The sequence below is a fragment of the Crateriforma spongiae genome (genome assembly GCF_012290005.1).
GTDB lineage: Bacteria > Planctomycetota > Planctomycetia > Pirellulales > Pirellulaceae > Crateriforma > Crateriforma spongiae.
In genome coordinates this window covers 1-115,343 of the sequence record NZ_JAAXMS010000005.1, presented here as the reverse complement: position 1 = coordinate 115,343, position 115,343 = coordinate 1, and the positions used below count along the sequence as shown (strand labels likewise).

Below are 115,343 nucleotides of genomic sequence, written 5' to 3'. Positions count from 1 at the left end.
AGTCACCTGCGTGAAAATTCGGCACGACGTTTTGAATGGGTCGCCTTGATGCTTCAGTTAGCCGTCGTCCTGCTGTTCGCTTTGGTGGTGATGGGCTTGGGTTGGGTGTTGTTCGGAACCTTAGCGGAGCTGATTCATGGACTTGCCTAGCGTTCCCAAGCGAACGGCGGTCCGCGTCGTGGACCGCCGTGGTTTTTCAATCACCGAGATCATCACCGGATGTTTCTTGATAACCGTCATGATGGGTGCCGTGGCACCGATCGCATTGCTGTCGCGAAAGACCGCCGACATCGCCCGCCAATCGCAAATCGCGACGGAGATTCTGTCGGCCGAATTGGATGGGTTGACGATGATGCCGGCAGAAGAAGCGCGAAAACAACTTTCGACGTATGCAAAAAACGAAGACGTCCATCCGGCGCTGCAGCGGGCAACACTTCGCGGCACCTACTTGGACGACGCCGACGGCCCAAGAATCCAAATGACTTTGACTTGGGGTGCCCCCCAACGTCGACGATCCACATCACTGGTCGGCTGGATCAATGATGCCGACGGCCAAGCGATGATCAAAGCGGAGCCATCGCCATGATCAATACCTCCATCGACCCAATCGGCCAACGTGTCAACGGCGGCTGTGTCCAGCGACGCCCCTACCCCAATCCATTCACCGGATTTTCGTTGATCGAAGTGTTGGTGTCTCTGTCGTTGGCCAGCATGTTGGGAACCATTGCGGTGGGCTTGCTTTTGCGTTGCCAACATTTGTCCGACGGTACCACCAATCAATTGGACCAGATCCAAACGTTCAGCCGGCTGGCCGACACCTTTCGCGACGATGTCCATACCGCGTTGTCAGCCGATACGAAAACAAATGCATCGGTCACGCTGCGATACGCTGGCGATTCAGTGATCCAATATCAATGGGACCAAGCCAGCCGACGCATTGTCCGATCGATCCGGCGTTCCGACCAAGTCGTTGCATCGGAGTTTTACGTTTTGTCTTCAAAGGCTCACGTCAAATTCGAACAGGCGTCCTCTCCAGACATCGTACGGTTGAATTTGGATACCGCCGGTCGATCCGAAAGGTCGACAAACTCCGTGGTCTGCCAAGCGGTCGTTCATCGTTGGCCGGAGGTTTCGAAATGATGAAACGTCACCTTCATCGACCGATCACCCGTCGTCGCGGCTCGCTTGTTCTGATCGCCCTTGTGTGCTTGATCGTCGGTATGTCCGTCTTGGTGTCATCGGCCCACCGTGCATTGTTGGTGCAACGACAAACCGAACGCTTCACGGCGTTGCGGCAGTGCCAATGGCTGCTAGATGCTGGAATCAATCGCGCCCTTGTGGCCATCGAAAATGACGCCGACTACGACGGCGAAACATGGCAATTGGACCAGCCCCTGCCCGGCCGGCGTACCGGTCAGGTGACGATCGCGGTGCAAGACTCCGATTCAGAGAACGGCCCGCAGCGGATCCAGGTGACCGCCGTTGTTGAACCAATGAACTCGCCCGTCGGCCGCGGCCAGATGCGGCGCAGCCATTCATTCCGACTTCCCGTTTCCGATAATCACGCCCAGGATTCCCAATAATGTACAAGTCTCATTCACGGCGGCGAATTCACTCCAGCGCCGGCTTCACCCTGGTTGAACTGTTGGTGGTGATCGCGATCATCGGTGTGCTGATCGGGCTGTTGCTGCCGGCGGTACAATCCGCGCGCGAAGCGGCACGTCGATGCAGTTGCGCGAACAATCTGGTCCAGATGGGTTTGGGCATGCATCAATACGAATTCGCGAACGAGAGTTTTCCGTCGGGTGTGATCGATGACGAGGGCCCGATCCGCAACGAACCCATGGGGCGACACGTATCATGGACCGTTCAGATCTTGCCGTTCATTGAACAAGTCAATGTGTCACGGCACTTTGACCGGGAAGCCGGCGCGTACGCTAGTGTGAACATACCGCCACGAAAACAATACATTCCCACCTACATTTGCCCGTCCGAACCGCGAGCGTCGGTCGAGATGATGTCGTCCGACTCGGCATCGGATGATCAATCACAGATTCCACAAGAGTTTCCGATCAGCAGCTATGCCGGCTGCCAAAACGATGTCGAAGCCAGCATTGATGGGGATCGAAATGGAATTCTGTTTCTCAACAGCGACGTACGGTTCGAAGATCTGACCGACGGATCGTCCCAAACCCTTTTGATCGGTGAAGTCCGCCACGAGGAAACCTTGCTTGGTTGGCCGTCGGGAACGCGATCGACGTTGCGTAACGCCGTCGACATCAATTCCATTTCGTCTTATCGATCGGAACCCGACCCTGAACCATCACCACTCGGGCCGCTGGACGTTGGAGGCTTTTCCAGCAATCACCCGGGCGGTTGCAACTTTGTGTTCGCTGACGGGTCGGTGCGTTTCCTGTCCGAAGCGATCGAACCGGAACTCCTTCGCCAACTCGGCCATCGTGCCGATGGCGAACTGTTGGAAGGCGATAGGCTGTAGATTCCGATTCACTCTGCCCGGCCGGGTTTGGGTTATTGACGTTCCATCATCGACCGGCCGATCATCGGGCGAAGTTCATAGCCATCGACCGAACCAGTCTCCCAGCGCATCGGTGAATGACCGCGCCGCTTCGCCCATCGGTTTCGCCGTCCCCAGTTGATCTCCCAGGCCGGGCAGGGCCATTGCGGTGACCAAAAACAGAATGAATCCGGCAAAGGCCAGCGTGGATGTTCCCGCGCTGTCGGTTCCGCGAACATCGCCGTTGCGGAACAGCGACCAGCCGACATGTTCACTGGGTGGTTCGGTCAAGTCTCTTAAACGCCGCATGCCGACTTGGACATGCCCGTCGGGTGAATGGAAGAACCACTGTGCGTGGACCTCGAATCGGGTGCCGTCAAACTCCAACACCCAGGGACGCCCCACTTTGACGTGTTTGGCTCCTTCCGGTGTGACCAGAACAGTGAAACCATCGATGCTGGTTTCCTGTACGGTGACGGCTAGCTTACGCCGTCCGATTCGGATCAAGGCGGATCCTTGATCGGCCTGAACCGGGCAACGAAAGAAATCCGACGTGGCCTCTTCTGGCGAATCGCAGTGTTGGACGTCTGATTGGCTCATGCTGGGTACGCTCGTTTGCGTTGGCGACAAATCACTCCGTCACGCGATGGGTCACTGCCGGCCTGATCGCCAGTTCGATGATCCGTCGCATGGTCGTACGGGATGTCCGGTCCGCCCCCGATGCGAAAACCGTCGCAGGACCTTCGACACATCGGTTCACCAGATCGGGCGACTCGTGGAGAGAGTCCTGCGTTGGAAAGCTAGGTCACGATGCCCCGCGCGGCTCAGCCAGATCATCAAACCGCGACATTTTTCACCCACCCGCGGGGCGGGGCAGGAAAAGAATTCCGGTTACAAGGGTTGTGGCAGTTACGCAGCCGGCCGAAACCAGTTAACCGTTTCGGATGATGCGAATCTTTCCGATCGAACCGGTCGCATGAATCGATCGGATCACACGGGCAGTCCCAAATGCACCAATCCGATCGGTCATTCCGCGTCGATCGATTGAAACGAGGAATCGTTGATCCGTCGCCGGAACCGCTGCGCGGATCGATCATCGCCCACCGCAAACACGGAAGTGCAGATGCCGCCACAGCGTCGAATCAACATTCGACAGGACGTTACGCCAAACAAACGTACTCTGCGAAACGGTGTGGCCACGCGCATGGCGGGCCCTTGGCCACTGGCGTGCGTGATGGCGATCGCCTGTGTAGCGGTGATCGGTGCATCGTGGGGACGCGCCGACGATGACAGTCTGTTGCTGGCTGATCCGGCCGATGCTGCGACGCCAGCGAACGACGATCCGCTGTTGAACATGGCGCGGCCGAACCGCTTGAAAGAAGCTGAAAAAGATACCGACAAGAAAAACGCCGACGGCCAATCCGATTCCCAAGCGGAAGACCCACACCTGCAACTGTGGACCGAAAACTGTTACCCGTCGGCGGAGACCTGCCGTAAGTGCCATCCCAAGCAGTACGACGAATGGTCCATCAGCAGCCACGCCTATGCCGCGGTGTCGCCGATGTTCCAGCGGTTCGAACAAGCGATGACCGAATTGACCCAGGGAACCGTGGGGTCGTTCTGTGTCCGATGCCATTCCCCGGTGCAAACGCAACTGGAATTGCCTCGTGACCTGAGCTTGTTGGAAGCCCCCGCGGTGGTCCGTGAGGGGATCACATGCATCGCCTGTCACCGAGTCAACGAGCACTATGGGCGCAGCCACGGTGACCGTCGCATCGAACCCGGCAATATCCACGCCCCGGTCAACGGCGGTCACGGCGGCCACGGATTGCGTGATGCGCTGGCGCAAGCGAACAAGCTGAAACTGAAAACAAGTCCTGACCAAAAAGGCCCGGGGCAACCCATTCACGCATCGGCCAACTTCTTTTCACCGATCACCAACAGCGACGTTTGTGTTTCCTGTCACCAAGTCGCCGTGCATCCAGGGTTATGGCTTGAGATCGTTCATGCCCAATATCGGTCGGGTCCCGCGGAAGCCAAGGGCATCAGTTGCCAAGACTGTCACATGGGTGCCGTTCCCGGGAAGCCTCTGGGATACGAACAAGGCCATGCCGCTGTCCTAAATGACAAACCCTTTGGCACGCCTCGGAAACATTCCAATCACACCTTTTGGGGTCCGGGATACTCGATCGCCCATCCGGGAATCTTCCCCCATCACCCCAAGGCCCGAAAGATCGCGCCACGCGACTGGCTGGCTTTCGATGTGAATGCCGGATGGGGAACCAAAGGGTTCGAAGATCGCGTCGACGAATCCATGGTCTTTCCCGAACCTTGGTCGACGGTCGACGATCGCATCGATGGACGAAAGATCATCGATGAAAACATCGCACGCGTGCACGAAAAGCGGTCGTCGTCGGCGATCACCCTGGAATCCGCGATCAAGGTCAGCGACCCAATTTTTTATCATCCACCGCGGTCCGGCCGACCGCTTCACGTGGGCTTTCGCATCGACAACATCAGCGAAGGGCACAACGCGCCGACGGGATCTCTGGGCGCTCAGCCGCAACTGTGGCTTAACGCGGTCCTGATTGATCCGAAAGGTCGCCGCGTTTGGGAAACCGGTTACCTGGATCGACAGGGTGACCTTGCGGATCTGCACAGCGTTGATGTGGCTCGGGGACACGTTCCCCGCGACGCGGAGCTGTTTAATTTGCAAACGAAGTTCTTGATCAATAACATTCGCGGAACCGATCGCGAAGTGTCGTTGCCGTTGAACTTCAGTTTGGACCAATTGGTGTTTCTGCGCCCTGGTGCGGTGCCGGTCAGCGTGCTGAATCACCCGCCGCTGATTCGCATGGAAGCACATTCGATTCCGCCGCTGGACCACCGCATCGCAAACTACACGATTCCGCCCACCGCACTGAAGACGCCCGGTCCCTATCGGCTGAGTGTGCGTATGCGAAGCCGGACCGAACCGATCTATTTCATGAAATTGATCGGTGCCACGCCGGACATGATTCGCCGCATGAACGCGAACATGATCGACATCAATCAACGCAGTCACACGTTCTGGGTGCGCTGACATGTCGAATGGACAAAATCGACCATCTTCGCTGCTGATCGCTATTCTGCTGGCTTCCGTGTTGTCAGTCAGTGCGGCGATCGCCCAGCAACCGTTTCGTTTGCCCGGCACGGTCGCCGGATCGGCCAAGGAGACGGCTACACCGGGCCGCCAGTCAAATTCGCTGCGACTGCCATCGCCCGCTCGATCGCCCGCGTCGGATGAAACGCCGGCGGACACGATGCCGATCAAATTGTGGCCCACCGTCAAGCCTCCGGTGCAACGCCGTGTTTCCCCCATCCGCGACAATCCGTTTGCGGCGTCAACGCCCAAGCCGCAACCGTTGCCGATGATGATGCCGGCGGCCGTTGCGCCGCGTCAGCCGCCCGCGCAGACTTTACAGCCGTCGGATTCGCCGGAAAACAGCAAGGCTGGTAGCGAATCAGCCAATCGCGAATCCACAAACCGCATCGTCGACCAAACGGCAAGCAAGCCGGCGACAAACGCATCGTCGCAGCAGCCGACGCCTGACACTCAGGTCGATTGCGATCGGCCACCGGTCCACTACAACGATTTTTCGCCGACGCCTGTGCCCGCCGTGTCGATGGTCCATGACCCGATGCGCGAGGCGTATGTTTACGACGCCAAACGCAGCGTTCCGACACAGCATCCCTGGATCGAGTGGGGGCGAATCTTTTACGGCGATGGCATCACGCCCCGTGGCCAGGACTGGTTCGGTCAAATGAACATGGTGCGATCGGAGTTCTATGTTTACGGCGACTATCGGATCGGTTTGGGCAGCGGACGCAACGCGGGAGGGCGTGCCGACAACTTGGCCGCACGGTTGAACCTGGACATGGATTGGCAATTGACCGACACCGAGCGGTTGCACGCATTCATGGGCCCGCTGGACAAGAACAATCAGTTCAATCGCATCGAACTGATCGACGGTGACCTGCAATACGAACCGGTGTTCGACCCGAACTTGGTGACGTTCTTTTTCGAAGGCGATCTCGGGGCGATGGCCGCCGGGCTGCACGACATGCGTTCGCCCTTCGAATTGCCGATCACGGTCGGCCTGATCCCGCTGTTGTTTCAAAATGGCGTCTGGATGGAAGACGCCGTGACCGGTGCCGCCATCGCATTGCCGGCCAAACACAGTCGACTGCTGAATTGGGCCAATTACGACTGGACCTTCTTTGCCGTCGTCGATCAGTTGAACAGTCCAGCGTTCGGGGCAGACAAACACGCCGCCCAAGCGTTTGGAACAGCCATGTTCATCGATGCCTACGACGGGTACATCGAAGCCGGCTATGCGTACTTGCGTGACCGCACCCAAAGCGAACGCAGTTACCACAACATGACCGTCAGTTTCACGCGTCGCTACTTTGATCGAATCAGCAACAGCGTACGCTTGATCGTCAACACCGGCCAAGACCTGCGGGCGGACCTGCGCACCGCTGACGGCGGACTGTTGCTGGTGGAAAACAGCTGGGTGACCGACAATCCGTTGCGAGTCGTCCCGTACGCCAACTTCTTTTTCGGCTGGGACCGGCCGCAATCGGTCGCCCGTGCGGGCGCCGCGGGCGGGATTTTACGGAACACCGGCATCAATTTTGACACCGACGGTTTGAACGGTTTGGCCACCTTGGATCCCACCGCCAGCGATACGACGGGATTCAGCATCGGCGTCGATCTGATCGGACAACGGCTGGACCGCCAATGGCTGCTGGAGTTTTCTTACCTGACGCCCCATGGCAATCGAAACCTGGACGTCCCGGATGACCAATACGGGGTGGGAACCCGGTACCAGTTTCCCATCAGCCATCGATCACTGCTGCGATTCGATGTGGTTTACGGATGGCGTCGCCAATTGGAAGACGTCTACGGAACTCGAGCGGAATATCGGTGGAAGTTCTGAACCAGGCGATCGAGTCGATCACTCCGATTGACCACGACCACCATCTCAGTCCTGAGGCGGCAACATCGCGGTGGCCACCAGGACGGCATCACAGCCGGCGTCCACGAAATTGCGGACATCATCGGCGTTTCGCACTCCGCCACCGCTAATCCACCGCACCGCTGGACCGCCCATCGTTTGATATTGCCCGATCACGTCGCGGCACAACTGCATCGGATCGCTGCCACCGGACGCGGTTCCCACTTGAGCGACATCCAGGATGATCGCCGTGTCGATGGACTGCTGCTGTACGGTTTCCAGCCACTGTTGCAGGCTCGGGCCGCGCGACCAGAATTCGCCGCCACGAAAGTCAAAACTAAAGACCATCCGATCAGTTCCGATCGGCGGACATCGCTTTTGTAGCGCATCAACGTTGGCCAGCGATTCGCTCGCCATCACCCAACGCACCCAGCCGTACTGGCGGCTGATTCGGCTGACTTCGCTGTGAATTTCCGGCGGCTCTTGGCCGGTCCACCCCAGATCGATCCAGCCTCGGATTCCGCCTTGGATTGCCAAATGACGCAGGATACGCCGCAAGGTTGGCCATTGGGGTTCATGGCCGCAAAGCGAATCCAAATCCGCCAGATAGAATTGCCGCAAGCCGAGCCGCAGATAGTGATCGGTCAATGCAATCACCGAACCGGCATCGGACGCATCGGCCGACAAACGAATCGGACGATACGATTCCCGGTGCCCGGCGACCGCATGCACGGCCTGATGATCGGCCAAGTCCAGCACGGCGACACAGCGGGTCAGATCCCAGGACGCTGTCCCCGGCACCGGGGCTGCTGCGTCGGCTTGCGTACGCTGGTCCTCGGTCGTTTTTGCATCGCCCCCGCTCATCGATACGATTCACCCCGATGCTGGATAGATCAAGTTTCCAACGAGAACAGCGATTCGACTTTCACGATCGCGTAATCGTCGGGAAAGGTGTGAATGGCTTGGACCAGCATCGAACGCAACCGCAATTCGATGTTGATGTAGCTGAGAGCTCCAAAAGCCATTCGTCCGCTGGAATCGAAACGGTGCAGCAGGCCTTCGGTGGGTCCGTTGCCCAATTGCTTTTGAACCATCCAAAACATGTCCGGTTCAACGGATTCCAATTGAAAGTGGGTTCGATAGCTGACACCACCACGACATTCGGCCGTTTCGGTGCGACTGCCCTTCAGCGGTTGGGTCAATAGACAACGCCGCTTGGGCAGCGGTTGGCGGGCACTGGTGGCGACTTCGCACAGCGTGCCGCCGGCCGCGTTCCACGTCACGACGTGGCCACAATTGGTCAATTCGATCCGCGATTCGTAGTTGCTGCGTTCAATCCGTCGACTCTGATGCACCACGTACAGTTCCGGGTGCAGCGAGCGGCTGAACACATGAAAAGCCAATTCGGCAACTTTGGGGCGAACCGAAAGCAAAACGAGACGTCCAAAATTCAAAGAGGAAAAGAATCGCTAGATCGAGCCGTCGCGGTAACGCCGCCTGGATCGACAAGACGCCGGCACATCGTGCCGCGAGGATCGTGCCGTCCAGGCCGACACCGTTGGTGAATCGCTGTTGAACACACGTTGTTGTTGAACGCACGTTTCGTGGGATCGTGACCCGTCAAATGAGGTCGCTGTCCCTGTCGGCCCGTGCATTATAAGCTTTGCGTCAAAGACGGCGCAAGATCGTTTACGCCGGCGATTTCGAAGAATCCGTTTTTCGATTCCTTTCCGCATTTTCCCATTGACATTCGCTGCCGGTGCAGGCTCATGGTCGTCGTCATCGATAATTACGATTCCTTCACCTACAACCTGGTCCAGCGATTGGGCGAAATTGATGGTGCAGTCGACGTTCGCGTCATTCGCAATGACGAAATGTCGGTCGATGCGATCGCCGAATTGCGACCTTCGCGAATGATCATTTCGCCCGGCCCTTGCACACCCAACGAAGCGGGTGTCAGCGTTCAGTGCGTGCGTCGGTTTGCCGGCCAGATTCCGCTGCTGGGCGTCTGTTTGGGACACCAGTCGATCGGCCAAGCGTTCGGCGGCGACATCATTCGCGCCCCCGAATTGATGCACGGAAAAACGGACCAGATCCATCACGACGATGGTGGACTGTTCGCCGGCGTGCCCATGCCGTTCATCGCCACCCGCTATCACTCCTTGGTCATCGACCCGGAAACTTGTCCCGATGATTTGATCGTTTCGGCATGGACCGACACCGGCGGCAATCGCCAAATCATGGGCGTCCGCCACCGCGAGTATCCGCTGGAAGGCTGGCAATTTCACCCCGAAAGCTTCTTAACCCAGCCCGGTGTAGAACTGCTACGCCGCTTTCTGACTTGGTCGAAGTAGCCGGCCGAATCGTCCGACCGATGGAACGTTGCCGCCGCAAAAAAGCCACGCGAATCGCAAACGCGGCGTTTCATTGATCAGGCGCGAATCTGGTCCTTGATGACTTTCGTCTTCGCGATGTCATCGTGCAGACAAGCGCGATTGCTGCGGAAGATCAGCAAGGCGTCGATCAACGGAATGATCCCACCGACGATCGGAATCAGACTGCACGCCCACAGCCAGGCGTAACGTTTGCCGATCAGCGGCCAGAAAGGCAGCAGTTGTTCGGTGTCGCGGTGTACGATCGTCGTCTTCATCACGACTTTGCCGATCGTCTTGCCCTTGCTTGCCAGCAAGTATCCGTTCAACGCCAAAAAGATCCCTACGCCGACCAGAGCCCCCGCCGCTTCGATCGCATATTGATAGGTCTGCACCCCTTCGGCACCCACGGCGGCGGCAAAGGCGAAACCGATTCCGAACGAAAACGGGATGATCAGCACCAACTGAATCACGCCATCGATCAGTGCCCCGAGAAAACGTTCGCCCAGTGTCGCTAGCTCGGTGGACTGCGGCACCGTGGTGAACGGGTCGGCGGACATCGTTTCAGCAGTCGGTGCGTACGGATTACTCTGGCTCATTGCGTTGACTCGGCGGTAACCATGGATTGAAACGGAGCAGGGGGGCACGGGGGCGCCGCCAAATCATATCACGTCTCCGACGCGTCGATGCAACCACTTACAGCGCCGACTGATCCGCTTGTTTCGTCTCGTCCATCAGCCGATCAATCAAGTCATCCACTCGAATGCCATCCGCTTCGGCCGCAAAGGTCGGGACCATTCGGTGTCGCAAGATGGGATGGGCCAAGGCCTGGACATCTTCCACGCTGACCACGCTGCGTGAATGCAACAAACACCTTGCTTTTGCGGCCAGGACCAACTGTTGTGATGCACGCGGCCCGGGGCCCCACTGAACAAACTCGCGCACCCACGCCGGACTGGACGGATCACTCGGTCGCGCCGAACAAACCATTTCCAGCACCCAATCACGAACGTGCTGGGGCAGAGGCACACGGCGGACCAGCGATTGAAATCGAACCATGTCGTCACCCGAAACAACCGCGCGGACTTTCCAATCGGACGTCGACGTTGTTCGGTCAATGATCTCGGCCTCTTCCTGACGATTCGGATAGTTGACCAAGACGTGGAACAAAAATCGGTCCCGCTGGGCTTCGGGCAACGGATACGTGCCTTCTTGTTCGATCGGATTCTGGGTGGCCAGAACAAAGAAGGGCTCTTTCAGCCGATACGTGTGCCCCGACGCAGTGACTTCGTGTTCCTGCATCGCTTCCAGCAAAGCCGCCTGGGTCTTCGGCGGCGTTCGGTTGATTTCATCAGCCAACAGCATTTGCGTGAAGACCGGCCCCGGTTGAAACACCAATTGCCGACGGTTCGTTTCGGGGTCCTCTTGGATGATGTCGGTGCCGGTGATATCCGCCGGCATCAAGTCGGGGGTGAACTGGATTCGCCGAAATTCCAAATGCATCGATTGTGCCAACGTACGGACCATCAGAGTCTTGGCCAGCCCCGGCACCCCTTCCAACAAACAATGGCCTCGGGCCAGGATCGCGATCAACAATTGCTCGATCACATCGTCTTGTCCCACCACGACCTGGGCGACTTGGTGACGGATCGCTTGACAGGCTTCGACCAATTGCCTGGCCGCGATCAAGTCGTCGGTGGCGTCGTCGGTGGCGTCGTCGGTCGGCGTCGTTTGTTCGCCGGATGACGGATCGCCATCCACTTTGCCGGCCGATGCGTCGTCCTGGAAATCCTGGTCGCGAAATGCGTTGGGTTCTTGCATCGGTGGGCGTCGTCGGAAACGGGGGGTATGGGCGGCGTGTCGACCATATCCGCTGGGATCTGATCAATGCGAACCGCCAACAGCGGACGGGTCGACCACGCTTGCAGACCAACGTGATTGGTGGCCCGCCAACGTGAAAGATGTCTGAAACGTGTGGTACATTCTTCACAGACGCCGCGCCGATCACAATCGGTGCAGCGTCAATCGATGCGACCACCGATCAACGGTGGCAGGTCGGACCGCCTGGTACGACCGTGGGCGGCCGCACCGTTCGGACCGGCCGCGTGCACAGTTGCCCCAGCTTTTTATTTTCGACGATCCTTCCCATGGCTTCCCTGTTTGTAGTTCGCGGCCGCAATCAGGGATCTTATTTCCAACTGCGTTCGGCCGTTCATCGAATCGGACGCGAAGGCCACTGTGACATCCAACTGCTGGACAGTGAAGTATCGCGGACGCACGCGGAAATCCGCTGCCAAGCGACCGCGGGCAAGTACCAACTGCTCGATCTGGGCAGCAGCAACGGGACCCGCATCAACGGCGAAAAAGTTCAAAACCACTGGCTGCAAAGCGGTGACCGCATCGAAATCGGCCAGTCGTTGCTGATTTTTACCGGCACGGGGCTGCCCGCATCCCTGGATGCCGCCCACGGGGTCGACATTGTCGGCAAATCTCGTGACAGCGAAGCCAGCCAGATCGTTTCGTCGCTTTCACGTTCCGCCGCAACCGGTCCGCCGTCGGCATCGGACGCCGAACGATCGTTGGAAGTCATTTATCGAACCGCGATCGCCGTCGGACGTGGCGAAGACCTGGACACCGTGCTGGATCGAATCTTGCAATTGGTTTTTGACTGGGTCGATGCGGATCGCGGCTGCATCATGCTGAAGGATCCGGACACCGGCCAATTGCAGCCCGCCGCACGATGCGACCGCCAACTATCCAAACCCAACGAATCGCTGGGCAAATCCGATTCGCTTCACCTGACGACTTCGCCGAAGTCCGATTCATCATCGGCGACGAACGTCAACACGGACGAACGGATCGCGATCAGCCGGACCATCCTGGACTACGTGATCGACCGTCGCGAAGGTGTTCGCACGACCGATGCAAAAGGCGACGATCGGTTCGAATCGGCCGCGTCGATCGTTCAGGCAGGTGTCCGCGAAGCTTTGTGCGTGCCGCTGCAAGGCCGATATGACATCGTCGGTGCATTGTACGTTGACACCTACAGTTCGCCGGGACGGCTGATGCAAAGCGGCGGCCAGCCAAGGTTCACCGACGAACACCTGCGTTTGATCACGGCCATCGGATACCAAGCGGCACTTGCGATCGAAGACACGTTCTATTATTCGGCACTGGTGCAAAGCGAACGCTTAGCGGCGATGGGTCAAACGATCGCGATGATCAGCCATCATGTAAAGAATATTTTGCAAGGCATCCGGGGCGGCAGCTATCTGATCGATGCGGGACTGAAACGAGACGACAACGACGCGGTGCGACGTGGCTGGTCCATCGTCGAACGCAATCAGGATCGCATTTCCAACTTGGTCCTGGACATGCTGTCGTTTTCCAAAGAACGCGAACCCGAACGAATCGATGCGGACTTGAACGCCACGGTGTCCGACGTGATCGAATTGATGCACAGCCGGGCACGCGAACTGGACGTCCAGTTGGGCTGTGACTTGGCCGATGACCTACCGACCGCAAAATTTGATCCCGACGCGATCCACCGGGCTTTGCTGAATCTGGTCACCAACGCGATCGACGCGGCCAAGGCCGGGGTGGATGCCCAAGACGATGTCGCGGATTCGATAACGGAAATTCAGTCCATCGAACAAACGACCGACGACGTTTCATCAACGTCGGACACACTGGAAAGCTTGCCGCCACACGCCCCCACCGGTCCGCTGGCCGAAGACGTTCCGAACCCGGACGACGACCAGGCCAAAGTGTTTGTGCAAACGAAGTTTGTCGCCGGCCATGGATGGCGGGTCGATGTGATCGACAACGGCTTGGGCGTGCCGCCGGAACAACGCGAAAAGATCTTTTCGCTGTTCGAATCCAGCAAGGGTTCCACTGGCACCGGCTTGGGGCTGCCCGTTAGTGCCAAAATCCTGCGTGAACATGACGGCGACATTCAAGTCTTGGATTCGCCGGTTGGACGCGGCAGCTGTTTTAGGATTTGGCTGCCCTGCGAGGAAACAGACGACGCCGGGGCCATTCACAGTACGACCCTGCCCGATGACGTGATCGTCACCGATCATGACACCGAAAATTCTTGATCCAGTATCGTCGTTACCGGATGCGGGCACAATCGATCATCACGCGAACGGCGTCGGCGTCCGCCCGCGATAGCGATCCGCCGCGTACCGTCGATACCAATCGGCCATGGACGCCAATCGATCGGATTGCTTCTGATCGACACCACGCTTGGTTTGCTGGAAACGCGACAAGGCGTCTACGGAAGCCTGTTCCACTCGATCGGCGAATCGATGCAACGTTTCATTGCTATGGCGGATCAGTGAATATCGTTTCACCTTGCGATCAACATGACGCAACATTCGTCGGGCGCGAACGTCATCGTCCGTCTCGTGTTGCTGTCGACGAATGCGTCCGCGAAACCAGACCAGGCCGACCAACAAGACAAACAACGGCAATTGGACCGACCGGATACTGGATGAGAAAAACGCGATCACCCCGCTGCCGATCAAGCGACCGTACAGCCACGAAAACAGCCCGGAATCTCCTTCGCCAACTTGGTTTGCGTTGTACCAGTCGTCGTCGCTAGCCAAATCCGATTGGTTTTCAAAATCCAATTGGCTGTACCGTCGACCGGGCGTCGATTCGACCGCAAACCAAACTTGATTCTCGTCGTCGTACGCCTCGACCCATGCATGGGCATCCCGGTTTCTCGCCAGGTAATATTCTTCTTCGGTACTCTTTTCCCAAGTCACATAACCCGTGACGTACCGTGTTGGGATTCCCGCCTGCCGAAGAATCAAAGCGGTGGCGGAGGCAAAGTATTCACAGTGTGCCGGATGCCGCGTGTCCAAGAAATACTTCAGCGGATCGACACCGCGTGGAGGCCGAGATTGTTGGTTCAGCGAATACTCGAACTTTGATTGGAAAAACTGCGCCACCGATTGTGCGTTTTGCTGGGACGTTTTTTCGCTGCTGCACAACATGTCCGCATACGTCGCAAGGGTCGATTCCAACGTCCCAGGCACACGCAACAGTGCCCCGCGTTGCTCCGGTGCGATTCGCTGTCGAATCGGGTCTTTGACAACACCCAACACGTAGGGTTCGGTGATATTGACGCCCGATTCGATGACTTCGTGACTGGTCAACTGAATGCTGTCAGCCACCGCTTCGATCCATCGCGTGTTGAGCGATGTGAAAATCATCAGGCCCTTTTCCGGTCGATTGTGAACCTCGATGGTCTTCGTCTGACGGATCGGCGAACCGGCCGGGTCCGACAGAACGCGTCCGCCGGGCGAATAGTCTTCGTCGCGAATGGGGAAACGAAGCAATTCTTCGCTGATCGCACCAAACGTGGGACTTGTGGCGGTCTTCGCAGCAAAAATCACGGTCAAATCGCTGTTGCGTCGTCGCCCAAAACTTGACTCGCTGCTCAATAGCCATCGCCTGGTCCGGTAGGTATCGAACACCGTGCCACGTAGGTAGCCGGGTGCGGAATCGGCGAAGGCACGAAACGCAATTTCCTCTGGCGAAGCCAAAATGTGATTTCGAATCACTCCCAACCGGGAACCGTGAACGTAGGACATGCCCGCGATCACAATCCGATCGCTCAGTGCATCAAGCGAGTTGTTTAACTGGTCCTGCAACCGCTTTTGGATATCGGGCAACAGGGTACCGGCCGCCTGGGCCATTAGCGTCGTTCCGGTCAAAATCCCGGTCGCCGCGACAGCCGAAAACATCCAGGGACCTGACGCCAATCGGACCAACCAACTTTCGCCATCGATCGACGAGGTCAATGCGACATCGCGGCGCCGTTCCGATGAACCGGAATGCTGCCCCGCGTGTTCCAGCGGAGCCCAACCGATGATCTGTGCCGCGACCAAAAACGAAAGACAGGTCACAACGCCAACCGTGGTCTGGCCCAAAATCGTTTGACTGGCACCGCCGACCAAAACACAGGCCAAAACCGCCACCAATCCGCCGCCCAACATCAAAACGTGCCCGCGGTTGGGCCGCATCACCCAACCGACCATCGATGCGAAAACGCAGCCGTGAGCGATCATATCCGCAGCGGCCTGGATCGGATTGGCATTATCGCCACCATACTGACGCGATCGCCAGGCAACCGCCAACACGATGGCGACCATCGGTGCCAAAAAGGCAAGTCGTTGGCGAGAACCAGAGCCGTCGGTGCCACCCCCGTCGCGTCGCTGACGTCGATACGCCGCATGTTGTCCGACGATGCTGGCCAACAACAACAATGGCAATAGCATCGATGTGGTGTCGAACGTTGAACCGACGAACAACCCCAACCCCAAAAGCAATCCGTTCAGAATCAAGCGATCATGCAGCATCGATCGGCTCCATCCGGCTTGACGATTGCCCCACTGTCGCAGTGACATCGGTCATTTCGTCACTACTGATTGCACCGGAGCCTGGAAGATTGGTCGTCTTTTCGTCGATCACCAACACCTTTGCTTGGTGCGGTAGCAAAGCCTGGCCGTCCACCGCCGGATCGACGGATCGGAAGACGTCCGCTGGTTCCACCGGCACGCCGGATCGGACCAGCGCCGCGTGAGCCTCCGATGGGTCGAAGGATTCATTTCGCAGCACCAACAAAGACCCCGACCCCACCCGAATACTTGCTTGGGCAATCGTTTCGACGGCCTGTTCGGGTCGACAACGATCGGCAACCGCCAATCGCATCAGCAGCGGCATTGCTTGGTTCACGGCACCCTGCGTGACGGTTCCTAAGTTTCCCTGTTCGTCGTCCTGTCCCGTAATCGCCAAGTCGACCTGAATGCCATCTTCGGTCAAACGATGAACGACCGTCGCGGCCGCGCTCAACAGCTTTTCCAGCCGTTGACGGTCATGCTGCATCCGCCGTCGCCGATCTCGTCGACTGGCTTTGGATGATAACGGCGGGATCGTCAGTGAAGTGTCCACCAATAGCGTCGCGCGGATCACGCTGTTGGCACTGAATTCGCGAACAATCGGCTTCCCCAGCCTGGCCCAAGATGCAAAATCCCACCGACGAACCGACATGCCGACCTGGTACTCGCGACTGCCGGTGTATTCCATTGATTCACCAGCCAAAATTCGCCGAGCCCATTGTCCCACCGATTGAATCAACTGCATCGCTTCGTCCCCGTCATCGCCGGTCAGAGGTCGGGGCGTGACGGTCACCATTTCGTCGACGCGGTGCCCTCGGCTGAACCGAAACAGGTGAAACGGAAATGTGGACGCATAGTTCACCGCCGGCAAGCGGCGCCGTCCACGCCGTTGTGGAACCAGTGAATAATTCAGGTCAATCGATTCACCCGGTCGCAAGAACGGCAGACGTCGCCGCGACGATTGAACGATCCAGTCGGTTGTTCGTCGTGACGACCATTGCGTCGTCGCGGCAATGTCACCCGCGGACGTCAAACGTGAGGTGGCATCGTCCCGGTTGAGTCGCCCCAGCTGAAACCAGCTTTGCAAGATCGGCAGCCGTCCGGCGTTGCGCACATGAACGCGGACCATCATGGATTGGCCCGCTTCGCAAGCGACCGCCGACATCACGTCGACATCCAGTCGTGGCCCAAATGCACGATTGGCGATCCAGCCGAAAAACAGCATCGAACAACAGGCCGCAAACATTCCCGTCCACGGATAACCCCAGATGACATTCAACGTCACGATGGTGATCAACAGCAAGGTGATCGACACCGGAGTCATCGTTGCCCGCACCCAGCGAAAGACTCGCACGGGAAAACGAAGCAGCGTCCAGAACACCCCACGTCGCGTCGGACGCGATTCGGTGTGACGCGAGATTCGGTCCTTGGATGCTGTCGAGTTCAAACAGGCACCTCCACCTGCGAAACGATATCGCGAAGAATCTCGCCGACTTCTTCCATGGTGGCCGACACCGATCGCGAAACCACGCGATGGGACAGCACATCGGGGGCAAGTTCCGCCACGTCGTCGGGCAATACAAAATCGCGGCCTTTCAACAATGCATGGGCTTGTGCCGCACGCATCAGCATTTTTGAACCACGTGGACTGCAACCGACACGCAGCCGAGGATCTCGACGCGTCAGCCCGACGATGTCCACCAGGTATCCGGCAACCTTTCGATCCAACGTCGTGTTTTGAACTTCTGCCTGCAGTTTCAACAGCGATTCGCGATGCAGAATCGGCTTCAGATTGGCCGACGGCTCGTACACGCGTTGCTGAAGCAGCAGGTCGACCTCGCTCTCGGGATTCGGGTAACTCATCGACAACCGCATCAGGAACCGGTCCAGCTGACTTTCGGGCAACGGGAACGTGCCTTCAAAGCCCGACGGGTTCTGCGTCGCGATGACAATGAACGGCTGTTCCAAGTCGTAGCGTTTTCCGTCAATCGTGACCTGTGATTCGGCCATCGCCTCCAACAGGGCACTTTGGGTCCGCGGCGACGCGCGATTGATTTCGTCGGCGATCAAAAGATTGCAAAACACCGGGCCGGGGCGGAATTCAAAAGTCCCGCTGGACGGTTGATAAATCGCTCCGCCCAAGATGTCCGCGGGCAGCAAATCGGGGGTGCACTGGATCCGTTGGTATTTCAGGTCGATCAACGCGGCGACCGATTTCGCCAACGTCGTCTTTCCGACCCCTGGGACGTCTTCCAACAAGACCGATCCACCGGCCAGCACCGCGGTCAGAACTCTTTCGATCACCGCCGATTTGTCGCGGATGACCGATTCCAAACTCTGTTGCACGTCGGCCAGCCGCGCACGCAATTGCCGCGCGTCCACCGGATCCGGCACCGCCGTCGTGCCGTCGTCCGATCCTGTTTCCGACGGCGTAGCCAAGGGGCTTCCGGACACGGTGTCTCCCGCAATGAAGTGTTGTCTTTCGGACGCAATCGCTGAACCGTGGTCAGTTTAACCGTCCAGCTAGCCCCATTTCCATGCAGCAAATCCGCACCCGGCTCAGGGAGGCCCAGGCGACCGTAATTCCATGCCGACAGGACAAAACCGCTGCATTTCTTCCTAAAGGAACCATGCCCGATGGTCCGATAGTACCGTCATGATCGGCTTGGTCGTCGAAGACGGCACAAGACTGCCAACCTTGACTAAACCGGACGATCATCCTATTTTCGCGTTTTCAACGTGCGGGCCAGTGACGGATCGGTCACCGCGACATCCCTGGCGGCCCCGCGAAACACGAAATCAACAGGCGACGTGGCCAAGCGGCTAAGGCGAAGGATTGCAAATCCTTTATTCGTGGGTTCGAATCCCACCGTCGCCTCTTTTGAATCGGAGGCCTTCTTGCCTCCCTCAGGCGTCTGGTTCTTTCCAGATTCTTCTGGTGCTGACCCGTGGACGGTGAACCGCTGCCCACGCATCTCGGACGTCACGCCCGAGCGTCGGGCGCCCCAAAATTTCCGCCGCCGTTGATCTGTGGCGTTCCCGTGATCTGTGGCGCTGTCGCCCCCGGCACAACTTGCTTCTATGCCGCGGTCATCTTCAGCCCGATGATGCCGGCGATGATCAGGCCGACGAACAGCATGCGAATCGGATCGGCGGACTCGTTGAACAATCCGATCCCCAGCAACACAGTGCCCACCGTTCCGATGCCCACCCAAACGCCATAAGCCGTTCCGACGGGCAAGGTGCGCATGGCGGCGCCCAACAATCCGAAACTGACCGCCATCGCCGCCAAGGTTCCGACCGTCGGCCAAAACTTGGTGAAGCCATCGGAATACTTCATGCCGATCGCCCAAACGATTTCCAACAGGCCGGCGATGACCAAAAAGAGCCAAGCCATCTTCGATTCACAGCATCCGCAGGGCCGTCCCTGAATGAACCGGAGCGGTGGGGTCGTCCCCACTTCCATGATGGTCACGCCACGCGACGACGCCGCGATAAGGCGTGCTTGCGGGGTGTCGCCGAATCGGCATGTTTCCCGGATCGACTTTATCGCAAGTCGACAAGGTAATCCAACAGATGGCACAGCGAATCGCCGGCGAAATGGAATCGCATTTGGCGACGAAGCGACTGCGTCAGCGCCTGTCCACCCACGACCAAACGCTGTCCGGGACGCAACGACGAAAACAAACGATCGTTGATCTGAACCACGCTGTCTGGCTGCTGCACACAAGTGTAAGTCAGCCAGACAATCTGCGGACAGTAATCGTTGATTGCCGCTTGCAGACTGTCAACGGGCAACGCCGCCCCCAGGGATCGGGTCGTCATTCCAGCGGCGGTCAAAACCAACTCGATCATCTTGGATGCGACGTCGTGTTGTTCGTCACCGACCGCACAGCCGACCGCGTGGATCTGATCGTCGGGCTTATCGTTGATCGCCGTTGATGACCGATGGCCGGACGATTCCGTCATCGACAGCATCGGTCCCGTTCGCATCTGTTGTTTCACCATCGATAACGCATCGCATAGCGTCGCGGTGCATTCGTGTTCCTGGTACACGCAAAAGCGACCCGATTCCCATCGACTGCCGACCTCCCACAACGCCGGCGCGACCGTCTGGTCCATGATTTCCGCCAGCGATCGAGCCGATGCGAACACGTCGTCTGCACCGTTACGCGGTACCGAGCACGAGCGCCGAACGATGGCGTCGGCCAAGTCGATGCTGTGGCCCCGGATCAACATGTCCACCACCCGTTCGACGGCCAGCACGCTGGTTCGCCGTTTAGGGCCGGGATGGCTGATTGCATTGGCGTCCGATCGGTGATTCATCCACCTGCGAATCGAATCACCCGCGATGCGACGATGGCCGCCGGGGGTCCGCACCACCGCCAGTGTGCCCTCATCGCACATTCGTTTGACCGTCGACCGGCTGACGCCGAGCAAACGCGACGCTTGGATGCTGGAAAGATGCTGCTGCATGGGACCATCCGCGAAGCGCGGGCATTGGTGGTGCGACGGCAAACAATTGTTTCGATTCTGTCAAAACAAATTTGCCACCCAAATGAACGGGGCGCGGTCGTTTTGAACCGTTTCCTTGTCTGTATCGCCAAGAACTTGATCGGTTTTGGACGCTTTGATCCGCTAGTCGGTCTGCGCAGAATGGACCGAGGCTGACGGCACTAGCGATCATTCAGCTCAAACGTCCGACTGGTCCCCGCACCGGCAAGGGGTATGGCGTCCGTGAATCAGGGTTCGATACGTCGGGTCGTATCGATCGCACACGGACAGCGATCGATGAAACGTTCGATCAACGAACGAATTCGTCCAAATCGACACGCATTCACCACGTCCGCATGACAGGGTTTAGCGACGCCGTCCGACGCACTGTCACTCCTGACGTCGCCCGTCGTCGCCGTGAAGTCGCATGATGCTTCATCACGCTTTCGATGCGTCTCGATCGGTGTCCCCACCGCCGATCGGGACGCACCGATGCCTCAGCCAGCACGGGGGGCGGTAACGATGTCGTGCTCACCCCGACATCGTGGATCTTTCCGACGCCGATCGTTTTCGGCCGATACTGCCCGGCTGGCGGTTGCATTCACCTCACCGCCGGAACGCCAGAGCATCAGGCATCCAATGGCGCGGCCACGACGTCATAGCCGTTGGCCACGACGATTTCACAGCGGACCATTTGCCCGACTTCGATCGTCGAGGTCTGGTCATCGGATGAAACAAACACCACGCCGTCGATGTCGGGTGCCTCGGCCACGCTGCGGCCCATGAACAAGCCGGGCTGATCGGGGACTTCCGCATCGATCAAAACATCGACAGCGGTTCCGACACGACTCTCGTTCCACTCAAAGGCGATCTGCTGCTGAATCGCCATCAGTTCTTCTTGACGTCGCAGCGAGACGTCTTCGGGCACCCGGCCCGGAAGTTTCGCCGCCGGCGTGTCCGGTTCGACGCTGTAAGTGAACACACCCAAGTGTTCGAATTTTTGTTCAGCGACAAAGTCACACAGTTGACGGAAATCGTCATCAGTTTCGCCGGGGAAACCCGTGATCATGGTGGTCCGCATGACCAGGTTGTCGATCCGTTGCCGTAGCTTTTCCAAGATCACTTCTTGGCTGGCGCGAGTGGTCTTTCGCGACATGCGTTTCAACATCGTGTCGCTGGCGTGTTGCAGCGGCATGTCGATGTAGGGCAACACACGCCGGGCACCGGCAATGACGTCGATCAAATCGTCGTCGATGTACATCGGATAAAAGTACATCAGCCGGATCCAATCGATGGATTCGATCTTATCCAATTCCGTCAGCAATTCGGTCAACCGAGGACGACCGTACAAGTCCATGCCGTAATAGGTCGTGTCTTGTGCGACCACGACGACTTCACGGACGCCGCTGTCACCCAGCCGTTTGGCCTCGTCGACGACTTGTTCGATCGGCTTGCTGTAGTGCTTTCCGCGCATCTTTGGGATCGCACAGAACGTACACAACCGGTCACAACCTTCGCTGATTTTCAAATAAGCGAAGTGCCGGGGGGTGATGGCCGATCGCATCGAATCGGAAAGCGGCTGGATCGCGGCGGGCTTGAAAACCGTCCGCTGTTCTTCCAGCCCGCTGTACAGATCATCGATCACCGTCACGATGTCATTCCGCCCAAAGACTCCGACCATCGCATCGATTTCGGGGCGTTCCTTCAGCAGTTCGCCTTGCCCACGTTCGGCCAGACAACCGGTGACGACGACGTTACGGATCTTGCCGTCGCGTTTGAGTTGCAGCATTTCGTCGATCGCGCCCAGCGATTCGTCGCGAGCCGATTCAATGAAGCCGCACGTATTGACGATCACAAAGTCGGCGTCGTCGACGTCCGGCACCATCCGGTAGCCGTCATGGTCCAAACGCCCCAGCATCTGTTCGGTATCGACCAGGTTCTTGGGGCACCCCAGACTGACGACGGCATATTGACCGCGTGCCTTGCCGTCACCGGTGGAATCAGCCGGCGATGGGACTTTGGATGACGCGGTATCGGTAACGATGGGAAGTTTCATAGCGGGAATTAAACCGACCGCCGCGGTTTCTGGCAAACGGAAGTTTCCGGCAAAATACCGGTCTCCGCCGACCGGTCAGCTCAAAAGGGCCTGGATCGGCTGCCCTTCCGCACCACCGATCTTGAACGGGCGACCGTTGGGGGCATAGAAATCCTCGTCCGTCGGCAGCCCCGCGGCGGCGGCGATCGTCTTGTTGAAATCGCTGATCGTCACGTGGTTGTCCACGACGCTGTGACCTTTTTCGTCCGATGCACCATAGACCTGCCCCATCTTGATCCCGGCCCCCGACAGCAGACTGCAAAACGCACCCGGATGGTGGTCGCGACCGGCATTCTGGTTCACGTTCGGCTTGCGTCCGAATTCCGTCGTCAGGACCACCAGGGTTTCGTCCAACATTCCCTTGGCGTGCAAGTCACGTAGCAGGGAACTGAGTGCGGTGTCCAACGCCGCCGCCTTGTCGGTCAACCGGCCGTACAAGTCCTGGTGCATGTCCCAGCCGCCGTCGCTGACTTCGACAAATCGTGCACCGCTTTGGACCAAACGACGGGCCAACAAGCAGCCTTGGCCCAGTTTGTTGTTTCCGTAGGCTTCGCGGACCGCCGCGGGTTCGTCTTTCAGGTTGAAGACTTTCAGATGTTCGCTGCCCATCAACTGCCGGGCCTCGTGATACAGCTGGTTGTAAGATTCCAGTTCGCGGCTCTTGTGAACGTTTTGGAACTGGCGGTCAAAGCGGGACGCCAACGTCAGCCGGCGATGGAACATCGTGTCGTCGACGTACCCGGGCAGCTTGATGTTCTGCAGGCCCGATTGCGGGTTGGCGATCGGCACCGGCGCCAACGACGGTTCCAAAAAGCCGGCTCCCGGATGGCGGTCGCCATTGCCGATCAAGAAGTTGCCGGGCAGTTCCTTGTTGACGCGTCCCAGTTGATCCTGCATCCAAGATCCCAGGGCAGGGTGCCGAATACTGTTGATCTGCTTGTACGCCGTCCGCATTAAATAGCGGGCCTGTTCGTGCGCCCCGGTTTCGGTGCTTAGCGACCGGATCACCGCCAGCGCGCCGGCCAACTTGGCGAGCTTCGGAAACCGATCGCCGAACTGCATGCCGGGGACCGCCGTTTGAATCGCTTTGGTCTCTCCCGCCTCTTCCACGCCGACCTTGGGATCAAACGTGTCCAAGTGAGTCATCGCGCCGTCCATGAACAAATAGATGACGTGCTTGGCCTTGCCCGCGCGTCCACTTGCAGCAATCGCCGGCTGGTCCAAGAACTTTGATCCGGCCGCGCTGCCGGCGAACGTCACGCCCAAACACGTCCGCGTGATCCGCTGCATGAATTGCCGGCGGTCTTCATGAGTAAATTCAGTGCGTGGCATCGCGATGTTGACCTGGATGAAAGGAAACGATGACGAGTGCGAAAAGGGTTTTCCGGCGTCGCCCTGCCGGCACCGGTTGATCGGTCGAACCGTCAAACCGAAACCGCAACGGCAAATGAATCAGTGGATGAACATGAATTCGCGAGTGTTCAACAGCGCCCAAATGATGTTGCCAAAGGCGACGTGAGGACGTGCTTGTTCGCGTTTCAATTCGCTGGACGCCACACCGCGATCGATGCTGCTGGGGCGACGCGACAGAACCGACAAAAACACCGCATCGATGCGATCACGAACGGTCCGCTGGGACGAGACGTTGTCGACGATCGACGACCCCGCTTCCAACATCACGTGAGTGATCGGGCCATTGAACATCGCCAAAATCTGGGGCACCGTCGCAGACAATTCAGCACCGTTGATGGTTTCCCGATCCCCCTGGCCGAACTGTCGCAAAAAGTGTTGGCTGGGGGCCGGGCTGGGCAACTCACTGGCCCGGCAAAGCACGTTGCCTTTGTATGCGTGCTGGTTCAACGATCGGTTGTATCCGGCGGCAAAGTATGTATCGCGGAACTTTTCCGACTGTTGCTTCAACTGTTGATACGTGATCTTTGAAAAATCAATGTCCACCACGTCGGCATAGTCTTTCGCCGACGGACGTTGAAACGGCATCGGGTTGACCACGGCCAGGGTCAACATTGAATCCCAAACCTGTTCCGCCGACATTCGCCGGATTGCAGGACCGGCGTACAGGAACGGTTCGTCGGACGTCGGATCGTAAACCGCCGATTCACGTTGATACGTTTTGCTGTACAGCACGCCGCGCATCCACTGCTTCATGTCGAAACCGGTGTCGACCATCGCGGTGGCCAGGTATTCCATCAACGCTTCGTTGCTGGGCGGATTGTCGTCGTTGAAATCGTCCACGGGTTCGACCAAGCCGACGCCGGTGAATTGTCGCCACAGACGATTGGCGATCATCTTGCTGAACTGAGGGTTCTCCGGCGACGTCAACCACGCGGCGAACTTTTGGCGCGGCGTTTTGAACTGATTCGAATCGGGAACTTCGCCCCACGGCACCGCGGGTTCAACGACTTCACCCGGCTTGGCGTCGGTGTACGCATAGTCTTTAGGCAAACGGAGCTTGCGTGGTTTTTCGCTGACGACATAGGTGTTCGCACGAGCGAGACGCTGGAAGTATCCCGGCACACGGCCTTTGTCAAAGTCGTTCTTGGCTTGGTTGATCAACTTCTGGGCAGGATTCTGTTTTTCGAAACCCGGGTCGCCACGCTGGATTCGCGTCCGCACGCCTGCGGTGAAGGCGGCCAATTCATAGAACTGGTACTGCGTCCAATTGGCGAAGGGGTGATCGTGACACTGGGCGCATCCGATCTGGGTTCCCAAGAAGACACGTACCGTGTTGTCGATGTACGGCAACGCCATGCCGTCATCACGCAACTGATAGCCCACCGCGGGATTCGTCCATGATTTCCCGTCGGCCGTCAGCATTTCATAAACCCAGTCGTCATAGGGCTTGTTTGTGCGAATGGCTTCCTTGACGTAGTGCGAAAACGGGTTGCCAATAATGTTGGGCTGCGGTCGATCGACGATCCGCAGAGTGTCCGCCCAGACGTTGTAGAAGTGGCTGACCGAATCGGGGCTGCCCAACAACTGGTCGATCAATTCTTCGCGTTTCATCGGATCATCCGAATCCAAAAACGCTTGCGTCTCTTGCAACGTTGGGATGCGGCCGGCGACATCCAAATAGACGCGTCGGACGAACGTCGAATCGTCCGTCATGTCATTGGGCAATTGTCCGCCTTGGACCAACGCACGTTCAATCAAGCGGTCAATTTCCGCCGCCATCAACTGGGCTTCGCTGCGAGACGATCGGCCGACACCGGTGACCTTCATCGTCGACTTGGGAGCCCGTCGCACGCTTTCGGGCAGCCGGATCTTCGGCGGCGCCGGTTTCTTTGCCGCCGGTTTGCCTTTGCCACGGTTTTGCTGTGCCGTCGCGGGAACCGCTGAACCGGCCGCCATCAGCAAACAGACCAACATGCAAACCCAACCACGAACACGGCTTCCAACACGCGGGCTGGCTATTGGGGAATCCTTGGTGGCCTGCAAATCAGCGATCTGTGGGTCAGTGGATCCGGCGCGACCGCCGGCCCGAAGGAACGACATTGTCAAAACCGACCTCTGCGAAAAAACGAGACTGAGCAAAGTCGTCCGCGACGTCATGCCGCGAAGAAAACAGAAAAGGGATCACCAGCGACCATTGCGGGCCGGCAATGTTAATATCATAGCCGCTAAAACAAGATCTGGAATCGGTTTTTGGTGAACGAACGTTTCGACGCTGCGTCGATTTGCGCCAACGGATCCGCCCGCCCGAGTTTGCTAACGCCGGCAACACGCCTTTGAACCCGTTGTCGATGACCAGATTTGATAAAAATGGAGCTTCCGTCGTGAAATCACGCGGCGGATTCCCACCCATCCCCCCGAAGAGCCCGGCCGACAACGGGGAGCCCGTTCGCCGTAAGGTTGATCGGCCCCACCCGCTGCCGGCCCCGCCCCCCCAACTACCCTGTCCCCCCAATTACTTCGCACGCTGACTATGAATCTGAATCTTGGCGCGAGTCCTTTTCGTTTCGAAAGTTTCCATCGATCCGTGTTTCAACCGGTGGCATGCTTGGCGTTTGCCGCTGTCGTTTTGGCTTGCGGTCAAGCGGTTGTAGCGGAAACGACCACGGCGGCTGCAACCGGCGCGTTGACGGTCGTTCCGGCGGACGAAGGACAAGGCTGGACGATCCTGTCTGGTGATGAAGTGATCGCGGGCTACGTGGCGGATTCAGCCGGCAAACCGATTGTTTACCCCATCCACAGCCCGGCTGGTCGCCGCGTGGTGCGCGACTATCCGATGGGTCCACGGGGGGCGAAAACACGTGACGATCACCCACACCATCGATCACTATGGCTGACCCACGGCGAAGTGAACGATCAAGACTTCTGGTCGACCAGTGAAGAACGTCAGGGCGGTACGATCCGACAAACTGCCGGCCGGGCCAGCGCCAACGACGACGGTTCGGCGACGATCGAAACCACCAACGACTGGCTTTCGACCGAAGGCAAGCGTGTCTTGTCCGATCACCGTCGATTCACGTTCCGTTTGGCTCAAGACGCTCATGGCAAAGCACGTTTGGTCATCGATTGCGACTTTCGTTTGACCGCCGGCGATGACGAAGTCCATTTCGGCGATACCAAGGAAGGCACCTTCGGCGTTCGGGTTGCCGGGCCGATGAAGGTCGACGCGAAACTGGGGGGCAGCATCGTCAACAAAACGGGCGATCAGGGCAGCGAGGCGTGGGGCAAAGCTTCGCCTTGGGTCGACTACACCGGTCCGGCACCGGACAGTGCCACCGAAAGCGACGCTGATGATGAAACACTTAAGGCGTTGCCCAATGCCGGGATCACCATCCACTACCACCCGTCCAGCCACGCCGCGCCCTGCCGCTGGCATGTGCGGACCTATGGATTGTTCGCGGCCAACCCGTTCGGCGTGCATCATTTCGAAGGCGGCCCCAAGACCGACGGCTATCGCTTGCCGGCCGGTGAATCGATTGACATGTTCCACCGCGTCGTCGTCCATGACGGACCGTTTGACCGCCAGCAAACCCTGGCCGACGAACAAGCATACGCGACGTCCGCCGTATCGCCGGTCACCGGACAATGACAGCATCACGATGACCGAATCCGACAACGTGTTTTCGCTGGCCGGTCGTCAAGCCTTGGTCACCGGCGGGACTCAAGGCGTGGGCGCCGCGATCGCACGAGCGGTGGCGCGGGCGGGCGCTGATGTGATCGTGGTCGGCGTTCGCGACGACGCTTCGGCCCAGGAAGTCTTGGACGACATCCGACGGCACGGTCGCCAAGGCGAATTGCTGGTCGCCGACCTTTCGCAACCACCCCAGCGATACGTCGATGACATCTTGGCCGCCGCGTTGGATCGTTTTCCCGACCTGGGTTTGTTGGTCAACAACGTGGGGACCTACATCGATCGTCCATTCTTGGAAATGGATTGGTCGACGTACCAGACGACGATGAATCTGAACGTCGCGTCCGGTTATTTCCTGACACAAGCGTTTGCGCGACACTGGATCGCAAGAGGCATCGATGGCCGAGTGGTCTTTACCGGTTCCATCAACGGCTTGCTGGCCGAAGCCGACCACACCGCGTATGACACCAGCAAAGGCGCCGTTGCGGCAATGGTGCGATCGCTTTGCGTCGCTTTGGCACCGCACGGCATTCGCGTCAACAGCATGGCGCCGGGCCTGGTCCGCACGCCGCTGACCGGACCGGCGCTTGACCAAAACCGCTTGCAAGAATGGATGGAATTGCACACACCCAACGGCCGGGTTCCCGATGCGGATGTCTGCGGCGACGCGGTCGTATTCCTGCTGTCCCAGGCGGCGCGTCACGTCCACGGTCAAACGTTGTTGGTCGATGGCGGCATGAGTGTTTGGCAACAACCCGATCCGCCATCGCAATTCGGTTAGACTTTCGCCCACACCGGTTCGGTTAACAGCGTTTCTCGGTCGACTGGTTGTCGACGGACGACGATTCGGCTGAAGTGATCCCCATGCCAAATCCCCATGCCCCAATCCCCACGTTCACTCCCCAAACCAATCCTTGATCCGTAAGGTCGGTGAGCGTTTTGGGGCAGGCAATCCTGGCCCATGAGACCGCTTGTCACACAGACCCCTGGTTGACCCGCCGATCGGCTTGTTGACGATTAGTCGCCGCCGGGCCAAACATGTCCGGCATCCTTTTTACGATCCTTCACTTTCCAACACTCTTCCCCAGACGACCCACGAGGCAAATAGCAATGCGACGCGCCAAGATCTCGATCATCGGAGCCGGCAACGTCGGAGCAACCTGTGCGCACTGGTGTGCCGCAGCCGAACTTGGCGACATTGTCTTGTTGGACATCCCGCAAACCGAAACCATGCCGGCCGGCAAGGCGTTGGACTTGATGCAAGCGTCACCCATCATGGGTTATGACGCCAACGTCACGGGCACCACCGACTATGCCGACACGGCCGACAGCGACGTGATCGTTGTGACCGCGGGCATTCCGCGGAAACCCGGCATGTCTCGCGACGACCTGCTGGCGACCAACGCCAAAATCATCACCAGCGTCGGCAGCGAAATCAAAAAGACCAGCCCGAACGCCGTGGTGATCGTCGTCAGCAACCCGCTGGACGCCATGGTCCAACAGATGTGGAAGGTCACCGGGTTCGATAAGTCCAAGGTGTGCGGCCAGGCCGGCGTTCTGGACACCGCACGCTATCGCACGTTCCTGGCGATGGAACTGGGTGTCAGCGTCGAAGACATCAGTGCGTTGTTGATGGGCGGTCACGGCGACACGATGGTGCCGATCCCCAGTTGCACCAGCGTCGGCGGCATCCCCGTCACCCAGCTGATCGATGCGGGTCGCCTGGAAGAAATCGTCGACCGCACACGAAAAGGCGGCGCCGAAATCGTCTCGTTGTTGAAGACCGGCAGCGCCTATTACGCTCCCTCGGCCGCCTGTGCACAGATGGTCGAAGCGATCGTGAAAGACAAGAAACGTCTGATCCCGGTCGCCGCACTTTGCGAAAGCGAATACGGCGTCGGCGGCTACTACGTCGGCGTGCCCGTGATCATGGGCAAAGACGGCGTGGAAAAAGTCATTGAATTGAAGCTGACCGATAGCGAAACCTCTGCCTTTGAAAACAGCGTCAATGCTGTGAAGACGTTGGTCGCTTCGATGAACGAATTGCTGTCGGCTTAAATCCCGATTCGAAGATTCCGATGCCGTGTTTGCACATCGCGTGCCTTGCCTTCGTTGATCCCACGAGGCTCGCCCACACGGCGTACGGATCGGGCATGACCGAATTCATTCGCATCGATCGGATTGCGTTGGCATCATCACGATCAAACACGATCCGGTTATCCAAGACGCGAGCATGACGCTCGCGACTTCGACTACGGCGATGCATGCCGGGCAAGTTCATTGATCAGATCCGCCGATCGCAAAACGCAGTCAATCCGAACAAGTCATTGCTAGCGTCATGGCTGGTCCAAGGTGGACGCTTGAGGCACGCCAGGGTCATGATTTTCGCGTTATTGCTTTGAAACGGAATGCCATTCGGTTGCTCCGCTTTTTGCCAGCCTCATCGACATTGACACCGGTCTTGCGCGACGCCTAACCTTCCGCTTATCTGGCGTGAAACCGGTGTTCAGTGTTCGGCAAAGTGGCCGCACCACTGTTGGCCGCTTTCGCGTCTCCTCCGCCTCTCGCCTTGTCCGCCGCACGTTCCTCCTTCCAAAGAAACCATGCGACGATTTCATGACCCCGACGGTCTCAGCACTGAAGCGTCCGAGCCCTCGGAGACATGGAAATCGCCATGGAAAGACGAACCGTACGGCTGGTCCGACGATGTCACCGCCACGACCGATTCGTCGGCGATTGTTCGCGAAGATTCGACCGATGAATTGCCCGCGGCACGAACGTTCCTGCTGCCGCTGCACTATGAACCGGGCTACCAGTACCCGCTGGTCATCTGGCTGCACAACGACGGTTTTAACGAAACCCAAATCGAACAAGTGATGCCGCACATCAGCCTGCGTAATTATGTGGGTGTCGGCATCCGTGGGGCGAAGGCCGGCGATGCGATCGGACATCGATTTGACTGGTCCGACACGGAAGCGGCCGTCCAATCGGCTTGGCGACAAATCAATTCGGTGATCGACGAATCGAAACGACGATTTGCCATCCACCCGAACCGGATTGTTTTGGCTGGATACCGCAGTGGCGGCACGATGGCGCTGCGTTTGGCGTTGCGTCATCCCGAGGTTTTCGCGGGCGTGATCTCTTTGGGTGGTGCCTTACCCACAGGACGTCGGCTGTTCAGCGACTTGAATGACCTGCGACGTCAGCGATTGCCCATGCTGTGGAGCTGGGCAGTGCAGGGCGACCATTTCCACAACACCACAATGGCCGACAATCTGCGTCAAATGCTGATGACCAAGTGCCGCATCGAGGTGCGGCAGTACGTCGATGATGACGAGATGAACACCGTCACACTGTCTGACGTCAACCAATGGATCATGAATCGCGTCGTCGCCGGAAACGCCTGTGTCGAAGGTGATCCGCAAACCGCGTCGTCGCTGAGCTTCTCTCAGAATTGACGCTTTGACGGCGGTTTACTCGACGGCCAAACCGGGGCGGATGTCATCGGAAATGCTCGGGATTGGCCCGGGTCTTTGCCGACTCTCTACGTCGCCCCGCTTGTCGACCGGGCTTGCCGGTGGTTAAGTTTCCACACGGGCGATGATGCTCCCCGAGTGGCTTCTTTTTCCAGGCGGTTCCCAGTGACGGCTGAATCCAGCGGCAAACGAATTCTGATCGTCGACGACGATGCCGAAATCATCGAATCGGTGCGCTATGCGCTTGAAGGCGAAGGTTACGAAGTCGTCATCGCGCGTGATGGAAACCAGGGCTTGGCGGTCGCCGAACAAGAAAACCCGGATCTGATGATCCTGGACATGATGATGCCCAAACGCAGTGGATTTCTGGTCTTGGAAAAACTGCGGCGAATGCGTGACGATCCGCTTCCGGTGGTGATGATCACGGGCAATGAAGGGCACCGTCACCAGGCGTATGCTGAATTGCTGGGCGTCAGCGAATACATTCGCAAACCGTTTCCGATGGACCGCTTGATCGACGCGGTCAACAACCTGCTGAACCGGGATTGATCAACGTGGCGTGCTTGCCGACCGACGCTCAAAGTCACTGCTGGCTGGGTTGGGCCGGTGTGTGTGGCGCGTTGGCGGTTTTGATCGGCGCTTTCGGTGCCCACGGACTGCCCGATCACTTATCCGCCATGGGTTTGGACCAGCTCTTGATCCAACGTCGCTTGGATCAATTTGATGTGGGGGCCCGCTATCACCTGGCTCACGCAATCGCACTGCTGGCATTGTCGACTTTGCCCACAAGCCGACGCCAAGTCCGGACCGTGCGTTGGACATACCGGTTGATGTGGACCGGTGTCCTCCTATTCTCCGGCAGCCTGTACGTACTGGTTTTGACCAACACCCCATGGCTGGGCGCGATCACGCCACTGGGCGGCCTGGCATGGATCGCCGCATGGACGCTGTTAGCAATCGCCGGATTTTTCCCCGTCCGAAACGGTGACGAACATCACCGCGAAACACAGACAATTGCACCGGAGCCGGATTCGGCGGAAAACCGGTCGGGAGCCTCACGTTGACGGAGACCGATATGTCGACAGCGGAAACCATTGAGTATCCGGCGAATTGGACTCGTCGGCATTTGCTGGACCTGGAAAGCCTGTCGGCCGAAGAGATTGTCATTCTGTTGGACACGGCGGATAAATTGAAACGCATGACCGACGGTTGTCGCCGCAAACTTTCATTGTTGACCGGCCTGACCTGTGCCAATTTGTTTTTCGAAAACAGCACGCGAACGCGGAACAGTTTCTCTCTGGCAGCGAAGCGACTGGGCGCCGACACGGTGGAATTCAGCAGCGCCGGTAGCAGCGTTGCCAAAGGCGAATCGTTTGTCGATACCGCAAAGACAATCGAATCGATGGGTGTCGACTGGGTGGTCACGCGACACAGCACACCGGGCACGCCCCATCTCTTGTCTCGCGAACTGGACTGCAGCGTCTTGAACGCCGGCGATGGCCCCCACGAACATCCGACCCAGGGCCTTTTAGATATGCTGACGATCCGCCAGCATCGCGAAAAGATTGATGGCTTGACCGTTGCCTTGGTCGGCGACATCGCTCATAGCCGAACCGCCCGCAGCAACATCTGGGGCCTGAAAAAACTGGGGGCACATGTCATCATCTGTGGCCCACCGACGTTGGTCAGCCAACGATGGTCGGAACTGGGATTCGAGGTTTCGTACAGTTTGGACGACATCCTTCCCCGATGCGATGTGTTGAATTTGCTGCGGATTCAATTCGAACGCCAATCGGCGCGTCCTTTTCCCAGCGTTCAAGAATACGCGGCGTTGTATGCGATGACCGGCGATCGTGTTCGTCGATCCAAAGACGGGATTCTGATCATGGCACCCGGGCCAATCAATCGCGGCGTGGAGATCACTCCGGAAGTCGCTGACGGACCGCACAGCGTCATTTTGGAACAAGTCAACAATGGGATCGCGGTACGGATGGCGGCACTTTGGTTGTTGGCTGGGAAACAAGAGGTCTGATCAACGATGACAGCATTGCTCATTGAAAACGGCCGATTGGTTGATCCGTCAGTCGGATGGGACGGTCCCGCCCGCTTGCTGGTCGTCGATGGAACCATCGCAGCAATCGATCCGTCCGACGGCGATGTCCCCGACGACGCCGATCGCATCAACGCGTCCGGACAAATCGTTGCACCGGGGCTGGTTGACATAGCAGCGGAACTTCGAGATCCGGGACGCGAAGAAGACGAGTCCATTCAAACCGGCAGCGATGCGGCGTTGGCCGGCGGTTACACGTCCGTACTGTGCAGCGCCAGCACATCGCCGGTCATCGACACACCAGCGGCCGTGGAACTGGTCCGACAAAAATCGGCACAAGCTAGCGGCGTCCGAGTCCACGTGATCGCGTGCCTCAGCAAGGGCCGTGAAGCGGATCAGATGGCGGAACTCGGCTTGCTGTCCGATGCCGGCGCCGTTGCGTTCAGCGATGCACCTTACCCGATGCCTAACGATGCCCTGCTGAAGCGAGCGTTGGAGTACTGTCGGATGCTGAACAAACCGATTTTTGATCGACCGGAAGTCCCCGTTCTGGCCAGTAGCGGCGTCATGCATGATGGCCAAGTGTCGCTTGTCCTTGGGCTTCGCGGTCTGCCAACCGAAGCCGAAGACTTGGCGGTCGCACGAGACGTCCGCTTGGCCGAAGCGACTGGCGGATGGTTGCACGTCGGACCGGTCAGCACGATGGGTTCGATTGACTTGTTGCGACGCGTAAAATCACGGGGCGTCCAAGTCACCGCCTCGTCATGTCCGCACAATCTGTTCCTGACCGATTCGGAATTGCGGTCGTACGATTCACGCTTCAAGGTTCACCCGCCACTTCGCAGCCCTCGACATGTTGAAGCATTGCGTCTGGCGATTGCCGACGGAACGATCGATGCGATCGTCAGCGGACACATGCCTCGCGCGACGGAAAAGAAGTCCAACGATCTGGACCGTGCGCCCTTTGGTGCTGCGGCATTGGAAACGTCACTATCTAGTGTCGCAACATTCATGGTCCGCCCCGGACACCTGACATGGGCAGACGCCATCGACCGCCTGTCGACTGCACCGGCACGAATCGCCGGGATCGATGCCGGTGGCCTTTCGGTGGGTCAAGCCGGCGATATCGTGATCTTTGATCCCGGTGCTCAGTGGACTGTCGACGGATCAAAGTTTCGATCGCGATGCAAGAGCAGCCCGCTTGACGGAAAGCAACTCGAAGCAATGGTGACCCATACGATCGTCGGTGGTCAGGTCAAATTCGCTCGCAATTGAATGCGGCCCGCTACTTCACGAACGCCAAAGCATCGCTGCAAAGGCTGACGATTAACGACCTGAATTCCGGTTGCCATCTCATACTGCCATCCATGCCACGGGCATGTCACGCACGGATTGCCGTCCACATCTTGCCCGACATGCCCCTCGGCGATCGGTCCTCCCTGGTGCGCACACAGGCCATCTAAAGCATACAACCGACCATCGACTCGAAAGATTGCCACCACGCACGCATCGAATACGACCTCCTTTGCAGACGCATCGGGAAGGTCCGATGAAGCCAGCACGTCGGTCCACTCGTCGTCGGATTGCTGAGTCTCGCTGGGATTCATTGCTTAGTGGCCTCTGTCGTCGTCGGAATTGATCCGCGTCCGAATCTAAACCGTCGCCTCCAGATCGATCCAGCCCCTCTCCTTTTGGTGCCACCCACCTTCTACACACCCAAATCAGCAGCGATCGGCCCTATCCCGTCGCTGACCACCTGCTCAACAGATGCACCGGCCGTTTCGCGACCACCAATTCCCACTCAAGAAGCGACATCAACCGCCAATGTCTCGCCCGGCGCGCAACGCCACCCGAAGCTACAAGGTGAAAGATCGCGAAGGCTACTCGAACGGGGTGGTTCAGCTAAAGAACGCAGCAACAGCACCCTGACCGCGATGCCATCGCCTTCCAGATTTCTCTGCATCGGCCTTCATCGCTGCCGGGCTCCCCGCACATCCAGAACGCCCAAAGTATCGTTGCCAATTCCAAACCAATTCGGACCACATTTCCGCTTCAATACCGCGATTCCGCAGTACTCGAGCAACATCTCTGGGAACCGCTTGCTGCCCTCGCATGGACTCGCGTCCCACACTTGCCGTCCACCGCAGCAGTCGCATGTATTCTCGCAAGGAAACATTGAGATAGCCGCGGTCGCTGCACCGCAGTCCTTCGCGATGCACCTCCGGATCACTGGAAAGCTTGCCGGCATCAAGCGACAGATTTGCCAGCCAAGCGTCCCGCCGGATCCGCCGACCGGATGACGAATGCTGCTTAGCCTTCTTTACTCGACGCCGCTTATCGGTGGGAACTTCCAGCGACTGCTTACTCGCATCACTGACAGAAACCGGTTGCAAATCAAAGGCTGCGGAAGTGATTTGCTTTCCCTTTGCTGCTTCGATTCGATCATAGGCCGAAGTATGTGTAACGGAGTCCGGCGAATCACCGACCGCGGCCCGAACTGGATTCAAATCCACATACATGCTGCACGCTAACAGTCCCGCTTCATCAACAATCCGTTGTGCCTTGAATCGCCCCTCCCAAAATCGTCCAGTACAGTCGTCCTGACGATTTGCCATCCGCGCAATGGGTTCGGCCAGAGCACGCATGAACCAAGAAATATCAGACAACCGGTTGCGTATTTCCTCCAGCCTTGGCTTATCCCGACACAACCGCTGCACATCCGCCTCCGTAGGTTCTCCAAGGTGCTCTTCCAGTCGCCGGCCCGGAAAAACCTTCAGCCAACGAATCGCCGCTTGTTCATCCGTCCAAGCAGCCACGACATCAGGGCGATTACGCAAAATCAGATGCAAATGGTTGCTCATGATCGCGTAAGACAGAACGTCGATCCCGAAAGCGGAAGCCAATGCCTCCATACGCCTGCGGATCCATTCCTTTCGATACGAAAAATCGCATCCACTCACCGGGTCAACGCCAGCCAAGAATGCTCGGCGAACGCAGCGTTGAACCACGTGGACCACACACACCTCTTGAGCAACGAACTGTTCCGTACGCTTTGCACGTGGCACGATCACTCCTCCCACAAACACGAAAACCAAAGCGTATCGAATACGAAGAAATTGAACAATAGGTGGGTGGCACCTTTTGAATCTATAGGTGGGTGGCACCTTTTGAATCTGAGTTGTGAGGTGTGAAAAACGCTACACTGCCGCAGACGCGATTTCACCTGATCGAAAAAAGGAATCAATCGATGAATTTCACGGCCATTGCTAATCTTGGTCGCCCAAGGAATCATTCTCCGTCCGCTCTTTTGCGAATCCGCAAACATAGTTCCCTACCCATCACCGGGACCTTTTTGGCGGCTTTCTTTGCCTGCATGATTTGCCTGTCGTTGCCCGCGGATGCCCAAGACACCGATGCGGCTCCCAATCAGACCGCCCAATCCTCCGGCAATAGTTCGCCGAACCAAGACGAAGCATCGATCATGAAAGTCACTGAAATCGAGGGCATCACCGAGTACCGGATGGACAACGGCGTTAAAGTCTTGCTCTTCCCGGACCCCTCCAAGGAAGTGGTGACCGTTAACATGACGGTGTTCGTCGGATCGCGGCACGAAGGCTATGGCGAAGCCGGCATGGCACACCTTCTGGAACACATGCTGTTCAAGGGCACTCCAACGCACCCCAACGTTCCAAAGTCGCTTCAAGATCGTGGCGCTCGATTCAACGGCACGACATGGCTAGACCGAACCAACTACTACGAAACGCTGCCCGCCAGTGACGAGAACTTGGAATTCGCTCTGAAGTTGGAATCGGATCGCTTGGTCAACAGCCTCATTCGTGGCGAAGACTTGGAAAGCGAAATGACCGTGGTGCGAAGCGAGTTTGAGCAAGGCGAAAATTCGCCCGTCCGCGTGCTAATGCAACGCATGCAATCGGCTGCCTATGAGTGGCATAACTACGGCAAAACGACAATCGGAAACCGCAGTGACATTGAACGAGTCCCGGTCGTTCGTCTTCGCCGCTTTTATCGAAAGTTCTATCGCCCCGATAACATCATGGTTGTCGTCGCCGGCAAGTTTGATCCGGATACCGCGATCGAGATGCTGCAAGAGACATTCGGCAAACTACAAGTTCCCGAGTCGCCGATCGACGACACCTACACCGTTGAACCCGCCCAAGACGGCGAAAGAACCGTCGTCCTACGCCGCGTGGGTGATGTCCAATGGGTTGGTTCCTCCTACCATGTCCCCGCCGGCAGCCACCAGGATTACGCCGCCGTCGCCGCACTGCAGTACATCCTGGGCGATGAACCCTCAGGACGGCTGTACAAATCTCTGGTCGAAACGGAATTGGCCAGCAACGTCTACGCCATGGTGAACGGGCTGTACGAACCGGGCCTATTCAAAGTCCTTGCCGAGGTCCCCAAGGATCAATCAATCGAGGAGGCTCGTTTGAAGTTGATCGAGGTGATGGAACGCTCATTCACAGAATCGCCCGTCACAGAAGCGGAACTGGACCGTGCCGTTCAAAACCTTCTAAAACAACGTGAATTGCAAGCCGCCGACAGCGACCGGATCGCGGTCGCTCTCAGCGACTGGGCCGCTCAAGGCGACTGGCGACTGTACTTCCTGTTCCGCGACAACCTGGAAAAGCTGACCGTTGATCAAGTCCAACAGGTCGCGCAAAGGTATTTCATCCGCGACAACCGTACCGTCGGTTTGTTCATTCCGACCGATGAAGTACAGCGGGTCACCATCCCGGAATCTCCGGACTTGGCGACCGTGCTAGATGGTTACAAAGGCCGCGAAGCCGTATCCCAGGGAGAACAATTCGATCCGGATCCTTTGGCCATCCAGGCTCGGGTGCAACAGGGTGAATTGACTGGCGGCATTGAATACGCACTGCTGCCCAAAAAGACACGAGGAGAATCGGTCGTCCTGCAACTTCGATTGCGTTTTGGGACGGGACAAACCTTAAACGAACGACGTGGTGCGGTGGAATTGCTGGGGCTGGCGATGGCCCGAGGCACCGAGAAGCTTGATTACCAAGAACTCCAGGACGAACTGACTCGACTGCGTGCTGAACTCTCCATGTTCAGCCAGATTGGTCAATTAAATGTTCAAGTCCAAACCAAACGCGAGTTCGTCCCAGAAGTCATCGCCTTGATCGGCGACTTGGTCCGCCATCCACGTTTTGACTCCGACGAATTGGAAGTCATCCGGCGTCAGATCTTGACGAGCCTGGAACAAAACATGAACGATCCCGGATCACAAGCCGCAAGAGCCGTGCAACGTGCTTTGTCACCGGACGATCCATCAAACATTCGGTATGTGCAAACACTCGAAGAAGAAATTGCCATGTACGAATCGGTGACGATCGATGAGATCCGTGACTTGTACAACGAATTCCTGGGCAATCAGGCTGGCCAATTGATTGCCGTCGGAGACTTTGAGCCTGAAGAGATCATCAACGGGTTTTCTTCGTTCTTGACCGACTGGAGAAGTGACCAACCGTACGAACGAATCGGACGGTCGACGATTGTGCTTGACAGTGCACTTCGCCCGATCATCGAAACCCCCGACAAGGAAAACGCTGTGTTGTACGGTGGCCAGCAGTATGCGTTGTCCGATACTTCGGACGAATACGCTGCGTTGGTCTTGGGCAACTTTATCTTGGGTAGCAGCGGGCTGAGCAGTCGGCTGGGCGATCGTGTCCGACAGCAAGAAGGCCTGTCGTATGGCGTGGGAACCGGATTGACCGCCTATGCGAAAGACGACCTTGTCAGCCTGACGTTGTACGCAATCACGAATCCCATGAACCGCGAGAAGATCGTGGAAGTGATCACTGAGGTTATCAATGACCTAAGGGAAAACGGTGTGACAGAGGATGAATTGCAAAGAGCGAAGAACGCCTATCTGCAAAAACAACGCGTGGGCCGAACGCAAGATCGAAATCTGGCCGTTCTGCTGGGCAACAACCTGTTCTATGACCGAACGATGGAGCACCAGGCTCGCTACGAACAACAGATTGCCGAAGCCAGCTTGGAACAGGTCAATCAAGCGATTCGAAACCACATTGATCCTGAAAAGATGATCATCGCCTTGGCCGGCGATTTTGCAGGAGCGGAAGTCACGGCCCCCTAAATCGCATCTTTGACTGCGGTGGTGAATCATCCCATTGCCGCAATCAAAACGAATGGCAAACGCAAAGCCGCTGCTCGTTTCCGCCAAGGACTCACGCAGCGGCTTTCTTCATTCCCCGACTTCAAGCGTTTTGTGGACGTTCGTTTGATTCGTCGGCAGGCTTTGCACCGGCGGTCGCAAGGAACCGGGTCAAGGCAATTGACGCCTCCGCTTCCTCGCTGACCACATGATCGGCACCGACAGATTTCAGCTTTGGCAACGTTGCTTGATACCGGCACCGGACAACGATCAACGCCTGTCGATTCAATTGACGAATTTTGCGTACGGTGCGAATCGCAACGGCATCGACCGGCACGCAAACGGCAACCGCAAAGCAACGATCCACTTCGGCAAATTGCAATGTTTGTGCTTCCGTCGCATCGCCACAAACGGTGCGAAACCCTTCCTGGGCAAATGCGTGCAAATTGATTTGACTCAAGTCAACCACGCAAACATCTTTGCCCTCGATTTCCCACTGCGATGCGACCTGCCGACCAATGGGCCCGGCACCAATCACAGCCACGCGATGGCTTTCACGGCGGGGCGCCACGTCCGTGACCTGACCGCCGTCCGTCTCCGTTTCATCACGTGTCCAGCGAAAGCCGAGCTTCATCAGCGGTGGTGTCAACAACAGTGTGCCAACGGCCAAGGCCACGATCTTCTCATAGGCCGCGTGGCTGACGACCCCCGATTCGTATCCCAACAGCGCGAGCACGAAAGCGAATTCCCCCACATGCGCTAGACCGATTCCCATGCCGATCGCGGGTCGAATCGCCAACCCCGTCAACCGCAGTGCGACGGTCGCGGCAACGGCTTTGACAAGCACCAAAGCCACGAAGGCGATCAACATTCCCCAGGGTTCACGGGCCAATAGGGCTGGGTCCAATATCATCCCCAAGCCAATAAAAAACACGGCCGAGAATGTTTCGCGAAATGGCAAGACCAGGGCGTCGATCTGACGAGACCACCGGTTTCCGTTGAAAATCAATCCGGCCGCGAACGCACCAACCGCCGGAGGCAGACCGACCAAGTGTGCGGCCCAGGTCACCGCCCCCAAAACCACGATCGTGAACAAAATCACCAACTCGGGGCTTCGGTATCTTGCCAACGTCGGGATCAACCACTGGCCGATGACGTATCGCATCGCGACCACCATCGCCAGAAACCCGACGGACATTGTTGCCAACAGAATGTACTGTCCGAATCGAACGGCTTCGCCGTCACCGGTCAACAGCGGCACCAAAAGCAGCAATGGCACTAGTGCCGCGTCCTGAAAAAGCAGGATACCGATCGCGCGACGACCCGGCGGACGATGCGCTTGGCCCCATTCCGAAAGGGCTTTGAAAACCAGCACCGTCGAACTGAATGCCAACGCCGAAGCCACCAAAACCGCCGAACGCCAGTCTTGGCCGTTGGCGATCAGCCATGCCGAAATTGGTCCGCCCACCAACAGCATTTGGACCGATCCGCCGACCAACAAGTTTCGCCCCAAACGACGAAGGTCGCCGAGCGAAAACTCTAAACCGATGGTGAACAACAACAGAAACACGCCGCCTTCGGCGATGTGTGCCAACTCTGCTCGTTCGTCGACGACCCAGCCTGTGACACCGGGGCCAAGCAAGACGCCGACCAACAGATAGCCGACCAGCACGGACACATTCAACAACCGACACAGCAGTCCGGCGGCCAACCCGGCCGCCAAAATGATCATCAGGTCGTGTATCAGTGCTTCGGTCATTCGATCGCATTGAAATCAAGGTGGAGCAGATACTGCATCTGGCAGACTAACATCCACCTTGTTCCCTGCGAAGGATTGTCCGAATTGGATTTTTGGACCTCAGGCGACAACGTCCAAGGCGACCTCGACCCACTGTCCGTTGTCCGACAAACGGAACGAATGCTGCCCTTCGATCGCGACCAAGTTCAGCCACCGATTCTCGACCCAGGTGCGGACGTTATCGTGGGATGCCAACACCCGATCGACCAACGATCGCGAAGCATAGAACACAGCCAACAGTCGCAAGGGTTCATGGGCGTATCGGCTGCCATTGTGCAATGACTGCCAAGCCAAACCGTTCATCAAATCGCCACCGTTGCCTGACTGTACGCCAAAGCCACCGACGACGTTGTGGACAGTCTTGTTGCCGCTTCCGAAATGTCGATTGTCCACGACTGAGGCGTAGTACTGCATGTTGATGCTGTGCGCGACCACCAGCGGACCGGCCACCAAATTGTTTAACAGTTCGCCATCCGGGTCGCTTTCGGCGTCGTATTCGTGCAGGAAGACACGACCGTTCAGGTCCGCCGACCGAGTTCGTTCGCGTGGTCCAAACACGATCGCGGCATTCCCGGCCAAGCCCCATTCGGGTCGCACTTCGCCCCAATCCAGCGAACGCCGGAACGAATCACCGTCCGCCCCCGGTTCCCGCCAGGTTATCTGTCGTTCACGCCGAGTCGCCCGGCATGCGACTTCGATGGCATCCTTCACCTCACTGAACTGCGACTGCAGTTGCGAAGGGATTGAATCGGCATCGACCAGACGAATGTGATCGGTGGTCGTTTCGTGGACCGCCGCCAGCACGACGGTGGAGGACGGAATTGACACGCCACGTTCGCTGAGAGCCTCACGAACATCAGGTCGATTCAGTAACGCCGCCGCCACCCTGGCGTTCACTTCGCCTGAATGCCCACCGCAAGCACCGCACTGCAACGTCGCGGCAACCGGATTGTTCGTCGTGTGACTTTCATGTCCGCACAAGATCAACAAATCGCTGATCGGTTTGCCGACCAATCCCAGCCCCCGAATTAACCCTTCGGCCGCATCGATCCATGCTTGTTGGCATGCGGTGTCTAGATCGGACATTGGGGCCACCGGTTCGGTCCCACAGGCTGCGTGCGATTGCGAGCCCCGCTTCGGCTGCAGCGTTGGCGACACAGTGCGCCCAAACAGCTTCGGCAAAAACGAAAGCCCCAGTGATTCGACAAAAGCGAATCCGCCCAGTGCCGTGTCTTTCAACCCGGTCAGCCACGATTGATTCTTTCGCTGTTGAATCGCCACATGCCTTTGCCGAGCCAATTCGTCGGCATTCGCACCGCGATGACCTTCGAAGACCCGCAGTGATGGCTTCAGCACGAACGGAACCTGTGGCTTGGCGGCTTCGGAATCCAGCGGCACGTAGTCGATCGGCATTCCGAAGAACCCGGCAAATCCAAGCGTTTGCACCTGAGCATTGCTGGACTCAAGGTGGCGACGAAGTCGTTCGCTTCGTACGTCAATACAAAACGCGATCTGTGCGATGGGAGTTTCATCCTGTTTCGGAACAGCTTGGTTGCTGTCGGCTTGCCGTAAATTCGAGTCCGTCTGACCGTGTTGGTTCACCGGCGATGACGAGTGCCCGGTCAATGCAAGCCGTCCAAGCAGTTCCCGCTGGAATGACAATTCCGTCGCCCGCAGCATCAGATACCGCAGCTTGACCTCTTCTAGCGATTCATGGACCGATGCCGCGAAACGTCCGACTCGGTCGTCCGCAATGTTGTCCCAGCTGACGCGATAAGATTCGGAATCTGCGACAGCGGCTTCGTAGGCCAAATGAATCGCCAACAAATCGATCAGTTCATCGGGTTCACCCGCGTGACCATACTGTTGCGACTGGAATTTCACCCAACCGTACCAACCCGGCATTTGAAAGACCAAGCACAGCAAATAGGTTTCCCACCACCGTTGGGGAACCCGCAGATGCTTCAAACAATGGACGATTGCGGCCTTGGGCGACGGCGGAAGCAACGAAACGAACTCGCGAAAATCCTTCACCCCAAGCACTTCGACCGTGCGATCGATTCGCGCTAAGCTGTGCCACGATTGATACAACGTCAGGTTTCGACATGGCATCGACCACAATGATGTCCCGCGATCGTAAAACGCCGAAACATGCTTGCCGATTTCGTCAATGACGGTCCGCTCGTAATCCGTGCCCATTTGCCGATCCAACAACTCGGACATGCTGCGCACGCGTCGGTCGGGGTTGGGAATGGACAGCGGAATGTCAATCCGGTCCGCCGCGTCCGCATCGGCGGGTCGCGGTGGAACCGACCGAAGCTTTTCGATCAGTTCGTCCACCGACCACGGTGTATCGTCGTCGACACCGTCGGTTCGCAATTCGTCCAAAGCGTCGGCGATGGCCTGGCGCCCGACTTGGCCGTCACGAAACTGGTCCGCGTAATACTGAAGCGGCATGAGTGTTTCGGACTCTGAAAACACTCGCAGAAACCCCCGGGCGTTCAGAAAACGTCGTTCCGATATCCCGACGTACGGATTGACCGCGACATAGTCATCCAAAGGCCATACGGGCGCGATCACGTCAAAGATGCGTTGGACCAAATCCCGAAACTGTTCGGCGGGATGCAGCCGTGTTGTGGCTTCCGTTGCGACGCTTATTCCGGATTGCTGGGCAGGATCAGCTTGCGACATCAATAAGTCTCCTGGGACGAACACCAGTGTGTGTTGTGTGTGATTTCAAGGGTTTACGACGGGCGAATCGATCATTCGTGCGGAAGCAGTCGGATCCGACGACGCAACCAAGCATCGACGTAAAAGCCATTTCGAACGTGAACGTAAAGAGCCAACCAGCGCTGACCGTCTCCCCACATGACCTGTCGCTGGATCCAAGCCAAGCCGACAAAGGCAAGGATGGCCACCACACCGACAGACCATTGCACCGGAGCCATGGCGGCGTGCGATAAATCGGTTGACGCGATGAACACGACAAACGTTAAAGCGGCGACGTAGGCCGCCACCATCAGCACCACCCGAGCGGCGATCGCTCGGTGACTGGGCAGTCCCGCGTGTGAGCGACCGACAAGACGTTGGCCCCAACGCATCACGCCCGCCTGTGTTTCCGTCGGTCCGAATCCTGACGACGTGCTTTGAGACATCGACAACCGGGGCATCGACAATGCAAACAGTGATATAGACATGACGCAGGCGAGAACGATCCCACCGGGTTTGTGCAACGGATCGAAACCGAAAACGCTTAGCAACGTCAGAATCAAAGCGACCTGTGACGCAATGATGGCAAAGGAAACCAAAGGCCTGGCAAACACGGGCGAGACCGATGAATCACCGGCCTGATCCGCTGCATGGGATGCGCCGGTGGATTTCCCGGTCTTGTCGTCAACCAAATCGAATCGAGGCAATTCACCGCTGGCCAAAAATGCGTTGGCCTTGAAAACCGAATGGGCGATCAAGTGCAGCAGAGCGACACCGAAGGCGCCCAAGCCGCATTGCAACATCATGAATCCCATCTGTGCGATCGTCGAATACGCCAACTTTCGCTTGATATTGGTTTGCGTCATCATCACCAGGGCGGCGAAGACCGCGGTCACCAACCCCACCATTGCCAGGGTCGCCAAAGCCGCAGGCACCTGCGAAACAATGGGGCTGGTTCGAATGATCAGATAACCGCCCGCGTTGACGATCCCGCCGTGCATCAGGGCCGAAACCGGCGTCGGCGTTTCCATGGTTTGTGGTAACCAAGTGTGGAACGGTACTTGGGCCGACTTGGTCGCGGCACCGGCGATCAATAGCCAAACGGCGACTTGCACCGGAGTTTCAACGCCCGCCGAACCGATTGCATCCGCGGTCGACGCGAACATCGCTTGGAAATCCAGGGTGCCGAAATTCTGCCACAACAGGACTGCGGCGATGATCAAACAGAGATCACCCAACCGACTGATGAAGAACTTCTTCCAGGCGGCAATTCCGGCCGCGGGCCGGTGACGATAGTGAACCAACAACTGGTGAAGCGACAGGCTGGTGGCCACCCAAAACAGGATGAACAACGCCAGGTTGCTGGACAGCACCAACAAGCTGACCGATCCGGTCGCCACTGCGATCCAGCGAAAGAAACGCCCCTGGGCGGCCTCACCGTCCAGATAACGAAGGCTGTATCGTGCAATCACCACTGCCAGAGTGGAGATCAACACCAGCATGATCGCCGCCAAACCGTCCAAACGCAGAAGCGACGTGAAGGGCAGAAAGCGAAACGCATCGCCGGTGGACCACTGTGAGACGCCGGTTTGTGGATCCAGCCAGCGATTCCAACCGACCCACGCGAACGCCAGCACGCTGACCAGCCACTGCACGGCCAACGCGTTGGTGACCAGACGCGAAACTCCGGTCGCCCAGTGATTGGCCCGACGGTCGGGCAACAAAGCAAGAGCCACCAAAAACAGGGGCAACACCGACGTCGCCACGACAGGCAACCAAATGGGTTCGACCACGGGACACTCTCCGGAAACACAGAAATCAGTAAAAACGCAACCTTTCTCACGCTTCAGTTTTCGCGAAGACTAAAGCACGACATTCTTTTCGTCAATTCGCAGTCGCGTTTTGAGTTTCATTTTTCTTGCCCGCGGGTCTCGATTTGGCTCAAATTTCCGGCATTTCGCGGGAAAAAGGCGTCAGATTGTTCGCGAATTATTTTTCGCTTCTTTGGTACAATCGCGGTTTGCCGACTGCGCGACACGGCCGCGACGTCGCGATCGGTGCTTTTCTTGGGTGACAGAAACAGGAATCGACGTGGCCAAAAGTACCCCCAATCGATCGCGAACCACTTCCCCAGCGACGCTCCCCCCAACGGTGCCCGCGGTGGATCCGATACCGACGACGCACCGGTGGACGTTCCTGACGAATCACGCGCACGTGCTGATCGTTTTGCACGGACAACCCGATTTGGTGCTACGCGAAGTCGCCGTTCGGGTCGGGATCACCGAACGCGCGGTCCAGCGGATCGTCCAAGAATTGGAAGAAGAGGGGTTTCTGCGGCGTGAAAAAGTCGGCCGCCAAAACCATTACCACGTCATCACCGACCAACCGCTGCGCCACCCGATTGAGGCGCATCGTGATATCGGCGATCTACTGGAATTGATCACCAAAGCGGGCTCCGGCGGCCCGTTATAGACTGCATCAGTCTTCGGGATCGCCGACCGCCTGCCCGTCGCCTTCGCGAAAGACAACGGTCGAATCCACTGCATCGACGTCAAACGCTTCCACGTTACCACTGGGCCAGGCAACACGAATGGAATCGACTTCATCGACTTCGCCGAGCCCAAAGATCAATTCCTTTTGGCACTGGCTAAGGTAACTGCGGGTCGGCATCACCGTCTGGGACACGACCGCATCGGCCGACGTCAGAGTCACGTTCGCACCGATCGCATCACGGTTGCTTTCCTTTCCGATCAGCCGCACCTTCAAGAAGTGATGACCGGTCTGTTGGTCGTTTCGAAAAACACGCGCCGGTCCACCGCTGGTGGAAATCACCACGTCGGGATCGCCGTCGTCATCGAAATCACCATAGGCGGCGCCGCGTCCGACGATCGGCTGTTGAAATCCGTCGCCCGTTTGTTCGGCTGATGTCAGAACCAGTTCGGTTCCCGCATCGGGGCCCGCGTTCCAAAACAACTGCGGCGGCTGATGGTATCGTTGGGTCGACTGTGTCTTGGCAATGTCATCCTCCAGGTGCCCGTTGGCACCCAGAACATCGGGCCGACCGTCAAGATCCGCATCAAAGAAGAACAGGCCGAACGTCAAGCCTTGCCGGGTGGGCGGGCCAAATCCGGTGAACATCGCCGCATCGACAAACTGATCTCGACCAGGCCGTGTCATGTAAAGCGCACTGGCCTCATTGGCAAAGTTACCGATGCCCACCGCCAAGGTTCCGTCGCTTCGGAAACGGCTGCAATCAATACCCATCGCACCGCGTGCATTGCCGCTGCGGTCATAGGCGATGCCACATAATTGCCCGACTTCGACAAACGTGCCATCGCCCTGGTTTTCGAACAGAAAGTTCCGCACGGTGTCGTTGGCGACGATGATGTCGATCCAACCATCATCGTTGACATCGACCGGTGCCAGCCCCATCGCTTTACCCAGCGGCACATCCGTATCGGGATTGCGAATCTGTATTCCCGCGGCCTGTGAGACGTCGGCAAAGGTCCCATCGCCGTTGTTGCGATACAGATAGCTGAACGTGCCGTTGAACGCCCGCGGAGGACCGTACGCCCGATTGATCCCATCAAGCGTAAAGTTCTGGGACAGATCCGAATCGCGATCCCACGCCACGTAGTTGCAAACAAACAAGTCCAAGTAGCCGTCGCGGTCGAAATCAAAGAACCCGCAACTGGTGCTCCACGCATCATCGGCGCCGGCGACACCGGCGGCATCGGTAATTTCCACAAAGCGACCATCGTCGTTGCGTAGCAGACGATTTTTTCCGACCGCACTGACGAACAGATCCGCGTCACCGTCGTTGTCGAAATCGGCCGTGGCCACGCCCATCCCGTACAGCTTCAACGCCGCGCCCTGGTCGTCCGAAACATCGGTGAAGTTGCCTTCGCCGTCGCCTTGAAACAAACGGCACGTCGGCGGCGGATCGGAGGGCGATTCGGACCAGGGCCAATCGTCACCGTTGACCCAGAAAAGATCCTGGTGGCCGTCGCCATTAAAATCGAACACGGCCACACCGCTGCCCATCGTTTCGGGCAACAATTTTTCACCGGCGCGGCCGGTGTGATGCAAAAAATCGACGCCGGCGGAATCGCTGACGTCGGTCATCGTCAGCGTGGGCAGGTCGGACGCCTGTTGACGCAGTTCCGGGTTGACCGTTTCAAAGACTTGCGGCTTGGGCGGTTCCGGGGATTCCGCAAACACCAACCACATCAAACCGCCGGCGATCGCCAGCAGACCGATGATCAAGACCGACCGACGTAGGGCGACGCCGATGATGGCGTCGTCTTCGGTGTTTTCATCTCGAATCGGTTCGTTCACGGTCCACCCGTTGGGGAAAAGGCGACGGAACGACGGAAAGTCAGTCGACTTCCTTTTCGTCGATCCAGTTCATCATTCGACGCAAACCCTTGCCGACTTGTTCAACGCCGTGCTGGCGTTCACGGCGACGAGTGGCCTTGAAGAACGGAGCACCGCCACGGTTCTCCAAGATCCAGTTGCGTGCGAAGGTGCCGTTTTGGATTTCCAGCAAGACCTTCTTCATCTCCGCTTTGGTTTCGTCGGTGATGATGCGAGGTCCGGTGCTGTAGTCACCGTATTCAGCAGTGTTGCTGATACTGTAACGCATGTAGCTGAGCCCGCCTTCGTACAACAGATCGACGATCAGTTTCAGCTCGTGCATGCATTCGAAGTAGGCCATTTCCGGCTGGTAACCGGCTTCGACCAGCGTATCAAAACCGGCTTTGACCAGTTCGCTGACGCCGCCACACAACACCACCTGTTCACCGAACAAGTCGGTCTCGGTTTCTTCGGCGAACGTGGTTTGGATCACACCACCGCGGGTGCCGCCGATGCCTTTGGCGTAGGCCAAACCGATTTGCTTGGTTTCATCGCTGGCACCATCACCCAGGGCCAACAGGGCGGGGACACCGCCACCCTTTTCGTATTCGCTGCGGACCAAGTGCCCGGGGCCCTTGGGGGCGACCAGCATGGTATCGATGCCGGCGGGCGGCACGATTTGGCCGAAGTGAATGTTGAAACCGTGGCTGCACATCAGGATGTTGCCTTCGGTCAGATTATCGCGAATCGAATCGCGATAGATGTCGCCTTGGACTTCATCGGGCAACAAGATGTTGATCACGTCGGCCGCTTTGGTCGCATCGGCGATCGACATCGGCTTGAATCCATGCGAAACGGCCAAGTCATAGTTGGCCGAACCGGGACGCTGACCGATGACAACGTCACAGCCGCTGTCACGCAGGTTTTGAGCTTGGGCGTGACCTTGGGAACCGTATCCCAAGATGGCAATCTTCTTGCCCTTCAAATGGGACAGGTCGGCATCGTTGTCGTAATAAACCGTTGCGGCCATGTTGATCTATCGTTCGTGGGAGAAGTGGAAAACGGGCATTCAGTTGGACGATGGGCCGGACGATCGATTCGGTGTGGCACAATCGAACGTGCCGCAACGAGAAAGATAGCGATCGCACGGAAGGCAGATCGGCGACCGTGGCCGCCGAATCAAACGTTGTATTTGCGGAGGTATTCAGGCGGTCGTGAAGCGACGAATCGTACCGACGTCGGACGTCGGCGGTTCTTCGGTGATGGCCGGTCCGCTGGCACCGCGGACCATGGCGACGCGACCGGTGCGGACCAGTTCGACGATTCCGTAGGGACGCATGCGTTCGATAAACGCTTGGACCTTGTTTTCCCGACCGCTGATTTCGATCATCACTTCTTCCGGACCGACATCGACGATCGCACCGCGGAAGATGTCCACCAATTCGCGGACTTCGCTGCGTTTCGGGCCGGCGGGCGCTTTGACTTTGACCAGCAACAGATCGCGTTCGACGAAATCGCGGCTGCTGATGTCTTGGACGCGGACGACCGTGACGATCTTTTCTAGCTGTTTCCGTACCTGTTCGACCACGCGATCGTCGCCGACCACGACAAATGTCATGCGTGACAATCGTCGGTCTTCGGTTTCGCCGACGGCCAGCGAATCGATGTTGTAGCCACGCGAGGCCAGCATGCCGCTGATGTGAGCCAGCACGCCGGGGACGTTCTGGACCAGAGCCGATAAAACGTGACGGTGCGGAGGGTTAGACATGGTTGGGCGATGATTGGAAATGAAGGCGATATTGTGTGAAGGCGTCGAGTCGACCGGCGTCGCAAAGACCGCCGAAACGTCGCTGCCCGGCCCAGAGTCGGATTCGCCTGGAATGGACGTGCCAAAACCAAGCCGGGCATGATAATTTTGGGTCGCAGGAGTCACAAGGGCGGGAATCCGCCGGGCCGATCACAGGGTGGGCCGACAACGGAGCGGGAAACCGCCCGGCCGCAACCGAACGGACACGACATCGACATGAATTTTCGCATCGACTTGCCCGCCTATCGTGGTCCGATCGACCTGCTGCTGTACTTGGTCCGCCGCCAGGAGGTGGCCCTGACACAGATCTCGCTGGCGAAAATCGTCCAACAGTACCTGGAATATCTGGACATCCTGAAAGCCCTGGACCTGGGCGACGTCGGGGATTTTCTGGACCTCGCGTCGACCTTGGTGGAAATGAAAAGCCATGCGGTGCTGCCAAAAATCGTCGAGGAAACCGAAGACGAAACCCTGGAGGACCCGCAAGACGAACTGATCGAACGGTTGCTGCAGTACAAGGAAATCCGCGACGCGGCCGCCGTCCTGGATGAAATGAGCCAACGGTGGCAGGAAAGGTTCGAGCGGATGTCCGACGACCTGCCCAGCCGTCGCGTCGACCCGGGCGACCAGCCGATCGTCGATCTGGAAATCTGGGATTTGGTCAGCGCGTTTGGTCGCATCATGCGGGAATCGGCCGGCCCGCCGCCAACGGAGGTGATCTATGACGACACGCCGATTCACGTGTACATGCAACAAATTCACACCCAATTACGTGACCATCCGCGAATCCCGCTGATCGACTTGGTCACCGGCGGAGAACACAAATCGGCGTTGATCGGATGGTTCTTGGCCACGCTGGAATTGACCCGCCACCACGGCGCGGCGGTCGAACAGGACGACTTTGGCGAAGTCTATGTGGTCCGCACCGACCACTACAGCGACGACTTGGCCGTGCACGAAGTGGACAACTATTCCGCCGAAGGCTTGGACAACACGAATTTGCCCAAGTCCAGTCCGGCCGCAACGCCGACCAGCGGTCAAGCCGGCCCTGAACCGACACAAGGCGGCGAAGAAACCCGCCCCATGCAAAGTGATGAAGAATCAGCAACCTAGGCCATCGGCCGACCTGACGCCGGCATCCCGAAAGAGTGAAACTCAGGTGCAAGCGGGCGTTTTGCTTTGAGACAAGCATTTGCCGATCTGGCGGACGGCCTGACGCAAACGCTGTTCGTTTTCCACCAACGACATCCTCAGATAGCCTTCGCCGGCCGTGCCGAATCCGCTGCCGGGGCTGACCGCGACGTTGCCTTCTTCCAACAACTTCATCGCAAAGTCCATCGTCGACATCGACGACTTCCAGGGTTCGGGGACTTCCGCCCAGACGAACATGCCGGCCTTGGGTGGCGTGACGTTCCATCCCAAACGCCGCAGCCCGCTGACCAAGGCATCGCGCCGGCCCTGATAGATCAGCGATTGATTTTCCACCGTCGCCTCGGTGGCCCGCAGCGCAACGATGGCCGCGATTTGGATCGCCTGGAACATGCCGTAATCGTAGTAACCTTTGATCGTGCCCAGACCGCGGATCATTTCCGCGTTGCCCGCGCAAAAGCCGACTCGCCAACCGGCCATGTTGTAGCCCTTGCTCATCGTCGTGAATTCGACGCCAACATCCTTCGCACCCGGTGCGCTCAGGAAGCTGGGTGGCTGGTATCCATCAAAGGCGACGTCGGCGTAGGCAAAATCGTGGATGACCATCAAGCCGTACTTTTTGGCCAAGCGGACGACTTCGACGAAGAATTCCGGCTCAATGACCGCGCTGGATGGATTGTGCGGATAATTGACGATCAGCACCTTGGGCACCGGCGTCATGTTTTCGCAGGTGTAAGCAACGTTGCTTAGAAATTTCTCGCTATCGGCGACGTCCAGCGCCACGACATTGCCCGACGCCAAGATGACGCCGTACATGTGCACCGGAAAATAGGGCGACGGAATGATCGCGGTGTCCCCGGGGCCCATCAGCGCCAGGCACATGTGCGAAAACCCTTCCTTGGAACCCAGGCAGGCGATCACCTCGTGTTCCGGATCCAGCCGAACGCCGTACTTGCGATGGTATTTTCCGGCCACCTCGCGACGCAGGTTGGCAATCCCATTGGACTTGCTGTATCCGTGGTTGCCCGGATCGGCGGCGGCATCGGCCAGCTTTTGGATCACGACCGGATCGGGCGGATCGGAGGGGTTGCCCATGCCCAGATCGATGACGTCGTCGCCGGCACGTCGTTTTTGATACAGCGAATTGTTGATTCGCCCAAACATGTAGGGCGGCAACCGATGCACTCGCGAAGCAAAGCTGACCTCGAACGGGTGTGGCGGCGGATCGGTAGTCGGCGGTTCGATCGCCGGTGCGTCGATATTGGGTGTGTCTGGATTGAACGTATTGGACATGGCTGGGCCGCTGGAACAAGAAATTCACGACGGGCAATCGATGTCAACTTAGACACCTGATCCGGTTTCAGGGAAGCGTCCGGCCGCGCCCGGTGGCCAATTTTCGGGCCAAAAAAAAAGCCGACCCCACAATCGGGTCGGCTGGGGATCGTTCGGTTCCGCTGCTGACGGTTTGGCTCGGGGCAGCCGTCAACAGCGCTGAAAGATCTAGCTTTCGGACGATCAGCGACGGGTGGTCGCCGCGGCCTTTTTAGCGACCGCAAAGAAGTTTTCGATGCTGGCGTTTTCCTTCAGCTCGTCAAACTTCGACGCCATCGCCTGGGTCAATTTCTTTTCCGACAGGTCGCGAACCAGTTCTTCGCGGACCGCCTCGAAATCGCTGACAACCGGTTTGGTGAAACCCTGGCAACGCATGATGATGTACTTGTCACCGGTGGCCACAATTCCGCTCAGTTGCCCCGGCTTCAACGAAAAGGCTTCCTTTTCGATCGCCGGTTGACCACCGTGCTTGCGGATCGGCGGCACCAGCCCGGCGTTGGACGCCGACGACGGTTCGATGCTGTATTGTTGGGCCAATTCGCCAAAGAACTGCGGCGTCGGGTTGTCACGAGCCATCTGCCAAACCTTTTGCGCCGTTCGCTGATCGCCCAAGACGATCGCCAGGACTTCCACCTTAGGTCCGTAAGCGGAATCGAATCCGCGTTTCAGTTCTTCGTCGGTCAATTGGACCTCCGATTCGACCAGCTTACGCAGGGCCACGCTGGGCCAAACGGCATCGCGAACGTAAATGTCTTCGGTCGTGTCGCCATCGCTAACCACCGATTGCAGCCAGCTTTTGATATCGGCCGAACCGTCGGGCTTGGTGAACCCGAACGCGATCGCGGCACGTTCGGTTTCGGCGGTCAGGTCGGCGGCGGCAACAGTGACGCCATTGCTGCGAAGAGCTTGCGTCAAAAGCCGACGATTGATTTCGCCTTGCAGAACTTCTTCGCCGTGGCGACGGACCGCTTCTTCGGCAACCTGTGCAATCGTCAGCGGTTGGTTGTTGACCAAGGCGGCAACACCGGGATGCTGTTTTTCCGCCGCGGGATCGCCGAAGACTTTCTTGACGTTGGCTTCGCTTTGCAGTTGTTCGAACAAACCGGCCGCGGCGACGCGAATTTTTTCGTCGCGGATTTCGTCAACGATTTGTTCGCGAATCGCGGGGATGGCTTGGGGTGCCGGGGTGGCGGCGGGAATGCGCCGAACCGCTTGCAGGATCATCCATTCGTTGCCGACCTGCAGAATATCAGTGACTCCGCCGTCCTGAAGATCAAACACGGCGGTTTCGAAATCCGGCTGTCCGGTGTAGCGGCGAATCGGCGGAATCAAACCACCGACGCTGGCGCTGATTTCGTCTTCGCTGAAACTCTTGGCCAGTTCGGCAAACTTCGCCGGATCGGCTTTGGCTTGAGCCAGCACTTGTTCGGCTTTCTGGCGATCCTTTGTCACGATCATCCGGCACTTGACCGCTTCGCCGTAGCGAGCCAGATACTGTTTGTTGAATTCTTCTTCGGTGACTTCGATCTTGTCGGCCACCAACCGTCGCAGCGCCAGCATGGGCCAGACGACATCGTTGCTGTATTCAGCGGCACTGACATTGCGTTCTTCTTGCAACAACTGCAACAGCCCGCCCATGTCCAAGCGGAACTTGGCAGCCTGTCGAGCGATTTCGTCACTGACTTCTTGCTTGGTGATTTCGATGCCACGTTGCTGACATGCTTGCAGAATCAGATAACGATTGACCATAGCGTCGACGATGTCGCTGCCGTAGCGTCGCATCGTTTCGTCGGCCAAGACCTTCTCGGTGATGGGGTCGGCGTTGACGGTCGCCACCACACGACTCTTTCCACCGGCGGTCGCAGGTGCAGTCGCTGCTGCGGTCGACGCCTGTTGCGCCACGACCGGCCTGTCCCAAGCGGCGATGAAAACCATCGCGGCAACAACGGACAGCCCCAATCGTCGGACCAGTGTCACCATCCAGGGACGAAGTACGGCAAATTCCAATGGCATTCCGGTCACTCCTTTGAACCGTCTACTCGGCGTGGATCTGTCCAAGGGCATCCAATCACCCTTCGATATTCCGCGTTGATTTGCCACACGCATCGCCGGCACCTTGGTCGAGTCCACTTCGGAACGAACGACCCAGGTTTTCACGGCAAAAGCCGGAAACATTCAACATCCGATGCCGTCCAGCGGTGGCGGGCACGTCGGAACCCTAGAAAAATTGCGGTTTCGGCTCAAGACGAATCGTCGCCGATCCGACACGCCTCCATCCGACGGGCCGAACCGACGAGATCAGCCGAATGAAAAAGCGTCCCGGCAGGGCGCTGGCGGTGCAGGTGAATCCAAATCGCGACTGGGGTTTCGACGTTTTTCGGGTTTTTGTTAAAGCCGGTCATGGCAACGGCCGACACCCGGTCGTTTTCAAGTCTGAACCGACCGAAAGTCTTCCGAAATGCCCGTGATGGTTGCCGTCATGTCAGTTCGATCGAACACGCGATCTTTCATCCGCTGCCGCACCGTGACTCCGGTGCAATGCCTGGTGTGCCTGGTCGCCGCATTTTTCTTGCCAAGCTTTATCGCGGGTTGTCGGCAAACCACGACCACGACGACCGGTGCCTTGCAGCCGCTGACCACACCCAATGGCAGCATCCCGGCGCCCAGCCTGGTGCCGTTCACAGGGCAGGGCACACGCGTCAGCCCGCCCGCGACCGGTTCGGCGGGCGGCGTTCCCAACAATTACATGGGCGGGGCACCCACGGTGGGATCCACCTACGGCGCCGCGCCGTCGGGATTTGCCGCCACCGGAGGACAACCGATCGGGTCGGGCGTCGCGACGCCACCGGCCGCCGGCGGTGCCAACAGTGTCGCCAGTGCCGCCGTCGACTTAACGCCGCCGGTGCTTGGCGCCGGCGCGATGCCGGCGATCGATCTGACTCACGCCCCACCGCCGCCCGGCTATCGCCCCAGCACGGTGAACACGGCGTCGGGCGTCGTCCCCGTGTCGCACCAAAGTCCCAACGGTTACGCACCGATCGGATCCGACGCGATGCCCGCGATGACGTTGCAACCCATGGCCGCACAGCCACAACTGAATCCGATCGGCACAGCGGCCGCTGCACCGATGAGCGGTGCAGCCCCGATGAACAATGGCGTGCCGATGAATCAGCCGGCATCTGGCAACTGGAACGGTACCGGGGCACCGGCGACCGGACCATCGGCGATGCCGCCATCGACCGCCCCGAGCGCCGATGGTCTGCAGTGGCGAAGCCCCGCTGCCGGATACTGATTCGCGCCGCCGCTTTTCAAAACCGTTCGCCGAACGATCGCTTGACTCGATCACTGCCTTCGATCGATACCGGACCGCCAGCTTTGTGCGGCGCTGCAGCAATTTGCCACAGCACCGGGGCGCAGCGATTTTCCCACAAAAGCGTTAGGGTGAACGATTGTCGGCCGGGATTGCCCGGACACCCGTGCAACCGTGAATCCTGATCCGATATGCCCGAATCCGATCGCAGCAATTCCGATTCGCCCGCCCCCTGGTACGCCGATGGCCTGCGATTCACCTGCACGCAATGCGGGTACTGTTGCAGCGGTGATCCCGGGTTCGTCTTCGTCAATCATGACGAAATTCGTGGCATGGCCGGCGCGATGGATCTGGATGTCGACGCCTTCGAAGAACAATTCGTTCGCCGCGTCGGACGTCGTCGCAGCCTGAAAGAATATGCCGACGGCGATTGCATATTGCTAGATCCCAAAACGCGTCGCTGCATGGTTTACCAAAGCCGACCGATTCAGTGCCGGACGTGGCCGTTCTGGTCCAGCAATTTGGTTTCGCCAGACGACTGGCGGGAAACCTGTGCCGAATGTCCCGGCGCGGGGACCGGCCAGCTGTACTCGTTGGACCAGATAGAAACGGCCAAAAACGCCAAACGCGTCTGAGCGATTCTTTTCCACCTCGCCGGTGGAACTGTTTCGCACGATTGTTTCAAGATTTCCGATTATTCCGGTCGATAGACTAGTTCGTAAGCATCCTGCCGGCGCAAGTCCGACCGGGGGCGATCTTGACGCTCGGAAACGAGCCGCCTAGACTGCGAACCTTGTTAAGTTATTCGCAGTCAAGGGTTTACAACGATCGCGGCCCATCGGAAGGGCACGGCGGGAGGAGTCCAGCGTGACCAAAAAAGACATCGTGCGAACGATCTCCGAAGAGGTTGGGCTGACTCAACAACAGACCAAGGAAATCGTCCAGAAAACGTTCGATGCGATCGTCGACTGTCTGGTTCGGGATCAAAGGATTGAACTGCGGAACTTCGGCGTGTTCGAAGTCAAACCGCGGGCGGCCCGCAAGGCGCGCAATCCCAGGACCGGCCAACAGGTTGACGTTCCCAGCAAACACGTGGTGACCTTCAAGCCCGGCAAATTCATGGAAGCACGCGTCCGAGAATTGGACCAGTGTGCCGCTCAGAAAGCCGCCGAAGCCACCGCCGGTGACGACAACCGCCCCGAACCAAACGTCCACCCCGATGCGGCACCGAACGCATCGGCGGGGCGACCGACCGGTCGCTGGGATGACCTTTCCGATCCACAGTAAGCCCTAACGTTCATGGAGGAACGTCGATGCGACGCCTTTTTCAGCTGGCCCTGTTGACCGCCTGTCTGTCGACGACCGTCGGATGCTTTGTGCCGATTTACTCCGCTCGTCCCGAACGCCGCGTCCAGCAACTGCTGTACACGTCGGAAGACCTGCGTTCGATGATGGAAGAGTGGGAACGTTTCTGGTTCCTGGATTCGCCCAGCCACCTGACGCCGATCCGTACCCACGGCGGCATCATTTGACGCCGGTCAAATCGACACGATGATGCCATAGTCGGCGTTCATCGTGTTTTGGCTCATTGCATTAGCGTGACGGACGGCTGCTGACCAAGTTGCCGCCGTGGCCGGCCAGTTGTGCGATGCCGTGTTGCAGCACTGCGTCTTCATCGTCACCGATGATGTGCCCCTGGTCGTCCGGACGTCCGGTGATGTGTCGGTCGCTGACTTCGGCGTGCGGTCGGACGCCGTTTTGGCTGATCGCACGACCGCTGGGCGAATAAAACTTGGCGGTCGTCAAGCAAAGTCCAAACTTCGCCGAACGCATCCGGAACACGCCCTGGACGCTGCCTTTGCCATAGCTGGTTGATCCGACCACCACGGCACGACCTCGGTCGGACATGGCACCGGCGAAAATCTCACTGGCACTGGCACTATTGCCATCGATCAGGACGACCAGCGGAAAATTCCAAGTGCCGCTGCGGTGTGCCCGGTAATCGAAATTTTCCTTTGCATTGCGACCACGCGTGGTCACGATCGCACCGTCGCTGAGGAAACGGTCAGCGACTTCGACGGCCGCGGTCAACAAACCGCCCGGATTACCCCGCAGATCCATGATCAGCGAACGCATGCCTTGGCCCTGAAGCGCGATCACCGCTTGTTCGACTTCGCGTCGGGTCGTCTTTTGAAAATTGGTCAGCCGGAAATAGCCGACTCGGTTGGTCACGTCGACCAAGTGAACGTTTTCCACGCAAGGCACATCCACACGGCGACGGGTGATTTGCAGATCACGCCGACGGCCCGCGGTGTCGGTCACACTGATCGATACGACGGAGTTTTCGGGGCCACGCAGCAGGTCGGCGGCGAAATCGGGATCGACCACATTCGTTTCCGCATCGGCAACGCGAACGATCCGTTCCCCAGCCAACACGCCGGCTTCATCGGCCGGTCCACCCGGAATGACCGAGACAATTTGCAAGTGATCATCGGCCGGTTTCAGTTCAACGCCCAAGCCGACAAAGTTGCCTTCGATGTTGGAAAACATTTCATCCAGCTGTGATCCCGACAACAATCGTGTGTAGGGATCCAACGTCGAAATGGCACCCGACAGAAATTCCAGCGACGTTGCCGTTCCCGACAATCCGATCCGTTCATGCGCCAAGTTGGCAACAAACGACACGGCGGCACGCAAGTCGAAACGTGTTTGGGTGCTGCGACCGCGAAGTTCACGGTGCACATTCAAACGAAACTGTTCGATGGCTTCACGATCGACGCCCGGAAGATTGCTGTTGATGAATCGTTCTTCATCCAATGCCACCTCCAGCGCCGCGGTGCCGTGCAGCAATACGCGTGACCAGTCCACCGTTTCGACGTAGTGGGTTTGCAGGTTCGCCAGCGTTTCGGAATACAGATCCAATGCCTGCGCCGTGCTAAGGTCACGAACACTGGCCAAGAAACTGTGATCGGTGTATCGACGATGAACGTCGTAACGCAGACGGCTGATCAGCAATCGCTGATACACCACGCGACTGTCGGGTAATTGACGCAGCGCGGATTCATAATGCTGAACCGCATCGGCCCACATGCGTTGCCGTTCCAGTTCATAGCCCTTGGTCAGGACTTGCTGTTCATCGTCCGCTGAATCAGCGGAGGCAACCGCCGCGGGATCGTCCGCAACCACGGTGGCAATCGGTCCGCCGAGTGTCGCCAAAGCCACGAATCCCGTGGCGGCCAACACCAACAGCCGGCCGCGTTGCCAGCGAGTCAAAAAGCGTTCGATACCCGAATTTGATTCCATACCAGTCAACATCCGATCGCGAGCGTCGTTCGGGAGGGAAGTGGTGACGACACCGCAAACGAACCGTTGGCGGAATGCTGTCGTCGGGCCACGTCCGGACGCTCACAGAACGAGGCCAAGGAAACGTAGGTCACAAAACATGCCCGGTCAAAAAACCGTCGCGATAAAAATTCAGCGAATTCGTTGTGACCGGCATCAACGTCCCCGCGGTGGTCGCTTGGTAACGGTTGATGGGGTCGATCCGATGGGGCAAAGCAACGCGATGGTGCTTTGCGACAACCGTCGGGATCGCTGATTAGGCCCGGTCGAACCGGGGACCCTCGCGTGCGCTTCCTGGCGCAGAATGAGTCGACCGCGTTTCAAGTTTCCGCGGTCAATCTCTCGCATCCGAAATCCACGATAGACGTTGTCCGCATCGCGGGCAACGATCGGGCAACCCCCGGCCCGGGATGCTAGGCTGCGTGAAACTTGCCGACCAACCGACGACGGCTTCGCGTGTCGATATGAAACATTCCCGCCAACGGAACGCCCAAATTTTTGACCGACGCCGGCTGCTGTCCACAGCCATCGCGGCCGGCGGTCTGTTGTCGCTTCCCGGTTGCGTGTCGACCGCCGCCCGAGGTGAACCCGATTTGGTCTGGGGGCGACGTGGCTGGTCGGACGGTCGATTCGTCAAGCCACGCACGATTGCCATCGACTCGGCAGACCGACTGTACATCTGCGACACGACCGGACGGATCCAAGTCTTTGACGCTGACGGAAACTTTCAAACCTTCTGGTCGACCCCCGAAACCGCCAACGGCCGCCCGACGGGGCTTCAAGTCCGTGCCGCCGACGAGCACATCGATCGTGAAGTCTTGCTGGTCGCCGACACACATTATTATCGCATGCTGGCCTATGAACTGGACGGTACGCTGATCGATTCGCGTTGCATCGGGGGGACCGCGGGCTACGGTCCCGGCGAATTCGCCTTCGTCACCGAAGCGGTTTGTGACGACGATGGCTGCTTTTACATCGGTGAGTATGGTGACAGCGATCGAATCCAAAAATTCGATCCCGACGGTCGCTTCATGGCCCAGTGGGGTGGTACCGGCGATCAACCGGGACAATTCATTCGTCCCCAAAGCATGATCGTTACCGATGGGTTGCTGTGGGTGACCGATGCGGGCAACCATCGAATGCAGGCCTTTGACGTGTCCGCCGATCCGCCCGGCTTGGTGCACTGTTGGGGCGTCCAGGGTCCACAAGCGGGCCAACTGTATTACCCCTACGACATTGCCCTGATGGCAGGCGAACCATCATCCGGCCGCGTCGATCTGATGATCTGCGAATACGGCAACCAACGAATCCAGCGGTTCGCCACCGACGGGACTTCGCTGGGGATTTTGGGCGGGCCAGGATTTGAGGATGGACAGTTCCACCACCCGTGGGGGCTGGTGGTCGATTCCAGGCGTCGCGTCCATGTCTTGGACAGCAACAACCATCGCATTCAGCGATTTCCCACGTAAATAGGCGGCAAAACACAAAGTTTTCGACCTCGTGACCAGACTTGTCACGGCCCCTGCGATGATACCTGTGTCCGGTGGGCAAATCGCCAACGCCAAGGTGATCGCCCGCCCCATCCACCAAAAACAGAATCAACGTTCCGGGGGGAATACTGATGAAAAACGAATTTCGCCGCGCCATGCAAGACAGCGATCACTACGTCATCGAAATGGACTACGTCGACAGCAAGGGCCGACGCACGCACCGAACCATCAGCCCGATTCGATTCGTCGGTCGCGACCGAGTTCTGGCGATGTGCCTGTGCCGCGAAGAACCACGACAGTTCTACCTGGACCGCTGTGAAGACGTGCGTTTGGCTCCGGCCGAACAAGTTTTGATGCCTTTGCCGATTGCCGAATACGATCCAGCCCCGGCCACATACGCTCCGACTCCGGGGCTGACGACGTGTGGTGCCGGACTGTGTTTGGCTTAGGCGACCGCCATGTCGACGCAAAAGAACATCGTTGAATCAAGCAAGGATCTTTTGGACCACGTGTGCCGGTTCGACCCCCGTCAAGCGTTGGTCCAATCCTTGGAATTTCACACTTAGCCTCGCGTGGTCAAATCCCAGCAGATGCAAAATCGTGGCGTGAAAATCGCGGACATGAACCCGGTCTTCGACCACGTTGAACCCAAATTCGTCGCTTTGCCCGATCGTCAAACCAGGTTTCAGTCCACCACCGGCCATCCACATCGTGAACGCATTGGGGTGGTGGTCACGCCCATTGTCGCCGCCACCTTGAACCATCGGCGTGCGTCCAAATTCCCCGCCCCAGATGACCAGCGTTTCATCCAACATCCCGCGACGCTTCAAATCCGTGATCAACGCCGCGCACGCTTGATCGGTGTCGCCACAATTCCGTTTCAAGCCGTTGACCAGGTCGCCGTGCTGGTCCCAAGCTTCGTGAAATAGCTGGACGAAACGCGTTCCCCGCTGCACCAATCGCCGTGCCAGCAAACAGTTTTTGGCGAAGGACGATTTTTCTGGTTCCACTCCGTACAAATCCAACGTCTCCTGGGTCTCGCTGGATAAATCCATCAGCTCCGGTGCACTGGCCTGCATCCGAAACGCCATTTCGTAGGAATTGATTCGGGTAGCAATTTCGGGATCGTTCACGCGTTCCAAATGTTGCTGATTCAATGCCCCGATCGCATCCAACGTTTGTCGCTGCGTCTGCCGATCGATGCCAGCGGGATTGGACAAGTACAGCACTGGATCGCCGACATTTCGCAACTGCACGCCGTTGTACACTGTCGGTAAAAAGCCGCTGCCCCAATTGCTGTTCCCGCCGCTGGGGCCTTTTCGACCGCTGCTGAAGACAACAAAACCGGGCAAGTCTTCCGCTTCGCTTCCCAGACCGTACAAAGTCCAAGCCCCCAAACTGGGCTTGCCGAACAACTGCGACCCGGTATTCATCAAGATCTGTGCCGGCGCATGATTAAAAGCGTCGGTGACCATCGATTTGATAATCGTCAGGTCGTCGGCCACCTTGGCCGTATGCGGCAACAGTTCCGAAATCTCCGCACCGCACTGTCCGTGCTTGGCGAATTTGAATTTCGGTCCCAACAGTTTCGAGTTTGGATTGATGAACGCGGCGCGGTAACCGTCCAGCAATCCGGCCGGCGGCAAGGTTCCATCAAACTTTGCCAGCTGTGGTTTGTAATCGAACAATTCCAAATGGCTGGGTGCGCCAGCCATGAACAAAAAGATCACGTTCTTGATCTTGCCCGGAAAATGCGGCGGTTTAACGGCCAACGGACCGGATGCCGCACTGGCATCGCTTTGCATCAGGCTTTGGGCCGCGATTGCCCCAAGCCCCACGCCGCATTCCTTCAAGAACCAGCGACGACTGGTCGCCCTGGCCGATATCAATTGGTCGTTATGCATTAAAAGCACCACCATGTTTGGTTGGATCACCACAGCAACGATTGCCGGGTGAACTGTTCAGTCGACTTATTGCCGTGAAATCGTCTCGTCCAAGTTCAACATCACGCGACACGTCAAAACCCAGGCCGCCAAGTCAGAATCTTCGACCGGAATGGCCGAAAAAGCTTTTGGGATCGCGGCAAGCAAGGGGGCCGTATCGACTTGCCCGTCATTGATGCGTTCGCGTTGACGATTCAAGAAGGACAACAATACATTTCGCTCGGTCGGTTCGGGTCGGCGTCCGGTACATCGCAGGAAAGCCAAATCCATCGCCGATGGGTCGTCATCGCGACGTAGCAAAACGTCCGCCGCCATTGCCGCCGCACACTCAAACGCCATCGGTTCGTTCAACGAGGTCAACGCTTGCAGCGGAGTGTTGGATCGACTGCGGCGAACGCACGACGTGTTTCCGGGCACCGCATCAAAGGCTTCCAGCATCGGGTAGGGGACGCTGCGGAAGCGGAACGTGTACAAACCACGGCGGTATCGATCACCGCCGACCGCATCGTCCCAAACTTTGGGCCCGTAACTGACCGGCGGCAAAAATAGGAACTCGGGTGCCGGTGGCGTGACACTGGGGCCGCCGACACGACGATCAAGCAATCCCGCGGCCGCCAACGTGATGTCACGAACTGTTTCGGCCGGCGCGCGAAAGCGTGCACCTCGAGCCAGCAAGCGGTTGTACGGGTCTTCGGCCAACATGTCATCGGCGGCCACCGACGATTGGCGATACGTTGCGGACGTCACGATCCGGCGATGCAGATGTTTTAAGCTCCATCCGTTGTCCATCAAATCCACCGCCAACCAATCCAACAATTTTGGATGCGACGGCGGTGAACTCTGCGACCCCAAGTCGTCGCTGGTTTCCACCAGTCCGACGCCAAAGTAGGCCTGCCAAATCCGATTGACGATCGAACGCGGAGTCGTCGGGCTATCACGGTCCACCAACCACCGGGCGAACTGCAACCGTGGCGGTTCATCGGACGGCTGCATCGCATGCAGGAACGAAGGAACATGTGGCTGCACCGGAGCCACCGGGCTAAGGAAGTCACCACGATCCAACAGCGACGTTAAACGCTGGCCCGGTCTTTCGGATAATGTTAATTGTGTGGTGCCGGCCGGATGCTGTGTCCACGCAGCATCGATCTCCTGCTGCCAAGATTCCAAATCTGTTTGTCGTCGCACCCAGGAACGGAACAATCGATCGTTCTGTTGGTCGCTTCGCTGCTTCGGTGGAAGATCCAAAATCGACTGGACATCGGGCGAAAGCGGTGACCGCGATGGAACGCTGTCTCCGGTGAACGAAAGCTTGAATCGGCCGACGTTGAACGTTTGGTTATCGTCACTGTTCCAGCCGCCGTGCCGCTGGGCTAGGTAAACGTGAATGATCGCGTGCTGACCCTCGGGCACTTCAATCGGTTCGGCCAAACGAAACCACGCGGATTGCGAGCGATTGGCCAGCGGAAACCCGAGGTCGTTGGACCATGCGGTGGTCAGATCGCCATCGATTGCAAAATCAACCGAACCAATGATGCGTTTGGTGTCTTTGCGGTTGTCATACCGCGGCTTCAGATCCGCTTCCGGCGTCGGGCGATCCGCCCAAGCCTCGGCGAACTTGACGGGAATGACTTTGTCAGGTGAACCCGAAAAAGCGACCTCCGCAGTCAATTCACTCAGCCCCCAGGTTCCTTCGACGCTGCGTCCGGGTCCGCCCCGCGGCAAATTCGGATCGGTCAGCATTTGGATCCGGATCCCGGACAACCGCGTGCCGTCATATCGAGCGGTCATCTTGGGCTTGAAGTTCGTCGGTGCGTATCCTTGGCAAAGATAAGATCCATCGTCCTGGGGCAAAAATTTCTGTCCGCCGATCGTCGAATCAAGGAACTCCAACGTCGGGGTTACCCATACGGGTTGGCGTTCCTTTTTCAGTTGTCTCTGCCAAGACCGGTGGTCGCGTTGCCATGTCGGCGTCACCCTGCGGATTTCCGCATACATATCGTCGACTTGCCGAACCACCCTTCGTCGCTGTTGGATCTCATCCGGTGTGTAAACGACGTGAAAGGCATCGTCAGTGTTGTTGATGAACGCCATCAAGCCGTAATACTCTTCATGGCTGATCGGGTCGTATTTATGGCTGTGGCACTGGGCACACTGGATCGTTAAACCCAAGACGGATTTCCCGATTGCGTCCATCCGGTCGAACATCGCTTCCATGCGAAACTGTTCGGGGTCCGCGCCGCCTTCTTCGTTGACCATCGAGTTTCGCAAGAACCCGGTTGCCACATGATCCGCCTGTGTCGCACCGGGCAGCAGGTCGCCGGCGATTTGACGAATGATGAAGTCGTCGTAGGGGCGGTCTTGGTTCAGCGAATCGACCACCCAATCACGATAGAACCAGACTTGTCGTGGCTTGTCTTTCTCGTACCCGTCCGAATCGGCATACCGTGCGGCGTCCAACCAAACCCGACTCCAACGTTCGCCATACGCGGGTGAATCCAACAAGCGATCCACCCAGCGATGATAGACCGCATCGGCGCTACCCGAATTTTCGTACTGTGACGTGAATTCGGCAATCTGTTCCGGGGTCGGGGGCAACCCGATCAAGTCCAACGACAACCGACGCAGCAACGTCGCCGGATCCGCAACGGGCGAAGGTTTCCTTCCGGCGGATTCGATCTTGGACAACACAAAATGGTCGATCGGATTTTTGACCCAACCAAGATCATGGACATTGGGAACAGGGTGTTGCACCGGAGCGGTGAATGCCCAGTGGCTTTCGAACGAGGCTCCGTCGGCCATCCAACGCCGCAACCGATCCACTTCCTTCGGGTCCAGACGTCGGCCGGATTCCGGCGGCGGCATCAACAGATCTGGATCATCACTGGTCACGCGAGCGATCAGTTCACTGTCATCCGGCGCATCGGTGTCCAAAACCCATGCGGCGTCATCGCCGATGTCCAAACGCAAATCGGCTTGGCGGGATTCCGGATCGGGTCCATGGCATTGAAAACAGTGTTCCGACAACAACGGCCGGATGTCGGTCGCAAAGTCGACACTGGAATCGGATGCGAAAAGCGGATCACCGTCAAAACCGCTGATCAACAACGGTACGGCGACCAGCCCGACGATTCGCAATCGCGTCGCGGCGCCGACAAGGGCGGGCAAAGGCATGAAACGTGAGGCGTTGGAGGTGGGGCATTCGGCGGGCAGTTAAACCGAAGCCCCAGTTTATCCCGCAGCATCGCGCCGAAGCAAATTTTGCTTCATCCCGCCCGCCATGCGACTCGCCCGCCAGCGGCCTGTGGGTTCGTCGCGATTGTCGATTCCGACATGCCTTTCGCCGCGTTGCCAAAGCCAGGTCCGGTGGACGTCTAGCCCTTGATGACGCCTTGATCGACCAACAAACCGATGACTTGGTCGGCACACTGTTCGACCGTTTGCTTGCTGGTGTCCAGCTTCAACGCGGGCGACTGCGGTTCTTCGTAGGTCGCGGTGACACCAGGGAAGTTCTTTAGTTCACCGGCATCGGCTTGAGCGTACTGGCCCTTGGTGTCGCGTTCCCGGCAAACTTCCACCGGTGTGTCGACGTGAACGACCAAGAAACGATCGGCGCCAATCAAGCCGGCAACCTTTTGGCGAACGTCTTCACTGGGGGCCACAAACGACGCGATGCAAATCAGACCGGCATCGTTGATGGCGTGGGCCAGGTGAGCACTGCGGCGAAGATTTTCGCTGCGGTCTTCGGCGGTGAACCCGAGATCCAAACTTAAGCCGCGACGCACGTGTTCGCCATCGATGACCGTGACCGCACGTCCCGCATCAAACAGTTTTCGTTCCACGGCTTTGGCGATCGCGGTCTTGCCGCTGCCGGTCAAGCCGGTCAGCAACACGGTGGCCGGTTTCTGGCCGTAGCGTGCCTGCCGTTCGTCGGGCGACACCACGGACAGTTCGTCTTGGCCTTCGCCGCGTGCGGATTCTTCATCCTCCCAAACGCTGCGTTGATCACCGGCGGAATCACGATCCAGGATCATCCCCGCAGCAATGGTCGCATTGCTGATTCGGTCGACGATGATGAACGCGCCGGTGCCACGGTTACGCGCGTAGGCATCGAAGTGAATCGGTGCGCTGAGCGAAATGGCGACGCGGCCGATTTCGTTCAAGTTCAGTGTCGGCGCCGGGTTCCGGTGCAACGTGTTGACGTCGACTTGGTACTTCAGCGAATCCACCGTCCCCGGAATGGTCTGCGTCGTATGTTTGAATAAATACGTCTGACCGGGCTTCATCGCTTTTTCGTTCATCCAAACCAGCATTGCATCAAAGCGGTCGCTGGTTTTGGGCAGATTGCCGGTGCGGACGATCATGTCGCCGCGACTGGCATCGATTTCGTCGTTCAGCGTCAGCGTGACCGACAGCGGTGCAAACGCTTCGTCCAGATCACCGTCGTAGGTCACGATGCTTTTGACGGTGCTGGTCTGTTTGCTGGGCAGCGACACCACTTCTTCGCCCACCCGGATCGTTCCCGAGGCGATCGTTCCACAGAACCCACGAAAGTCCAGATTGGGTCGATTGACGTATTGGACGGGGAAGCGGAAATCCTGCAGGTTTCGGTCGCTGCCGATGTAGACCGTTTCCAAGAAGTTCATCAACGTGCTGCCGCGATACCACGGCATGTTTTCGCTGGGGTCGACCAGGTTGTCGCCGTTCAGCGCGCTGATGGGAATGAAATGCAGATCGGGAAGATCCAACTTGGTTGCGAACCCGCGATAGTCGTCGCAGATCTTGTTGAATTTTTCTTCGCTGTGGTCAATCAAGTCCATCTTGTTGACCGCAATGACCACGTGCCGGATCCCCAATAACGACACGATAAAGCTGTGTCGTTTGGTTTGCGTCAGCACGCCGTGCCGGGCATCGATCAGAATCACGGCCAAGTCCGCGGTGCTGCCACCGGTGGCCATGTTTCGCGTGTATTGTTCGTGCCCGGGCGTATCGGCGATGATGAATTTCCGCTTCGCCGTGCTGAAATAGCGATAAGCGACATCGATCGTGATGCCCTGTTCGCGTTCGGCTTTCAAACCATCGGTCAACAACGCCGGGTCGAAACTGCCGCCGGTCGTCCCGACGATCTTGCTGTCTGCTTCGATTTGGGCCAGCTGATCCTCGTAAATCATCTTGCTGTCGTACAACAGCCGCCCGATCAGCGTGCTTTTGCCGTCATCCACACTGCCACACGTGATGAACCGCAGCAACTGTTTCTGTTCGTGCTGCTTCAGGTAAGCATCAATGTCGGTCGCGATCAGATCAGATTTATGGGACATGGATGTGAAAGGATTTTGAGGACAGTGTGCGAAAAGCGGTCAGCGAAAAAGCATTTGGAAACACGGGATCGTCCGATCCGTGCGATTGAAAACGGCCCGCATCGCCGCGACGTTTGGGTGCGGCGTGGGCCAACGTCGATGGGCTAGAAATATCCCCGACGTTTCTTTTCTTCCATGCCCGCACCGCCTTCGTCCTGGTCGATGATTCGGCCTTGGCGTTCGCTGGTCGTTGCCAGCAACATTTCTTGGATGACTTCGGGCAACGTGGTCGCTTCGCTTTCGACCGCGCCGGACAACGGGTAACAACCCAGGGTGCGGAACCGCACCATTTTGACTTCTTCCTTTTCACCGGGCAGCAGCGGCATACGATCGTCGTCACGCATCAACAACAGCCCGTCACGGTTGACGACGGGTCGTGGTGCCGACAAATACAGCGGCACGATGGGGATGTTTTCCAAGTGGATGTATTGCCAAACATCCAACTCCGTCCAATTGCTCATCGGGAACACGCGGATCGATTCGCCTTTGTTGACGCGTCCGTTGTACAGGTTCCACAATTCGGGACGTTGGTTCTTCGGATCCCAACGGTGCGACTTGTCGCGGAAGCTGAAGACGCGTTCTTTCGCGCGACTTTTTTCTTCGTCACGCCGTGCACCACCGAATGCGGCATCGAACTGGTACTTGTCCAGCGCCGCCTTCAGCGCGTCGGTCTTCATGATCTCGGTGTGACGTTCGCTGTCTTCCCACGGCGGGATGTTCAGCTTCAAACCTTCCTGGTTGGTATGCACCAGGACGTCCAATCCCAATTCTTTGCGAACGTAGTTTTCGCGAAAGTCGATCATGTCCTTGAACTTGTACGTCGTGTCGACGTGCAGCAAAGGAAACGGCAACTTTCCGGGATGGAATGCCTTCATGGCCAGATGCAGCAGCACCGCGCTGTCTTTGCCGATCGAATACAGCATCACCGGCTTGGAAAACTCGGCGACGACTTCGCGAAAAATATGAATACTTTCCGCTTCTAATTGCTTCAGGTGCGTCAGTCGATAATCGGTCATCAACCCGTCTGGTCCGATGAGGAAAACTGGCGATAAGTGACAAAGAGGGAAACCAGAACCACCCGGACTGTCATCCGGCCGGCATGAATCTCTGGTCAATACGGTGCCCCGAGGGCCACGTCGATCGTGGGATGCCGCGAGTATAGATCGAATGGTGCGACATCATAGGTCGCTATCGACCGTCAACCGAACCGGCCGGCGCGGTTGAGTTGCAAGATGACGCCTTCGTCTGGCCCGTCGGCGGCCAATGGATACGAAACGACGCGTCGCAATTCCAGACCTTTCATCAGCCCGTGATGTCGGGCTTCGCCCCGTTCGTCCACCCATTTGGGGCCTTTGATCAGCAAAAGCCGATCAACGTTGGTCCAATGCGGCTCGATCCATCGGCAAAACTTGGTCAAGCTGCCGACCGCGCGGGCGATGATCGTGGTGAATCGAAAATCTTCCAAAAGATGTTCGCCGCGGGCACCGTAAACCGTCACCGGCAGGTTCAAATCGGACACGATGTCGTCCAACACCTTCGCCCGCTTGCCCACCGATTCGGCCAATGACATCTGCAGATCAGGCCGCAAAATTGCGATCGGAATCCCCGGCACACCGTTACCGCTGCCGACGTCCAAGACCTCTTCATCGGCCTCCAGCAACGGTGCCAATTGCAAACAGTCCCTCAGATCACGCCCGACGAACAGGTCCCATGTGGTGTGTCGCGTCAGATTCAGTTTCTCATTCCATTGCCACACCAGTTGGGCGTAGTCCTGCAGCTGTTTCGCCTGCGCAGGATCCAGCTCGATCCCGTGCGAATCCAGGGCGGCGACGAAATCAGGTTCCAGCGACATACGTTTTGGTTCGAAATTGATACGATGGGCGACATAGGATTCAACGGAGGCCGCCGGTCAGGATTTTTCGACCCGGCCACCGAATCATGACCCGTCATGATGCGCGAACGATTCTTTCTTGCACAGCTGTCCGATTGCAATGTCTATCCCAGAATCTCCGAATGCCGTTTTTGTTTATGGAACCTTGAAGAAGGGGCAATGCCGCGAAAGCTGCTGGCCGCTTCAGCCTGAATCGATCCAGGATGCGTCGATCCGCGCCAACTTGTTTGACCGCGAAGACTATCCGGCACTCGGACAAGGCGAAAATACCGTTGTGGGCCAGCTTTGGACGTTCCAAGACGACGATATCGACAAGGTCATTCACGCCTTGGACAAGGTCGAAGGTGCGGAACAACCAGGGTCGCCCGACCTGTACCACCGCGTGATCGTCGAAGCCTATGACGACCAGGGCGGTTCGCTCGGATACGCCTACACGTACATGTACGCCAACGATCCGACCGAAGACGGATTCCAACCGATGACGCCCGACGCGTCAGGAAAAATCGAGTGGGTTCGCTAGGCGAAACCCCAGGTCCGTTCCGCCGGTCGAGCCCGCGATTTGGTTCCACGGCGTCGTGATCGACCGCCCATTTCGGTCCGATCGACCATTGCAACGACGAACGCGACGATCTACCGCGTCCACAGACGTCCAGGCCCCCAGTTTGCCTAAGTCCCCGCGGAATCGTCGCCTGATTCCCCGTCGTCTTGATACAGCCGGTGCATCTCTTTGACCGCAACGGCGACCGCTTCGCGAAATTCGGCCGGCCCCAATACTTCGGCATCCAACCCCAGCGACAACACCTTCGGCAAGACTTCCCGCGGGTGCGACGCGGGGACGGTCAGCAATGCCGCACCGTCGGCACGAGGTTCCAGCCGCTGTTCGGGGTGCCAAGGGTCTTCACGCACCCACGCAGCGGCCCGTTTGCCCAAGCGGATCTTCACGCTGGTCGGGTTTTCACCGGAGAAGATACCGATGCTTTTGCTGAGATGCTTGGAGATGTCGACCGATTCGTCGGGCGTGAAGTATTCGCTGAGCGCGACGGCGCTTTGAAAGCGATCGAGTTTCCAATTTCTCAGCCGTTGGCCGGTCGTTTGGTTGTCCGGATTGGGAATCCCCGATTCGACTGCGACGACGTAAATGCTGCCCTGATAAACCGCCAAACCATAAGGTTCCAGACGACGCTGTCGCACGGGATTGCCGACCGATGCGTATTCGATTTCCACGACACGGTGTTCGACAATCGCGCGGTTGATCGTCTTCAGAGTTCCGGCGTGTTCCTCGTAACTTTTGGCTGGCGAACCGAATACGTGCAGCGTCTTGCGATACCGCTGGTAGTGGTCATAAACGCCGTCGGGAACGGTCTCTTGCAACTTGTTCCAAAACGTTTCGATGCCACGCCAATACTGGGTGCCGATCAGCGGGTGCAGCAGTTCGCGGCCGATGGCCAACGCGATCATTTCGGTCGCCGACACGCCGACTTCGTGTACGGCGTTCTGGTTGAACTGGCCGATCTTGTAGACGCGGCCCCGATCCACCACTTCGCTTTGAATGGCAAATCCCGCCGCCTGCAGTGCTTCCAGATCACGTCGAACGGTGCGCGAATGCAGCTTGGTCAAACCAAGATCGGCGACCAAATCGTCGCGTAATTCGTCCAGCGTGCGGCCGAATCGCGAAATTTCCATCAGCTGCAACAGTTTGTGCTGACGGATCAATTGTTCGTTTCGCGCCATCGTTACTCCGTTGCGATTCGCACAGGTCTGACCCGCGTCGGCGCAGCGCAAATCCGTTGCACTGGGACACGATACGCTCGGACAAGGGTCGCCGATCATCGACCAGGATGATCAACGCTCCAAATGAAACAGCCATCGATCAACACGGCGGTCGATCCCGCGACGCGTTTGCACGCGCCCGAAAACAAATCGTCACCGACGGCTTTGGACGACGACGACGCCTTCGGCGTGGCCGAGATGCTGCGATCAACGGCTCTTCGACGTCGATTCAGCCAAATTCAATTCCGCCGAAGCGGAATCAGCCGACGTTCCAGGTTTCCTCGAACCACTTCTTGCGATTCGCCCGCGTGGGGCTGTAGTTCGCGTCCGGCTTGTACCGGCGGTTGGCCAAGAACAGCTTCATGGTTTTGAAGTGCACTTCGGCATGCTGAGCGATGATGTCGACCATCTCGCTTTCGGCCTTCCAGTCGTGCAGCAGTTTTTTGTCCTGCTCGAATTTCTGATCCAGGTATTCCGCGTTGGCCGAACTGGTGACGACGAAGTCACATTCGTGTTTGCACAGAAATCCCATCAGACGTCCGGCGACTTCGCGCGTCCGATACAGATCGTCGCCAACGGTCGACGAGACGATGTTCCAGACGGAGGCGAAACCGTGTTCGTCCAGACTGTCTTCGGAAACGACAAAATCATCGGCACCCGGGGGCGTGAAATCGTTTTCAGCTTCGTCGGTCATCTGCGAAATAGTGTTGGGGAAAAATCGCGAAATTGCTTGGTCAAAAATCCGTCTTTCTAAGCCGACCGGGCGTCGAAACCGTGGCATGCCGGGCGTCCAATCGACCGCCTTGAAGGTGTCGATCGACGGTGGCAATGTCGCGGGGGGCAACGGACGGGTGCCGGTCGGTGTGACGAAGTATTAGACTGTACCGACGTCATTTCGCCTAGACGCGGTCCCCATTTCCGGCCGCTTGCCGACGAATCCCAATGTGTCGGCGGCACCGACGTCCCGCCTACCCCCAACCGCTTGCCGACGCAAGGACGTAGAAGACTACCTTGAACACGCCGCCCCAGTTTCAAGCCCGCCAAGTCATGCAGTCACGACTGGTCACCATCATCGCGTTTGCCGTTGCGGCGGTGGTCATTTTGCTGACCATCACTTCGTTGCCTTCCCTGTCATCGGATCACTTGGGCGGTTCCATGTTGATGGCCCACATGGCCGCCAGCGGGGCATTGGTCTTCGGATTGCCTCTGCTGGCCGTCGTTGGCTTCAGCAAGATGGTCCATCCGACCACCAGCAACCGGCGTCAACGATTCGGGTTTTGGCTGGTGCTGATCACCGGCTGGGTGACGATCGCCACCGTCTTTGCATGCATGTTGCCGCTGTTTGGAACCGAGGCGATGCACGAATTGATGTGGATTCACGGCATCGCGGGATTCGCCATGGTCCCGGCCGTGGCCGTTTTATGCTTCGGGCTGGTGTGGATTCGCAAAGAATCCAACCGTTCATCCAATCCGGGATGAAGCCACGTGGCGCGACGCGTCGACGGATGATCGGCCGTGATTCGAGTCAGCGCGGCCGATAAAGACGCCCCCGCTTGTTCGATCGTACTCGGTACGCCAGGAACCTGGCCGCCAATCTGAGCGGCCAAGCGACACGCATACCGATCGGCGTCGCGTTCGGTCCGGTACGAAACGATTCGCAGAATCAAAACCGTGAACAGAATGCCCGCCGCGGTGCCCAAGGTGACGGCGTAATCGGATTGTCCCGCGATGCGGGTGACCAGCATTCCGGCCGCCCAGGCCGGCAAGACCGACAGCATCCGCAACGGGACGTGGCGTCGCCGAACGTGCGCCGCTTCATGCAGCACGACCATGGCAATCTGGTCATCGGGTAAACGATCCAACAAACGGTCGCTAACCAGCATCGTCCGCAACGGATCAAACATCCCCGCAACCATCGCATTGAACGCAGTGCCGCCGGTGTCCCATCGACGGACGGCCAACCGTTGCAAATGCACCGCACGCAAAATTTGGGTGACCCATTCTCGGCGGGTCGGGTCCATCGGTTCGGTTTTCAGACCACGACGAATGAACAGTGGCAAAGCGGTCACCACGACCAACACCACCGCCAGCGGCATCAGCCACTGGTTGACCGCGGGATCTGCCGAAACCCAGGACACCAGATCACAAAGCCCCATCAAGACCACGACCGGCAAGACCAGCCACGCCAGCCCCGTCCGCGTCAGTTGGCCGACATACCGCACGTGGCCGCGCCATCCGGTTTGGTCATACCCAAGAAGCGCACCGTAATAGTTTTCCGCTGAATACGTGGCCGCAATCATCAGCAATCCCGGCAACAACAACACGACCGCGCGCACCGCCATCGACTGTTCGGTTACCGCCACATCGTCCAAGATCCGCCCCAGGCCGAATCCGCCCAGACACAGAACAATTGCCGGAAGCGTCAACCAACGAAACATCGCCAATTGACGTTCCATCCAAGTGACTGCCTGCCAGCGATCCAGGTCGCCGGCGATGGCCTGACGGGCGATCAGTCGCACGCCGACATGACAAAGCAGTCCCCAGCCGCCGACTAAAGCCGCGGTTGCGGCAAACGGTTGCCAGGCCGAAACATGAATCGGCGGCAGCGTTCCGCATCCAAGCGAAATGATGACGACCAGAAAAAGCAATAGCGACAAAACAAGACTTCCGTCGGTTCGATAGTTGGCAAGCGGTGTCGTCCCAACGCCGGCCCCGATTGGCTGCCCGGCTGCAGTGCCGGAACAACCAAATGACGTTGCGGTGAAAGATCGCAGTTTAGATCACCGATCGCCGCCACCTGCCAATTCGCGAACGTAAAAGACGCTCTCAGCGTGGGCCAACGTCCGGGTTTGCCGACCGATCCGATCGTCCCGGTCGTTACGGTTCTTCTGCTGCGGCCGACACAGCCTCCACGGCTTCATCGTGGCCTTCCGGGCCGGGTGGAAGCCGATCATGCCGCTATTTGCGGATCACAATCTGGTCAAACTCGTTCAAATCATCGAACGATCCGATGCCGATGCGTCCCTTTCCAAACGTCTTGTCGACGACTGACAAGTGCGGCGATTGCATGTCGTCGAAGTAGACGTCGATCGAACCCTTGGTCGTGTCACGGACCAGCTTGACCGTATGCCAGTCGTCGTCCCAGGGAACGGTCTTTTCGTTTTCGGTCAGTGCCAAGCGATCCGCATCGTTGACGATCATGATTTGTCCGCTATGCGGATCCGGCTTGGCCCCCAAGTGGACGTAGTAAAAATGTTTGTTGTCTTGGTAATTAAAAAAGACGCAGCAATCGCGATGATTCCCGGTGTCTAGCGTGCTGCGGACGCGGAACGTGATTTCGAAATCGGCCAGTTCCAAATCTTTCACCAATGCGACATGCAGCGGGCTGCGATGCGGTGGTTCGTATTCGCTTTTGCGAGCCGTGATTTCCAAGGCGTGGTTGCTATCGGTTTCCGACAGTTTCCAGGTGCCGGGATCCAAGATCTCCCAACGATCGGTGCCGTCTTCGAAATCCTCTTCGAACACCGTTTCCGATGGTTCCCATGCCCTGGCAGGGCCACCGGCCAGCATCGCCAACGCGGCCATCACGCCGGTGATCCAAACGGCGGGGCGGGCGCACAGGCTGGGACGATTCCGATGACCGGTGTCAAACAATACAAAACGAACAGACGTCACGGCTGCGATTCCTGTGTGAGGTGATTTTGAGCGGTTAGGGGGGCCGGATCGTCCGGATGCCCCGCATTCTATCCCGAAGAACCACGGAAATGATTGACAGAGCGGTCACGTGCGACAGACAATCGGGGTCCAGGACGTTGGACATTGCGGCGAACGTGACGAAATCCAGGTCAATTCGCAACCCGCAGTGCGTCCCCCGGTGAATCTGGTCCGCTGTGCCACGGGGCCGTCCCGCCCGACGGATGTGCCCGAATCGGCCGGACCGCCGAAATCGTTCTTCCCTTCGCCTTTTACGACGCGGCCATCGCATGCTCCTTTCCAGCGAAGAAATCCTTCGGCGGCAAAATCACGATTTGACCATCTCGCCGTTCAATCCCAGCCGGTTGAATCCCAACAGCTATGATCTCAGCCTGCACAACGAGCTGTTGATCTACGAAGAAATCGTCTTGGATGCCGCGGCGCCGAATCGATACCGGCGGATCGAAATCCCCGCCGAAGGCCTGATTTTGCAGCCGAATTTTTTGTACCTGGGACGCACCGTCGAATACACCGAAACCCATCGCTTGGTGCCGATGGTGCGTGGCCGTGCGTCGCTCAGCCGGTTGGGGTTATTCGTTTGCCCGGGCGGCAGCCTGGGACATTGCGGGTACTGTGGCACTTGGACGTTGGAACTGCATTGCGTTCAACCGGTCAAGATTTATCCGGGCATGCAGGTGTGTCAGATCCTGTACGCCGAACTTGCCGGCCACTGTGAAGACTATTCCAGCGACAAACACCAAAACAGCCACGACATCCAACCCAGCCACCTGTACCGCGAATTGGGTTTTGATGACAGCGATGTTCAGATGGAATTGAACTTCGATTCAATCGTTGCCGACCGGTAGCCGCCGATGGCTTCGATCCCCACGGGCTCGCTGGACGAATTGAGCCTACATCCGACGACGTATCAAGCGATCACGTCGTTCGCCCGCCGCCGTACTTGGATGCTCGCGTGCCGCAGCCTGATCGCCGGCATGGTCACATTCCTGGCCGCCTCCGCTGCAGCGGCTTGTCTTGACCATTTTGTCCGTCCATCGGACACGGTGCGATGGGCCGTCGCAATGCTGGTCGACGCGTTCGCCGTCGTTGCCGCTTGGCGATTCGGGCTGCGTCAGATGTTTGATTCGTCGCCGCACTCATTGGCCCGTCGCATGCAAGCGGGATCGTCGCGATTGCGTGACGACCTACTCTCGGCCGTCGAACTGGCCGATCCTCAAACGACCAACGGTTCGCCTCGTCTTCAAGACAGCCTGCAACGGCGCATCAGCCAGCGATTGTCGACGATGCCCGCGAAAGAAATGTTGCCGGTGGGCCTGCTGAGCCGCCCGCTGGCGATCGGCGTAACGACAGCGATCCTGTTTGCGATCGCCTCGTTGATCCCGGACTTACAAGCGATTCGCCGGATCATTCGTGTCAGCGTCCCGGGCTTGGCCGTCCAGCGTGCTTCGCTGACCCAAATCGACATCATCGAACCGTCACCGCCTTCGCGATACGTCGCCGCCGGAAATCCGGTCGCGGTGTGGGTGGAACTGTCGGGTCGACCCGCCGACGACGCGACGCTGCAGTACCGATCGATCGTCGATGCGACGACCGGTGGTGAAGCCGACGACACACCCGGCCGCTTCTTTTGGCCCTGGCGATCGCGGCACGGACGGATCACGGCTGTCACGATGTCGGATCGATCGCCGCCATCCATGGACAATCAAACAGAATCACTTGTCCAGACGTCCGACGGCCAATCGGACCGCCGAAGCGCCAACGTACCGGTGGGATCCGATCCGGTGGAATATCGGATCATCGCAGGCGATGCGGTGACGCTGTGGCAACGACTGGATCCCTTGCCACGTCCCCAGCCGATCGATTTCCAAAAGCTTTACCGGTTCCCCGACTATGCGGACTTGCCTGACCGAACCGAACAGTCAGACGCGGGCGACCTGGAAGGCTTGTCGGGATCATCGGTCCAGTTGACCATCACATTCAATCAAGCGGTCGACGATGCGACGCTGCGGTTCACCGGCAATCGCACGCTGGCAATGAACCAAATCGATGATGACGGATTTCTGCATCGCGTGATTGTGCCTCTGACGGTCCCTGGCCGATACCAAGTCACCGCCACCAGCCGTCAATCAGGGGTCGGAAACGAGTTCGGTCCACAGTACTCCGTGACTCCCGTTACGGATCGTCGCCCAACGGTGCGATTCGACGGGTCCGTGCCTGAGGTGAAAGTCGCCGCGTTCGACGAAATCTGTGTGCTGGCCGGCCGGTTTGATGATGACTTGCCGATCGCCGACGCCTTTCAAGAGTTTCGCTTCAACGGCGGGGCATGGCTGCGTCGTGATCTTTTCCCCCCGTCGGACATCGCCCAGCGCACGCTGACGGCACGATCGGAATGGGATTTGGTCCAAGCCGCCCAACAAGCCGGCTTGGGCGACAACGTGCGTGACGGAGATACGATCGACGTCAAATGGATCGTGGTCGATCGATTGGGCCAACGTGCGGAAACCGAGCTGATCCAAATCCTGCTTTCCGATGCAGGCATGCGGGCCAATCGCAACGACGAATTGAACGCTTTGTCGGACATCGTCGTCGCCACCATCACGCTGCTGAAAGACGCCGATCCGACTGCCAAACGCTGGATCACATGGTCAGAACCCTGGAACGACCAACGGGCACTGTCCGACCCGGTGGCGTACCAACAGTTCCTGCAGGAATACCTGAGCGAATCGGAGACACTGGCTGACGATGCCGCGGCGGTCAGTCAGATGCTGGACGATTGGATGCAAACGACCGACCGCGTCGACCAGCTGCTTTTGGCGGAACGTGTGGGCCGCCTGATTCAACAAATCAGCGATGACCTGATTCATCATCCCACGGCGATGTCAGACGCCATCACCCTGCAAGGCGATCAGGATGTTGCACCGGAGATCATGGGCGATGAATTTTTGGCGGTGCTGCGTCGCTGGCATCAGAACCAGGCAAAGCGTGTCGGATCAACGCAGGCCGCGATTCGATCGGGAAGCCAGCTGGCCTCCTTGTGGTTGGAACAGCAATTGGCGATTGCACGACTGACCGACTTGTCCACGTTGGCCGATTCGCTGGATGCGATCGGTACGGAATCGGATCTGTCACCGACACGCTGGCAACGGACGCTGGGCATCACCGCCGCACGGTTGGACACGATGGCGGCGATGTGGACGTCACGTGCACCTTGGCTGTCGGAAAAATCAGCGGGCTGGCGAAATCAATGGCGACAATTTTGTTTCCAGTGGCAGCAACGTCTTCGCGATGGAATCGATGACGAAGAACTATTGCTGGTCGGGCCGGATCTGGTCGATCAACTGCGACAGCAAATCGGCCAACAGATCCGCAGCCGTACGATTGACAATCGAATCTTGTCGGATCTGGCAAAAGCCGAATCCGATTTGGCTAGCCGACAAGAGTTGACGCCAACCATTCGAGCGTCCGCCGACTGGCAACTTCCCAATCACAGCGCAGCCCCCTGGAACATCCCGCTGGGACAGAACCTGAACCGGTCGCTGGAGGCGGCCGAACAGTGGCATCGTCGTCGCCAAGTATTCGATACTCGTTGGGCCGCGGACTTGAATTTGGCCTCCCGCGCGGTGCATCACGTTTTGATCCAGACTTCGGGCGAGCTTGAATCGGACATTCCACCGGCCCAAGCACTTCGACAGATCGCCGATGATGTGGGACTGCTGCAGACCCGAGCCATGCTGTTTCAAGACGCCGGTTTGTTGCGTCAGACGGCGGCCGATGAAATTTCCGGTGCCCCCGCCCCCATCCGACGCGTCACCCATCCGCTGACGATGCGTCGCTATGCCTATGGCGTTCAAGCACAAGCACGTGCATTGAAACGGTCACCAGTGGTGTCCGAATCGAAGGAAAACCAAGCCGCGATCAAGTCCATCGACGGCACGCGTTACGGTAATGCTTACCAAAGTGTGTCGCGTCCCATCGACGCCCGGCTTTATCGCAATGACGTCTTGGTATCGATGGCACCCAAAATCACTGGGCTGCTGCAGCCTCTGCACAGCGGTCTGGAACGACTGGAACCAGACTTTGCGGCGGCACGTCAACGCTTGGCGCAGTGGGTCCTGCCGATCGATGAATTGGCCGATGCGGCGCGTCGTCAAACGGAAAAGGCGGCCGCAATGGCATCACAGCAAGATTCGCCGCAGGACGAATCGACCACCGAATCCGAATCGGCAGGCGTCACCGACGACGCGACGGAAGCCGCGTGGCAGGAAGCCCAACGTTTGACACGCGAAACGATCGAAGCCCTGATCGACGCTGCCAACCAAGCGGACATCCTGGATCGCCTGCAGCGAGATCGTGCAAGAGACATGGAAACGGCCGCGCGGCTGGTGCAATCATCTTTGGAAAAGGCAAGTTCCGAATTCGAATCAGACAACGAATCGTTTCAAGCGGCTGCAGCGGAGCTTCAGCGTCGGCTTCAACAAACGTCGCAACTGGCACAGCTTCATCAACAAGCGGTGGACGCTGAATCGACAACTTCGCCTGAATCTGAACTGTCGCAGCAGTTACGAAACGAAGGAGAATCGTTGCAAAACGGCCAAGAAATCGAACAACGATTCCAACAGGCCGAACAGTTGGCCGACGTGGCCAAGCAAGACCCGCACGAATTGCTGCGGCGGCTGGAACAAGAGTTGAAAACCAACCCCGACATGCGTTTGTCGCTGGTCGATATCGCCGTCCGGGCGGTCGAAGAAGCGGGACAATTGATGAACGCTTCGGCGTCGTCGGAATCCGCATTGGTGCAAGAGATCGAAAAAGCGGATCCGGCTTTCATGGAAGCCAAACGGCGATTGGCTACGCAGATTGAATCGCTAGGTGATGCCGCAATCGACGTCGCCAAAGCCAATCTGGAATCAGCGATCAAAGCGGCGACGATGGCCAAAGATGCCGCCGCCATCCGGATAACGCGAGAGGCGACTCAGCGTCTGCAGGACCGTGCCCGATCGGCATTGTCGGTTTCCGCCGACGCATCGCTGGCAAAACTGACCGACACGGCCGACGCCTTGGCAAACGATCTGCAAAAGGTCAATGAACAACTTCAGCAGGCCGCCGTCGTCGCACAGGTGGCTTCGCGTAAAGACATTCATCGCAACATCGATCGTCGTCGCCGTGATCAACAACGCGGTCTGGAAATCGCTCGCACCGCCCGCGACGAGATGCTTCGCCAAAGCAAAGAACGAGCCAAGTTCTGGGAACGTCAAACGCGTGAAGCCGGCACACGCTTGCAACAAATCCAACGACTCGGTCGCCAACTGGACCGCAAGATGGACAATGCGTCCCGAAACGTCGCATCACAGATCGACATCGCCTCGCTTCGCCAGGAACGTCAACGTAATCGAGACGCCGAATCACAAATCCGATCGACTCTTGAATTGGCCGAACGGAAACAACGGCAATGGAATGAAACACAATCGGCGATCGGCAAGCAATCGCCCAAACCGTCGGACGCGGTGAACCCAGCAGCATCGGTCACCGCCGACCTGGTGCTGTCTTCGGTCGATCGCTTGAAACAGATTGCCAAGGACCTCAATTCGTTCCGCGCTGACGCCGCGCAAGACGCCAAGTTGTGGTTATCGGATGAAACCGCACAAAGCACCCTTCAACGACGACAACAGGTTGCGACCACGGTCAATGAATCGGCTGAGCGTTTGCTTCGCGCCGGGCGTCACCGCAGTCGTCTGGACGAAGAAGCCTTGGCGGCCAAACTGTCGTCCGCGGGACAGGCGGCGCGGCAAACAGGCCAGGACGTCACACCCGAACGTGTGTCGGCATCTGACGATGATCCGGAATTGGGTCGCCGGACGGTTGAGCTGCTGTCCGATCATGCGGCGATCATCGAGCAACGGTCCGATGAAATCACCGACCTGTCGGCTTCCATGCCCGTAACACCGCCAAGGCCGCCGGCTTCCACACCCGAAGGAATCGACCGCCAAGCCCAGGGCAAGAAGCTGGCGCAAACGTTGGACGAACTGGACCGCGCGTTGCTGGGTAAATCGACCGCCGCCGCACCGCCGTCACCAGCCGAAGATGGCACATCCCGTCAAGCCGACGCTTCGTCATCGCAGCAATCGGCAGCGGACGCACCGCAGGAAGGTGAAGCATCGACCGCTTTGGAGACATCCCCCACGCTGGCCGAAGCGATCCGGCGGCAACAGCAACGCATGGCTCGTCAACGCCAAGACGCCGCCGACGGCCAAAACGCTCGGTCCGGTACAAACACCGGGCAATCATCATCGGGCTCATCCAGCAGCGAAGATCCGAATGACGTTCCACCCTCGAACTCACAATCGGGGTTCGCTGACGGACGTGCCGTGGTGGGCCCCAGCGAAGTCGACGGCATCGAGGCCGCGCGGCAGGGCAGTCGTTGGGGCGATCTGCGATCTCAGGAAAGCGATGAAGCGGCCGGCCCGGCTGATGCCAGCGTTCCGCCACAATACCGCAGCGATGTCGAAGCGTATTTCCGAGCCGTCGCAGCCCAGGCGACCGATTCAAAATCGCCTTGAACGAATCCATCGGTGAATCGCCCAATGTCTTCAATCATCTTCCGCAATGAAACACGGCCGATAGACGTCCGGCAGCGCCACGTGACATTGACGATGCGCCGTGACTTCATCGGATCAATGCTGGCCGGTGCGATTGCGACCACAGGCGGGTCCCGACTGTTGGCCCAAACCGACAACGATGCCGATTGGTCTCGACTGTACGTGCCCGATGAAGTCGACAACGCGGTTTCCGAAGCCGTCGACTATCTGGTGAACCGGCAAGGCCAAAATGGTTCGATTGCCGATCGTCAAAACGAAGTCGCCATGACATCGTTGGCGATCATGGCCATGGCATCGGTGGGCGTTCAACCCGATCGCCAAACCGATCGGGGCAAGGCGATGACGCGGGCTTTGGAATTCGTTTTGAAACCAGACAACCAGGACGCCAACGGATACTTCGGACGTCGCGACCGTTCACAAATGTACGGTCATGGCATCATCACGCTGATGCTGACCGAGATGCTAGGGATGGGAATTGATGTCGACCAAAATGTTCGAATGCACAAAGCCCTGGAGCAAGCGATTGGGCTGATCCTGCAGGCTCAAAAGGTAAAGAAACGCAGCAGCATGCAGGGCGGTTGGCGATATGCACCGGATTCGACTGATTCCGATCTGTCGGTTTCCATTTGGCAGTTGATGGCCCTGCGTTCGGCCAACAACGATGGCATGCATGTCCCCGGCGAAGCCATCGACCAAGCGGTCAGTTACCTGGTCCAATCGTCCACGGCCCAGCGTCTGCCCGACGGCAGGATCAGTGACGCGGCGGCAGGGTTCAGCTACATGCCGGGGTCCCGAAGTGGCACCTTTGCAATGACCGCCGCCGGCTTGCTGGCGATGCAAGTCTGCGGTCGTTACGAATCACCGGTCGTCACCGCGGCGGCCAAATGGTTGCTAGAACATCCGCCACGGACCAACGAACGATTCTTTTTCTATGGCATCTACTACTACGCCCAAGCGATGTACCAAGTGGGCGACACCTATGCCGATACGGCCCGTCGTCTGACATCTGCCATTCTGCTGAAAGACCAACGCGGCGATGGATCGTGGCACGGCTATCGCAGCGAGGAACGCAATATCGGCCCCATTTACACCACCGCACTGGCAGTGCTCAGCCTCAGCGTTCGCTATCACTACTTGCCGATCTATCAACGCTGATCATCGGTTGCGGCGGTCACCGGCGGACCAACATCACCTCTGGGGCCCGCCGCGGAAACATCCCACGGTCTGAAACCAAGTTTCAGCGCCGGCGACGTCAGCGACATCGTAAAGTCACCGTTTTGTGGGTCGGCAAAACCCGGATCGGCGAACACACCATTGCGATCCTTTCCCCGTTGTTGCCACTGGGCCAGTGAACCGCCGTCCCACAACGCGTCTTCCGCGGTGGCATTCGGATTGAAGTACAAGTTCCAGTCGAACACGGACGTTTCGGTGCGTTGTGCGGTTCCCGAACTGTTCTTCGGATGCAGATAGAACGAATACTCCTGATCGCTCCAGTTTTTGCTAAGCAGTTTGCCGTCGGTCCAGTAAACGATGTTGTTTTCAAAGTAGACGCTGACGTGCGGTTCCACGCGACTGCGGCTCAACTGTTCCAATTCCCCGAGCGCAAAGATGTTGTTGCGAACGGTGACTTCCTTTGCAAAGTGGATGTTGAACGCAGAAAACTTGGTGTCGTGCACCAAGTTGTTCTCCACCAAAATGTGAGTCGATCCTTCATCATGATAGATGCCCCATCCGCCGTAACCGTTGGCATCGATGTCGTGAATGTGGTTGCCACGTAAAACCGTGCCCGGTGAAACGCCCAAGGTGTAAATTCCACCCAGATCACTGAGCATTCCGCCGATATCGTGGATGTGGTTGTTTTCGATCTGGTTGTCGCGACTGATGCTGCGGCCATATCCCCACGTCCACCCGACGGAAACGCCGGTGTATTCACCACCGCTGATTTCGTTGTGCGCGACACGGTTCCCCGAGGTGTCGGTCAGCAAGATGCCCACGGCGGACGGAAAATCGATTCCGTAACCCACCAAACGATTGTCCGACACGACGTTATTCTCGGTCCGATACCACGGCGGTGCCTTTTCATCACCGCCACCGATCCGAATCCCTCCGGCGGACAAGTCCGAAAAATCGCAATGGGTCACTTGGTTCCCAACGCAACCGTCTTTGATATCGATCGCAAAGGTGCCCAAGTCATGGAAACGACAATGGTCCAGGACGCAATCATGTGCGGCGTTGAATTCCACCGCGGCGGGAATACTGGCGGATCCCTGTTGATCATTGGAATTGCCGGGCGGAAAATCGAAACTGCAATACCGATACGTCAAACCTTCAAATCGAATGTGTTCGGCAAATCTTTGCGATTGAACATCGCCGTCGATCACCACCATCTGTGACGCTAGCGGTGCGACCACATTCGCTTTGGTCATGTCCTCATCAGCGTGTGGATAGTAGTACAGACGCTGTTGGGTTGAATCCAAATACCATTCGCCCGGTTGGTCCAACGCTTCGAACACGTTCTCAACGACGTAGCGAGCCCCTTCTTCGCTGAAGTCATTCGTAAAGACTTTGCCGGCACGATGGGCGAAGGTCACCGTGTTCGTCTGGTCATCAATGGTCGCGATCGGCAAGTGCGAATCGGTCCAAAAGTGATACACGATGACTTCGACGTCTTGAAGATTCTTCCAGTCGGATCGCAAGTCGCCGGGGTGGAACTGAAAGGTCTTGCAATCGGTGTGATAGTGAACTGATTTTGGCGTGCCTTCGGGACAGGCGGCCACACGATAAAAGCCCTCATTAGGCGTCCGCGCTCGATACCGTCGCTGGCCGTTGACGTACAGTTGCCGAAATCGCCAGAGCGAACCATCGCCGCGTTTGGGCAGATCCACCACCCACCGTTTGTCATCGTGGCGTCGCCAGGATTGCTCCGGACTGGATCCGATTGGAATACCGCCACTGATCACCGGTTGTTCGCCAGGCACCGCCGCGAATCGAACGGGGTGATCCACATCGCCGCTGTGTTCAGCCCCCAGCCGGATCGGCGTATCAATGCGATGGATTCCTCCGCCAATCCAAACCGTCACCCCCTCGCGCTGACGCTGCTGCATGGGCATCGCCGCGATCGAATCACAGGCATGCTGGATGGTTCGAAAAGGTGCTTCCGCCGAACCATCGCCACCCGATGCCGCGTCGGCACGAACGTGGAACTCCGCGGCGCCGCACTGAACACCAATCAACAAACAACTTAGGGTCAGCATCGAAGCGATTCGTCCTACAACGAATCGCACGTCGCATTGTGCAAGCATGGATCTAGCGGTGGGCGAAATGGGGTGGGACGCCTTTTCGGGCGGCAATCAGCCGATCATCGCATCACACCGCCGTCGGTGGCGTTGATTGTGAACGTCGGCTGTTTGCGACAAACCGATACACGGTTGATGTATCGGCGGTTTCCCACTGTGCGCGTTCGCCCGCGGCCATGCAATCGATCGATGGCCGGGCCGCGTTGCATGCGACAAAAGAGATCATCGCACTTAATAGCAGCTTGCCCGGACTGCTTGTCCCGGCGGATGCGTCGAAACGGCAATCGGGCCGGGGGACTCGACGCGACAACAGCATCCGGCTGCCAGCCCAGAATGCTCGCGACTAGGCGGCCCGCCGCGTTACTTCGGCGTCGTGCAGGGCAACGATCGATGCGTCCAGGCTGCCGGTGTGTTGGACCAGTTCCCGAATGGACGTCGCCAAACGTTCCGTCGGTTCGAACCCCATGTCCGCCAACAATTCTTGCAATTCATCCACGGACATGGCCAGGACAAGTTCTTCGGGCGTGGAAGCCGATTCGGACATTTCGATTCTCGTTGACTCGTGGCGACGGAGGATGCGTCGGCCGATTTTGGATCGACCGACTGTGACATCCATCGATCCAAAACGAGTGTGAACTTGAAACGAATATCCGGGTTCCACCGGGACGGTGGGACACAGCCGACGCTGCCCAAGCGGTTTCCCGAAACCTGTCTATTCTTGGAAACGGTATCCGACGCCGCGGACGGTCTCGATCAGGTCGGCGGCCGCCCCCATTTTCTTTCGCAGGGCACGCACGTGGACGTCGATGGTGCGTTCCAGAACCATGGTGTCTTCACCCAAGGCGGCGTCGACCAACTCTCCACGGCCGAACGCGCGTCCGGGCTGACGAATCAGTGTGTCCAGCAATCGAAACTCGCTGCGGGTCAGCTTCAGCGGTTCGTTTTGGAACGTCACGACGAAACGACGTCGATCCACAGTGACGCCCTTGTGGGTGACCGAATCATGGTCATCGACGATCGGTTCACGACGACGCAGCAGCGCTTTTAGACGCTGTAGCAAGACTTTGTAGCTTTCGACCGGTTTCACGACGTAGTCGTCGGCTCCCACGGCAAATCCGACCACCTGATCGGATTCTTCACCCAACGCACTAAGCATCAGGATCAACGTGCCGCGTGTTTTCGTGTTGGCACGCAACTGCTTGCAAACTTCGACGCCGCTTAGCACCGGCAGATCGACGTCCAAGAAAACGACGTCGGGCAATAGCAAACTGGCCTGTTCCAAGGCCTCGCGGCCATCGGCGGCACGGTGCACTTCGTAACCGGCCCGCTGCAGTTGGTATTCCAGAGTTTCGGCAAGAGGTTGGTAGTCTTCGACCACCAGGACCTTGATTTCAGACATGGGGCTTTGGAGTCGCTTTGTCGGCAGCGGGGACGTGGTCACCATCATGATTTCCAACCTCAGTTTGGCTTCCGCAGGATTGCGGCGGCGTGAATTCGCCTCGGTAAACGAACGGCAGCGTCATATTGGTTGAAAAGTTGTTTTTTCGCACCTGCTGGAACGATTTGGAAATGGTGAATATTCAGTGAATTCCAGGCCCGCGGCACCAGTGGCTATACGACCACCCCTCGAGCATTTCTGGTCGATGATTCGCCCCGTTGTGTTTCGCATCGGTAACCTTGCTCGGCCGGCAACGCGACGGCGAAGCGTGACCCGACACCCGGCCGGCTTTCCACACGAATGTCGCCACCGAGTGCCGCGATTAGGTTCTTGACGATGGACAGCCCCAGCCCCGTTCCACCGCCGGCGACTTCGCGAGTCTTTTCGACCCGATAAAACCGTTCAAAAATGCGATTCAGTTCCTCCGGTTCGATCCCGACGCCGGTGTCATCGACCACGAACCAGCTGACCGGACCTTCGCCACGGACATCGACGACGACGCGACCGCCGTCGTGAGTGTAACGCACGGCGTTACCAATCAAGTTGTTGGCGATCGTCAGCGTTGCCTCGCGGTCAACAAATGCTCGAACCGTGGGGTCCATTTTTGCCGCCTGAAGGTCGATATTCTTGGCCGCCGCGACCGGTCGATAGGTTTTGACCGCTTCGGTGACAACCTCGGCCAAACTGATCGACGCGCACCGTAGATTCTGCTGACCCGATTGTGCCCGAGCCAGTTGCATCATGCCGGCGACCAGCCGTTCCAACCGCAAACACTGTTCACGAATCTGGCTCATGAAGTGAACCGCGGCATCCGGATCATCCTCCAACGCCAGCTCCACAGTCTCGGCGTATCCCTTGATTGCGGCCAGCGGCGTTTTCAATTCGTGCGACACGTTGGCGATGAATTCGCGTCGCACCGATTCCAATCGCCTGGCCTCGGATTCGTCGTGGATCGCCAGCAACAGATTACCTTCACTGCCGGATTCAATGGCACCAACGCTGATCGACACCGGCCGCACCCGCCCCAGCTGACTGACGTCGATATTGACTCGTTTGGACAATTCGCCCGCAAACACCTGTTCGACCGCCGAAACCATCTCGGGCAATCGGACGATCGCCCGCAGGTCACGCCCCAGGTGATGATCCTCCGCCCGCAAACCCAGCAGTTGCTTGGCCATCGGATTCATCAACAATATGGTCCAGTCCTTGTCGATCACCACCACGCCGTCGGACATCTGCGCCAACACCATGGCGTTTTGGCGTGACTGAGCGTGCAGACTTTCGAATCGCTCTTTCCAGCTGTCGTTTTCTCTGGCCAGCTTGTCGACCTGTGATTCGACTTCGTCGCTGCGGATTCGCAAAAACTTGGCCAACAACGCCGCGTAGACCAGACTCCCCCCGCCGATCGCGGGTAACAGCAGCCAATACGATTTCAGCAACAACACCGACGCGACCAACCACACGACCAGCCCCGCCAAAAATGCCGATGGCATGTGGCGTCGCGAACGGGTGATCGATTTGGCGATGGCTCGGCGCATGACCCAACTGTCGGTGGACGTTGCCCCTCAGGGTGCGTCACAAAAAATGCAAAGTCGACGAAACGAACACAGGATAACTGGACCGCAATGATCCATCGTTGTCGGTCGCTCCGGCGCGGTGTGATGCGCTACGGCAGACCCTAGGGAACGCAACGTTCGGTGAAGGCTGTTCTCCGCGAACCGTCCGTTGCTCGTTGCCCCGCCCCGCGATACGGCCGCCCCATCGATTTGCGGTGACGACCGAAAAAGCGTTTCGTTCGATTCAAACGCTTCCTAGACATCTTGCGCAGCCGGCTGGGTCAAGACATCTTCATCGTTTCTTTGCGTGCGGCGCTCACGATAGCTTTTCCAACGCTGTTTGATCCATTCAAACAACACAATCTGGCGGTCACGACGAAGGTGACCATGGCGATCCGCCTGGATGATCTCCGACGTGTCGACGTCCATAGCGGTCAAATACCCGCCGCCAAAACAATACGTGTCCAAACAAATGATGTGCCCCAGGTCCAGCACATTTCCGTGAGGCTGTGGCGTGTGTCCGACGTACACCCGTTTGCCGCTGTGATGCGGCGGCGGAACGTTGGTCAAGTGGTTCCAATAGATGACCGCGTCATCGGTCATTGCCGGCGAAACATCGTGCTGATATCCCGCGTGCACAAAGATCCGATCCGCGGTCTCGTAAAACGGACGCAGTTGCTGGAAAAACTGGACATGAGCCGACGGGACTCGGCTGAGCGATCCGCCGTAACTGGCAAGCGTCGACTTACCACCACTGGCCAACCACACCGCCGGATCGCAACCGCCACACAGCACCCCCAGCATCATGATCTCGTGATTGCCGCGAAGGGTGACGACGCGACAGCGATTCTGCAGTTCCAAGATCTGATCGACGACGTCACGGCTGTTGGGACCACGGTCAACGTAGTCCCCCAGGAAAACGATTTCGTCATCCGCCGCCGGATCAATGGATTCGATCAAGGTGCGCAGCGCCTTGCCGCATCCATGAATATCGCCGATCACCAAACGTCGCATGGTCTAATTCACCGTGGGCGAAACGGACTGCATCCCGGGCACGGTATCACCGAAAACCTCGTTGCCACAGCGGCAAACGCATTGTCGCCACAACTGGTCGGGCGGACCGAACACCAGATCCGACGTCGCGTCACAATACAACCAACCGCCGGCTTGAAATTCCATGTCCAATTGTTGCGGTCCCCAACCGCTGTAGTCCGCAACAAAACGCACGCGGACATCCAAACGCCGGTACAGAATTCTCAAGTGGTCTTCGTCCCCCGTAATCCATGCCGGTGGGTTGCCCAATTCAATGGACATCGATCCCCATGGTTCGGCCGGGTTGTCATGGACGACGCATTGTCCCGATGGGTCATCACCGGGCTGGCCGACCGGATCGCCGACGCCCGCCAAATCGTGCAGAGCCAGCAGCGGTCCTTGGACCGGACCACCGACGTAAATGAAATCGTCGTCTCGGGTCGGCCCTTTTTGAGAACTCATTTGGATCAGATCGCCGAATCTGCGATCGGTCGGACGGTCCAAGGCCAATCCGAACGCCCCCTGCGGATCGTGCCGCAGAATGAACACGACGCTGCGCAGAAAATTCCCGTCGGACAGGTGCGGCGACGCGACCAAAAACTTTCCGGTCAAATCGATCGACATGGCGAAATAGCTTTCCCTCGGGCGTTAGCGACGGAAACCGCGGTGCGGTGGAATCAGCCTTGCATGTCGTCTTTCCAAAGACAGCCCGCCCAAGACAATCCGACACCGAAACCTACCAGCATGTTAACCGACGCCGAAGTGGGTGCGACCTTCTTTCGTTGGCGATCGATCAAGATCGGCAGCGTGCATGACACCGTATTGCCGATGTCGGCCATTTCGATCGGCAACCGCTCGGTGCTGATTTGCATCCGCTGACGCAGCTGATCCAGCATTTTCCAGGTCGCCTGGTGCATCAAGTAGCGATCGACGTCGGCGTCGGTCAGGCCGTTTTCTTCCAAAATTTCTCGGCACAATCTGGGAATCGCTTCGACAGTGAAATTGATCAGGCTGGGGCCGTCCATATACAGCCGACTTTTCCAACGTTTCCGGTGGCGCGGCCGGATCGCATCTTCCGCCGGACGCGCCCCGCCGTCACCGACCAACAGCATGTCACCGCCGCTGCCGTCACTGCCAAATTTAAAACCCCACAACGTTTTGTCCTCGGCCGCGGTGACCATCGTGGCGGCCGCTGCGTCGCCAAAAATGGTCCGCAGGCTCCGGTCCTCCGCGTCGATGTATTTGCTGTACGTTTCCGCAGTGATCAACAAAACATTGCGTGCCGCACCACTTTGGATCAGCCCGTCGGCCATCGCCAGCCCGTAGACGTACCCGCTGCAGCCCAAGTTGAAATCCAACGCACCACATTTCGTCGGCAATCCCAGGCGATCCTGCAACAGACAACTGGTCGTCGGCAGGGGATAGTCGGGCGTCTGGGTACAGAACAGCAGAAAATCGATGTCCGCCGGATCGATCGACTGCTCGGCGAATAATCGCTCGGCCGCCGCCAGGGCCAGATCCGAAGCGGTTTCCCCGTCGGCCGCGATGTGCCGCTGGTGAATGCCCGTCTTTTCAGCGATCAGCGGCAAATCCCAACGCGGAAACATTTGCTGCAATTCATCGTTGGTCTCCACCCGTTCGGGAAGATGCACAGCGATGGGACCAAGCTTGGCGTAGGGCACTGGATTGGTTGACCGTCAAAGGAACCCCGTGGCGGCAAAGTGCCCCGGGTCGTCCGCATCGTGGAAGCCTCCGTGGATATCGAAACGATCGAGTGCCCCCGGGGACCGGGCAACCACCCGCGTCCGGGAAACGACCCGATCGACGACCGCCAAGAAGGCCACCGGAAGATGCGGACAGATCGACTGCGGACGCATTCCGGACAACAAAAAAAAGGCACCCCGAAGGATGCCTTGTCGTCGAGAGCGGCTGATCGGATTCGAACCGACGACAATCACGTTGGCAACGTGATGCTCTGCCAACTGAGCTACAGCCGCGATGCAGGGAAGAAATATAAACGTCCGGCGAAGACTCGCAAGTCCAGTCTGGGATGAATTTACCCGCTTGTCCAAAAAACATGGTTCTCGGTAGACTTCGGGACTTACCCCATCGAATTGCCGGGGCCAAACCGTCACGCCTGGACGTTTTTGCTAACGTCGGTCGCGACCGCTGTCCCCCATCAATCGAATCTGATTCCCATTCACATTCCGCTCGCCCCGAGGCCACTCGCAGGATGTCCACCGACGTTGAAACCGCCGCCGACAACGAAAAGAAACCGATTCAGTTGGACGTCAGCGTTGAAAGCCCGCAAGCTTGTCTTCGCCAAGTGGTTGTAAAAATCCCCCAGTCCGAAGTCGAACGTTACCGCGAAGATGCGTTCAGCGAACTGGTCCCCGAAGCTCAAGTGCCCGGGTTCCGCGCCGGCCGCGCCCCACGCAAGCTGGTCGAAAAACAATTCAAGGATCGCATCGGCGATCAGGTCAAAGGCGCCTTGCTGATGGACAGCTTGGCCCAGGTGACCGAACAACAGGAATTTTCGGCCATCAGCGAACCAGACTTTGATTACGAATCGATCGAATTGCCCGATTCGGGCGATTTTGTTTATCAGTTCAGCATCGAAGTCCGCCCCGATTTCGACACTCCCAAATGGGAAGGCCTGGAACTGACCAAGCCCGTCGAAGACGTCGGCGATGCCGATATCGACGAAGCCCTGGAACGTGTGCTGTCGCGGTATGGCAAGTCGGAAGCCACCGACGAGCCCGCCGAAATGGGCGACACGCTCTTGCTGACCGCGACGTTCAAAGACGGCGACAACGTGCTGTCGACCATGGACGAAGAACGAATCAAACTGCAGGGCACCCTCAGTTTGTCCGATGCGATGGCCCCCAAGTTCGGTGAAACGATGTTGGGCATCAAGGAAGGCGAATCACGCGACGTCGAAGTCGTCCTCAGCGATGGCCTGGAAGACGAAGACCTAAAGGGCAAGACCGTGACCGCGACCTTCGTGGCCGTGGAAGTCTACAAGGTTCAAATGCCCGAACTGACCCCAAGCTTCTTGGAAGAACTGGGCGATTTCGAAAGCGAAGACGAACTGCGTTCCTTCGTCAAAGACTCCTTGACCCGCCAAGCCGACTATCGCACTCAACAGGCTCTGCGTGGCGAAGTCGTCGAGAAACTGACCGGTTCGGCGGAATTCGAATTACCGCCGAATTTGGTGAAGCGTCAAACCGCTCGCGAACTGGAACGAAAGATCCTGGAATTGCGGCGTAGCGGTTTTGCCGAAGACGACATCCGACGCTTCGTCAACGCGACTCGACAAAACGCCCAGGCGTCCACCGAAGCCGCCCTGCGTGAACACTTCATCCTGGAACAAATCGCCGAAGAACAAGAGATCGATGCCGACGCCGGCGACTTCGACCAGGAAGTCGCCCTGATCGCCCAACAAAGCGACCAGCCCGAACGTCGCGTGCGTGCCCGCCTTGAAAAATCAGGCCAGATGGACGCGCTTCGCAACCAAATCGTCGAACGCAAAGTGATCGAACTGATCGTCGAAAAAGCCAAGGTCACCGAAGAAAAAGTCGACTCGCCCAAGGGTGAATCCGACGACTCCTTCGCCGTGTATCACAGCGTGGTTGCATCAGCCGACGAAGAAGCGATTCCCGAAGCCCAGTACGAAGACAACACGCCCAAGGGTGTCGACGATTCGAAGCTGCCCGACGCCTGATCGCGTCGCCTAACCGCTCGATGACCTGATTCCCCTCGGGTCCGAATCACATCAAGCACTGTCGCCACCGGCGGCAGTGCTTTTTTGATGCGTGTGACAAGGATGCCGGAACGATCGCAGGATCAATCCTGTGAAATGCTCCGTTGCCCCTGACGCGTGACGATCGGCACGTAACCGATCTCCAAGCCCTTCGGTGGCGTCACAACCAACGCCCCGTCGATCGCTGCCAGGCTGCCCGATTTCTGCGGCGGCAAATAATCGCGATCGGTGGTCCAGTTTTGGTGCAGCATTTCAATCCGACGCTGCACGTGTTGCCGCTGCGTTTCGGTCAGGTCGGCGTTCAACATCGCCGGCTGATCGGCGAAGCGATACCAGTAATAGGTGACCTCGCTGCCGTCACCCGGATACGCAAGGAACGGTCCGGCGACTGGCCCGGGACGCTTCCAATCGGACTCCGGTCGTTCAGGCGTTTGATAGGCGTCCGTGCCGGGTCGCTCAAATGGCTCGAAACGAACTTCCCTTAGGCCCGTGTCTGACGGAACCTCCGATGCCGCGATCGCCACCCAACGTTTCTTTCCCGCTTCTGATTCATCCAGACGAAAAAAATCAGGCAAGGTCGTCAGCCCTTGATCCGGTTTCGATGCTGTTCTCCACCGATAGCCGAACGTATCACCGTCAAACGCGGACGGCTGTGCGATCGAATTCCAATCAACCAACGCTCGGTCTTCTTTCGCCGTATCGCTGTCATAGATACGCCAAGTGGCCGCACCTTTGCCGGTGAAGTCATGGACCACCGATGCGTCCGGGTCAATCGATCCGTCGGTCACTTCGCCGCCGTCAAACCATCGCGCAACGTCGTCCCACAATGCCGATGACCGATAGGATCGAATTTGCTGAACAACACGTGTTGAACCGTCGCCGGACACCGGATAGCGAACCGGTGCGACGCGAGCATACGTCTGACCGTCCTCGGAGCTTGCGATCTTCGCCGGAACGTACTGAGTTTCCATCTGCAACGCCCGATTGGGATTCACGGCAGCGGAATCCAGCAACTTACCCTCCAGTTCCGGTTTTTCGGTCAGCACTTGGGTCCAAAAATAGGGCGCAAAAAACGCAACCGGTCCTTTGAAATTCTCGGCCGACAGAAACAAGGTCCAGCAACGATTGCCCGTCGCGACCGGTTTGCCGGCGGTCGTCTGCTTCTGCGGCGTCAACGGCAAAGGCAAATAGCCATAGCCGAACCAATCGCCCCGAGTCCCCTGGGCCAGATTCAAACCATCGGGCGGCCACAACAGACGATTGCTCAATTGAACCACGCCGTATTTGCCTTTGGGTTCGTCCCAATCACGCCCCTTTCCGGCCCCCGGACCGTTGGCCCAGCGACGAAAGTTTAGATCAACGCCCCCCATGATGAACTTCGGCGTCGCGGTGGCAAAACGGGTGTCACGCCACCATCCCAAACCGCCCTCGATATCGGTATAGACGCCGGCCTGCAAAGGACGCCGAACCGGCGGGTCAAAGACGGGAAACATCCATGTACCGAACAATCCGGTTTGAAAACGTCGCCCCGGGTAATGTTCCAACAACGGCCAAGCGGACACGTAAACCGAAAATCCCGAATCGTACTCACCTGGCACCTTTTGATTGGGCGCAAGCAAGTAGCCCGCCATCACCGCGTCACGAACCGGTGTCTGTGCACCCGCCGCAGACGCCATCAACACCAACAAACACCAAGCACGCATCACACTCTCCAACAAAGGGGACGGGGGTCTTTTATCACTCGTCTGGCTTCATCCGATGCAGAAACCGGCGCTGCAAAACAAAACGTTGCCGTCGGCCAACGGTACCGGAGACGCCGCGAACAGGGAATCGTCGCAGCGGCATAAGCTGAATGGCCCCACCGCAAAATGCGGGTCGCAGAAACAGTGATTCGATTCATCTTGAACCTTGCCGGTGTGCCCGGGCGACAGTGGAGAACCGTCCTGCAAATGAAGCATGCATCAAGAATTCATCACGGTTGTCAGGCGAACATTCGACGCGGATGACGCGTCAACGATCCGCCACTTTGCGTGGGCGTCCCCTTGGCCGGATGGTGGACCACAATCCTAATCGATCCGCCATCTGCTCGGTCCAATCCTGATCGCCAAAAGGACGATCGCGGTCGACGCTGAGACGCAACGCATCCAGTTCTTTTGAACTCAACGCTTGGTTGACTTTCGACACCCAGTCGGATGCCCTTCGGACAGGCCAAGAAGACAGAATTGCCGGTTTCGGTTCCGGTTTTTGCGACCATCTCCATAGCGATCCATGCCGCCAAGCTTCCGCCTTGCGAACCAATCCAGCCCGCAACGCGTTGCGTTCGACATAGCGACACACGGTCAAAAAATGGGCGTCATCCTGTATCGGAAAACTCTTGAACCGAGACTGATACAGATGACCTTCGCCGCCACGCTGATAGTGTGCATGGTAGCGCAGCGTGTGCGTCGCGGTCACCCAACGCATGAACCGCCCCATCATCCCGTCCTGCAGCGGACGGACGACAAGATGCCAATGGTTGGGCATCAAGCAAAAAGAAAACAACTCCACCGGATACCGCTCCAGACCATCGCCCAGTGTGCGGATGAAGGCGTCATAGTCTTCGTCTTTTCGAAAAATCGCCTGGCGAGCGTTTCCACGATTCAATGCGTGGTAGATCCCTCCCGCCTCATCCACTCTTCGTTGTCTCGGCATCACGTCTCCCTTTTCGCCAATACGCCCCAGCTAATCGTTTATAGCTGATCGTCGCGGCGAACGGGTGGATGTTCGTCACCGAATCCCCGAAAAAGACCCCCGTCCCCTTTTCAGGTAGTTGTTTCGTAGTGGACGATGATCAGGACGTCGCCGGCGGCGAAGGAACTCATCGTTTGACCGCCCGATGACTGGTTGGCCAAGTTGCCAGAGATCGAAAGGACTCGGACGCCACTTTTGCGAAGCCAGCGGTTGATGGTGGCTTCCAGTTCGTCCAATTCGCTGTCGACCGATTTGAAAATCTTGACCTGTTGCATGGCTGACGATTCACATTCTTTGGGGTGACGGGAACAAGAAAATCAAACGATGCCCGATACATCGTTTGATCGCGTTCCCGCAGTGTATGACCGTCGCCGCCGGACAGACAACAAGGCGCACTAGCGGATCGAGTTGCCCGCATCCGGCATGGCTATTCTGGTCGCCGGTTCATCGACGGCGGCGGTGGGCAGCCCCCAATCGCTGGGCGATGTCGCCACGTTTTCAACGTCCGCATCGATTTGGCTCAAACGTTGTGTCGACCCGAGAGGACGCAAGGCAGGTTGTCGGCCTTGATCGGGTTGCCACACACACACCTGGACATCATCAATGATGGCTTCCCCGGCACCGATCAGTTCAAAGATGACGTGCACGTCTGCGTCACGAACGACTTGGCGATACAGACGTACGGGAGTCCATTCGGACTTGCCGCGAACCAAAACGCCCATCGCCTGTCCGCCGATGGAATCGGAAACCAACAGACCGTGATGCGGCGCACCAAATCCCAACGTGCGCACCAAAGCATCGATCCGGATGGCCGAACCGGCTTTCAAGTGAACGCCGGGGCTGCGAATCTGCACCGCCGTCCCGCCATACCCGCCTGGAAGGACGCCGGAAATTTTCGGGGTCACCGTTGCGCGTAGTGCCCCCGCCCCGCTGAACGCCCCGCGACCAACAATACGGACTTCGTTGTGGACCCAATCGGACAAACGTTGGCCCATTTGCCAACGTCCCGTTCCGATCAACTCCGCAGAATCCAAACCGCCGGAGGTCAGACGGTTCGGTCCCCAACCCGACTCGTTCATCAGCGGTCGCCAAATCGCTTGGATCGTATTGTCGCCCAAGTCGATCGGCGGTGAACTTGTCGGGGAAGGCCAATCGGGCATCAACGATTCGGCCAGCTGCCATTGGCTGCGTGCGGTCCAGGCATCGACACGTCGCACTTGGCGGAACCAGTTGTGAAAGTCGCCACCGCGCAGCAGGCTTTCGGAATTCTGTAGCGTGCGGTGTGCCAGGCTCGCCAGTTCATCCCCCGCCGGGCGAGTCGCCGACTGCAATGAGCGCACCAGTTGTTGATCGTCGATGGCTTGCCGGACGGACTGGTTGGCCAATTGCCAACGGTCCTGCGCCGCTTGATTCACAAATCGTCGCGCCGATGCCACCAGCCGAGCCCCCATTCCGGGATCATGGCTGCAAACGATGATTTCTACGAAATCGGGCGACACGATCTGCAGCGAAGCGCCGTTCCCGTCGGCTTGTGGATTCAAACGATCGGCGGAAAAGTGACTGACCCGCCAATAGGTTTTGGCAATATCGTCAGGCGCAAGCCGAATTGCGACGGCCGCCCCGTCGCCGGCCAGAGTCTCGCTGCCTCGGGTGGCGGTGGACGTCAGCAGCCAAGTTTCGAAGTTGTCACCGACCAACCGCGCAGCCGAATAATCACCTTCCACCGTTGGCGGCGATGCCGGACGCACACCGACCACCCATGGTGTCAGTGCCGCGACCAGTCGATTGGTGTAACTGAGGGCTGATGCGCGTTGCGCCGACAAATCGGTACCCGAGCTTAGCGATCGAGTGGAACGGAACAGAATCGCCGACGGCTGTAACTGCAAACCGTGCACGACCTGACGCAACATCGACGGCCACCGAAAAGCGCTAGGACGTGGGGCGCCAATCCCATCGGCGATGCGTTCGACTTGAACCAACAGCTCTTCAACAGGCATGCTGTGCACACCCACGATCCGCTGGGTGTCTTCACCCCAAGCTGGCAATGAAGCCACCAATTCCGCGACCTCCTCCGATGGACGCAGCCCACGACTGGCGTGTGGAAAGTCGCGCACCATCGCGTCGGCCATCGGTGAAAATCGGTCCGCCTGTTCCAACGGGCTGACAATCAGCGGACGCTGCCAAGCCGTGGGCCATCGTCGAAGTTTGCGTGATTGGCGATCAATGGTCTCCGCGGCCGCAGCATCAACGGCGATCGCAGACCCCAGATACCATCCCGCGACCGGATCCAAATACAGTTCCAAATCGGGATCAGGCGCCTCCGGAGGTGGCGCGTACAGGCTGACTCGTTCGGTCATCGCCTCCCGCAAAAGCGATTGTGTCGGTGGAGACGCCAACAACACCGCATCAAACCCCAGAGTGCGCAAGTAACGCAGCGGTTCCCCGTTGTGCTGAATGATCTTGATCAGCTGACCGTGCTGAAAAGCCGAACGATTGTCCGAATCATCACGTTCGGTCAAGCGTCGGGGGGCTGTCGACGAATTCGCCGACGGGTCCATGGCGTCTAACGGTCGATCCGTTTGTCCCGGATAAATGCGGCGCAGCTTGGTGGTCGTTGCATTGACCACTTCCGATCGATCATCCGTCGGCCCGGCAACCGGAGATTCGCCGGGACGCCGGACATACGACATGGGAATCATGCCGACGACTTTCAGCTCGTCGATCCGCAACCGAATGTTTCCGGCACCACAGTAGGCGTTGATCACGACGGCATCGACAAACGGGTCAGACAAGTCAGCACGAATACCGTGGCGTTGCCGGATCGCGGTCGACTGCACCCGCATCATCCTTTCGATCGCTCCCACGCCGATGCGTTGATACTGGCCGTCCGAATCATAAGTCGCGCCGTAAACGATGATCGCCTCGCTCCGGTGCGTCGACTTGTCTTGCACGTGCGGAAATCGAATTCGAAATCCGACACGAGCGCCGGGTTTGGCACAACGCAATGCGACGCTGGCCGACAACGTGTCCAGCGGCATGATCGGTTCCAGCGGATAAACCAACAACGCTTCGCTGCCGTTTCCCGCATTCAGTTCGATCAGTTCGCACGGATTGCCGTCGATTCCGCCGGCAGGCAAATGCGATTGCTTAACGACGGTGGCATCACAGTCGCTTTGATCCAAGAACCACTTCGCCGGTGGCGCGTTCAAGCGGTCATACAGAACCGTTGCCTCGGCGGCCGAGTCGGAATCGGCCCACAAGTTCTGCTGGGCGGTCGGTGCCAGCCAAACGCCGGTGTGCAGTGTCCCGGACGCTTTGGGAATCCGTGGCACCCCCTGGTCCGAACCGTCTTGCGACGGGGCCTGAAAAATCATCGGCTCCTGTGCCACTGTCGGCCGAGATGTGCCGGGCAACAGGAGGCCCATCAGCGTGAAAAGAGTCACCGTCGTGACGACGCCGGTTGGCCGATTGATTTTCGCACGCGTCAGCCTTTGCCGAGACCGCAGATCCGTTCCCGCGTCGATCGGTTTGGGGCAGACAAAGAACATTGATCGTTGACCAAGAGGTGTGACAGCGGAACAATCGACCCCGGTGGCAAAGTGGATGTGGTTCTATCGCCACGTCGCGTTGATTCCCGGCAACATCGCCGCGGGACCGCGCCGTGACGTCCACAAAGCCTTTGACTACCAAGATTTACGGGCCGAAGCCAAGACGAATCAACGTCGATAAAACGCAACACCGGTTTCAGGGACCCACAGGCATCAAATGGACGCAAGTCGTTTCCGAGAAACGACTTAACGACGCCAAAGAGGCCATTTCGCAAGGACGCGGCATCCGGCATGCAAGGAATGATTTCATCGAACCCAATGACGCGACCTATCGGAGCGACCCTCGATGCCCAAAGCAATCGGAAACCCCGTGAGCCCGACCGAAGAAACCCCCAGTGAATTGGTGGAAATGGCCAAAGCGATCGACGCCTTGCCCGCACGTTATCGCGACTCCGTCGCCCCCGCCCTGCAACGTGTCGTCGAATGCAGCACCCGACGCCGCCGCATTTTGAACTTGGTTCAGGAAGCCCTTTCGCAATTGCGATTGGACATGAAGTACTTGATTTTCGACTTGGAAGCGACCCGCCGCGAACGCGACCAGTACAAGGAAATGCTGGAACAAGACGGCCGCCTGTAGGCCCTGATCCAAAGACCCCGCATTGGCGATGCGTCGCATCATCAAGATCGGCGGCAGCCTGCTGTGCCGCCCCACATTGGTTGCCGATTTGCGGCGATACCTGAACGACCAACCGCCGGCCCACAGCCTGTTGGTCGTTGGTGGAGGCAAGATGATCGATGCCGTCCGCGAACTGGACGGTCTACGCCGGCTGCCATCGGCCGATGTCCACTGGATGTGCGTGGATCTGCTTCATGCAACGTTTCAGATCTGTCGCGGCTGGCTAGCCGAACTGGATGCCATCGACCGCCGCAACGATCTAGCGCAGTGGCTGGAACAAACCCAAGATGTGCGGAACACTTGTCCGGATCCACGCACAACCTGGATCAGCCCTCGGGCGTTTTATCGACGCGAAGATGATTCGGGCAGTCTTCCGGAAACCTGGGCCACAACGACGGATTCGATAGCCGCATTGTTGGCGGAAAAGACTTGCGCCGATGAGCTTGTTTTGCTGAAGTCATGCGACGTTGAATCGGAAGCCGACGTGGATCGGATGACCGAATCAGGCATCGTCGACGCGGCGTTTCCGCGTGCCGTCGAACGCTGGATCAAAGATCGTGGCCGTGACGCATTGCAGGTCATGCGTCTGCCGGACGACCACGGTTAGCGAAACTCACCGCCGTCGCATCGACATCGGTGGCATGGCAAAGACGTCCGGCACCAAACGGACGCCGAGATAGATGCCCATACAGACGCCACGAACACCGCTGACAGGATTACGTGACGCCTGAAGTTTCCCGAGACAGTCGCAGCGTGAGCTTAGCCGATCAAGGTTTTCAGCATGGGGAACTTGGCCAGCAATTGTTCCAAGACTTCGTCGCCGACTTTTTCTTTGATGAACTCGACAACCATTTGGACGAAGCCACCGACTTTGTCGGCTTCCAGACCGGATTCCGACAATGCGGCCCCCAATTCGATGCCGCCGCCGGCCGATCCACCCAGCGCAGACGAAGCCATGCCGGCCAGTTTGCCCAACATGCCGCCACCACCGGCGGGCTGAGCGGCCGCGCCACTTGCCGCGGCATCGGAGGCGCCTGGAATTTTGTCGGCGATTTGGCCGAACAAGTCGTCGCCGGCATTATCTTTGATCATCGACATCGCTTTTTCGCTAGCCGTTTTGGCCAACGACGGATCAATTCCCAGTTGCGATGCCAAGCGTTGAATCAGTTCGTCCATGGTTCAGGCTCTCTCCCCGCGGTACACGAGCGTTCAGTTAGAAAAGTTGGAGTGACAAGTCACCAATAATACGGTGTCGTCAAATCAACGCGACATCCGGCCCTGGTGTCCGCGACTTTTCTAGTCCTGTTGATGAATCGTTGCAGGCACCGGGTCACCTTTGGGGATGAATTTCATCGAAATTGAATTCACGCAGTGGCGAACATTCTTTTCCGTAAAACGTTCGCCTTCGAAGACGTGTCCCAGGTGTCCGCCACAATTGCTGCAGATGATTTCCACGCGATAGCCGTCTGCATCGACTTGTCGATCCACCGCGCCGTCGATTTCGTCATCAAAGCTGGGCCATCCACAATGGCTTTCGAACTTGTCGTCGCTGCGGTACAGCGGTTGGTTGCACCGGCGACAGATATAGGTCCCGGGATCCTTGGTCATCGTGTATCCGCCGGGTCCGGGCGGTTCGGTGCCTTTGTGCAGAATCACGCGGGCTTCTTCGGCGGTCAATTTGTTGTATTGCGACGGTGCCTTTTCGGTCATCATTTCGTCCTGATCGGTGCTTGACGAGGAATCCGGCGAACCCGATTCAGCCTCCGCCGCCGGATCGGCCGCCATGCCATCGGTGTCCACATCGGACGGATCGCAACCGGCAACCAGAATCGAAAGAGAGCCGATGGCCGTTGCGGTGGCAATGATTCGGCGGACTGCATCCAATTTCAACGCGAATTCGGTTTTCAAGTTACGCATCCTGGTGATCGGTGAGGGTATTTTTTGCCTCGAGGCAACCGTTGCAGACGAAATCGACGCTCCCGCATCAGACCGATGTCCGTGGTTCGGTGGCTCCCTGATTTCGGTAGACCCCGGATTTCGGTGCCCCAGCAGTCCAGTGTATCAGCCGGACGGTCCTCGCCGAATGTTGGGCCAAGGGTTACCTTGTTCGGTCTTAGCGGCGGTGGTTCGCACTGGACGAAAGCCATCGCCACCAATTCCGCACCGGCCGCCCCCTATTCCCGCCTTGAACCGTTCGCGCGCCGCTGCGTTGCCCGTTGCCGATCCCCCCGCAATTCATTCCCCGTTGCCGCTAAGGCGATAGACGCGATTCCCGCCAATGACACGTCCGGACGAACCCGATCCCGCGAATTCCCCCCAGCCTTATCGGGCGCCGGGTGATCCAGGGCCGGAAGATTCGGGCGGCCCCAAACCGGTACGACAAGCGGCGATCGCATTCATCCTGCTGACGCTGTTTATCGACATCTTGGGCATCGGGATCATCATCCCGGTGTTGCCCGAGGTGGTCGAAGCATTCGTGGGTGGGGACACATCGCGAGCCGGAATTTATGTCGGCGTGATCGCAGCGTCCTACTCGCTGATGCAATTCATTTTCGCCCCGATTATCGGCGCTTTGTCGGATCGTTTCGGGCGTCGGCCGGTGTTGCTGGGTTCGATGTTCGGATTGGGCATCGATTTTTTGATCCAAGGTTTTGCACCGACGATCGCCTGGCTGTTCGCCGGTCGAGTATTGGCCGGGATCATGGGTGCCAGCATCACGACGGCCAACGCTTACATTGCCGATGTATCCGACGACGAAAATCGGGCCCGGAATTATGGGCTGGTCGGCGCGATGTTCGGTCTTGGATTCACCGTCGGTCCCGCGCTCGGCGGTTTGTTGGGATCGTATTGGCTGCGATTGCCATTCTTTGTTTCGGCGGGGTTGGCTTTGGTGAATTGGCTGTACGGCTATTTCATCTTGCCCGAATCATTGCCTCCGGAAAAACGCAGCCCGCTGAATTTAGCGAAAGCCAATCCGGTCGGATCGCTGGGGTTGTTGAAGCGGTACCCAATCGTTGCGGGCATGGCGATCGCCTACGTTTGCGCGTCGTTGGCCCAACGCGGCTTGGAAAACGTTTGGGTGCTGCAGACAGGTTTCCGTTACGGATGGGGAACCCGCACCAACGGCTTGGTTCTGGGCTTGGTCGGCGTGATGGCCATGATCGTGATGGGCGGTATGGTGCGTCCAACGGTACGACGCTTTGGCGAACGCCGTGTGGCAATCGCGGCGACAATTATTAGCGCGTTGGCGTTTCTGGGTTACGGCCTGGCATCCGAGGGATGGATGGTGCCGATCATCATCGTGTTCGGATCGCTGGGCGGTTTGGCCAGCCCGGCGGTGCAAAGCATCGTGGCTTCGGCGGTCCCCTCGGGCGATCAAGGCAAGGTTCAGGGCGCTTTGACGTCGCTGGTCAGTCTGACAAACATCGCCGCGCCGTTGATTTTCACCGCCGGTCTGTTCAGTTACTTCACGTCCGAACATGCGCCGATCATCTTGCCGGGAGCCCCATTCTTTTTGGGGTCGGCATTGCTGTTCGGCGCGGCGATCGTCTTGACCCGCGTGTTTGCCAAGTTCCCTTCGACGCCGCCGGCCGAAGAAGACGGCGAGGACCACGGCGTTCGCTTGAGTGACGCGTCGTCGGTGACGCCACCGACATCGGACGACGGATCAACGGTGGTGGGGCAGGGTGGCCACTGAAAACGGCCGTCCATCAAGTCCCGCGGCATCGTAAAGTCGACGCAGGCAAACCATCCAACGGTGCCAACATTCCACGGTCTCCGGCGTGCCCACCCGCAACGCATCGTCGCGGTCGAATCCCTGTTCGCTGATTTGCACCGTCGTTTCCAGTTGCAGCAACGCTTCCAACATCAGATGGACGCGACAGTCTTCTTCGGTCATGCCGTCGTCGTCATAGACCCAGGCTTGCGGCCCCAGCACGCGATCGAGTGCCCCACACGCAGCTTGGCTGACGTTTTCGGCGTCCAAGACGACGCGGACCGAACCACACTGGACGTAATACTTTGCCATGATCGTTTCCTCCCTAAACCACATCGGTGACAGTGTTGACGCCGGCGGATCACGGCACTCCCGTGGCCCCGTCGTTCGCGTCGACATGGGTAGGATCGTGCAGGCCCGTGACAAGTCTGGTCACGGTGACCGGAAAACCGTCTTTGTGACGCCCGAAGTCTGTTCGTGGCCCGCCCGGTCCAATGGATTTGCCCGGTCCAACGGAATCGCCCAGTCCAGCGGATTCGCCCTCTCACCGGGTCGGATATCGACCGCGATTTCGGCTCACTTTGCCAGTCGCGATGCCGATGACACGGGCAAGCCGGGTTGATGCATCGGTGCCGGCAACGAACACTGTGCTGCTTCAGCGACCGTATTGCGAACGCCATGACGTTCGGATCGGTTCGTCGTCCCAGTCTCGACCGATCTAGCCAAGGACCCGTCTTCCGTGGGAATGCGCACCGCCTTCCGCGCCTTCGCGGCCGCTTTGTTTGACAAGACCGTTTCCGAAAAGATTGACGCCGTGTTGTCCGGCGACGACGTCCAGCCGGCGGCATTGCCAAGCCCCCAGCCACAGCCCGAACCGTCGGCGACGTCCGCCCCCGAGCCGCCCGCACGCAGCGATGCGATCACGCTGTTGGCGACGCTGCAACGCGAATCTCGGTTGGTCGACCTGGTCTACGAAGACCTGACGAACTTTGGCGACGCCCAAGTCGGCGCGGCGGCGCGACCGTGTCTGCAACAGTGTCAAAAAACGCTGCAACGCGTCCTGGACATCCGTCCGATCGAAACCGCCGGTGAAGGCCAGACGGTGAACATCGGCGACCAGCCGTCACCGACGCGGTATCAACGTGTCGGCGACGGCCAAAGCGCGACGCCACGTTTGGTTCACCACGGCTGGGTGGCGGGGCAGGTCAGTCTGCCGGAATGGACCGGCAATGACGATGATGCCGACGTGATCGCCCCGGCACAGGTCGAAGGCTGATTGGCGACACGTCGCGGTTTGGCGGCCACTAAACGTGGACTTCCAGCACGGTTCCGCCCTGGCGTCGCGAATCAATCCGCAACGTCATGCCCGCCGCGTCGGCGCGACGTTGCATCGTCCGCACGCCGTGATGATTGGGCGGTAAGTCTGCCGGATCGAAACCGGTCCCGTCATCGGTGACCGACACACGGTATCCGTCCGCTTCCAGCTGATCTGCGACGATGATGTTGTCGGCCGAAGAATGCTTCACCGCATTTCGAATCGCTTCGGCGATGATCCGGTACAGTTGAATTTGGCGTTCGGCGGAGATGACCGTCGTCGAATCGACGGATCCCCATCGCCACTGCACCCGTTTGTCGTCGGGATAAAGCAACTCGATCACGCGTCGCAGTTCATCACGCCAATTGGCGGAGTTCACGTCGGGCGTGTGTGACCAATTCAAAATCGCCCGCGCCGTTTGCATCGCATCGGCCAGCCAAGCGGACACCTGACGCATTTCGTCGCTATCATGCCGATCGACTGTGGCCCGCGCGACAAACAACAGTGGGATCAAGTCATCGTGGATTTGATCCGCCAGATCCGAACGATCTGCTTCGATGATTTGCGTCGCGGTTTCCAGATCGACGCGAGGGCCTGACGAATCGTTCATACCCAAGCTTGTCGGTTACAGGACGACCGAACGGCCCATCAATCCATGGCACCCTATAGACGCCCCGACCGCGGGTCATTGGCAAACATGAATCAGCTCAGCTGAACCAGCCTTTTTTGTCGAAGCTGGCCAACGCCTTTTCTTCGGAATCGACGATCGAGAACAGCTTGTTCAGCTTCGTGATCTTGAAGACTTCCATGACGTTGGGGGACACTTCACAAAATTTCAGTGTCACGCCCTGTGCCTTGCAACCTTTGTTCAGCATGACCAACTTGGTGATCATCGCCGAGGACATGAAAGACACGCCGCGGAAATTGACCAACAGCTTTTTATGGCCAGCTTGGGCAATCGCTTCTTGCAATTCACGGCCGACTTGCTCGATGCGTTGTCCGTCCAAAATCTTGCTGTCTGTGAATCCCACGACCAAGATTTCGTCGTGCATCTGCGAAGTGATGGCGGACATGCGTCAATTATTCCAGGGCTTCGAAGCTCGTCAGATGTCGCGTTATCGCGACGGTTTGGCACCAGATTAGCAGCCCATCGCTACCCCTGCAATTCGCCGTGCCCCAGATGATTCGACGCCACCGAAAACCGCCACAAGAATCCGACCGAGTCTCGCGGATCGCCATCGGCGTGTTGGAAGCAATCGGACGAATCGGCCGCTGGACTTTGGAAACGGCATTCTTGTGCATCGCCGGATTCGCTCTTGCCGCTGCCATCCACACGGTCGTCGTGATCATCGGCGCAGTCGCCGGTCTGGAACAAACGTTCCTGGACGATCGGATGTCGCCCAACGACATGGCGGCCGCGGGATGGTGGATCGGTTTGGCCGCCGGACTGTTTCGCTTGCCCGCGAATCTTCGTCGACCATTCGGCCAGCAGATCGACGATTCTTCGGAAGACTCCACGGAACCATCGAACGTCGAAGACATGAACGTCGACGACACAAACGTCGAAGGCATGGATCGCGGGCAACGAAGCACCACCGTTTGGGATCGGCTGCGGCACCTGGCGTTGGGTGGGTTGATCGGTGCGGGCGGCGGCTTGATGCTGGCCGTTTATGTTTGTGTTCTTTGTACGGCGGTCCTGCTGTGCCCACTGACCCCGGCGACTTGGAATTCGTCCCTGGTCATCGGGCAAGCCGACGTTGCGGATGGACGCGATCACCCGCACTCGTCCACGGCATCAGGAAATTCCGACGGATCGGTTCAGTTCTGGCACCCGGTATACGGTTCGATACTTTTCTGGTGCGTCGGCGGCGGTACGATCGTCGGTGCCCTTGCGGCCGCGGCGATGTCACCAACGTCGACGCGATCGGATGCTTTGACATGAATGGAATGAATTCGCCCGACTGATCGCCCACGTGCGAAGCCGCGGCCGAGACGCAGTGGTCAAAATTTTTTCGGCCAATCGTCTGATTTTTCGGCTAATAAATCGCTGTCTTCATCGTTGGTCCGATGTGCAGGGCGCCGGGTATGCAAAAATACCGACCGTTGGCCTTGCCGGAATCCTTTTCACGACCAACGACTTATCTCACTTTGCCCACAAGGATGACTGCCGTGTCGATTCGACGAATTGCTTTCGCGAGTGCTTCGCTTTTGTCCGCGTTCCTATTGATGGCTTCACTCGGCATGACGCAAGACGAACCTTCGGATCCGCAATCCCAATGGCAGGCGGTCCAGCAAGCGATCAACCAAGGACGTCCCAAAACGGCCATCGAAAAATTGGATCCGATCGTCCGGCGCGCCGCCGAAAACAAACAGTACGACGAATGGATCAAAGCGGTCACGCAGCGAATCGTTTTGCAGGGAATGATCCAGGGCAACAAGCCGGAAGAAAAGATCACCCGAATGCAAACGCAGATCGATCAGGCTCCCGACGAGGTGCGTCCGATCCTGCAAGCTATCGTTGCGAACTGGTACTGGCATTACTTCCAACAAAACCGCTGGCGTTTCATGCAGCGGACCGAAACGGAAACCGCACCGAGCGAAGATTTCACCGAGTGGAGCCTGCCACGAATCTTGCGTGAAATTGATCGCCAATTCGACTTGGCCTTCGAAGACACTGACACATTGAAAGCCGCCAAGGTCGAACAGTACGAACAGTTGCTGGACAACCATGATCGTGGTGCCAACTTTCGGCCGACGTTGTATGACGTGCTGGCCCACAACGCGTTGAATTTTTACAGCAGTGGAACTCAGGCGGGCAACCAAATCGAAGATGCCTTCGTCTTGTCGGCCGACGACCCAATCTTCGACACCACCGAACGGTTCCTTGCCTGGACGCCGGACACGTCTGATGCCGATTCATTGTTGCTACGATCGATCCAGCTTTATCAAGACCTGCTGCGGTTCCATGCCGACGACGAATCCCCCGACGCGCGATTGGACGCAGATTTAGGTCGACTGAACTTCGGCAACAACCACGCCCAAGGCGACGACAAGACCCAGCGTTACCAGGCGGCCTTGGAACGTTTCATCGAAGATCACCGCGGCGAAACCGTCACCGCGCGAGCGATCCACGAACTGGCCCAAATTCACTTCAACAAGAACGACCGCGTCACGGCACACCGACTGTGCATCGGTGCGTTGGAAGATTATCCGGATTCGATCGGCGCGAATCGTTGCTTTAACTTGCTGGAACAGATCCGCAGCAAATCACTTCACATCGAAGCCGAACGTGTTTGGGCCGACCCTGTACCGCCGATCCATGTTCGCTATCAAAACATCACCAAAGTTCACTTCAAGCTGGTCGAATTTGATTTCGACGATTTCGTCAATTCGGATCGCTATCGCCCGATGCAGATGGATGACGATTTTCGCGATGCATTGTTGTCGATGCCGGCGGCCAGCACTTGGGAAGCCGACCTGACCGACCACGGTGACTTTCGCCAACATAGCCATTCAGTCAAGGTTCCCGATGGGATCACCCCCGGTTCGTATTACCTGCTTGCCAGCCAGTCGGCGGACTTTGCCAAGTCGGACAACCAGCTGAGCATCGCCGAGGTCTGGGTCAGCGATCTGGCGTTGGTCATTCGAGACGACAATCGCACCGGTCGCTTGTCAGGTTTCGTGCTGAACGCCAAATCCGGTGAACCGATCCGTGGTGCCAGCGTGCGATCTTGGATGCGTGAACCGCGGACCAATCGTTTTCGCCCGCTTCGTACCGTTCGCAGCGATGCAAACGGGTTGTTCCAAATCAACGCCGCCGATCGCAACAGCGTGATGCTGCTGGCCAGCCACGACGGAAATCGTCTGAGTTCACACAACTACTTCAACACCCGACGCGTTGAACCGAATCACCGAACCAACGAATCCACTCAGTTTTTTACAGACCGCAGCCTGTATCGCCCCGGTCAAACGATCCGGTTCAAAGGCATCTGTTTGTCGGTGTATCAACACCAAGACCAATACAAGGTCCTGAAGAATCGATCGCTTAGCGTGACGTTGTCGGATCCGAATGGGAAAGAAGTCGAAACGCTGAAGGTTCGCACCAATGATTACGGCAGCTTTTCCGGCAGCTTCACCGCCCCCCGGGACAGGCTGACCGGACGTATGACGTTGAAAGTCGTCGACGGACCTCGCGGTCAAGCCAACATCAACGTCGAAGAATACAAACGTCCGAAATTTCAGGTCGAACTGGAACCGCTGGCCGACCAAGCGTCTTTGAATCAAGTCGTCACGGCGACGGGCAAAGCAACGGCTTACACCGGAGCGGCGATCAACGATGCCAAAGTCACTTGGCGTGTCGTGCGATCGGTCAACTATCCGGTCTGGTGGTACTGGCGTTACTGGTGGATGCCGCCGCAAAGCAGCAGCCAAGAAATCGCCCATGGCACCAGCATGACCGACGGGTCCGGTCGATTTGAAATCGAATTTACGGCGAAACCGGATGCCAGCGTTGCCAAGGATTCCGAGCCGACGTTCCGCTATGAGATTCACGCGGACGTCACCGACACGACCGGCGAAACACGATCCGACAAGCGGACGATTCGGTTGGGATACACCAGCCTGGCCGCATCAATGACGGCCGACGATTGGCTGACCGAGGGCGAACCGGTATCGATCCGAATCCGCACGACTTCGCTGGACGGACAACCCCAAGCGGCAACCGGAACCGTGAAGATTCACCGCTTGGTTCAGCCCGACCAGGTGACTCGCCAATCATTAACGCGTGCTCCTGATCCCTTCAGCCCGCCGGCGTTGTTCGACGAAGGTGAAACGAAATCGCCCGACGAAATCGATCCCACCAATCCAAACTCCTGGCCGCTGGGCGATGTCGTCGCGGAAACCGAATTCGAAACCAACGCCAGCGGCCAGACCACGTTCAAAGCACCGCTGGATGCGGGCATCTATCGCGCGGTGCTGACCAGTCGGGACGATCGCGGCAATGAGATCTCGGCGTTGCTTCCGATGCAAGTGCTGGACTTGGACGCCAAGCAACTGGACATTCGGCTGCCCGAGATCTATCAAGCCAAATCGTGGTCGGTCGAAGTCGGCGAGGACTTTCAAGTCTTCTGGGGCAGCGGATATGAACAAGCACGAGCATTCGTCGAAATCGAACATCGCGGTAAGGTGCTGAAATCTTTCTGGACGCCCGCCGATCGAACCCAAGCATTGATCGAACAGAAAGTCGAACCCGGAATGCGTGGCGGGTTCACGATCCGCACCACGATGGTTCGCGAAAACCGTGCTTTCCTGCACAGCAACACGGTTTCGGTTCCCTGGTCGAACAAGAATTTGTCGATCCGATGGGAACACTTCGTCAGCAAGCTTTCACCGGCGGAAAAACAAACGTGGACCGCCATCATCGAAGGCCCTGACGCCGAACGAGCGGCCGCCGAAATGGTGGCGACGCTATATGACGTATCGCTAGACGCGTACCAACCGCATCAGTGGTTGCAACGCTTCAGCGTCTTTCGCCGTGACGGATCATCGGTGCGATCCTATTTCCAAAACCACAACCAGAACTTGCAAGTTTTCTGGAACGACTGGACCACCCGCAATCGCGACGGCAGCTTGGTGTACCCCAGCCTGGCCGGTGAATTGGTCCACAACTTCATGGGCTATCAATTCATGCGTGGCCGCATGATGCGAGGCGGCATGGGTGGGGCCATGGGACGTTCGAACATGTTTTTTGGTGCCGCGCCCCAGGCCGCACCGATGGCAGCCAGCGCGGAAATGGCCGACGCATTTGGAATGGACGATGCGGAGGTCGCCGAGGGAGCGATCATGTCCAAAGCGTCCGCGGGAATGGGGGGCATTGGCGGAGGCGGTGAGGCGGAACAAGCCCCACAGCCCGACATCGATCTGTCGGGTGTTCAAGCCCGCAAGAATTTGAACGAAACCGCGTTTTTCTTCCCACACTTGACCGCCGGTGACGACGGCACGGTGCGGATGGAATTCACGATGCCCGAAGCCCTGACCGAATGGAAATTCATGGGCTTCGCCCACGATACGGAATTGGCCAGCGGCGGTCTGATCGACAGCGTGGTGACCAGCAAGGATTTGATGATCCAGCCGAATCCGCCGCGTTTCTTACGCGAAGGCGACCAGATCGAATTCACCGTCAAGGTCAGCAACCTGTCGCCGTCACGGCAAACCGGCACTGTTCGACTGACGTTTGCAAACGCTCGCACCGGAGATTCCGTCGATGCGTTGCTTGGAAACGATCCGGTCGATCAAACCTTTGAAGTCGCCGCCGGTGAATCCAAATCCTATTCTTGGCGATTGAATGTTCCCGACGAAATCGGATTCCTGACCTACAAGGCGGTCGGCTCGACCGGGCGTCTTTCCGATGGCGAAGAAGGCTATCTGCCCGTCCTGTCGCGTCGCATTCTGGTCACCGAATCGTTGGCGTTGCCGATCCGTGGTGCACAAACCAAGGACTTTCGTTTCGACAAATTGGCCGATTCGGCGGGGTCGGAATCGCTGCGGCACCAGTCGCTGACCGTGCAAATGGTTTCCAACCCGTCGTGGTACGCCGTGATGGCACTTCCATACCTGATGGAGTTCCCGCACGAGTGCAGCGAACAATTGTTCAACCGAATTTATGCCAACGCGCTGGCGCGAAAGATCGTCAACAGCGATCCAAAGATCGAACGCATCTTTGAACAGTGGCGGGGCACCGAAACGCTGGACAGCCCACTGTTGAAAAACGAAGACTTGAAAGCGGTCATGATCGAAGAAACGCCCTGGTACCGCCAAGCCCAGGCCGAAAGCCAAGCTCGGCGAAACGTCGCGGTGCTTTTTGATACCAACCGTTTGAACGATGAACTTGATCGTGCGGTGGAAAAGCTTGCCGATCGTCAACTGGACGACGGCACCTGGTCGTGGTTCCCCGGTGGACGACAAAACCGATACATCACCCTGTACATCGTCACCGGTTTCGGCCGCCTGGATCATCTGGGTGTGAACATCGAAACCGACGTGGTCGACCTTGCGATCCCGGAACTGGATACCTGGATGACGGAGATCTACGAAGACATCAAAGCCAAGGACCGAGACAAGCATCACCTGTCATCCACGGTGGCGTTGTATTTGTACGGCCGCAGCTTTTTCTTGAAAGATCATCCGATCGCTGCGGAGCATCGCCAAGCCATCGACTACTGGGTCGATCAAGCATCCACGCACTGGTTGAAACTGGCCAACCGACAGTCGCAGGCACACTTGGCGATCGCCCTGAATCGGTTCGGCAAAACGTCGCCCGCACGCGACATTATGGTGTCGATCAAAGAACGTAGCGTCACCGACGAAGAAATGGGCATGTTCTGGCGTGACACCGAACTGTCATGGTGGTGGTACCGTGCCCCGATCGAAACCCAGGCGATGATGATCGAAGCCTTCGACGAAGTCATGGACGACCAAGTTGCGGTCGAAGACTGCAAGGTCTGGTTGTTGAAGCAAAAACAAACCCAAGATTGGAAAACAACCAAGGCCACTGCCGACGCCGTGTACGCGTTGCTGTTGCGTGGTGGAAACGAATTGGCATCCGACGAAATCGTCACCGTCGCGCTGGGAGGTGAAGAGATTCAGCCCGAGCGGATCGAAGCGGGCACCGGTTTCTACGAACAACGATTCACCGGGTCAGAAATTTCCGCCAAGCAAGCGGACGTTCGTGTCACGAAGGTCGACGATGGCGTCGCTTGGGGCAGCGTGCACTGGCAATACATGGAAGACATCGCCAACGTGACCGCTCATGAAGGCACGCCGCTGAAACTGTCGAAACAGTTGTACGTCAAAAAGAATACGGCGTCGGGCCCCAAGTTGCAGCGTGTCGATGGCCCGGTGGAAGTCGGCGATGAATTGGTGGTGCGTCTCGTTTTGGCGACCGATCGCGACATGGAATACTTGCACCTGAAGGACCACCGCGGCAGCGGTACAGAACCTGTCAACGTGCTGTCGTCGTATCGCTATCAAGACGGATTGGCGTATTACGAATCCACTCGTGATACCGCCAGCCACTTCTTCATCGACTACCTGCCCAAGGGCAAGTACGTGTTCGAATACTCGACCCGCGTCCAACTGCGTGGTGAATATCAGACGGGCCTTGCGAACATCCAATGCATGTACGCACCGGAGTTCAACAGCCACAGCGAAAGCCTGCCGATCCAGGTCCAGTGAGCATTCACTGTTCGATTGGCGGGCATCGTGCGGTATGCGCTGGAGTCGCGAACACGGCCGGTCGCTAAACCGAACGCCAATCCAGACCCTCGTTCAATTCATTCAAATTGCGAGGGCCGTCGGGGGTGACGAAACAAACGGACTCAAAATCCTATCCCCACCAGTTTCCATGCAGCTATCGATGCCGCGCTATGGTCTCGGCAAACATGACTAACCGTGCCGCTCGTGCCTGAATCCTTCCCCACTGTCTCCCTTCTTTCGCGGCGAACACTTTTCATTCTTTTTGGCATTTTGCTGAAACATTTTGTTGCCCCCCCCCATTTTTTTCCGTTAGAACAGTTTTTGGTCAGGGTCAATTGGGCAACAAGCAAGTAAACAGTTGGGGCCAACGGCACATGTTGTCGAAGCGATGTTTGAATTGGCGCGGTGCTCTGTCAGCCACCGCCACACGGCTCAATACGATGTCGTTGAACGAGCGGATCAAATTGGTCTCGCAAATGGGTCACCTGAGCAGATTCTGCGTTTCAGCTTTCTGGACGCGATGTTGTGTGGTTTTGCTGTGCATCCCATTTTCGGCATCCTCCCTTGCTAATCAGGTCAACACCGACAGTTCGGAAGGAGACGTCGTTAAAGGGCCCAGCAAACGTGTGGTGCAGATTGAGCGAGCCTGCGTCTTGACGAGAGTTGAGCGCAGGTTGCCGCGAGTCGAAGTGGATTTCGGTTCACACCTTCCCGGAACGGTTATCGATTGCTTGCTGACAGTGAAGAATCACACCAATTCTGACTTGGTGTTCAGCTCTATCCAGCCCGGATGCCAATGCCTTTCGCTATCTCCACGCTCGGGTGTGCTGCCTGATAAATCTAATCAGGTTTTTCGAATCAGAATTTCAACGCCGACCAATCCTTCCAAAGTTCGTTCGGAAGTCGGAATCTTGGCCCGGCGTGCCAACGGTTCACCACTTTTTTCGATACGACCATTCTTCTCGGCCAGTGGCGTTGTTGCCTTTGTCCCAAGCTATGTGGATACCGAAATCCCAGTGGACCAGGATAATCATGAGATCCAAATTCCATTTTTGCTGGGGGCCGATACAAAGCAAGAACTTATTGACTTAACGGCAAGCCAATCTCTCGCGAATATCGAGACCACGTTAGACTTTGAAAACTCAGTAGTTCGCATGCGAGTTAAGCGGAAAGCCATCAAGAATGGCCCCATCGCCGGATCGCTCAAGCTGACCAATATTGAAACCGGATCGTCAAGCGACGTCATGATTGACATCTCGACATCGCATCCGTTGACCGTTGCACCGCGGACGCTTGTCATGCACCTCGACGCGGAACAAGGCCGATATACGGGCAAGATCGTAGCGTCCGACCGTCGGCCAGATGGTGACGGATCCAAGCTGAAATGTGATTTCTATGCTACTTCCAAACCATTGGCTTCTGAACGAGTGCGTCAAGTTGGCCAGGTTGGCATCTATCGAATCTTCTTCGATGCTCCTGATCCGGCGTCAGAACCGCCGGAAAACCTTGTGATCGAATGCCGGTTGATGGCTGGCAAGTTACTACGAACGGTCAAGATCCCAGGCGTTTTTTCTTCAAGATCTCCCAACCAGGAATGACAAATGAAGCGAATCGCCAAGCTCCTTATTGCTATTGGACTCTTTATCGCTGCCTGCGTGGCAAACCTCTTGAGCACCAATTCCGCCCAAGCAATCTGCACAGTGGAAATCACCAACAATTGCATAGACATCGTTGAAGATGCCTCCGCATGCGCGGACACTGACTGCGAACCAGGCTACTACAGTCCC

91 protein-coding genes and 2 tRNA genes (1 of these 93 running past the window's edge) are annotated in these 115,343 nt (G+C 58.1%); 43 read left to right on the top strand and 50 right to left on the bottom strand.

Features of this window, described 5'->3' with window-relative positions; genetic code table 11:
- The 5 genes in view from HFP54_RS14580 to HFP54_RS14560 are tightly spaced (each overlapping or abutting the next) and all read left to right on the top strand, a layout consistent with a single transcriptional unit that may run on beyond the window.
- A protein-coding gene (locus HFP54_RS14580) for a type II secretion system F family protein (protein ID WP_168565698.1) crosses the window boundary here: on the top strand, nucleotides 1-150 show its 3' portion. Its footprint begins 1,041 nt before the window's first position; 150 of the gene's 1,191 nt are visible here — the last part of the coding sequence; its start codon lies beyond the left edge, outside the window; it ends in the stop codon at nucleotides 148-150.
- The gene (locus HFP54_RS14575; protein WP_168565697.1) at nucleotides 137-586 is read left to right on the top strand and encodes a hypothetical protein; all 450 of its coding nucleotides are present in this window, start codon (nucleotides 137-139) and stop codon (nucleotides 584-586) included. Before HFP54_RS14580 ends, HFP54_RS14575 begins: the two co-directional genes overlap by 14 nt.
- Complete coding sequence (locus HFP54_RS14570; protein WP_168565696.1) at nucleotides 583-1,140, top strand: PulJ/GspJ family protein; 558 nt, start codon at nucleotides 583-585, stop codon at nucleotides 1,138-1,140. The genes HFP54_RS14575 and HFP54_RS14570 overlap by 4 nt, the downstream gene beginning before the upstream one ends.
- A complete protein-coding gene (locus HFP54_RS14565; protein ID WP_168565695.1) occupies nucleotides 1,137-1,583 on the top strand; it encodes a hypothetical protein in 447 nt (148 codons plus the stop codon). Before HFP54_RS14570 ends, HFP54_RS14565 begins: the two co-directional genes overlap by 4 nt.
- A complete protein-coding gene (locus HFP54_RS14560; RefSeq protein WP_168565694.1) occupies nucleotides 1,583-2,497 on the top strand; it encodes a DUF1559 domain-containing protein in 915 nt (304 codons plus the stop codon). Before HFP54_RS14565 ends, HFP54_RS14560 begins: the two co-directional genes overlap by 1 nt.
- A gap of 75 nt (nucleotides 2,498-2,572) precedes the next feature.
- Here HFP54_RS14560 and HFP54_RS14555 read toward each other — a convergent pair whose 3' ends face one another.
- Entirely contained in the window at nucleotides 2,573-3,115 is a 543-nt protein-coding gene (locus HFP54_RS14555) for a hypothetical protein (protein WP_168565693.1), read from the bottom strand.
- 604 nt (nucleotides 3,116-3,719) lie between these two features.
- Here HFP54_RS14555 and HFP54_RS14550 point away from each other — a divergent pair.
- Both HFP54_RS14550 and HFP54_RS14545 read left to right on the top strand, forming a co-directional pair.
- The gene (locus HFP54_RS14550; protein WP_235951828.1) at nucleotides 3,720-5,597 is read left to right on the top strand and encodes a multiheme c-type cytochrome; all 1,878 of its coding nucleotides are present in this window, start codon (nucleotides 3,720-3,722) and stop codon (nucleotides 5,595-5,597) included.
- 1 nt (nucleotide 5,598) lies between these two features.
- Nucleotides 5,599-7,497 (top strand): hypothetical protein, encoded by a 1,899-nt coding sequence (locus tag HFP54_RS14545; protein ID WP_235951827.1) that lies wholly within the window; start codon nucleotides 5,599-5,601, stop codon nucleotides 7,495-7,497.
- Nucleotides 7,498-7,542: 45 nt separating this feature from the next.
- On the opposite strand, the gene HFP54_RS14540 is transcribed toward HFP54_RS14545, so the two are convergent.
- Together HFP54_RS14540 and HFP54_RS14535 are read right to left on the bottom strand one after the other, a co-directional pair.
- Nucleotides 7,543-8,379: a HisA/HisF-related TIM barrel protein gene (locus tag HFP54_RS14540; RefSeq protein ID WP_168565691.1), complete on the bottom strand. Its 837-nt coding sequence runs from the start codon at nucleotides 8,377-8,379 to the stop codon at nucleotides 7,543-7,545.
- A 29-nt stretch (nucleotides 8,380-8,408) separates the two neighbouring features.
- Entirely contained in the window at nucleotides 8,409-8,948 is a 540-nt protein-coding gene (locus tag HFP54_RS14535; RefSeq protein ID WP_146414310.1) for a DUF2617 family protein, read from the bottom strand.
- A 336-nt stretch (nucleotides 8,949-9,284) separates the two neighbouring features.
- Between HFP54_RS14535 and HFP54_RS14530 the strand changes: the two genes are divergently transcribed.
- The gene (locus HFP54_RS14530) at nucleotides 9,285-9,869 is read left to right on the top strand and encodes an anthranilate synthase component II (RefSeq protein ID WP_146413117.1); all 585 of its coding nucleotides are present in this window, start codon (nucleotides 9,285-9,287) and stop codon (nucleotides 9,867-9,869) included.
- A 77-nt stretch (nucleotides 9,870-9,946) separates the two neighbouring features.
- Here the strand turns inward: HFP54_RS14530 and HFP54_RS14525 are convergent, their stop codons facing one another.
- On the bottom strand, nucleotides 9,947-10,486 hold the full coding sequence (locus HFP54_RS14525) for an RDD family protein (protein ID WP_146413116.1): 540 nt from the start codon (nucleotides 10,484-10,486) through the stop codon (nucleotides 9,947-9,949).
- Nucleotides 10,487-10,583: 97 nt separating this feature from the next.
- Complete coding sequence (locus HFP54_RS14520) at nucleotides 10,584-11,708, bottom strand: AAA family ATPase (protein WP_168565690.1); 1,125 nt, start codon at nucleotides 11,706-11,708, stop codon at nucleotides 10,584-10,586.
- 326 nt (nucleotides 11,709-12,034) lie between these two features.
- Here HFP54_RS14520 and HFP54_RS14515 point away from each other — a divergent pair, with 326 nt between their 5' ends.
- The gene (locus tag HFP54_RS14515; protein ID WP_168565689.1) at nucleotides 12,035-13,987 is read left to right on the top strand and encodes an ATP-binding protein; all 1,953 of its coding nucleotides are present in this window, start codon (nucleotides 12,035-12,037) and stop codon (nucleotides 13,985-13,987) included.
- A gap of 39 nt (nucleotides 13,988-14,026) precedes the next feature.
- Here HFP54_RS14515 and HFP54_RS14510 read toward each other — a convergent pair whose 3' ends face one another.
- From HFP54_RS14510 to HFP54_RS14500, 3 genes are read right to left on the bottom strand one after another with little or no spacing between them, the layout of a single operon-like run.
- On the bottom strand, nucleotides 14,027-16,306 hold the full coding sequence (locus tag HFP54_RS14510; protein ID WP_168565688.1) for a transglutaminase TgpA family protein: 2,280 nt from the start codon (nucleotides 16,304-16,306) through the stop codon (nucleotides 14,027-14,029).
- Complete coding sequence (locus tag HFP54_RS14505; protein WP_168565687.1) at nucleotides 16,248-17,744, bottom strand: DUF58 domain-containing protein; 1,497 nt, start codon at nucleotides 17,742-17,744, stop codon at nucleotides 16,248-16,250. Before HFP54_RS14505 ends, HFP54_RS14510 begins: the two co-directional genes overlap by 59 nt.
- On the bottom strand, nucleotides 17,741-18,751 hold the full coding sequence (locus HFP54_RS14500) for an AAA family ATPase (RefSeq protein WP_231604593.1): 1,011 nt from the start codon (nucleotides 18,749-18,751) through the stop codon (nucleotides 17,741-17,743). Before HFP54_RS14500 ends, HFP54_RS14505 begins: the two co-directional genes overlap by 4 nt.
- A 351-nt stretch (nucleotides 18,752-19,102) precedes the next feature.
- Here HFP54_RS14500 and HFP54_RS14495 point away from each other — a divergent pair.
- Nucleotides 19,103-19,175, top strand: a tRNA-Cys gene (locus tag HFP54_RS14495).
- A gap of 201 nt (nucleotides 19,176-19,376) precedes the next feature.
- Here HFP54_RS14495 and sugE read toward each other — a convergent pair.
- The 5 genes from sugE to HFP54_RS14470 form a co-directional block, all read right to left on the bottom strand.
- Entirely contained in the window at nucleotides 19,377-19,694 is a 318-nt protein-coding gene (gene sugE / locus HFP54_RS14490) for a quaternary ammonium compound efflux SMR transporter SugE (RefSeq protein WP_146413061.1), read from the bottom strand.
- 149 nt (nucleotides 19,695-19,843) lie between these two features.
- Entirely contained in the window at nucleotides 19,844-20,773 is a 930-nt protein-coding gene (locus tag HFP54_RS14485; protein WP_168565686.1) for a helix-turn-helix domain-containing protein, read from the bottom strand.
- A gap of 646 nt (nucleotides 20,774-21,419) precedes the next feature.
- Complete coding sequence (gene rimO, locus HFP54_RS14480) at nucleotides 21,420-22,847, bottom strand: 30S ribosomal protein S12 methylthiotransferase RimO (protein ID WP_168565685.1); 1,428 nt, start codon at nucleotides 22,845-22,847, stop codon at nucleotides 21,420-21,422.
- 75 nt (nucleotides 22,848-22,922) lie between these two features.
- Nucleotides 22,923-24,218: a DUF1501 domain-containing protein gene (locus HFP54_RS14475; protein ID WP_146413058.1), complete on the bottom strand. Its 1,296-nt coding sequence runs from the start codon at nucleotides 24,216-24,218 to the stop codon at nucleotides 22,923-22,925.
- Nucleotides 24,219-24,338: 120 nt separating this feature from the next.
- Complete coding sequence (locus tag HFP54_RS14470) at nucleotides 24,339-26,399, bottom strand: DUF1549 and DUF1553 domain-containing protein (protein WP_168565684.1); 2,061 nt, start codon at nucleotides 26,397-26,399, stop codon at nucleotides 24,339-24,341.
- Between the two features lie 430 nt (nucleotides 26,400-26,829).
- Between HFP54_RS14470 and HFP54_RS14465 the strand changes: the two genes are divergently transcribed.
- From HFP54_RS14465 to HFP54_RS14430, 8 genes are all read left to right on the top strand, one after another.
- Entirely contained in the window at nucleotides 26,830-27,945 is a 1,116-nt protein-coding gene (locus HFP54_RS14465) for a DUF6807 domain-containing protein (protein ID WP_168565683.1), read from the top strand.
- 10 nt (nucleotides 27,946-27,955) lie between these two features.
- Nucleotides 27,956-28,768: an SDR family NAD(P)-dependent oxidoreductase gene (locus HFP54_RS14460; RefSeq protein WP_168565682.1), complete on the top strand. Its 813-nt coding sequence runs from the start codon at nucleotides 27,956-27,958 to the stop codon at nucleotides 28,766-28,768.
- A gap of 329 nt (nucleotides 28,769-29,097) precedes the next feature.
- Complete coding sequence (gene mdh, locus HFP54_RS14455) at nucleotides 29,098-30,045, top strand: malate dehydrogenase (RefSeq protein WP_146413053.1); 948 nt, start codon at nucleotides 29,098-29,100, stop codon at nucleotides 30,043-30,045.
- Nucleotides 30,046-30,590: 545 nt separating this feature from the next.
- Nucleotides 30,591-31,445, top strand: a complete 855-nt coding sequence (locus HFP54_RS14450; protein ID WP_168565681.1) for an alpha/beta hydrolase — start codon at nucleotides 30,591-30,593, stop codon at nucleotides 31,443-31,445.
- A gap of 183 nt (nucleotides 31,446-31,628) precedes the next feature.
- Entirely contained in the window at nucleotides 31,629-32,012 is a 384-nt protein-coding gene (locus HFP54_RS14445; RefSeq protein ID WP_146413051.1) for a response regulator transcription factor, read from the top strand.
- Between the two features lie 5 nt (nucleotides 32,013-32,017).
- Nucleotides 32,018-32,527 carry a DUF423 domain-containing protein gene (locus tag HFP54_RS14440; protein WP_315853898.1) on the top strand — a complete coding sequence of 170 codons (510 nt, stop codon included), beginning with the start codon at nucleotides 32,018-32,020 and terminating at the stop codon, nucleotides 32,525-32,527.
- An 11-nt stretch (nucleotides 32,528-32,538) separates the two neighbouring features.
- Entirely contained in the window at nucleotides 32,539-33,495 is a 957-nt protein-coding gene (locus HFP54_RS14435; RefSeq protein ID WP_146413049.1) for an aspartate carbamoyltransferase catalytic subunit, read from the top strand.
- Nucleotides 33,496-33,501: 6 nt separating this feature from the next.
- Nucleotides 33,502-34,788: a dihydroorotase gene (locus HFP54_RS14430; RefSeq protein WP_168565679.1), complete on the top strand. Its 1,287-nt coding sequence runs from the start codon at nucleotides 33,502-33,504 to the stop codon at nucleotides 34,786-34,788.
- Here HFP54_RS14430 and HFP54_RS14425 read toward each other — a convergent pair.
- Both HFP54_RS14425 and HFP54_RS14420 read right to left on the bottom strand, forming a co-directional pair.
- A complete protein-coding gene (locus HFP54_RS14425) occupies nucleotides 34,764-35,120 on the bottom strand; it encodes a Rieske (2Fe-2S) protein (RefSeq protein WP_146413047.1) in 357 nt (118 codons plus the stop codon). The two genes, HFP54_RS14430 and HFP54_RS14425, sit on opposite strands and share 25 nt — an antisense overlap.
- Before the next feature lie 291 nt (nucleotides 35,121-35,411).
- Nucleotides 35,412-36,578, bottom strand: a complete 1,167-nt coding sequence (locus HFP54_RS14420; RefSeq protein WP_168565678.1) for a transposase — start codon at nucleotides 36,576-36,578, stop codon at nucleotides 35,412-35,414.
- A gap of 308 nt (nucleotides 36,579-36,886) precedes the next feature.
- Between HFP54_RS14420 and HFP54_RS14415 the strand changes: the two genes are divergently transcribed.
- Nucleotides 36,887-39,655 carry a M16 family metallopeptidase gene (locus tag HFP54_RS14415; RefSeq protein WP_168565957.1) on the top strand — a complete coding sequence of 923 codons (2,769 nt, stop codon included), beginning with the start codon at nucleotides 36,887-36,889 and terminating at the stop codon, nucleotides 39,653-39,655.
- 121 nt (nucleotides 39,656-39,776) lie between these two features.
- Here the strand turns inward: HFP54_RS14415 and HFP54_RS14410 are convergent, their stop codons facing one another.
- The 3 genes from HFP54_RS14410 to HFP54_RS14400 form a co-directional block, all read right to left on the bottom strand.
- Nucleotides 39,777-41,432, bottom strand: coding sequence for a cation:proton antiporter domain-containing protein (locus tag HFP54_RS14410; RefSeq protein ID WP_146413044.1), 1,656 nt, complete (start codon nucleotides 41,430-41,432; stop codon nucleotides 39,777-39,779).
- A 99-nt stretch (nucleotides 41,433-41,531) separates the two neighbouring features.
- The gene (locus HFP54_RS14405; protein WP_168565677.1) at nucleotides 41,532-44,162 is read right to left on the bottom strand and encodes a YbcC family protein; all 2,631 of its coding nucleotides are present in this window, start codon (nucleotides 44,160-44,162) and stop codon (nucleotides 41,532-41,534) included.
- A 71-nt stretch (nucleotides 44,163-44,233) separates the two neighbouring features.
- Entirely contained in the window at nucleotides 44,234-45,973 is a 1,740-nt protein-coding gene (locus tag HFP54_RS14400; protein WP_168565676.1) for a proton-conducting transporter transmembrane domain-containing protein, read from the bottom strand.
- A gap of 277 nt (nucleotides 45,974-46,250) precedes the next feature.
- Between HFP54_RS14400 and HFP54_RS25645 the strand changes: the two genes are divergently transcribed.
- The gene (locus tag HFP54_RS25645) at nucleotides 46,251-46,652 is read left to right on the top strand and encodes a helix-turn-helix transcriptional regulator (RefSeq protein ID WP_168565675.1); all 402 of its coding nucleotides are present in this window, start codon (nucleotides 46,251-46,253) and stop codon (nucleotides 46,650-46,652) included.
- 6 nt (nucleotides 46,653-46,658) lie between these two features.
- On the opposite strand, the gene HFP54_RS14390 is transcribed toward HFP54_RS25645, so the two are convergent.
- From HFP54_RS14390 to ilvN, 3 genes are all read right to left on the bottom strand, one after another.
- The gene (locus HFP54_RS14390) at nucleotides 46,659-48,518 is read right to left on the bottom strand and encodes a CRTAC1 family protein (RefSeq protein WP_315853896.1); all 1,860 of its coding nucleotides are present in this window, start codon (nucleotides 48,516-48,518) and stop codon (nucleotides 46,659-46,661) included.
- Between the two features lie 40 nt (nucleotides 48,519-48,558).
- Entirely contained in the window at nucleotides 48,559-49,566 is a 1,008-nt protein-coding gene (ilvC, locus tag HFP54_RS14385; protein WP_146413041.1) for a ketol-acid reductoisomerase, read from the bottom strand.
- A 174-nt stretch (nucleotides 49,567-49,740) separates the two neighbouring features.
- The gene (gene ilvN / locus HFP54_RS14380; RefSeq protein ID WP_145299648.1) at nucleotides 49,741-50,304 is read right to left on the bottom strand and encodes an acetolactate synthase small subunit; all 564 of its coding nucleotides are present in this window, start codon (nucleotides 50,302-50,304) and stop codon (nucleotides 49,741-49,743) included.
- Between the two features lie 255 nt (nucleotides 50,305-50,559).
- On the opposite strand from ilvN, the gene HFP54_RS14375 reads away from it, so the two are divergent.
- Nucleotides 50,560-51,456, top strand: a complete 897-nt coding sequence (locus HFP54_RS14375) for a segregation and condensation protein A (protein ID WP_146413040.1) — start codon at nucleotides 50,560-50,562, stop codon at nucleotides 51,454-51,456.
- Nucleotides 51,457-51,498: 42 nt separating this feature from the next.
- Here the strand turns inward: HFP54_RS14375 and HFP54_RS14370 are convergent, their stop codons facing one another.
- Together HFP54_RS14370 and HFP54_RS14365 are read right to left on the bottom strand one after the other, a co-directional pair.
- The gene (locus tag HFP54_RS14370; protein WP_145299654.1) at nucleotides 51,499-52,785 is read right to left on the bottom strand and encodes an aminotransferase class I/II-fold pyridoxal phosphate-dependent enzyme; all 1,287 of its coding nucleotides are present in this window, start codon (nucleotides 52,783-52,785) and stop codon (nucleotides 51,499-51,501) included.
- Nucleotides 52,786-53,007: 222 nt separating this feature from the next.
- Entirely contained in the window at nucleotides 53,008-54,837 is a 1,830-nt protein-coding gene (locus tag HFP54_RS14365) for a peptidylprolyl isomerase (protein WP_197136665.1), read from the bottom strand.
- A gap of 466 nt (nucleotides 54,838-55,303) precedes the next feature.
- On the opposite strand from HFP54_RS14365, the gene HFP54_RS14360 reads away from it, so the two are divergent.
- The 4 genes from HFP54_RS14360 to HFP54_RS14345 all read left to right on the top strand — a co-directional run bounded on the left by HFP54_RS14360 (nucleotide 55,304) and on the right by HFP54_RS14345 (nucleotide 57,666).
- Nucleotides 55,304-56,116: a hypothetical protein gene (locus HFP54_RS14360; protein WP_168565674.1), complete on the top strand. Its 813-nt coding sequence runs from the start codon at nucleotides 55,304-55,306 to the stop codon at nucleotides 56,114-56,116.
- Between the two features lie 209 nt (nucleotides 56,117-56,325).
- Nucleotides 56,326-56,769 (top strand): YkgJ family cysteine cluster protein, encoded by a 444-nt coding sequence (locus tag HFP54_RS14355; RefSeq protein ID WP_168565673.1) that lies wholly within the window; start codon nucleotides 56,326-56,328, stop codon nucleotides 56,767-56,769.
- A 232-nt stretch (nucleotides 56,770-57,001) separates the two neighbouring features.
- Nucleotides 57,002-57,421 carry an HU family DNA-binding protein gene (locus HFP54_RS14350; RefSeq protein ID WP_146413037.1) on the top strand — a complete coding sequence of 140 codons (420 nt, stop codon included), beginning with the start codon at nucleotides 57,002-57,004 and terminating at the stop codon, nucleotides 57,419-57,421.
- A 26-nt stretch (nucleotides 57,422-57,447) separates the two neighbouring features.
- Nucleotides 57,448-57,666, top strand: a complete 219-nt coding sequence (locus HFP54_RS14345) for a hypothetical protein (RefSeq protein ID WP_145299666.1) — start codon at nucleotides 57,448-57,450, stop codon at nucleotides 57,664-57,666.
- 61 nt (nucleotides 57,667-57,727) lie between these two features.
- On the opposite strand, the gene HFP54_RS14340 is transcribed toward HFP54_RS14345, so the two are convergent.
- Nucleotides 57,728-59,437, bottom strand: coding sequence for a S41 family peptidase (locus HFP54_RS14340; RefSeq protein ID WP_206036231.1), 1,710 nt, complete (start codon nucleotides 59,435-59,437; stop codon nucleotides 57,728-57,730).
- Between the two features lie 461 nt (nucleotides 59,438-59,898).
- On the opposite strand from HFP54_RS14340, the gene HFP54_RS26200 reads away from it, so the two are divergent.
- Both HFP54_RS26200 and HFP54_RS14330 read left to right on the top strand, forming a co-directional pair.
- On the top strand, nucleotides 59,899-60,945 hold the full coding sequence (locus HFP54_RS26200; protein ID WP_315853895.1) for an NHL repeat-containing protein: 1,047 nt from the start codon (nucleotides 59,899-59,901) through the stop codon (nucleotides 60,943-60,945).
- A gap of 152 nt (nucleotides 60,946-61,097) precedes the next feature.
- The gene (locus HFP54_RS14330) at nucleotides 61,098-61,415 is read left to right on the top strand and encodes a WYL domain-containing protein (RefSeq protein ID WP_206036230.1); all 318 of its coding nucleotides are present in this window, start codon (nucleotides 61,098-61,100) and stop codon (nucleotides 61,413-61,415) included.
- Nucleotides 61,416-61,451: 36 nt separating this feature from the next.
- On the opposite strand, the gene HFP54_RS14325 is transcribed toward HFP54_RS14330, so the two are convergent.
- The 5 genes from HFP54_RS14325 to rsmG form a co-directional block, all read right to left on the bottom strand.
- Nucleotides 61,452-62,870, bottom strand: a complete 1,419-nt coding sequence (locus HFP54_RS14325; RefSeq protein WP_146414304.1) for a DUF1501 domain-containing protein — start codon at nucleotides 62,868-62,870, stop codon at nucleotides 61,452-61,454.
- Between the two features lie 66 nt (nucleotides 62,871-62,936).
- Complete coding sequence (locus HFP54_RS14320) at nucleotides 62,937-66,080, bottom strand: PSD1 and planctomycete cytochrome C domain-containing protein (protein ID WP_168565671.1); 3,144 nt, start codon at nucleotides 66,078-66,080, stop codon at nucleotides 62,937-62,939.
- Nucleotides 66,081-66,280: 200 nt separating this feature from the next.
- Nucleotides 66,281-68,224 (bottom strand): sulfate adenylyltransferase subunit CysN, encoded by a 1,944-nt coding sequence (gene cysN, locus HFP54_RS14315; protein ID WP_168565670.1) that lies wholly within the window; start codon nucleotides 68,222-68,224, stop codon nucleotides 66,281-66,283.
- A gap of 143 nt (nucleotides 68,225-68,367) precedes the next feature.
- Nucleotides 68,368-69,279: a sulfate adenylyltransferase subunit CysD gene (gene cysD, locus HFP54_RS14310; RefSeq protein WP_146413033.1), complete on the bottom strand. Its 912-nt coding sequence runs from the start codon at nucleotides 69,277-69,279 to the stop codon at nucleotides 68,368-68,370.
- A 182-nt stretch (nucleotides 69,280-69,461) separates the two neighbouring features.
- The gene (rsmG, locus tag HFP54_RS14305; RefSeq protein ID WP_146413032.1) at nucleotides 69,462-70,115 is read right to left on the bottom strand and encodes a 16S rRNA (guanine(527)-N(7))-methyltransferase RsmG; all 654 of its coding nucleotides are present in this window, start codon (nucleotides 70,113-70,115) and stop codon (nucleotides 69,462-69,464) included.
- Nucleotides 70,116-70,254: 139 nt separating this feature from the next.
- On the opposite strand from rsmG, the gene HFP54_RS14300 reads away from it, so the two are divergent.
- A complete protein-coding gene (locus HFP54_RS14300; RefSeq protein WP_146413031.1) occupies nucleotides 70,255-70,674 on the top strand; it encodes a gamma-glutamylcyclotransferase family protein in 420 nt (139 codons plus the stop codon).
- A gap of 146 nt (nucleotides 70,675-70,820) precedes the next feature.
- On the opposite strand, the gene HFP54_RS14295 is transcribed toward HFP54_RS14300, so the two are convergent.
- Nucleotides 70,821-71,885, bottom strand: a complete 1,065-nt coding sequence (locus HFP54_RS14295) for a helix-turn-helix transcriptional regulator (protein ID WP_168565669.1) — start codon at nucleotides 71,883-71,885, stop codon at nucleotides 70,821-70,823.
- A 298-nt stretch (nucleotides 71,886-72,183) separates the two neighbouring features.
- Nucleotides 72,184-72,618: a hypothetical protein gene (locus HFP54_RS14290; protein WP_146413029.1), complete on the bottom strand. Its 435-nt coding sequence runs from the start codon at nucleotides 72,616-72,618 to the stop codon at nucleotides 72,184-72,186.
- 317 nt (nucleotides 72,619-72,935) lie between these two features.
- Here HFP54_RS14290 and HFP54_RS14285 point away from each other — a divergent pair, with 317 nt between their 5' ends.
- Nucleotides 72,936-73,403, top strand: a complete 468-nt coding sequence (locus HFP54_RS14285; protein WP_146413028.1) for a hypothetical protein — start codon at nucleotides 72,936-72,938, stop codon at nucleotides 73,401-73,403.
- Here the strand turns inward: HFP54_RS14285 and HFP54_RS14280 are convergent.
- Nucleotides 73,301-74,581, bottom strand: coding sequence for a M48 family metalloprotease (locus HFP54_RS14280; protein ID WP_168565668.1), 1,281 nt, complete (start codon nucleotides 74,579-74,581; stop codon nucleotides 73,301-73,303). The genes HFP54_RS14285 and HFP54_RS14280 overlap by 103 nt on opposite strands.
- Before the next feature lie 301 nt (nucleotides 74,582-74,882).
- Nucleotides 74,883-75,494 (bottom strand): hypothetical protein, encoded by a 612-nt coding sequence (locus tag HFP54_RS14275; RefSeq protein ID WP_168565954.1) that lies wholly within the window; start codon nucleotides 75,492-75,494, stop codon nucleotides 74,883-74,885.
- A 413-nt stretch (nucleotides 75,495-75,907) separates the two neighbouring features.
- Here HFP54_RS14275 and HFP54_RS14270 point away from each other — a divergent pair, with 413 nt between their 5' ends.
- The 3 genes from HFP54_RS14270 (at nucleotide 75,908) to HFP54_RS14260 (ending at nucleotide 83,389) form a co-directional block, all read left to right on the top strand.
- On the top strand, nucleotides 75,908-76,483 hold the full coding sequence (locus tag HFP54_RS14270; protein WP_145299699.1) for a dCTP deaminase: 576 nt from the start codon (nucleotides 75,908-75,910) through the stop codon (nucleotides 76,481-76,483).
- A 6-nt stretch (nucleotides 76,484-76,489) separates the two neighbouring features.
- Nucleotides 76,490-82,195, top strand: coding sequence for a hypothetical protein (locus HFP54_RS14265; RefSeq protein WP_168565667.1), 5,706 nt, complete (start codon nucleotides 76,490-76,492; stop codon nucleotides 82,193-82,195).
- A gap of 93 nt (nucleotides 82,196-82,288) precedes the next feature.
- Complete coding sequence (locus tag HFP54_RS14260; protein ID WP_235951822.1) at nucleotides 82,289-83,389, top strand: prenyltransferase/squalene oxidase repeat-containing protein; 1,101 nt, start codon at nucleotides 82,289-82,291, stop codon at nucleotides 83,387-83,389.
- Here HFP54_RS14260 and HFP54_RS14255 read toward each other — a convergent pair.
- The 8 genes from HFP54_RS14255 to HFP54_RS14220 all read right to left on the bottom strand — a co-directional run bounded on the left by HFP54_RS14255 (nucleotide 83,380) and on the right by HFP54_RS14220 (nucleotide 91,553).
- Nucleotides 83,380-85,488 carry a right-handed parallel beta-helix repeat-containing protein gene (locus HFP54_RS14255; RefSeq protein WP_168565665.1) on the bottom strand — a complete coding sequence of 703 codons (2,109 nt, stop codon included), beginning with the start codon at nucleotides 85,486-85,488 and terminating at the stop codon, nucleotides 83,380-83,382. The two genes, HFP54_RS14260 and HFP54_RS14255, sit on opposite strands and share 10 nt — an antisense overlap.
- 385 nt (nucleotides 85,489-85,873) lie before the next feature.
- Nucleotides 85,874-86,074, bottom strand: a complete 201-nt coding sequence (locus tag HFP54_RS14250; protein WP_146413023.1) for a hypothetical protein — start codon at nucleotides 86,072-86,074, stop codon at nucleotides 85,874-85,876.
- A 168-nt stretch (nucleotides 86,075-86,242) separates the two neighbouring features.
- Complete coding sequence (locus tag HFP54_RS14245; RefSeq protein ID WP_145299711.1) at nucleotides 86,243-86,929, bottom strand: response regulator transcription factor; 687 nt, start codon at nucleotides 86,927-86,929, stop codon at nucleotides 86,243-86,245.
- A 212-nt stretch (nucleotides 86,930-87,141) separates the two neighbouring features.
- The gene (locus HFP54_RS14240) at nucleotides 87,142-88,506 is read right to left on the bottom strand and encodes a sensor histidine kinase (RefSeq protein ID WP_235951821.1); all 1,365 of its coding nucleotides are present in this window, start codon (nucleotides 88,504-88,506) and stop codon (nucleotides 87,142-87,144) included.
- A 273-nt stretch (nucleotides 88,507-88,779) separates the two neighbouring features.
- A complete protein-coding gene (locus tag HFP54_RS14235; protein ID WP_146413022.1) occupies nucleotides 88,780-89,538 on the bottom strand; it encodes a metallophosphoesterase family protein in 759 nt (252 codons plus the stop codon).
- Nucleotides 89,539-89,541: 3 nt separating this feature from the next.
- Nucleotides 89,542-90,180: a YqgE/AlgH family protein gene (locus HFP54_RS14230; protein ID WP_146413021.1), complete on the bottom strand. Its 639-nt coding sequence runs from the start codon at nucleotides 90,178-90,180 to the stop codon at nucleotides 89,542-89,544.
- Between the two features lie 53 nt (nucleotides 90,181-90,233).
- A complete protein-coding gene (locus HFP54_RS14225; RefSeq protein ID WP_146413020.1) occupies nucleotides 90,234-91,238 on the bottom strand; it encodes a ketoacyl-ACP synthase III in 1,005 nt (334 codons plus the stop codon).
- Nucleotides 91,239-91,480: 242 nt separating this feature from the next.
- Nucleotides 91,481-91,553 (bottom strand) — tRNA-Gly (locus tag HFP54_RS14220).
- Between the two features lie 236 nt (nucleotides 91,554-91,789).
- Between HFP54_RS14220 and tig the strand changes: the two genes are divergently transcribed.
- Nucleotides 91,790-93,280: a trigger factor gene (gene tig, locus HFP54_RS14215; protein WP_146413019.1), complete on the top strand. Its 1,491-nt coding sequence runs from the start codon at nucleotides 91,790-91,792 to the stop codon at nucleotides 93,278-93,280.
- Nucleotides 93,281-93,402: 122 nt separating this feature from the next.
- Here the strand turns inward: tig and HFP54_RS14210 are convergent, their stop codons facing one another.
- The 4 genes from HFP54_RS14210 to HFP54_RS14195 form a co-directional block, all read right to left on the bottom strand.
- A complete protein-coding gene (locus HFP54_RS14210; RefSeq protein WP_235951819.1) occupies nucleotides 93,403-95,022 on the bottom strand; it encodes a hypothetical protein in 1,620 nt (539 codons plus the stop codon).
- Nucleotides 95,023-95,329: 307 nt separating this feature from the next.
- Nucleotides 95,330-96,010, bottom strand: a complete 681-nt coding sequence (locus tag HFP54_RS14205; protein WP_146413018.1) for a transposase — start codon at nucleotides 96,008-96,010, stop codon at nucleotides 95,330-95,332.
- Nucleotides 96,011-96,120: 110 nt separating this feature from the next.
- A complete protein-coding gene (locus tag HFP54_RS14200; RefSeq protein WP_168565664.1) occupies nucleotides 96,121-96,324 on the bottom strand; it encodes a hypothetical protein in 204 nt (67 codons plus the stop codon).
- 120 nt (nucleotides 96,325-96,444) lie between these two features.
- The gene (locus HFP54_RS14195) at nucleotides 96,445-99,423 is read right to left on the bottom strand and encodes a hypothetical protein (RefSeq protein WP_168565663.1); all 2,979 of its coding nucleotides are present in this window, start codon (nucleotides 99,421-99,423) and stop codon (nucleotides 96,445-96,447) included.
- 217 nt (nucleotides 99,424-99,640) lie between these two features.
- On the opposite strand from HFP54_RS14195, the gene HFP54_RS14190 reads away from it, so the two are divergent.
- The 3 genes from HFP54_RS14190 (at nucleotide 99,641) to HFP54_RS14180 (ending at nucleotide 100,880) form a co-directional block, all read left to right on the top strand.
- On the top strand, nucleotides 99,641-99,778 hold the full coding sequence (locus HFP54_RS14190; RefSeq protein ID WP_168565662.1) for a hypothetical protein: 138 nt from the start codon (nucleotides 99,641-99,643) through the stop codon (nucleotides 99,776-99,778).
- Nucleotides 99,779-99,943: 165 nt separating this feature from the next.
- A complete protein-coding gene (locus HFP54_RS14185) occupies nucleotides 99,944-100,234 on the top strand; it encodes a transcriptional regulator (RefSeq protein WP_145299736.1) in 291 nt (96 codons plus the stop codon).
- 28 nt (nucleotides 100,235-100,262) lie between these two features.
- Nucleotides 100,263-100,880, top strand: a complete 618-nt coding sequence (locus tag HFP54_RS14180) for an amino acid kinase family protein (RefSeq protein WP_168565661.1) — start codon at nucleotides 100,263-100,265, stop codon at nucleotides 100,878-100,880.
- Nucleotides 100,881-101,032: 152 nt separating this feature from the next.
- Here HFP54_RS14180 and HFP54_RS14175 read toward each other — a convergent pair whose 3' ends face one another.
- Together HFP54_RS14175 and HFP54_RS14170 are read right to left on the bottom strand one after the other, a co-directional pair.
- Nucleotides 101,033-101,449 (bottom strand): DUF2780 domain-containing protein, encoded by a 417-nt coding sequence (locus HFP54_RS14175; RefSeq protein ID WP_146413014.1) that lies wholly within the window; start codon nucleotides 101,447-101,449, stop codon nucleotides 101,033-101,035.
- Nucleotides 101,450-101,569: 120 nt separating this feature from the next.
- A complete protein-coding gene (locus HFP54_RS14170) occupies nucleotides 101,570-102,190 on the bottom strand; it encodes a methionine-R-sulfoxide reductase (protein ID WP_231604591.1) in 621 nt (206 codons plus the stop codon).
- A 361-nt stretch (nucleotides 102,191-102,551) separates the two neighbouring features.
- On the opposite strand from HFP54_RS14170, the gene HFP54_RS14165 reads away from it, so the two are divergent.
- Nucleotides 102,552-103,970 (top strand): TCR/Tet family MFS transporter, encoded by a 1,419-nt coding sequence (locus HFP54_RS14165; protein ID WP_168565660.1) that lies wholly within the window; start codon nucleotides 102,552-102,554, stop codon nucleotides 103,968-103,970.
- On the opposite strand, the gene HFP54_RS14160 is transcribed toward HFP54_RS14165, so the two are convergent.
- Nucleotides 103,941-104,300 carry a hypothetical protein gene (locus HFP54_RS14160; RefSeq protein ID WP_145299747.1) on the bottom strand — a complete coding sequence of 120 codons (360 nt, stop codon included), beginning with the start codon at nucleotides 104,298-104,300 and terminating at the stop codon, nucleotides 103,941-103,943. The genes HFP54_RS14165 and HFP54_RS14160 overlap by 30 nt on opposite strands.
- Here HFP54_RS14160 and HFP54_RS14155 point away from each other — a divergent pair.
- Together HFP54_RS14155 and HFP54_RS14150 are read left to right on the top strand one after the other, a co-directional pair.
- Entirely contained in the window at nucleotides 104,299-104,610 is a 312-nt protein-coding gene (locus HFP54_RS14155; protein WP_168565659.1) for a hypothetical protein, read from the top strand. The two genes, HFP54_RS14160 and HFP54_RS14155, sit on opposite strands and share 2 nt — an antisense overlap.
- A gap of 123 nt (nucleotides 104,611-104,733) precedes the next feature.
- Nucleotides 104,734-105,264 carry a DUF2760 domain-containing protein gene (locus HFP54_RS14150; RefSeq protein ID WP_235951900.1) on the top strand — a complete coding sequence of 177 codons (531 nt, stop codon included), beginning with the start codon at nucleotides 104,734-104,736 and terminating at the stop codon, nucleotides 105,262-105,264.
- A 28-nt stretch (nucleotides 105,265-105,292) separates the two neighbouring features.
- Here the strand turns inward: HFP54_RS14150 and HFP54_RS14145 are convergent, their stop codons facing one another.
- Both HFP54_RS14145 and HFP54_RS14140 read right to left on the bottom strand, forming a co-directional pair.
- Nucleotides 105,293-105,913 carry a sensor histidine kinase gene (locus HFP54_RS14145; protein ID WP_168565657.1) on the bottom strand — a complete coding sequence of 207 codons (621 nt, stop codon included), beginning with the start codon at nucleotides 105,911-105,913 and terminating at the stop codon, nucleotides 105,293-105,295.
- Nucleotides 105,914-106,010: 97 nt separating this feature from the next.
- Nucleotides 106,011-106,376 (bottom strand): STAS domain-containing protein, encoded by a 366-nt coding sequence (locus HFP54_RS14140; protein ID WP_145299755.1) that lies wholly within the window; start codon nucleotides 106,374-106,376, stop codon nucleotides 106,011-106,013.
- 98 nt (nucleotides 106,377-106,474) lie between these two features.
- On the opposite strand from HFP54_RS14140, the gene HFP54_RS14135 reads away from it, so the two are divergent.
- From HFP54_RS14135 to HFP54_RS25245, 4 genes are all read left to right on the top strand, one after another.
- The gene (locus tag HFP54_RS14135; protein ID WP_168565656.1) at nucleotides 106,475-107,245 is read left to right on the top strand and encodes a hypothetical protein; all 771 of its coding nucleotides are present in this window, start codon (nucleotides 106,475-106,477) and stop codon (nucleotides 107,243-107,245) included.
- A 218-nt stretch (nucleotides 107,246-107,463) separates the two neighbouring features.
- On the top strand, nucleotides 107,464-113,535 hold the full coding sequence (locus HFP54_RS14130; RefSeq protein WP_168565655.1) for an alpha-2-macroglobulin family protein: 6,072 nt from the start codon (nucleotides 107,464-107,466) through the stop codon (nucleotides 113,533-113,535).
- A gap of 461 nt (nucleotides 113,536-113,996) precedes the next feature.
- On the top strand, nucleotides 113,997-115,154 hold the full coding sequence (locus tag HFP54_RS14125) for a hypothetical protein (protein WP_168565654.1): 1,158 nt from the start codon (nucleotides 113,997-113,999) through the stop codon (nucleotides 115,152-115,154).
- A gap of 3 nt (nucleotides 115,155-115,157) precedes the next feature.
- On the top strand, nucleotides 115,158-115,343 hold a 186-nt coding region (locus HFP54_RS25245; RefSeq protein WP_206036229.1), incomplete at its 3' end, for a hypothetical protein.

What these genes read in the sequence shown, in the direction of transcription:
- HFP54_RS14575 (WP_168565697.1), top strand. Translation starts at nt 137, where the DNA reads ATGGACTTGCCTAGCGTTCCCAAGCGAACGGCGGTCCGCGTCGTGGAC.
- HFP54_RS14570 (WP_168565696.1), top strand. Translation starts at nt 583, where the DNA reads ATGATCAATACCTCCATCGACCCAATCGGCCAACGTGTCAACGGCGGC.
- HFP54_RS14565 (WP_168565695.1), top strand. Translation starts at nt 1,137, where the DNA reads ATGATGAAACGTCACCTTCATCGACCGATCACCCGTCGTCGCGGCTCG.
- HFP54_RS14560 (WP_168565694.1), top strand. Translation starts at nt 1,583, where the DNA reads ATGTACAAGTCTCATTCACGGCGGCGAATTCACTCCAGCGCCGGCTTC.
- HFP54_RS14555 (WP_168565693.1), bottom strand. Translation starts at nt 3,115, where the DNA reads ATGAGCCAATCAGACGTCCAACACTGCGATTCGCCAGAAGAGGCCACG.
- HFP54_RS14550 (WP_235951828.1), top strand. Translation starts at nt 3,720, where the DNA reads ATGGCGGGCCCTTGGCCACTGGCGTGCGTGATGGCGATCGCCTGTGTA.
- HFP54_RS14545 (WP_235951827.1), top strand. Translation starts at nt 5,599, where the DNA reads ATGTCGAATGGACAAAATCGACCATCTTCGCTGCTGATCGCTATTCTG.
- HFP54_RS14540 (WP_168565691.1), bottom strand. Translation starts at nt 8,379, where the DNA reads ATGAGCGGGGGCGATGCAAAAACGACCGAGGACCAGCGTACGCAAGCC.
- HFP54_RS14530 (WP_146413117.1), top strand. Translation starts at nt 9,285, where the DNA reads ATGGTCGTCGTCATCGATAATTACGATTCCTTCACCTACAACCTGGTC.
- HFP54_RS14525 (WP_146413116.1), bottom strand. Translation starts at nt 10,486, where the DNA reads ATGAGCCAGAGTAATCCGTACGCACCGACTGCTGAAACGATGTCCGCC.
- HFP54_RS14520 (WP_168565690.1), bottom strand. Translation starts at nt 11,708, where the DNA reads ATGCAAGAACCCAACGCATTTCGCGACCAGGATTTCCAGGACGACGCA.
- HFP54_RS14515 (WP_168565689.1), top strand. Translation starts at nt 12,035, where the DNA reads ATGGCTTCCCTGTTTGTAGTTCGCGGCCGCAATCAGGGATCTTATTTC.
- HFP54_RS14510 (WP_168565688.1), bottom strand. Translation starts at nt 16,306, where the DNA reads ATGTCACTGCGACAGTGGGGCAATCGTCAAGCCGGATGGAGCCGATCG.
- sugE (WP_146413061.1), bottom strand. Translation starts at nt 19,694, where the DNA reads ATGGCTTGGCTCTTTTTGGTCATCGCCGGCCTGTTGGAAATCGTTTGG.
- HFP54_RS14485 (WP_168565686.1), bottom strand. Translation starts at nt 20,773, where the DNA reads ATGCAGCAGCATCTTTCCAGCATCCAAGCGTCGCGTTTGCTCGGCGTC.
- rimO (WP_168565685.1), bottom strand. Translation starts at nt 22,847, where the DNA reads ATGAAACTTCCCATCGTTACCGATACCGCGTCATCCAAAGTCCCATCG.
- HFP54_RS14475 (WP_146413058.1), bottom strand. Translation starts at nt 24,218, where the DNA reads ATGCCACGCACTGAATTTACTCATGAAGACCGCCGGCAATTCATGCAG.
- HFP54_RS14470 (WP_168565684.1), bottom strand. Translation starts at nt 26,399, where the DNA reads ATGTCGTTCCTTCGGGCCGGCGGTCGCGCCGGATCCACTGACCCACAG.
- HFP54_RS14465 (WP_168565683.1), top strand. Translation starts at nt 26,830, where the DNA reads ATGAATCTGAATCTTGGCGCGAGTCCTTTTCGTTTCGAAAGTTTCCAT.
- HFP54_RS14460 (WP_168565682.1), top strand. Translation starts at nt 27,956, where the DNA reads ATGACCGAATCCGACAACGTGTTTTCGCTGGCCGGTCGTCAAGCCTTG.
- mdh (WP_146413053.1), top strand. Translation starts at nt 29,098, where the DNA reads ATGCGACGCGCCAAGATCTCGATCATCGGAGCCGGCAACGTCGGAGCA.
- HFP54_RS14450 (WP_168565681.1), top strand. Translation starts at nt 30,591, where the DNA reads ATGCGACGATTTCATGACCCCGACGGTCTCAGCACTGAAGCGTCCGAG.
- HFP54_RS14435 (WP_146413049.1), top strand. Translation starts at nt 32,539, where the DNA reads ATGTCGACAGCGGAAACCATTGAGTATCCGGCGAATTGGACTCGTCGG.
- HFP54_RS14430 (WP_168565679.1), top strand. Translation starts at nt 33,502, where the DNA reads ATGACAGCATTGCTCATTGAAAACGGCCGATTGGTTGATCCGTCAGTC.
- HFP54_RS14425 (WP_146413047.1), bottom strand. Translation starts at nt 35,120, where the DNA reads ATGAATCCCAGCGAGACTCAGCAATCCGACGACGAGTGGACCGACGTG.
- HFP54_RS14415 (WP_168565957.1), top strand. Translation starts at nt 36,887, where the DNA reads ATGATTTGCCTGTCGTTGCCCGCGGATGCCCAAGACACCGATGCGGCT.
- HFP54_RS14410 (WP_146413044.1), bottom strand. Translation starts at nt 41,432, where the DNA reads ATGACCGAAGCACTGATACACGACCTGATGATCATTTTGGCGGCCGGG.
- HFP54_RS14405 (WP_168565677.1), bottom strand. Translation starts at nt 44,162, where the DNA reads ATGTCGCAAGCTGATCCTGCCCAGCAATCCGGAATAAGCGTCGCAACG.
- ilvC (WP_146413041.1), bottom strand. Translation starts at nt 49,566, where the DNA reads ATGGCCGCAACGGTTTATTACGACAACGATGCCGACCTGTCCCATTTG.
- ilvN (WP_145299648.1), bottom strand. Translation starts at nt 50,304, where the DNA reads ATGTCTAACCCTCCGCACCGTCACGTTTTATCGGCTCTGGTCCAGAAC.
- HFP54_RS14375 (WP_146413040.1), top strand. Translation starts at nt 50,560, where the DNA reads ATGAATTTTCGCATCGACTTGCCCGCCTATCGTGGTCCGATCGACCTG.
- HFP54_RS14370 (WP_145299654.1), bottom strand. Translation starts at nt 52,785, where the DNA reads ATGTCCAATACGTTCAATCCAGACACACCCAATATCGACGCACCGGCG.
- HFP54_RS14365 (WP_197136665.1), bottom strand. Translation starts at nt 54,837, where the DNA reads ATGCCATTGGAATTTGCCGTACTTCGTCCCTGGATGGTGACACTGGTC.
- HFP54_RS14360 (WP_168565674.1), top strand. Translation starts at nt 55,304, where the DNA reads ATGTCAGTTCGATCGAACACGCGATCTTTCATCCGCTGCCGCACCGTG.
- HFP54_RS14355 (WP_168565673.1), top strand. Translation starts at nt 56,326, where the DNA reads ATGCCCGAATCCGATCGCAGCAATTCCGATTCGCCCGCCCCCTGGTAC.
- HFP54_RS14345 (WP_145299666.1), top strand. Translation starts at nt 57,448, where the DNA reads ATGCGACGCCTTTTTCAGCTGGCCCTGTTGACCGCCTGTCTGTCGACG.
- HFP54_RS14340 (WP_206036231.1), bottom strand. Translation starts at nt 59,437, where the DNA reads ATGGAATCAAATTCGGGTATCGAACGCTTTTTGACTCGCTGGCAACGC.
- HFP54_RS14330 (WP_206036230.1), top strand. Translation starts at nt 61,098, where the DNA reads ATGAAAAACGAATTTCGCCGCGCCATGCAAGACAGCGATCACTACGTC.
- HFP54_RS14325 (WP_146414304.1), bottom strand. Translation starts at nt 62,870, where the DNA reads ATGCATAACGACCAATTGATATCGGCCAGGGCGACCAGTCGTCGCTGG.
- HFP54_RS14320 (WP_168565671.1), bottom strand. Translation starts at nt 66,080, where the DNA reads ATGCCTTTGCCCGCCCTTGTCGGCGCCGCGACGCGATTGCGAATCGTC.
- cysN (WP_168565670.1), bottom strand. Translation starts at nt 68,224, where the DNA reads ATGTCCCATAAATCTGATCTGATCGCGACCGACATTGATGCTTACCTG.
- cysD (WP_146413033.1), bottom strand. Translation starts at nt 69,279, where the DNA reads ATGACCGATTATCGACTGACGCACCTGAAGCAATTAGAAGCGGAAAGT.
- rsmG (WP_146413032.1), bottom strand. Translation starts at nt 70,115, where the DNA reads ATGTCGCTGGAACCTGATTTCGTCGCCGCCCTGGATTCGCACGGGATC.
- HFP54_RS14300 (WP_146413031.1), top strand. Translation starts at nt 70,255, where the DNA reads ATGTCTATCCCAGAATCTCCGAATGCCGTTTTTGTTTATGGAACCTTG.
- HFP54_RS14295 (WP_168565669.1), bottom strand. Translation starts at nt 71,885, where the DNA reads ATGGCGCGAAACGAACAATTGATCCGTCAGCACAAACTGTTGCAGCTG.
- HFP54_RS14290 (WP_146413029.1), bottom strand. Translation starts at nt 72,618, where the DNA reads ATGACCGACGAAGCTGAAAACGATTTCACGCCCCCGGGTGCCGATGAT.
- HFP54_RS14275 (WP_168565954.1), bottom strand. Translation starts at nt 75,494, where the DNA reads ATGCTGGCCGGTGGCCCTGCCAGGGCATGGGAACCATCGGAAACGGTG.
- HFP54_RS14270 (WP_145299699.1), top strand. Translation starts at nt 75,908, where the DNA reads ATGCTCCTTTCCAGCGAAGAAATCCTTCGGCGGCAAAATCACGATTTG.
- HFP54_RS14265 (WP_168565667.1), top strand. Translation starts at nt 76,490, where the DNA reads ATGGCTTCGATCCCCACGGGCTCGCTGGACGAATTGAGCCTACATCCG.
- HFP54_RS14260 (WP_235951822.1), top strand. Translation starts at nt 82,289, where the DNA reads ATGCGCCGTGACTTCATCGGATCAATGCTGGCCGGTGCGATTGCGACC.
- HFP54_RS14255 (WP_168565665.1), bottom strand. Translation starts at nt 85,488, where the DNA reads ATGCTGACCCTAAGTTGTTTGTTGATTGGTGTTCAGTGCGGCGCCGCG.
- HFP54_RS14250 (WP_146413023.1), bottom strand. Translation starts at nt 86,074, where the DNA reads ATGTCCGAATCGGCTTCCACGCCCGAAGAACTTGTCCTGGCCATGTCC.
- HFP54_RS14245 (WP_145299711.1), bottom strand. Translation starts at nt 86,929, where the DNA reads ATGTCTGAAATCAAGGTCCTGGTGGTCGAAGACTACCAACCTCTTGCC.
- HFP54_RS14240 (WP_235951821.1), bottom strand. Translation starts at nt 88,506, where the DNA reads ATGCGCCGAGCCATCGCCAAATCGATCACCCGTTCGCGACGCCACATG.
- HFP54_RS14235 (WP_146413022.1), bottom strand. Translation starts at nt 89,538, where the DNA reads ATGCGACGTTTGGTGATCGGCGATATTCATGGATGCGGCAAGGCGCTG.
- HFP54_RS14230 (WP_146413021.1), bottom strand. Translation starts at nt 90,180, where the DNA reads ATGTCGATCGATTTGACCGGAAAGTTTTTGGTCGCGTCGCCGCACCTG.
- tig (WP_146413019.1), top strand. Translation starts at nt 91,790, where the DNA reads ATGTCCACCGACGTTGAAACCGCCGCCGACAACGAAAAGAAACCGATT.
- HFP54_RS14210 (WP_235951819.1), bottom strand. Translation starts at nt 95,022, where the DNA reads ATGCGTGCTTGGTGTTTGTTGGTGTTGATGGCGTCTGCGGCGGGTGCA.
- HFP54_RS14205 (WP_146413018.1), bottom strand. Translation starts at nt 96,010, where the DNA reads ATGCCGAGACAACGAAGAGTGGATGAGGCGGGAGGGATCTACCACGCA.
- HFP54_RS14200 (WP_168565664.1), bottom strand. Translation starts at nt 96,324, where the DNA reads ATGCAACAGGTCAAGATTTTCAAATCGGTCGACAGCGAATTGGACGAA.
- HFP54_RS14195 (WP_168565663.1), bottom strand. Translation starts at nt 99,423, where the DNA reads ATGATTTTTCAGGCCCCGTCGCAAGACGGTTCGGACCAGGGGGTGCCA.
- HFP54_RS14185 (WP_145299736.1), top strand. Translation starts at nt 99,944, where the DNA reads ATGCCCAAAGCAATCGGAAACCCCGTGAGCCCGACCGAAGAAACCCCC.
- HFP54_RS14180 (WP_168565661.1), top strand. Translation starts at nt 100,263, where the DNA reads ATGCGTCGCATCATCAAGATCGGCGGCAGCCTGCTGTGCCGCCCCACA.
- HFP54_RS14175 (WP_146413014.1), bottom strand. Translation starts at nt 101,449, where the DNA reads ATGGACGAACTGATTCAACGCTTGGCATCGCAACTGGGAATTGATCCG.
- HFP54_RS14170 (WP_231604591.1), bottom strand. Translation starts at nt 102,190, where the DNA reads ATGCGTAACTTGAAAACCGAATTCGCGTTGAAATTGGATGCAGTCCGC.
- HFP54_RS14165 (WP_168565660.1), top strand. Translation starts at nt 102,552, where the DNA reads ATGACACGTCCGGACGAACCCGATCCCGCGAATTCCCCCCAGCCTTAT.
- HFP54_RS14155 (WP_168565659.1), top strand. Translation starts at nt 104,299, where the DNA reads ATGATCGTTTCCTCCCTAAACCACATCGGTGACAGTGTTGACGCCGGC.
- HFP54_RS14160 (WP_145299747.1), bottom strand. Translation starts at nt 104,300, where the DNA reads ATGGCAAAGTATTACGTCCAGTGTGGTTCGGTCCGCGTCGTCTTGGAC.
- HFP54_RS14150 (WP_235951900.1), top strand. Translation starts at nt 104,734, where the DNA reads ATGCGCACCGCCTTCCGCGCCTTCGCGGCCGCTTTGTTTGACAAGACC.
- HFP54_RS14145 (WP_168565657.1), bottom strand. Translation starts at nt 105,913, where the DNA reads ATGAACGATTCGTCAGGCCCTCGCGTCGATCTGGAAACCGCGACGCAA.
- HFP54_RS14140 (WP_145299755.1), bottom strand. Translation starts at nt 106,376, where the DNA reads ATGTCCGCCATCACTTCGCAGATGCACGACGAAATCTTGGTCGTGGGA.
- HFP54_RS14130 (WP_168565655.1), top strand. Translation starts at nt 107,464, where the DNA reads ATGACTGCCGTGTCGATTCGACGAATTGCTTTCGCGAGTGCTTCGCTT.
- HFP54_RS14125 (WP_168565654.1), top strand. Translation starts at nt 113,997, where the DNA reads ATGTCGTTGAACGAGCGGATCAAATTGGTCTCGCAAATGGGTCACCTG.